General features: G+C 68.1%; 113 protein-coding genes, 2 tRNA genes and 1 pseudogene (2 of these 116 only partly in view). 65 read left to right on the top strand and 51 right to left on the bottom strand.

Going from position 1 to position 110333, the window contains the following annotated elements:
- The 3 genes in view from AC6CH0_RS13595 to AC6CH0_RS13585 are tightly spaced (each overlapping or abutting the next) and all read right to left on the bottom strand, a layout consistent with a single transcriptional unit that may run on beyond the window.
- Positions 1-785, bottom strand: the 5' portion of a protein-coding gene (locus AC6CH0_RS13595) for an ABC transporter permease (RefSeq protein WP_498101730.1). It extends 88 nt beyond the left edge of the window; the window shows 785 of its 873 coding nt (coding positions 1-785); its start codon is at positions 783-785; its stop codon lies off the left edge, out of view.
- Complete coding sequence (locus AC6CH0_RS13590) at positions 782-1765, bottom strand: ABC transporter permease (RefSeq protein WP_498101728.1); 984 nt, start codon at positions 1763-1765, stop codon at positions 782-784. The genes AC6CH0_RS13595 and AC6CH0_RS13590 overlap by 4 nt, the downstream gene beginning before the upstream one ends.
- The gene (locus tag AC6CH0_RS13585; protein ID WP_498101726.1) at positions 1743-3404 is read right to left on the bottom strand and encodes an ABC transporter substrate-binding protein; all 1662 of its coding nucleotides are present in this window, start codon (positions 3402-3404) and stop codon (positions 1743-1745) included. The genes AC6CH0_RS13590 and AC6CH0_RS13585 overlap by 23 nt, the downstream gene beginning before the upstream one ends.
- Positions 3405-3531: 127 nt before the next feature.
- Between AC6CH0_RS13585 and AC6CH0_RS13580 the strand changes: the two genes are divergently transcribed.
- From AC6CH0_RS13580 to ndk, 5 genes are all read left to right on the top strand, one after another.
- Positions 3532-3927, top strand: coding sequence for a GntR family transcriptional regulator (locus tag AC6CH0_RS13580; protein ID WP_498101724.1), 396 nt, complete (start codon positions 3532-3534; stop codon positions 3925-3927).
- A gap of 278 nt (positions 3928-4205) precedes the next feature.
- Positions 4206-7508, top strand: coding sequence for an isoleucine--tRNA ligase (ileS, locus tag AC6CH0_RS13575; RefSeq protein WP_498101722.1), 3303 nt, complete (start codon positions 4206-4208; stop codon positions 7506-7508).
- A complete protein-coding gene (locus tag AC6CH0_RS13570; RefSeq protein ID WP_498101720.1) occupies positions 7505-8866 on the top strand; it encodes a bifunctional folylpolyglutamate synthase/dihydrofolate synthase in 1362 nt (453 codons plus the stop codon). Before ileS ends, AC6CH0_RS13570 begins: the two co-directional genes overlap by 4 nt.
- Positions 8863-9300: a DUF4233 domain-containing protein gene (locus AC6CH0_RS13565; RefSeq protein ID WP_498101718.1), complete on the top strand. Its 438-nt coding sequence runs from the start codon at positions 8863-8865 to the stop codon at positions 9298-9300. Before AC6CH0_RS13570 ends, AC6CH0_RS13565 begins: the two co-directional genes overlap by 4 nt.
- Positions 9297-9716, top strand: a complete 420-nt coding sequence (gene ndk / locus AC6CH0_RS13560; protein ID WP_022892054.1) for a nucleoside-diphosphate kinase — start codon at positions 9297-9299, stop codon at positions 9714-9716. Before AC6CH0_RS13565 ends, ndk begins: the two co-directional genes overlap by 4 nt.
- Positions 9717-9771: 55 nt before the next feature.
- On the opposite strand, the gene AC6CH0_RS13555 is transcribed toward ndk, so the two are convergent.
- Positions 9772-10398 (bottom strand): vitamin K epoxide reductase family protein, encoded by a 627-nt coding sequence (locus tag AC6CH0_RS13555; RefSeq protein WP_498101716.1) that lies wholly within the window; start codon positions 10396-10398, stop codon positions 9772-9774.
- A 275-nt stretch (positions 10399-10673) separates the two neighbouring features.
- Between AC6CH0_RS13555 and AC6CH0_RS13550 the strand changes: the two genes are divergently transcribed.
- Positions 10674-13301, top strand: a complete 2628-nt coding sequence (locus AC6CH0_RS13550; protein ID WP_498101715.1) for an Rne/Rng family ribonuclease — start codon at positions 10674-10676, stop codon at positions 13299-13301.
- Here AC6CH0_RS13550 and AC6CH0_RS13545 read toward each other — a convergent pair.
- The gene (locus tag AC6CH0_RS13545; RefSeq protein WP_498101713.1) at positions 13290-13583 is read right to left on the bottom strand and encodes a DUF4031 domain-containing protein; all 294 of its coding nucleotides are present in this window, start codon (positions 13581-13583) and stop codon (positions 13290-13292) included. The genes AC6CH0_RS13550 and AC6CH0_RS13545 overlap by 12 nt on opposite strands.
- Before the next feature lie 240 nt (positions 13584-13823).
- On the opposite strand from AC6CH0_RS13545, the gene rplU reads away from it, so the two are divergent.
- The 10 genes from rplU to AC6CH0_RS13495 all read left to right on the top strand — a co-directional run bounded on the left by rplU (position 13824) and on the right by AC6CH0_RS13495 (position 20762).
- Positions 13824-14132, top strand: a complete 309-nt coding sequence (rplU, locus tag AC6CH0_RS13540; protein ID WP_498101711.1) for a 50S ribosomal protein L21 — start codon at positions 13824-13826, stop codon at positions 14130-14132.
- Positions 14133-14151: 19 nt separating this feature from the next.
- Positions 14152-14409, top strand: coding sequence for a 50S ribosomal protein L27 (gene rpmA / locus AC6CH0_RS13535; protein ID WP_498101709.1), 258 nt, complete (start codon positions 14152-14154; stop codon positions 14407-14409).
- A gap of 74 nt (positions 14410-14483) precedes the next feature.
- Positions 14484-16094 carry a GTPase ObgE gene (gene obgE / locus AC6CH0_RS13530; protein ID WP_498101707.1) on the top strand — a complete coding sequence of 537 codons (1611 nt, stop codon included), beginning with the start codon at positions 14484-14486 and terminating at the stop codon, positions 16092-16094.
- The gene (gene proB / locus AC6CH0_RS13525; protein ID WP_498101705.1) at positions 16091-16909 is read left to right on the top strand and encodes a glutamate 5-kinase; all 819 of its coding nucleotides are present in this window, start codon (positions 16091-16093) and stop codon (positions 16907-16909) included. Before obgE ends, proB begins: the two co-directional genes overlap by 4 nt.
- Positions 16910-16918: 9 nt before the next feature.
- Positions 16919-18187, top strand: coding sequence for a glutamate-5-semialdehyde dehydrogenase (locus AC6CH0_RS13520; RefSeq protein ID WP_498101703.1), 1269 nt, complete (start codon positions 16919-16921; stop codon positions 18185-18187).
- Between the two features lie 51 nt (positions 18188-18238).
- Positions 18239-18460: a hypothetical protein gene (locus AC6CH0_RS13515; RefSeq protein WP_498101701.1), complete on the top strand. Its 222-nt coding sequence runs from the start codon at positions 18239-18241 to the stop codon at positions 18458-18460.
- A gap of 16 nt (positions 18461-18476) precedes the next feature.
- Positions 18477-19076 carry a nicotinate-nucleotide adenylyltransferase gene (gene nadD / locus AC6CH0_RS13510; RefSeq protein WP_498102280.1) on the top strand — a complete coding sequence of 200 codons (600 nt, stop codon included), beginning with the start codon at positions 18477-18479 and terminating at the stop codon, positions 19074-19076.
- A 398-nt stretch (positions 19077-19474) separates the two neighbouring features.
- Positions 19475-20185: a hypothetical protein gene (locus AC6CH0_RS13505; protein ID WP_498101699.1), complete on the top strand. Its 711-nt coding sequence runs from the start codon at positions 19475-19477 to the stop codon at positions 20183-20185.
- 34 nt (positions 20186-20219) lie between these two features.
- Positions 20220-20594, top strand: coding sequence for a ribosome silencing factor (gene rsfS, locus AC6CH0_RS13500; protein WP_498101697.1), 375 nt, complete (start codon positions 20220-20222; stop codon positions 20592-20594).
- Positions 20595-20686: 92 nt separating this feature from the next.
- Positions 20687-20762: transfer RNA gene (locus AC6CH0_RS13495), tRNA-Ala, on the top strand.
- A gap of 109 nt (positions 20763-20871) precedes the next feature.
- On the opposite strand, the gene AC6CH0_RS13490 is transcribed toward AC6CH0_RS13495, so the two are convergent.
- Positions 20872-21357 (bottom strand): tRNA-specific adenosine deaminase, encoded by a 486-nt coding sequence (locus tag AC6CH0_RS13490; protein ID WP_498101695.1) that lies wholly within the window; start codon positions 21355-21357, stop codon positions 20872-20874.
- A 190-nt stretch (positions 21358-21547) separates the two neighbouring features.
- On the opposite strand from AC6CH0_RS13490, the gene AC6CH0_RS13485 reads away from it, so the two are divergent.
- The 3 genes from AC6CH0_RS13485 (at position 21548) to AC6CH0_RS13475 (ending at position 23594) form a co-directional block, all read left to right on the top strand.
- A complete protein-coding gene (locus AC6CH0_RS13485; RefSeq protein ID WP_498101693.1) occupies positions 21548-22426 on the top strand; it encodes a DUF6892 domain-containing protein in 879 nt (292 codons plus the stop codon).
- Between the two features lie 62 nt (positions 22427-22488).
- Entirely contained in the window at positions 22489-22986 is a 498-nt protein-coding gene (locus AC6CH0_RS13480) for a glutathione peroxidase (protein ID WP_498101691.1), read from the top strand.
- Positions 22987-23084: 98 nt separating this feature from the next.
- Positions 23085-23594, top strand: a complete 510-nt coding sequence (locus AC6CH0_RS13475) for a hypothetical protein (protein WP_498101689.1) — start codon at positions 23085-23087, stop codon at positions 23592-23594.
- A 50-nt stretch (positions 23595-23644) separates the two neighbouring features.
- On the opposite strand, the gene AC6CH0_RS13470 is transcribed toward AC6CH0_RS13475, so the two are convergent.
- From AC6CH0_RS13470 to AC6CH0_RS13445, 6 genes are all read right to left on the bottom strand, one after another.
- The gene (locus tag AC6CH0_RS13470) at positions 23645-25060 is read right to left on the bottom strand and encodes a dihydrolipoamide acetyltransferase family protein (RefSeq protein ID WP_498101687.1); all 1416 of its coding nucleotides are present in this window, start codon (positions 25058-25060) and stop codon (positions 23645-23647) included.
- A complete protein-coding gene (locus AC6CH0_RS13465; protein ID WP_498101685.1) occupies positions 25057-26079 on the bottom strand; it encodes an alpha-ketoacid dehydrogenase subunit beta in 1023 nt (340 codons plus the stop codon). The genes AC6CH0_RS13470 and AC6CH0_RS13465 overlap by 4 nt, the downstream gene beginning before the upstream one ends.
- Complete coding sequence (gene pdhA, locus AC6CH0_RS13460) at positions 26076-27209, bottom strand: pyruvate dehydrogenase (acetyl-transferring) E1 component subunit alpha (protein ID WP_498101683.1); 1134 nt, start codon at positions 27207-27209, stop codon at positions 26076-26078. Before pdhA ends, AC6CH0_RS13465 begins: the two co-directional genes overlap by 4 nt.
- 108 nt (positions 27210-27317) lie before the next feature.
- Positions 27318-27812, bottom strand: coding sequence for an Lrp/AsnC family transcriptional regulator (locus AC6CH0_RS13455; protein WP_498101681.1), 495 nt, complete (start codon positions 27810-27812; stop codon positions 27318-27320).
- Positions 27812-28636, bottom strand: coding sequence for an oxygenase MpaB family protein (locus AC6CH0_RS13450; RefSeq protein ID WP_498101679.1), 825 nt, complete (start codon positions 28634-28636; stop codon positions 27812-27814). The genes AC6CH0_RS13455 and AC6CH0_RS13450 overlap by 1 nt, the downstream gene beginning before the upstream one ends.
- A 17-nt stretch (positions 28637-28653) precedes the next feature.
- Positions 28654-29775, bottom strand: a complete 1122-nt coding sequence (locus AC6CH0_RS13445; RefSeq protein ID WP_498101677.1) for an aggregation-promoting factor C-terminal-like domain-containing protein — start codon at positions 29773-29775, stop codon at positions 28654-28656.
- A gap of 76 nt (positions 29776-29851) precedes the next feature.
- Between AC6CH0_RS13445 and AC6CH0_RS13440 the strand changes: the two genes are divergently transcribed.
- Positions 29852-31030, top strand: a complete 1179-nt coding sequence (locus tag AC6CH0_RS13440) for a glycoside hydrolase family 3 N-terminal domain-containing protein (RefSeq protein WP_498101675.1) — start codon at positions 29852-29854, stop codon at positions 31028-31030.
- 92 nt (positions 31031-31122) lie between these two features.
- A complete protein-coding gene (locus tag AC6CH0_RS13435) occupies positions 31123-31686 on the top strand; it encodes a YceI family protein (protein ID WP_498101673.1) in 564 nt (187 codons plus the stop codon).
- A 67-nt stretch (positions 31687-31753) separates the two neighbouring features.
- On the opposite strand, the gene AC6CH0_RS13430 is transcribed toward AC6CH0_RS13435, so the two are convergent.
- Positions 31754-32872, bottom strand: coding sequence for a winged helix DNA-binding domain-containing protein (locus tag AC6CH0_RS13430; RefSeq protein WP_498101671.1), 1119 nt, complete (start codon positions 32870-32872; stop codon positions 31754-31756).
- 137 nt (positions 32873-33009) lie between these two features.
- Here AC6CH0_RS13430 and AC6CH0_RS13425 point away from each other — a divergent pair, with 137 nt between their 5' ends.
- Positions 33010-34608 (top strand): ABC-F family ATP-binding cassette domain-containing protein, encoded by a 1599-nt coding sequence (locus AC6CH0_RS13425; protein ID WP_498101669.1) that lies wholly within the window; start codon positions 33010-33012, stop codon positions 34606-34608.
- Positions 34609-34734: 126 nt separating this feature from the next.
- On the opposite strand, the gene AC6CH0_RS13420 is transcribed toward AC6CH0_RS13425, so the two are convergent.
- The 3 genes from AC6CH0_RS13420 to AC6CH0_RS13410 are packed head-to-tail and all read right to left on the bottom strand — an operon-like array spanning position 34735 to position 36223.
- Complete coding sequence (locus tag AC6CH0_RS13420) at positions 34735-35583, bottom strand: SURF1 family cytochrome oxidase biogenesis protein (protein ID WP_498101667.1); 849 nt, start codon at positions 35581-35583, stop codon at positions 34735-34737.
- The gene (locus AC6CH0_RS13415) at positions 35580-35840 is read right to left on the bottom strand and encodes a hypothetical protein (RefSeq protein ID WP_498101665.1); all 261 of its coding nucleotides are present in this window, start codon (positions 35838-35840) and stop codon (positions 35580-35582) included. Before AC6CH0_RS13415 ends, AC6CH0_RS13420 begins: the two co-directional genes overlap by 4 nt.
- A complete protein-coding gene (locus AC6CH0_RS13410; RefSeq protein WP_498101663.1) occupies positions 35837-36223 on the bottom strand; it encodes a DUF3099 domain-containing protein in 387 nt (128 codons plus the stop codon). Before AC6CH0_RS13410 ends, AC6CH0_RS13415 begins: the two co-directional genes overlap by 4 nt.
- Before the next feature lie 134 nt (positions 36224-36357).
- On the opposite strand from AC6CH0_RS13410, the gene fabG reads away from it, so the two are divergent.
- Complete coding sequence (fabG, locus tag AC6CH0_RS13405; RefSeq protein ID WP_498101661.1) at positions 36358-37068, top strand: 3-oxoacyl-ACP reductase FabG; 711 nt, start codon at positions 36358-36360, stop codon at positions 37066-37068.
- A gap of 39 nt (positions 37069-37107) precedes the next feature.
- On the opposite strand, the gene serB is transcribed toward fabG, so the two are convergent.
- Both serB and glgC read right to left on the bottom strand, forming a co-directional pair.
- On the bottom strand, positions 37108-37770 hold the full coding sequence (gene serB / locus AC6CH0_RS13400) for a phosphoserine phosphatase SerB (protein WP_498101659.1): 663 nt from the start codon (positions 37768-37770) through the stop codon (positions 37108-37110).
- Positions 37767-39014 (bottom strand): glucose-1-phosphate adenylyltransferase, encoded by a 1248-nt coding sequence (gene glgC / locus AC6CH0_RS13395; RefSeq protein WP_498101657.1) that lies wholly within the window; start codon positions 39012-39014, stop codon positions 37767-37769. The genes serB and glgC overlap by 4 nt, the downstream gene beginning before the upstream one ends.
- Before the next feature lie 80 nt (positions 39015-39094).
- Between glgC and glgA the strand changes: the two genes are divergently transcribed.
- The 3 genes from glgA to AC6CH0_RS13380 all read left to right on the top strand — a co-directional run bounded on the left by glgA (position 39095) and on the right by AC6CH0_RS13380 (position 41493).
- Positions 39095-40282 (top strand): glycogen synthase, encoded by a 1188-nt coding sequence (glgA, locus tag AC6CH0_RS13390; RefSeq protein ID WP_498101655.1) that lies wholly within the window; start codon positions 39095-39097, stop codon positions 40280-40282.
- A 64-nt stretch (positions 40283-40346) separates the two neighbouring features.
- A complete protein-coding gene (locus tag AC6CH0_RS13385) occupies positions 40347-41132 on the top strand; it encodes an ABC transporter ATP-binding protein (protein ID WP_498101653.1) in 786 nt (261 codons plus the stop codon).
- 112 nt (positions 41133-41244) lie between these two features.
- On the top strand, positions 41245-41493 hold the full coding sequence (locus AC6CH0_RS13380) for a type B 50S ribosomal protein L31 (protein ID WP_022892088.1): 249 nt from the start codon (positions 41245-41247) through the stop codon (positions 41491-41493).
- A gap of 66 nt (positions 41494-41559) precedes the next feature.
- On the opposite strand, the gene AC6CH0_RS13375 is transcribed toward AC6CH0_RS13380, so the two are convergent.
- Entirely contained in the window at positions 41560-42360 is an 801-nt protein-coding gene (locus AC6CH0_RS13375; protein ID WP_498101651.1) for an exonuclease domain-containing protein, read from the bottom strand.
- Between the two features lie 123 nt (positions 42361-42483).
- Here AC6CH0_RS13375 and AC6CH0_RS13370 point away from each other — a divergent pair, with 123 nt between their 5' ends.
- Together AC6CH0_RS13370 and AC6CH0_RS13365 are read left to right on the top strand one after the other, a co-directional pair.
- The gene (locus AC6CH0_RS13370) at positions 42484-43380 is read left to right on the top strand and encodes an alpha/beta fold hydrolase (RefSeq protein WP_498101649.1); all 897 of its coding nucleotides are present in this window, start codon (positions 42484-42486) and stop codon (positions 43378-43380) included.
- Positions 43377-44480, top strand: a complete 1104-nt coding sequence (locus AC6CH0_RS13365) for a glycosyltransferase family 4 protein (RefSeq protein WP_498101647.1) — start codon at positions 43377-43379, stop codon at positions 44478-44480. Before AC6CH0_RS13370 ends, AC6CH0_RS13365 begins: the two co-directional genes overlap by 4 nt.
- 37 nt (positions 44481-44517) lie before the next feature.
- Here AC6CH0_RS13365 and AC6CH0_RS13360 read toward each other — a convergent pair whose 3' ends face one another.
- Entirely contained in the window at positions 44518-45132 is a 615-nt protein-coding gene (locus AC6CH0_RS13360) for a histidine phosphatase family protein (RefSeq protein ID WP_498101645.1), read from the bottom strand.
- A gap of 31 nt (positions 45133-45163) precedes the next feature.
- Positions 45164-46009, bottom strand: coding sequence for an NAD-dependent protein deacetylase (locus AC6CH0_RS13355; RefSeq protein WP_498101643.1), 846 nt, complete (start codon positions 46007-46009; stop codon positions 45164-45166).
- A 90-nt stretch (positions 46010-46099) separates the two neighbouring features.
- Between AC6CH0_RS13355 and AC6CH0_RS13350 the strand changes: the two genes are divergently transcribed.
- Both AC6CH0_RS13350 and AC6CH0_RS13345 read left to right on the top strand, forming a co-directional pair.
- On the top strand, positions 46100-46921 hold the full coding sequence (locus tag AC6CH0_RS13350) for a TrmH family RNA methyltransferase (RefSeq protein ID WP_498101641.1): 822 nt from the start codon (positions 46100-46102) through the stop codon (positions 46919-46921).
- A complete protein-coding gene (locus tag AC6CH0_RS13345; protein WP_498101639.1) occupies positions 46914-48164 on the top strand; it encodes a D-alanyl-D-alanine carboxypeptidase family protein in 1251 nt (416 codons plus the stop codon). The genes AC6CH0_RS13350 and AC6CH0_RS13345 overlap by 8 nt, the downstream gene beginning before the upstream one ends.
- Positions 48165-48187: 23 nt before the next feature.
- Here the strand turns inward: AC6CH0_RS13345 and AC6CH0_RS13340 are convergent, their stop codons facing one another.
- Entirely contained in the window at positions 48188-48973 is a 786-nt protein-coding gene (locus AC6CH0_RS13340; RefSeq protein ID WP_498101637.1) for an SGNH/GDSL hydrolase family protein, read from the bottom strand.
- 64 nt (positions 48974-49037) lie between these two features.
- Here AC6CH0_RS13340 and AC6CH0_RS13335 point away from each other — a divergent pair, with 64 nt between their 5' ends.
- Positions 49038-50834, top strand: coding sequence for a DEAD/DEAH box helicase (locus AC6CH0_RS13335; RefSeq protein WP_498101635.1), 1797 nt, complete (start codon positions 49038-49040; stop codon positions 50832-50834).
- Positions 50835-50878: 44 nt separating this feature from the next.
- Positions 50879-52261 carry an MFS transporter gene (locus AC6CH0_RS13330; RefSeq protein WP_498101633.1) on the top strand — a complete coding sequence of 461 codons (1383 nt, stop codon included), beginning with the start codon at positions 50879-50881 and terminating at the stop codon, positions 52259-52261.
- Positions 52262-52289: 28 nt separating this feature from the next.
- On the opposite strand, the gene AC6CH0_RS13325 is transcribed toward AC6CH0_RS13330, so the two are convergent.
- Positions 52290-53534 (bottom strand): trans-sulfuration enzyme family protein, encoded by a 1245-nt coding sequence (locus AC6CH0_RS13325; RefSeq protein WP_498101631.1) that lies wholly within the window; start codon positions 53532-53534, stop codon positions 52290-52292.
- Positions 53535-53644: 110 nt separating this feature from the next.
- On the opposite strand from AC6CH0_RS13325, the gene AC6CH0_RS13320 reads away from it, so the two are divergent.
- From AC6CH0_RS13320 to AC6CH0_RS13310, 3 genes are all read left to right on the top strand, one after another.
- The gene (locus tag AC6CH0_RS13320) at positions 53645-54121 is read left to right on the top strand and encodes an Lrp/AsnC family transcriptional regulator (protein WP_498101629.1); all 477 of its coding nucleotides are present in this window, start codon (positions 53645-53647) and stop codon (positions 54119-54121) included.
- A 193-nt stretch (positions 54122-54314) separates the two neighbouring features.
- Complete coding sequence (locus tag AC6CH0_RS13315; RefSeq protein WP_498101627.1) at positions 54315-55409, top strand: VIT1/CCC1 transporter family protein; 1095 nt, start codon at positions 54315-54317, stop codon at positions 55407-55409.
- Between the two features lie 8 nt (positions 55410-55417).
- The gene (locus tag AC6CH0_RS13310; RefSeq protein ID WP_498101625.1) at positions 55418-56170 is read left to right on the top strand and encodes an SDR family oxidoreductase; all 753 of its coding nucleotides are present in this window, start codon (positions 55418-55420) and stop codon (positions 56168-56170) included.
- Between the two features lie 18 nt (positions 56171-56188).
- Here AC6CH0_RS13310 and AC6CH0_RS13305 read toward each other — a convergent pair whose 3' ends face one another.
- The 5 genes from AC6CH0_RS13305 to AC6CH0_RS13285 form a co-directional block, all read right to left on the bottom strand.
- A complete protein-coding gene (locus tag AC6CH0_RS13305) occupies positions 56189-57064 on the bottom strand; it encodes a DUF3097 domain-containing protein (protein ID WP_498101623.1) in 876 nt (291 codons plus the stop codon).
- A gap of 9 nt (positions 57065-57073) precedes the next feature.
- On the bottom strand, positions 57074-60514 hold the full coding sequence (locus AC6CH0_RS13300) for an error-prone DNA polymerase (protein ID WP_498101621.1): 3441 nt from the start codon (positions 60512-60514) through the stop codon (positions 57074-57076).
- Between the two features lie 51 nt (positions 60515-60565).
- Positions 60566-62113 carry a DNA polymerase Y family protein gene (locus tag AC6CH0_RS13295; protein WP_498101619.1) on the bottom strand — a complete coding sequence of 516 codons (1548 nt, stop codon included), beginning with the start codon at positions 62111-62113 and terminating at the stop codon, positions 60566-60568.
- On the bottom strand, positions 62113-62820 hold the full coding sequence (gene imuA' / locus AC6CH0_RS13290; protein ID WP_498101617.1) for a DnaE2-dependent mutagenesis accessory factor ImuA': 708 nt from the start codon (positions 62818-62820) through the stop codon (positions 62113-62115). Before imuA' ends, AC6CH0_RS13295 begins: the two co-directional genes overlap by 1 nt.
- A 133-nt stretch (positions 62821-62953) precedes the next feature.
- Positions 62954-63037: transfer RNA gene (locus AC6CH0_RS13285), tRNA-Leu, on the bottom strand.
- A gap of 112 nt (positions 63038-63149) precedes the next feature.
- Between AC6CH0_RS13285 and AC6CH0_RS13280 the strand changes: the two genes are divergently transcribed.
- Together AC6CH0_RS13280 and AC6CH0_RS13275 are read left to right on the top strand one after the other, a co-directional pair.
- Positions 63150-64475, top strand: coding sequence for a M20/M25/M40 family metallo-hydrolase (locus AC6CH0_RS13280; RefSeq protein WP_498101615.1), 1326 nt, complete (start codon positions 63150-63152; stop codon positions 64473-64475).
- 96 nt (positions 64476-64571) lie between these two features.
- On the top strand, positions 64572-65399 hold the full coding sequence (locus AC6CH0_RS13275; RefSeq protein WP_498101613.1) for an undecaprenyl-diphosphate phosphatase: 828 nt from the start codon (positions 64572-64574) through the stop codon (positions 65397-65399).
- A gap of 35 nt (positions 65400-65434) precedes the next feature.
- Here AC6CH0_RS13275 and AC6CH0_RS13270 read toward each other — a convergent pair whose 3' ends face one another.
- Together AC6CH0_RS13270 and AC6CH0_RS13265 are read right to left on the bottom strand one after the other, a co-directional pair.
- Complete coding sequence (locus tag AC6CH0_RS13270) at positions 65435-66202, bottom strand: SDR family NAD(P)-dependent oxidoreductase (RefSeq protein WP_498101611.1); 768 nt, start codon at positions 66200-66202, stop codon at positions 65435-65437.
- Positions 66203-66230: 28 nt separating this feature from the next.
- Complete coding sequence (locus AC6CH0_RS13265) at positions 66231-67136, bottom strand: PAC2 family protein (RefSeq protein ID WP_498101609.1); 906 nt, start codon at positions 67134-67136, stop codon at positions 66231-66233.
- A 75-nt stretch (positions 67137-67211) separates the two neighbouring features.
- Between AC6CH0_RS13265 and AC6CH0_RS13260 the strand changes: the two genes are divergently transcribed.
- Genes AC6CH0_RS13260 through lnt form a run of 9 tightly spaced genes read left to right on the top strand, consistent with a single transcriptional unit; the run spans position 67212 to position 77127 of the window.
- Entirely contained in the window at positions 67212-67886 is a 675-nt protein-coding gene (locus AC6CH0_RS13260; protein WP_498101607.1) for an HAD family hydrolase, read from the top strand.
- Complete coding sequence (locus AC6CH0_RS13255; protein WP_498101605.1) at positions 67883-68944, top strand: tRNA (adenine-N1)-methyltransferase; 1062 nt, start codon at positions 67883-67885, stop codon at positions 68942-68944. Before AC6CH0_RS13260 ends, AC6CH0_RS13255 begins: the two co-directional genes overlap by 4 nt.
- Positions 68945-68987: 43 nt before the next feature.
- Positions 68988-69929 (top strand): FKBP-type peptidyl-prolyl cis-trans isomerase, encoded by a 942-nt coding sequence (locus AC6CH0_RS13250; RefSeq protein WP_498101603.1) that lies wholly within the window; start codon positions 68988-68990, stop codon positions 69927-69929.
- A gap of 50 nt (positions 69930-69979) precedes the next feature.
- Entirely contained in the window at positions 69980-71008 is a 1029-nt protein-coding gene (locus AC6CH0_RS13245; protein WP_498101601.1) for a helix-turn-helix transcriptional regulator, read from the top strand.
- Positions 71008-72027 (top strand): helix-turn-helix transcriptional regulator, encoded by a 1020-nt coding sequence (locus AC6CH0_RS13240; RefSeq protein ID WP_498101599.1) that lies wholly within the window; start codon positions 71008-71010, stop codon positions 72025-72027. The genes AC6CH0_RS13245 and AC6CH0_RS13240 overlap by 1 nt, the downstream gene beginning before the upstream one ends.
- 37 nt (positions 72028-72064) lie before the next feature.
- Positions 72065-72283: a twin-arginine translocase TatA/TatE family subunit gene (gene tatA, locus AC6CH0_RS13235; protein ID WP_498101597.1), complete on the top strand. Its 219-nt coding sequence runs from the start codon at positions 72065-72067 to the stop codon at positions 72281-72283.
- A 50-nt stretch (positions 72284-72333) separates the two neighbouring features.
- Positions 72334-73086 (top strand): twin-arginine translocase subunit TatC, encoded by a 753-nt coding sequence (gene tatC / locus AC6CH0_RS13230; protein ID WP_498102278.1) that lies wholly within the window; start codon positions 72334-72336, stop codon positions 73084-73086.
- Between the two features lie 12 nt (positions 73087-73098).
- Entirely contained in the window at positions 73099-75528 is a 2430-nt protein-coding gene (locus tag AC6CH0_RS13225) for a DEAD/DEAH box helicase (RefSeq protein WP_498101595.1), read from the top strand.
- Positions 75529-75558: 30 nt separating this feature from the next.
- Entirely contained in the window at positions 75559-77127 is a 1569-nt protein-coding gene (gene lnt / locus AC6CH0_RS13220) for an apolipoprotein N-acyltransferase (protein WP_498101594.1), read from the top strand.
- Between the two features lie 10 nt (positions 77128-77137).
- Here the strand turns inward: lnt and AC6CH0_RS13215 are convergent, their stop codons facing one another.
- Positions 77138-77590 carry an Lrp/AsnC family transcriptional regulator gene (locus AC6CH0_RS13215; RefSeq protein WP_498101592.1) on the bottom strand — a complete coding sequence of 151 codons (453 nt, stop codon included), beginning with the start codon at positions 77588-77590 and terminating at the stop codon, positions 77138-77140.
- Positions 77591-77693: 103 nt separating this feature from the next.
- On the opposite strand from AC6CH0_RS13215, the gene AC6CH0_RS13210 reads away from it, so the two are divergent.
- Positions 77694-78338, top strand: coding sequence for a LysE family translocator (locus tag AC6CH0_RS13210; RefSeq protein WP_498101590.1), 645 nt, complete (start codon positions 77694-77696; stop codon positions 78336-78338).
- Positions 78339-78423: 85 nt separating this feature from the next.
- Here the strand turns inward: AC6CH0_RS13210 and AC6CH0_RS13205 are convergent, their stop codons facing one another.
- The 4 genes from AC6CH0_RS13205 to AC6CH0_RS13190 form a co-directional block, all read right to left on the bottom strand.
- The gene (locus AC6CH0_RS13205; protein ID WP_022892121.1) at positions 78424-78789 is read right to left on the bottom strand and encodes an RNA polymerase-binding protein RbpA; all 366 of its coding nucleotides are present in this window, start codon (positions 78787-78789) and stop codon (positions 78424-78426) included.
- A gap of 84 nt (positions 78790-78873) precedes the next feature.
- Positions 78874-79629 (bottom strand): glycerophosphodiester phosphodiesterase family protein, encoded by a 756-nt coding sequence (locus tag AC6CH0_RS13200; RefSeq protein ID WP_498101588.1) that lies wholly within the window; start codon positions 79627-79629, stop codon positions 78874-78876.
- Positions 79630-79646: 17 nt separating this feature from the next.
- Positions 79647-80582: an SPFH domain-containing protein gene (locus AC6CH0_RS13195; protein ID WP_498101586.1), complete on the bottom strand. Its 936-nt coding sequence runs from the start codon at positions 80580-80582 to the stop codon at positions 79647-79649.
- Complete coding sequence (locus tag AC6CH0_RS13190; protein ID WP_498102276.1) at positions 80582-81049, bottom strand: NfeD family protein; 468 nt, start codon at positions 81047-81049, stop codon at positions 80582-80584. The genes AC6CH0_RS13195 and AC6CH0_RS13190 overlap by 1 nt, the downstream gene beginning before the upstream one ends.
- Before the next feature lie 142 nt (positions 81050-81191).
- Between AC6CH0_RS13190 and AC6CH0_RS13185 the strand changes: the two genes are divergently transcribed.
- Complete coding sequence (locus AC6CH0_RS13185; RefSeq protein ID WP_498101584.1) at positions 81192-81965, top strand: SDR family oxidoreductase; 774 nt, start codon at positions 81192-81194, stop codon at positions 81963-81965.
- A 69-nt stretch (positions 81966-82034) separates the two neighbouring features.
- On the opposite strand, the gene AC6CH0_RS13180 is transcribed toward AC6CH0_RS13185, so the two are convergent.
- Together AC6CH0_RS13180 and AC6CH0_RS13175 are read right to left on the bottom strand one after the other, a co-directional pair.
- Positions 82035-82643, bottom strand: coding sequence for an HdeD family acid-resistance protein (locus tag AC6CH0_RS13180; RefSeq protein WP_498101582.1), 609 nt, complete (start codon positions 82641-82643; stop codon positions 82035-82037).
- A 186-nt stretch (positions 82644-82829) separates the two neighbouring features.
- A complete protein-coding gene (locus tag AC6CH0_RS13175; protein ID WP_498101580.1) occupies positions 82830-83375 on the bottom strand; it encodes a DUF1697 domain-containing protein in 546 nt (181 codons plus the stop codon).
- Positions 83376-83594: 219 nt separating this feature from the next.
- Between AC6CH0_RS13175 and AC6CH0_RS13170 the strand changes: the two genes are divergently transcribed.
- From AC6CH0_RS13170 to AC6CH0_RS13160, 3 genes are all read left to right on the top strand, one after another.
- A complete protein-coding gene (locus tag AC6CH0_RS13170; RefSeq protein ID WP_498101578.1) occupies positions 83595-84203 on the top strand; it encodes a TetR/AcrR family transcriptional regulator in 609 nt (202 codons plus the stop codon).
- Positions 84200-84787 (top strand): GNAT family N-acetyltransferase, encoded by a 588-nt coding sequence (locus AC6CH0_RS13165; RefSeq protein ID WP_498101576.1) that lies wholly within the window; start codon positions 84200-84202, stop codon positions 84785-84787. The genes AC6CH0_RS13170 and AC6CH0_RS13165 overlap by 4 nt, the downstream gene beginning before the upstream one ends.
- Before the next feature lie 339 nt (positions 84788-85126).
- A complete protein-coding gene (locus tag AC6CH0_RS13160) occupies positions 85127-85744 on the top strand; it encodes a hypothetical protein (protein ID WP_498101574.1) in 618 nt (205 codons plus the stop codon).
- 1350 nt (positions 85745-87094) lie between these two features.
- Here the strand turns inward: AC6CH0_RS13160 and AC6CH0_RS13155 are convergent.
- Entirely contained in the window at positions 87095-87586 is a 492-nt protein-coding gene (locus AC6CH0_RS13155) for a DUF6326 family protein (RefSeq protein WP_498101572.1), read from the bottom strand.
- A gap of 177 nt (positions 87587-87763) precedes the next feature.
- On the opposite strand from AC6CH0_RS13155, the gene AC6CH0_RS13150 reads away from it, so the two are divergent.
- Positions 87764-88465, top strand: a complete 702-nt coding sequence (locus AC6CH0_RS13150; RefSeq protein ID WP_498101570.1) for a TetR/AcrR family transcriptional regulator C-terminal domain-containing protein — start codon at positions 87764-87766, stop codon at positions 88463-88465.
- Between the two features lie 37 nt (positions 88466-88502).
- On the opposite strand, the gene AC6CH0_RS13145 is transcribed toward AC6CH0_RS13150, so the two are convergent.
- Positions 88503-88775, bottom strand: coding sequence for a hypothetical protein (locus AC6CH0_RS13145; RefSeq protein ID WP_498101568.1), 273 nt, complete (start codon positions 88773-88775; stop codon positions 88503-88505).
- 62 nt (positions 88776-88837) lie between these two features.
- Here AC6CH0_RS13145 and AC6CH0_RS13140 point away from each other — a divergent pair, with 62 nt between their 5' ends.
- Positions 88838-89278 carry a VOC family protein gene (locus tag AC6CH0_RS13140; RefSeq protein WP_498101566.1) on the top strand — a complete coding sequence of 147 codons (441 nt, stop codon included), beginning with the start codon at positions 88838-88840 and terminating at the stop codon, positions 89276-89278.
- A 16-nt stretch (positions 89279-89294) separates the two neighbouring features.
- Here the strand turns inward: AC6CH0_RS13140 and AC6CH0_RS13135 are convergent, their stop codons facing one another.
- Entirely contained in the window at positions 89295-89498 is a 204-nt protein-coding gene (locus AC6CH0_RS13135) for a hypothetical protein (RefSeq protein ID WP_498101564.1), read from the bottom strand.
- A gap of 26 nt (positions 89499-89524) precedes the next feature.
- Between AC6CH0_RS13135 and AC6CH0_RS13130 the strand changes: the two genes are divergently transcribed.
- Both AC6CH0_RS13130 and AC6CH0_RS13125 read left to right on the top strand, forming a co-directional pair.
- Positions 89525-90079: a CGNR zinc finger domain-containing protein gene (locus AC6CH0_RS13130; RefSeq protein ID WP_498101562.1), complete on the top strand. Its 555-nt coding sequence runs from the start codon at positions 89525-89527 to the stop codon at positions 90077-90079.
- A 25-nt stretch (positions 90080-90104) separates the two neighbouring features.
- Positions 90105-91178 (top strand): epoxide hydrolase family protein, encoded by a 1074-nt coding sequence (locus AC6CH0_RS13125; protein WP_498101561.1) that lies wholly within the window; start codon positions 90105-90107, stop codon positions 91176-91178.
- Between the two features lie 9 nt (positions 91179-91187).
- Here the strand turns inward: AC6CH0_RS13125 and AC6CH0_RS13120 are convergent, their stop codons facing one another.
- Positions 91188-91517 carry a hypothetical protein gene (locus AC6CH0_RS13120; RefSeq protein ID WP_498101560.1) on the bottom strand — a complete coding sequence of 110 codons (330 nt, stop codon included), beginning with the start codon at positions 91515-91517 and terminating at the stop codon, positions 91188-91190.
- An 83-nt stretch (positions 91518-91600) separates the two neighbouring features.
- Here AC6CH0_RS13120 and AC6CH0_RS13115 point away from each other — a divergent pair, with 83 nt between their 5' ends.
- Entirely contained in the window at positions 91601-92368 is a 768-nt protein-coding gene (locus AC6CH0_RS13115; protein WP_498101559.1) for an SDR family NAD(P)-dependent oxidoreductase, read from the top strand.
- Between the two features lie 19 nt (positions 92369-92387).
- Here the strand turns inward: AC6CH0_RS13115 and dhaM are convergent, their stop codons facing one another.
- The 3 genes from dhaM to dhaK are packed head-to-tail and all read right to left on the bottom strand — an operon-like array spanning position 92388 to position 94799.
- Complete coding sequence (gene dhaM, locus AC6CH0_RS13110; RefSeq protein WP_498101557.1) at positions 92388-93125, bottom strand: dihydroxyacetone kinase phosphoryl donor subunit DhaM; 738 nt, start codon at positions 93123-93125, stop codon at positions 92388-92390.
- 1 nt (position 93126) lies between these two features.
- Complete coding sequence (dhaL, locus tag AC6CH0_RS13105; protein WP_498101555.1) at positions 93127-93774, bottom strand: dihydroxyacetone kinase subunit DhaL; 648 nt, start codon at positions 93772-93774, stop codon at positions 93127-93129.
- Between the two features lie 23 nt (positions 93775-93797).
- The gene (gene dhaK, locus AC6CH0_RS13100; RefSeq protein WP_498101553.1) at positions 93798-94799 is read right to left on the bottom strand and encodes a dihydroxyacetone kinase subunit DhaK; all 1002 of its coding nucleotides are present in this window, start codon (positions 94797-94799) and stop codon (positions 93798-93800) included.
- A gap of 200 nt (positions 94800-94999) precedes the next feature.
- Between dhaK and AC6CH0_RS13095 the strand changes: the two genes are divergently transcribed.
- A complete protein-coding gene (locus tag AC6CH0_RS13095) occupies positions 95000-95785 on the top strand; it encodes an MIP/aquaporin family protein (RefSeq protein WP_498101551.1) in 786 nt (261 codons plus the stop codon).
- A 93-nt stretch (positions 95786-95878) separates the two neighbouring features.
- On the top strand, positions 95879-97393 hold the full coding sequence (gene glpK / locus AC6CH0_RS13090) for a glycerol kinase GlpK (RefSeq protein WP_498101549.1): 1515 nt from the start codon (positions 95879-95881) through the stop codon (positions 97391-97393).
- 36 nt (positions 97394-97429) lie between these two features.
- On the opposite strand, the gene trpD is transcribed toward glpK, so the two are convergent.
- Entirely contained in the window at positions 97430-98482 is a 1053-nt protein-coding gene (gene trpD, locus AC6CH0_RS13085) for an anthranilate phosphoribosyltransferase (protein WP_498101547.1), read from the bottom strand.
- A gap of 130 nt (positions 98483-98612) precedes the next feature.
- Between trpD and ctaE the strand changes: the two genes are divergently transcribed.
- The 6 genes and pseudogenes from ctaE (at position 98613) to AC6CH0_RS13055 (ending at position 103749) form a co-directional block, all read left to right on the top strand.
- Positions 98613-99251, top strand: a complete 639-nt coding sequence (gene ctaE / locus AC6CH0_RS13080) for an aa3-type cytochrome oxidase subunit III (protein WP_498101545.1) — start codon at positions 98613-98615, stop codon at positions 99249-99251.
- Between the two features lie 49 nt (positions 99252-99300).
- The gene (gene qcrC, locus AC6CH0_RS13075; protein WP_498101543.1) at positions 99301-100095 is read left to right on the top strand and encodes a cytochrome bc1 complex diheme cytochrome c subunit; all 795 of its coding nucleotides are present in this window, start codon (positions 99301-99303) and stop codon (positions 100093-100095) included.
- Between the two features lie 38 nt (positions 100096-100133).
- The gene (qcrA, locus tag AC6CH0_RS13070) at positions 100134-101210 is read left to right on the top strand and encodes a cytochrome bc1 complex Rieske iron-sulfur subunit (protein WP_498101541.1); all 1077 of its coding nucleotides are present in this window, start codon (positions 100134-100136) and stop codon (positions 101208-101210) included.
- The gene (gene qcrB / locus AC6CH0_RS13065; RefSeq protein WP_498101539.1) at positions 101207-102814 is read left to right on the top strand and encodes a cytochrome bc1 complex cytochrome b subunit; all 1608 of its coding nucleotides are present in this window, start codon (positions 101207-101209) and stop codon (positions 102812-102814) included. The genes qcrA and qcrB overlap by 4 nt, the downstream gene beginning before the upstream one ends.
- A gap of 32 nt (positions 102815-102846) precedes the next feature.
- Positions 102847-102969, top strand: a pseudogene (locus AC6CH0_RS13060) (methyltransferase domain-containing protein); the annotation flags it as partial.
- A 48-nt stretch (positions 102970-103017) separates the two neighbouring features.
- Positions 103018-103749 (top strand): methyltransferase domain-containing protein, encoded by a 732-nt coding sequence (locus AC6CH0_RS13055; protein ID WP_498102274.1) that lies wholly within the window; start codon positions 103018-103020, stop codon positions 103747-103749.
- A gap of 51 nt (positions 103750-103800) precedes the next feature.
- Here the strand turns inward: AC6CH0_RS13055 and AC6CH0_RS13050 are convergent, their stop codons facing one another.
- From AC6CH0_RS13050 to AC6CH0_RS13030, 5 genes are all read right to left on the bottom strand, one after another.
- On the bottom strand, positions 103801-104223 hold the full coding sequence (locus AC6CH0_RS13050) for a cytochrome c oxidase subunit 4 (RefSeq protein WP_498101537.1): 423 nt from the start codon (positions 104221-104223) through the stop codon (positions 103801-103803).
- Positions 104223-105959 (bottom strand): aa3-type cytochrome oxidase subunit I, encoded by a 1737-nt coding sequence (ctaD, locus tag AC6CH0_RS13045; protein ID WP_498101535.1) that lies wholly within the window; start codon positions 105957-105959, stop codon positions 104223-104225. The genes AC6CH0_RS13050 and ctaD overlap by 1 nt, the downstream gene beginning before the upstream one ends.
- Positions 105960-105965: 6 nt before the next feature.
- The gene (gene ctaC / locus AC6CH0_RS13040) at positions 105966-106859 is read right to left on the bottom strand and encodes an aa3-type cytochrome oxidase subunit II (protein WP_498101533.1); all 894 of its coding nucleotides are present in this window, start codon (positions 106857-106859) and stop codon (positions 105966-105968) included.
- Between the two features lie 198 nt (positions 106860-107057).
- Positions 107058-107408, bottom strand: coding sequence for an iron-sulfur cluster insertion protein ErpA (gene erpA, locus AC6CH0_RS13035; RefSeq protein ID WP_022894430.1), 351 nt, complete (start codon positions 107406-107408; stop codon positions 107058-107060).
- 79 nt (positions 107409-107487) lie between these two features.
- The gene (locus AC6CH0_RS13030; RefSeq protein WP_498101531.1) at positions 107488-108930 is read right to left on the bottom strand and encodes a dipeptidase; all 1443 of its coding nucleotides are present in this window, start codon (positions 108928-108930) and stop codon (positions 107488-107490) included.
- 37 nt (positions 108931-108967) lie between these two features.
- Here AC6CH0_RS13030 and AC6CH0_RS13025 point away from each other — a divergent pair, with 37 nt between their 5' ends.
- The gene (locus AC6CH0_RS13025; RefSeq protein WP_498101529.1) at positions 108968-109552 is read left to right on the top strand and encodes a DUF3043 domain-containing protein; all 585 of its coding nucleotides are present in this window, start codon (positions 108968-108970) and stop codon (positions 109550-109552) included.
- A gap of 18 nt (positions 109553-109570) precedes the next feature.
- Here the strand turns inward: AC6CH0_RS13025 and AC6CH0_RS13020 are convergent, their stop codons facing one another.
- Positions 109571-110333 carry the 3' portion of an alkaline phosphatase family protein gene (locus tag AC6CH0_RS13020; RefSeq protein WP_498101527.1) on the bottom strand. 389 nt of this gene lie beyond the right edge of the window, so only the last 763 of its 1152 coding nucleotides appear in the window; its start codon lies beyond the right edge, outside the window — the gene reads right to left on this strand; it ends in the stop codon at positions 109571-109573.

Here is a 110333-nt window from a genome sequence, read left to right as displayed (position 1 = left end):
GTCATCCACCAGGCGGTTGCGAGATAGGTGCGACCCGCGGCCAGCATGGCACCCCACTCGGCCGCGGGCGGCTGTGCGCCGAGGCCGAGGTAGCTGAGCGCCGCCGCCCAGACGATCGCCTGCCCGACCCCGAGCGTCGCGAGCACGAAGATCGGGATGAGTGCGTTCGGCAGGACGTGTCGAGCGAGGATGCGGGCCGGGGACCGACCCAGCACCCGCGCCGCCTCGACGTACTGCGAGGAGCGGATCGAGACGAGCTGGCCACGGATGATCCGGGCGTAGCCGGGCGCCGTCGACAGTCCAACGGCCACGGTCGCGGTCACCGGCCCGGGCCCGTAGACGACGATCACGAGGAGCGCGAGCAGCAACCCGGGAAAGGCGAACAGCACTTCGACGAGCCGGTTGACGCTGAAGTCGAGGATGCGACCTCCGAAGCTCGCCACCACTCCCAGCACGAGCCCGAGCGCGAGCCCGATGAGCGTCGCGGTGACGCCGATGAGCAACGACGTGCCGGTGCCGGCGACGATGCGACTGTAGATGTCGCGCCCGGACTCGTCGGTGCCGAACCAGTGGTCGAGGGACGGCGCCTGGAAGGCGTCGGCCGCGGCGATCTGATCGGGGTCCTGTGTGGCGATGAGTTCTGGCACGCAGGTCGCGGCGACGAGGAAGAGCACGAATGCGGCCGCGAGCAGGGTTCCAGCGCGTGGCATCCGACCGCGCGGCCTCGGCGGCAGGTGTTCAGCGGACGCCTCGACCGTCGTCTGTCGCAGTTCGAGCTCGCTCATCGACCCGCCTCCTGTCGAAGCCTGGGATCAGCGATGCGCGACGCGACGTCGGTGAGGACGGTCATGGCCACGTACACCACCGCGACGAGGAGCACGACACCGGTGACGACAGGGATGTCGCGCAGGGTGACGGCCTGCAGGAGCGTGCGACCGAGCCCCGGCATCGCGAAGATCGTCTCGACGACGACCGCCCCCGAGAGCAGCCACCCGAGCGCCCAGCCCGAGAGGCTGATCGCCGGTAGCGCCGCGTGCCGCACGGTGTGGCGCAGGCGCACGCCGAGCGCGGTCTCGCCGCGAGCGCGCGCCGACACCACGAACGGCTGCTGCATGGCGTCGAGGAGGCTCTCGCGCATGACCTGGGCGAGGAAGCCCGCGAGCGGGATCGCGAGCGTCACGACGGGAAGTACGAGGCCTGCAGGCGTGCCGGTGGCCACCGGGGGCAGCCAGCCGAGCGCGGTACTGAACACTGCGATGAGCACTGCAGCGAGCCAGAAGTGGGGCAGTGCGGCAGCGGTGATCTCGATGCCCTCGCCGACGGCGGAGGCGACTCGCCCGCGTCCCGTCGACCAGAGCGCGAGGGCGAGGGCGAGGAGCCAGGCGAGGGCGAGGGACAGGAACGCGAGGAGGAGCGTGCCGCCGATCTGCGCGCCGATGAGCTCGGCGACCGGCACCTTGAGCGCGTACGAGGCGCCGAGGTCGCCCGTGATGAGCCGGCCCAGCATGGCGAGGTACTGCACGATGAGCGGCTGGTCGAGCCCGTAGTCGCGCCGTACCTGGTCGAGCGCCTCCTGCGAGGCCTGGGAACCGGGCCCGCCGAGGATCGCCTGCGCCGGATCGCCGGGGATCAGCCGGATGGCGAAGAAGGTGAGGGTGGCGACCGCCCACAGCACGAACGCCGCGCCGGCCATCAGCAGGCCGGCGCGGCGAAGCGTCACGCCGCGAGCGGCGCGCCGGGATTCAGCCGGCGAGCCAGGCGTCATGGAAGCTCGGCGTCGAGACGGTGGGCATCGCACGTGCGCCGTGCACCGAGCTGCTCACCAGGAAGCTGTTCTGCTGGTCGTACAGCGGGAGGAGGTAGTAGCCGCCGAGGATGCGCTGCTGCGCCTCCTCGTACAGCGTGGCGCGGGCGTCGGCCTCGCTCGTCGCCGCGGCCTCGGAGAGCAGGGCGTCGACCTCGGGGTCGTCGAGCTGGGCGAGGTTCGCGAAGTAGCCGCTCGGCGCCGGCGTGATGCTGTCGGAGTGGTACAGGATGCGCAGCACGTCGGGCCCGACCTTCGTGTACGGAGCGCTCACGATCTCGTACTCGTTCGCCGCGAGGGCGCCATACCAGCTCGAGAGATCGAGGAGTTCGATGACGACGTCGAACCCGGCCGCCTTCGCCGTGGCCTGGACCTGCTCGAACAACGACTGCTCGGCCGGGATCGACTGGTTCGTGCTCACCGGGAAGCGGAGCGTGAGGCGAGCGCCGTCTTTCACGCGGTACCCCTCGGCGTCGCGCTCGGTCCAGCCGGCGTCGTCGAGCAGGGCGTTCGCCGCGTCGAGGTCGGGCTGGAAGAGCGAGTCGTCGGAATACGCGACGGCCTCGACCGAGGAGAGCGGGGAGTACGAGCGCTCCGCAGTGCCGAAGAAGAGCGCGTCGATGCCCTCGTCGACCTCGACGGCGCGGATGAACGCCTCGCGCACGCGCTCGTCGTCGAACGGCGCCTGGCCCGAGTTGAGCTCGATGCGGTTCGCCGCTCCGGGACGGGGCGCGTCGATCCAAGTCAGCGACTCGTTCTCCTTCGCCGCCGCGATCGTGTCGGGCTGCGGGTTGTCGATGACGTGCACCTGGCCGGCCTGCAGCGCTGCATACCGCGAAGCCGAGTCCGGCACGAAGCGCCACTCGATCGCGTCGAGGTGGGCCACGCCATCGTGCGCGGCATCGGCCGGCGGCGAGGCGTACTCCTCGTTGCGCACGAGCGAGACGTGATCCTGCTTGACCCACTCCTCGACGACGAACGGTCCGGTGCCGATCGGAGCCTGGCAGTTCTCGTCCATGCCGCGGGCGAGGCCGGCTGGCGACTCGATAGCGAGCCACGGCTGGGTGAGCGACTCGAGGAGTGCGCTGTCGGGCGAACTGAGCACGAATCGTGCGACCTGGTCGCTGACGACCTCGACACGATCGACCTTGCCGAGCGCGAGGTAGCCCGTCGAGGATTGGGTCGCCGGGTCTTTCAGGTGCTCCACGTTGACCTTCACGGCCTCGGCATCGAGCGGGGTTCCATCGGTGAAGGCGACGTCGTCGCGAAGGGTGAAGTCCCACGAGAGGCCGTCGTCCGAGGCCTCCCACGACTCGGCGAGCCAGGGGATGATCTCGCCGGAGGCGTCGCGGGAGACGAGGGACTCCAGGAACTGCCCCGCGAGGAGCGCCTGCGGGTAGTTGCCGCCGACATGCGGGTCGAGGCAGGTCGGTTCGGCATCGCCGCTCGCGTACGCGAGGGTGCCGCCTGAGACCGGGTCGCCGGATGCCTCGGGCGCCGGTGCCTGGCACCCGGCGAGCATGATCGACGACACGAGGGCGACGCCGAGGAGCCCGAACCTGCGGGCATTCGAGGAGGTGGTCACGGGTGCAGCACGCATCGAGGTCCTTGCAATGGGGGAGTGTGTGGCGGGCTCTCGTCAGCGCGGGCCCGCATTCATCCTGACACCGCGGAAGCGCCGTGACAAGGAAGTTGTTCGGCTTCAGATAGAACAATATACTTTTGTGGTGTTCATTCGACTCGATCCGACCCTCGAAGCACCCCTCTTCGAACAACTCGCCTCCGGTATCCGGGCCTCGATCGTCGACGGTCGGCTCTCCGGCGGTGAGCGACTCCCCGCCGCTCGCGACCTCGCCGCATCGCTCGAGCTCAATGTGCACACGGTGCTGCGGGCGTACCACCGGCTGCGAGACGAGCACCTCATCGAGCTGCACCGAGGCCGTGGCGCCGTCGTCGCCGTGCGCATCGGAGGGCATGCCGCCCTCGCCGGAGCCGTCTACGACCTCGTCGACGAAGCGAAGAACCACGAGCTGCCCGAGGCCGCTCTCCTCGCATTGATCCGCGAGGCGTACCGCTCCGCGCCGCAGGCATCGGGAGTGCTCCGCCCAACGCCGACACGGTAGTCTGGAGGGCAACGACGTCGATCCGGCTGCCGGCCGGTGCAGACGTCGTGAACTCAACGACACTGATCCGGCTATCACCGGGGAGTCTTCGGAAGAAACCGAATGGGCGCCAGACGGCATCCACTCGGCGGTAGAACCGAACGGGTCGGCCCGTCACAGCCGGCAACGAGGGGCGAGTCGGTCGCGAGATGCGACTCGCAAGCGAGGTGGTACCGCGGCGGGAGCTCGATCGAGCACCGGCGTCCTCGTGAGAGCATCCGTCCCCGCAAGGAGCGAGCGTGTACCCCCGCACCCCAGACGACCACGGTGTCGCCCCCTCACCCGAGTTCCCCGCCGTCGAGCGCGAAGTGCTGGCCTTCTGGAAGGCCGATGGCACCTTCCAGGCCTCGATCGATCAGCGCGAGGGCGCACCCGAGTGGGTGTTCTACGACGGACCTCCGTTCGCGAACGGCCTGCCGCACTACGGTCACCTCCTGACCGGCTACGCGAAAGACCTCTTCCCGCGCTTTCAGACGATGCGCGGCCATCAGGTGCACCGCCGCTTCGGCTGGGACACGCACGGACTGCCCGCCGAGCTCGAGGCCGAGCGTCAGCTCGGCATCACCGACAAGAGCGAGATCGAGGAGATGGGCATCGCGGCCTTCAACCAGGCCGCGAAAGACGCCGTGCTGCGGTACACGAAGGAATGGCAGGAGTACGTCACCCGCCAGGCCCGCTGGGTCGACTTCGAGCACGACTACAAGACGCTCGACGTCACCTTCATGGAGAGCGTGATCTGGGCATTCAAGACCCTGCACGACAAGGGCCTCGCGTATGAGGGCTACCGGGTGCTGCCGTACTGCTGGCGCGACCAGACGCCGCTGTCGAATCACGAGCTGCGCATGGACGACGACGTCTACAAGATGCGCCAGGACCAGACCGTCACGGTCACCTTCCCCCTCGTCGGCGCGAAGGCGGAGGCACTCGGCCTCACCGCCGTGCGCGCCCTCGCGTGGACCACCACCCCGTGGACGCTGCCCACGAACTTCGCTCTCGCCGTCGGGCCCGACATCGAGTACGCGGTCGTGCCCGCCGGCCCGAACGGCACGCCGGACGCGACGGTGCTGCGCGAGGAGGCCGGCGACGGGGCATCCGACACCGAGGTGCTCGGCGGCGAGTACCTCATCGCGATCGACCTCGTCGGCAACTACGCGAAAGACCTCGGCTACGACTCCGCCGAAGATGCGCGTGCCGCAGTCTCGCGCACGGTACGCGGTGCCGAGCTCGAGGGAGTCGACTACGACCGTCTCTTCGACTACTACGCCGATGTCGAGGGCTACGGGCTGCAGAACGCCTGGCGCATCCTCGTCGCCGACTACGTCACGACCGAAGACGGCACTGGCATCGTGCACCAGGCTCCCGCGTACGGCGAGGAAGACCAGAGGATCGGCGAAGCCGCCGGCATCCCGGTCGTCATCTCGCTCGACGAAGGCGGCCGGTTCCTGCCCGCGGTGACGGATGTCGCCGGGCTGCTCTGGAGCGATGCCAACAAGCCGCTCACCCAGCTCATCAAGTCCGAGGGACGACTGCTCCGCCAAGCGAGCTATGAGCACTCGTATCCGCACTGCTGGCGCTGTCGCAACCCGCTCATCTACAAGGCGGTGTCGAGCTGGTTCATCCGGGTGCCCGAGTTCCGCGACCGCATGGGCGAGCTCAACCACGACATCAATTGGGTGCCCGACAACGTGAAAGACGGGCAGTTCGGCAAGTGGGTGGCCGGCGCGCGCGACTGGTCGATCAGTCGCAACCGGTACTGGGGCTCGCCGATCCCGGTGTGGAAGAGCGATGACCCCGAGTACCCGCGCATCGACGTCTACGGTTCGCTCGAAGAGCTCGAGCGCGACTTCGGACGGCTGCCGGTGAATCCCGACGGCGAGCCCGACCTGCACCGTCCGTACATCGACGAGCTCGAGCGGCCGAACCCCGACGACCCCACCGGGCGCTCGACGATGCGGCGCATCCCCGACATCTTCGACGTGTGGTTCGACTCCGGGTCGATGCCGTTCGCGCAGGTGCACTACCCCTTCGAGAACCAGGAGTGGTTCGACAGCCACAACCCCGCCGACTTCATCGTCGAGTACATCGGCCAGACGCGCGGCTGGTTCTACGTGATGCACGTGCTGTCGACCGCGCTCTTCGACCGGCGCGCCTTCACGAACGTGGTCAGCCACGGCATCGTGCTCGGCAGCGACGGACAGAAGATGTCGAAGTCGCTCCGCAACTACCCCGACGTGTCCGAGGTCTTCGAGCGCGACGGCTCGGACGCGATGCGCTGGTTCCTGATGTCGAGCTCGGTGCTCCGCGGCGGCAACCTGGTCGTGACCGAAGAGGGCATCCGCGAGGGTGTTCGGCAGTTCATGCTGCCGCTCTGGAGCACGTGGTACTTCTTCTCGCTGTACGCGAACTCGGCTCGCGCGGGCGGCTACGAGGCATCCGCGCGCACCGATTCGAGCGACGTGCTCGACCGTTACCTGCTCGCCAAGCTCGGCGAACTCGTGACGGCCGTCACCGCCGACCTCGAAGACTTCGACTCGCCGCTCGCGGCGGCGAAGCTTCGCGATTTCGGTGACGTGCTGACGAACTGGTACGTGCGGCGTTCGCGCGACCGCTTCTGGTCCGGTGTCGCCGACGACGGCGCAGGGCGCGAGGCGTTCGACACCCTCTACACCGTGCTCGAGACGCTCACACGTCTCGCGGCGCCGCTGCTTCCGCTCGTCTCCGAGCAGATCTGGCGCGGGCTCACCGGGGGTCGCAGCGTGCATCTCGCCGACTGGCCCGATGCCGAGGGCTTTCCTGTCGATCACGAACTCGTCGCCGCGATGGACTCGGTGCGCGAGATCAGTTCAGCGGCGCTGTCGCTGCGCAAGCAGTCCGGACGCCGCGTGCGACTCCCGCTCGCGCGACTCACCGTTGTCGCGACGGATGCCGCAGCGCTCGCGCCGTTCGAGTCCATCCTGCGCGATGAGCTCAACGTGAAGGCCGTCGACCTCGTCGCCCTCGACGCGTCGAGCGCAGCGTCGTTCGGTGTCACCAAGCGACTCACGGTGAACGCCCGCGCAGCCGGGCCCCGCCTCGGCAAGACCGTGCAGCAGGCGATCCAGGGCGCTCGCAGCGGCGACTGGACGCTCGACGGGGATTCGGTCGTGGCCGGTGGCATCCCGCTCGAGGCGGGGGAGTACGACCTCGTGCTCGAGGCCGGCGGAAGCAGCGACGGGTCGAGCGCGCTCGCGCTGCTCGCCGACGGCGGCTTCGTGATCCTCGACACTGCCACGACCCCCGAGCTCGAGGCGGAGGGCCTCGCGCGCGATGTCGTGCGCGCCGTGCAGGAGTCCCGAAAGGCCGCAGGCCTCGAGGTCGGCGACCGCATCGCGCTGACGCTCACGCTCGATGCCTCCGGCGCCGCTGCGGCAGAGCAGCACCGTGAGCTGATCGCCGGAGAGACGCTCGCGACCGAACTGTCCGTCGTCGCCGGGGCACCTGACGACGATGCGCGAACCGTGGGTGAACGCTCGCGCCTGATCGTTGAGGTGGCCAAAGCATGACCGACGAACTCGAATTCGCCGACGCGGCCGATGCCGTATATCGCAGCCTGCTCGAACGGGTCGGCGAGGCCGCACCCGAGCCTCGACTCGACGCCACCCGCAGAGCGGTCGAGCTGCTCGGCGACCCCCACCGTGCTGCGCCGGTGATCCACATCACCGGCACCAACGGCAAGACGTCGACGAGTCGCATGATCGAGTCGATCCTGCGCGCCGGTGGCCTTCGCACCGGCCTCATGACGAGCCCGCACCTCGAGCGCTTCACCGAGCGCATCCTGATCGACGGCCAGCCCGTCTCCGACGAGGCGGTCTCCCGCAATTGGGAGGAGATCGCACCGTTCATCGACATCGTCGACGCCGAACTCGAAGCGGCCGGTGCGCCGCGGCTCACCTTCTTCGAGGCGTTGACGGCCCTCGCCTTCGCGTGCTTCGCCGACGCACCGGTCGACGTCATGGTGCTCGAAGTGGGCATGGGCGGCGAGTGGGACTCCACGAACGTGGCCGACGGCCAGGTCGCGGTGTTCACGCCCATCGCGCTCGATCACGAGTCGGCCCTCGGTGCCACCGTCGAGCGAATCGCGCGCACGAAGGCGGGCATCATCAAGCCCGACGCGGCGGTCGTCACGGCATTCCAATCGCCCGAGGCGCTCACCGTGCTGAGCGAGGTCGCGAGTGAGCACGGCGGCACCTTCGCCGTCGAGGGCGGCGCCTTCGCCGTGCTCGACTCACGCGTCGCGGTCGGTGGCCAGCTCATCTCGGTGCGAGGGCTCGCGGGGGAGTACCGCGACCTCGCGCTCCCGCTCTTCGGCCGCCATCAAGCCGAGAACGCCGCGGTCGCGATCGCCGCCGTCGAGTCGTTCCTCGGCGCCGGCAGCATGCGGCTGGCAGATGAGGTGCTGCAGCAGGGACTCGGCCTCGTGACGTCGCCGGGGCGACTGCAGGTCATCGGCACCGAGCCGTCCGTGATCGTCGACGCCGCCCACAACCCGCATGGCGCCGCCTCACTCGCGGCGGCGCTCGACGAGTACTTCGACTTCGACGAGGTCATCGTCGTGCTCGGCGTGCTCGCCGGCAAAGACGTCTCCGGCATCGTCAGTGCCCTCTCCGCCGGCGACGCACGCTTCATCGTCACCGCGCCGGCATCCGACCGCGCGATCGGCGCTGCTGAGCTCGCGGCATCCGTTGCCGGTGTCGTTGGCGCCGAGCGGGTCGAACTCGTCGAGCGTCTCGACGACGCACTCGACCACGCGCGAACCTGGGCCTCTGCTGCGCCCAAGCGCGCAGTCGTGGTCGCCGGTTCGATCGTGCTGGTGGGCGAGGCCATCGGCATCGCCGCTGATCGCGAGTGGGCGCAGGCATGAGCGACCCGTCGGCATCGAACGAGACTGGTGGCATTCCCGAGTCTCCTGCGCCCGCGCCACTGCGGTCCATCCGACAGAGCCTCGCCTCGATCGTGCTCGGATTCGAGGTCATCGTCGTCTTCCTCGCCGCGCTCGTCATCTGGGGACTGGCCCAGGGCGGCGTCGAGGGGGCGTTGCCCTCGTGGGTCCCGCTCGCGGCGGGCGGCGTCATCATCATCGGCCTGATCGCGACGATCGGACTCCTGCGATTCAGCTGGGCCTACCCGCTCGGCTGGACCCTCCAGGTGCTCATCCTCGCCTCGGGCTTCCTCAACCCCGCGATGTTCGTCGTGGGCGCGCTCTTCGGCGGCATGTGGTGGTACTGCATGGTGACCGGCGCACGAATCGACCGAGAACGAGCGGCTGCGGCCGCTCAATGGAAGGAACAGGAATGACCACTCCGATCGAAGAGACCCTCGTGCTCGTCAAGCCCGACGGTGTCGCGCGCAACCTCACCGGCGAGATCCTCCGTCGCATCGAGGCGAAGGGATACTCGCTCGTCGACATCCGCCTCGTGCAGGCCGACCGCGAGCTCCTCGGGCATCACTACGCCGAACACGAGGGCAAGCCGTTCTACGAGCCGCTCATCGAGTTCATGGAGTCGGGTCCGATCGTCGCCATGCGCGTGGCCGGCAATCGGGTGATCGAGGGCTTCCGCGTGCTCGCGGGCACGACCGACCCCACGACGGCCGCACCGGGAACCATCCGCGGCGACTACGGCCGCGACTGGGGGCTGAAGGTGCAGCAGAACCTCGTGCACGGCTCGGACTCTGTCGAGTCGGCCGAACGGGAGCTGGCCCTCTGGTTCTGAAGCGCCGAGCGGATGTCGCGGTGCCCGGGTTCCCCGGCACCGCGACGCCGCAGGCTCAGCCGGCGAGGTTCGACAGGTCGATCATGATCCGCGGGATCGCGTCCATCTGCGCCTGAGCCAGCAGCACCACGACGGCGTAGCAGATCACCGTGATGAGCGGCAGCCAGGTGAGCCACGTGCCGGCGAGCCGGCGCGCACGTGCCGGCACCGGAATATGTCCCTCGCGCAGGTTGTACAGAGTGAGCGCCCAGAATGTCGGAATCGTGACCGCCCACGTGAGCATGCACCAGGGGCAGAGCACGTCGAGCACGTAGATGCTCTGGAAGATGAGCCAGCCGACGAACACCAGTGCTCCGGCGACGCCGACGTTGAAGAGCACCCAGAACCAACGCGCGAACGTCGCCCCCGCGAGCAGTGCCATACCGACGACGATCACGGCCGGCCACGCCATCAGGCCGACGAAGGGGTTCGGGAAGCCGAAGAGCGAACCCTGCCACGACGCCAGGTTCGTGCTGCACCCGACCAGCACGCCGACGTTGCACGATGGCACGTGCGTGGGATCGCTGAGCGACAGCACCTTCTCGACCGAGAGTTCGAAGGCCGCGAGCAGGCCGAGCGCCCCGGCGATCACGAAGAAGACCGCGAGCGCGACGGGTCGGGAACGTCGGGAGGAGTCCGGCATGCTCGGATTATGGCATGCCGATTCCGCGCTCAGCTGCGAGAGCATGCGATAATCGAAGGAGTCGTCCGGGCCGCGCCCGGCACGACGCCAATGAGGGCTTTGAGGATGCAGCGCATCCGAGTAGGCGGTGAACACACCGCAAGACGTGGCGACACAGGCAACCTGCCGGTCGCAGTAGTGAAGGATTCGGCGGTTCGGCGCGATGCGCGGAACTGCTCCAGACGAGTACGGGACGACGGCGCGGCCGTCGGAACCGGCGTAGGAGTGCACCAGAGATGGTGGAAGGCAACGAGAAGAACACGAACGAACCCGAGACCGGCAGCGGCTCGACCCGACGGCGTGGGGGGCTCTTCGGCTCGCGGCGTGGAGGTCGCTCGAAGGCGGTCGACACGCCCGTGACGCCCGAGATCGAAGTGCCGTCGGCACCGGTATCCGAGGTTGCAGCGGAGCCCGCACGCGACGTCGACGAGGCGGCGCCGGGCGATGCGGTCGGGGTCGCATCCGAGGCATCCGCAGAGCCGGCTCGGACCGAGTCTGCCGACACCGAGACCGAGACCGAGACCGCGCAGCCCGTGGCCGAGGCCGTCGTCGCGTCGCCCATCCCGGCGACGCTGACGACGACGTCGCTGATCTTCCACGCGCCGCCGGTGCTCGTCACCGAAGATCGTCCTGAGCGCGCCGAACGAGACGTTCGCGACGCCGACGGCCGTGATCGCGGTGCACGTGATCGCGACCGGGAGTACGACGACGAGAGCACCACGGTGCGTCGACGCACTCGTCGTCGCAGTGGCGAAGAGAGCAGCAGGTCGAACTCCGACGAGCCCGCGAACACGGTCGTCAAGGTGCGCAAGCCTCGCGAGGTCGAGCTCATCACCGAGCCGCAGAAGGTCAAGGGCTCGACGCGACTCGAGGCGAAGAAGCAGCGTCGCCGCGACGGGCGTGACGCCGGTCGTCGGCGAGCCGTCATCACCGAGGCGGAGTTCCTGGCCCGTCGCGAATCGGTCGACCGGTCGATGGTCGTGCGCGAGAAGGGCGGCCGCATCCAGATCGGCGTGCTCGAAGACGGCGTGCTCGTCGAGCACTACGTGGCTCGCAACCAGGAGGCGTCGCTCATCGGCAACGTCTACCTCGGCCGCGTGCAGAACGTGCTGCCCAGCATGGAAGCCGCGTTCGTCGACATCGGACGCGGACGCAACGCCGTGCTCTACTCCGGCGAGGTCGACTGGGATGCCGCCGCCGAGAACGGCGAGAAGAACCAGCCGCGACGCATCGAGCTCGCCCTCAAGCCCGGCGACCGCGTGCTCGTGCAGGTCACGAAGGACCCGATCGGGCACAAGGGTGCTCGTCTCACGAGCCAGGTCTCGCTGCCCGGCCGCTATCTCGTCTACGTGCCCAACGGCTCGATGAACGGCATCAGTCGCAAGCTCCCCGACACCGAGCGGGCGCGGCTCAAGAAGATCCTCAAAGAGGTGCTGCCCGACAACCAGGGCGTCATCGTTCGCACGGCAGCAGAAGGCGCCACCGAAGAGCAGCTCACGCTCGACGTCAATCGCTTGATCGCGCAGTGGGCAGACATCGCCACCCAGCTCGAGAAGGTGCAGGCGCCTGCGCTGCTGCACTCGGAACCCGATCTGCTGATCAAGATCGTGCGCGACGTCTTCAACGAGGACTTCCAGAAGATGATCATCGAGGGCGACGAAGCGCGCCAGACGATCGAACGATACCTTCGCGCTGTGGCGCCCGACCTGCTCGACCGTGTCGAGGCGCACGCCGGCGATCGGGACTCCTTCGACGAGTTCCGCATCAGCGAGCAGATCGAGAAGGCGCTCGACCGCAAGGTGTGGCTGCCTTCTGGCGGTTCGCTCGTGATCGACCGCACCGAGGCGATGACCGTGGTCGACGTCAACACCGGCAAGTTCGTCGGGTCCGGCGGCAACCTCGAAGAGACCGTCACGAAGAACAACCTCGAGGCGGCTGAAGAGATCGTGCGTCAGCTCAGGCTGCGCGACATCGGCGGCATCATCGTCGTCGACTTCATCGACATGGTGCTCGAGACCAACCGAGACCTCGTGCTGCGCCGGCTCGTCGAGTGCCTCTCCCGTGACCGTACGAAGCACCAGGTCGCCGAGGTCACCTCGCTCGGCCTCGTGCAGATGACTCGCAAGAAGCTGGGGCTCGGCCTGCTCGAGTCGTTCAGCGAGCCGTGCGAGATCTGCGCCGGCCGCGGCGTCATCGTGCACCACGAGCCCGTGGTGAAGCACCGCGCGTCGCAGCAACAGCAGCAGCCAGAGCGTCGTCGCGGTCGCGGCGGCAACCAGCAGCCCGCCCAGACACCGACGGAGCCGAAGGCGCACACCGGCACGCACGCGATCACCGACGATGTGAAGCACGCGCTCGCGCAGATCGCCGCATCGACGATTCCGCACACCGAACAGAAGTCCGGCGAGCGCCCGACGGAGCTCGCAGTCGAGGCGCCCGTTGCAGAGCCGGCGGCCGCCGAGGTCGCAGTTCCGGCCGAAACGCCGGAGAAGCAGAGCGAAACGCCGAGCAGGGGCCGCCGTGGCCGCCACCGTCGAGTCTCACAGGAGCAGGGCGCGGCATCGGCGGCTTCGAGCGGTGAACCCGACGTCGCAGGTGAGCCCGCGTCCGCTTCGGAGCCCGTGGCACAGCAGATCCTCGATCTGCCCGTGCCTCCTGTCGAGCGCAAGCGACCCGTACGAGTCGCCGAGACCGAGGTGCTTCTCGACTCGGTGCTCGACGCGTTGCCGGCCCCCAAGAAGGCCGGTGAGGGGCGTACGCGAAGCCGTCGGGTTTCGACTGCGGCGCTCAGCGCTGCCGGTGGAGCGCCCGTTATCACCCGCGCCGACGGCTCGGACGACGCGGCTTCCGCCTCAGCCGAGTGATCGGCGGGCTGCGCGCTCGCGTCGCTCACGCGGCGTGACGCGCAGCCCACTCCGGCGCAGCCGGGCGACGAGTTCGCGCGGCGTCACGGCGAGCGCACCCGCGGCGACGAGTTCGTCATAGCGCTCGATCGGCACGTCGTAGTGGTCGAGGTCGAAGGATCTCGAGGGCAGCCCGACTCGCTCGGCGAACGCGACCAGCTCGTCGATCGACTCGTCGCTCACGAGGTGGGCCCACACGGTGCCGTGCTTCGGCCAGAGTGGCGTATCGATCAGCACGGTCATGCGCCGATCTTATGCGGCACGTCTCGCGACTCGCCGGTGGCGTCGCGTTTGACCGCCCCCTCGACATCCGGTAAACTCGACCGTTGGTGCCACCGCTTATCCCGGTGGTCTCGCCTGCAGACGTATTCTGCAACACAGTTTTCTGGCAGTGACGACCCTCTCCTTCCCGCTGGGGTCCCGCGCAGTGACATCCCATCAGACAGTCGGAGCCCCCGGGTTCCCCAGAGATAGGTACGAGTAGTGGTTTACGCAGTAGTGCGCGCCGGCGGTCGGCAGGAGAAGGTCGAAGTCGGCACCATCGTGACGATGGACCGCATCAAGGCAGACAAAGACGGCAACGTCACGCTCGCCGCGGTGCTCCTCGTCGACGGCGACAAGATCACCTCCGACGCCAAGGCGCTCGAGAAGATCACGGTCACGGCGGAGGTTCTCAACGACCTTCGCGGTCCGAAGATCGTGATTCAGAAGTTCAAGAACAAGACCGGCTACAAGAAGCGCCAGGGGCACCGTCAGGACCTCACGCGCGTCAAGGTCACCGGAATCAAGTAGAGCCTGAGGAGAGCAGCTAATGGCACACAAAAAGGGAGCGAGCTCTACTCGCAACGGTCGTGACTCCAACGCACAGCGCCTCGGCGTGAAGCGGTTCGGTGGCCAGGTCGTCGGCGCTGGCGAGATCATCGTCCGCCAGCGCGGCACGCACTTCCACCCGGGCGCGGGCGTCGGTCGCGGTGGCGACGACACCCTGTTCGCGCTCGAGGCCGGTGCAGTGCAGTTCGGTCAGAAGGGCGGCCGCAAGGTCATCAACATCGTGGCGGTCGGCGAATAGTCGATCGACGGTTTTCGTGAGGGCGGGCTTCGGCTCGCCCTCACGTGTTTTCATATCGGTTTGGAGAGTGCAGCATGGTCAGCTTCGTCGACGAGGTGACGCTGTTCCTGCGTGCCGGTCATGGCGGCAACGGCTGCGTCTCGGTGCGCCGTGAGAAGTTCAAGCCGCTCGCCGGCCCCGATGGCGGCAACGGCGGTCACGGCGGCGACATCGTGCTCATCGCCGATCCGCAGGTCACGACCCTGCTCGGCTACCACGGGCGCCCGCACCGCTCCTCCTCCAACGGCCAGCCCGGAATGGGCGACCACCGATCGGGAGCGGTCGGCGAGGTGCTCGAGCTGCCGGTTCCCGTCGGCACCGTCGTCAAAGACGCGAACGGCGTCGAGCTCGCCGACCTCACCGAACCGGGCACGCGATACGTCGCCGCCGCCGGCGGTCTCGGAGGTCTCGGCAATGCCGCGCTGTCGAGCACCAAGCGAAAGGCCCCGGGCTTCGCGCTGCTCGGCACGCTCGGCGACGAAGTCGACATCACGCTCGAACTGAAGTCCATCGCCGACGTCGCCCTCGTGGGCTACCCCTCGGCCGGCAAGTCGAGCTTGATCGCCGCGCTCTCCGCGGCGCGCCCGAAGATCGCCGACTACCCGTTCACCACGCTGCATCCGAACCTCGGTGTCGTGCAGGCCGGCGACCACCGGTTCACGGTGGCCGATGTGCCGGGACTCATCGAAGGCGCGAGCGAGGGCAAGGGCCTCGGGCTCGAGTTCCTCCGTCATGTCGAGCGCTGCGCCGCGCTGCTGCACGTGCTCGACTGCGCGACGCTCGAGCCGGGGCGCGACCCGATCACCGACCTCGAGGTCATCCTCGGCGAGCTCGAGGCTTATCCGGTGCCCGAAGGGCAGGTCCCGCTGCTCGAACGCCCGCAGCTGGTCGCGCTCAACAAGATCGACGTTCCCGAGGGGCGCGATCTCGCCGAATTCGTTCGCCCGGAGCTCGAATCCCGCGGCTATCGCGTCTTCGAGATCTCGACGGTCAGCCACGAGGGCCTCCGCCAGCTGGGCTTCGCGCTCGGAGAGCTCGTGGACACGGCGCGAACCGAGCTCGCGGCAACGCCCGTGCCCGAGCGCATCGTGATTCGGCCGAAAGCCTCCAACGAGCCCGGATTCACCGTGCGCCCCGAGGGCGGCAGCTACGGCACCCTCTACCGGGTGCTCGGCCAGAAGCCCGAACGCTGGGTGCAGCAGACCGACTTCACGAATGATGAGGCCGTCGGCTTCCTGGCCGACCGTCTGGCCAAGCTCGGCGTCGAAGACGCACTCGTCCGCGCCGGCGCCGACGCCGGATCGACCGTCGTGATCGGCACGGGCGCCGGCGTCGTGTTCGACTGGGAACCGACGCTGACCTCGACCGCCGAGCTCATCACCGCGCCGCGAGGCACCGATGTGCGACTCGACGAGAATCGTCGTGCCACGCGCGCCGAGCGCCGCAGCGAATACTACGAGCGCATGGATGCGAAGGCCGAGGCGCGCGCCGAACTCGAGCGCGAGCGCGGCGCCGGCATGTGGTCGGAGCTCGACGAGCAGACCGCGGCAGACGACGCAGCCGCAGCGGTTGCCGCAACGACCGGTGGATCGTCGCGCCCCGCGGCCGACGACGGGGAGGACGCGAGCAGCGAGGACCAGGCATGACGCCTCGCGATCGCTCCGAGATCACCGCCGCCACACGCATCGTGGTGAAGGTCGGCTCATCGTCGATCAGCGGTGACAACGCCGAGCAGATCGGCCCGCTGGTCGATGCCCTGGCCACGGCGCACGCGCGGGGCGCCGAGATCGTGCTCGTGTCGTCGGGTGCGATCGCCACGGCGCTTCCGTTCCTCGACCTCGACGGCCGACCGACCGACCTGGCCACGCAGCAGGCCGCCGCCGCCGTCGGCCAGAACGTACTGATGTGGCGCTATCAGACGAGCCTCGACCGCTACGGCGTGCTCGCGGGGCAGGTGCTGCTCACCGCCGGTGACCTCGAGCACGCCACGCCGCGCTCGAACGCGCAGCGGGCCATGGACCGTCTCCTCGCCCTGCGCATCCTGCCGATCGTGAACGAGAACGACACGGTCGCAACGCACGAGATCCGCTTCGGTGACAACGATCGACTTGCGGCACTGGTCGCCGAGCTCATCGGAGCCGAGCTGCTCGTGCTGCTCTCCGACGTCGACGCCCTGTACACGAAGCCGCCGCACCTCGAGGGCGCGCGTCGCATCGAGCACGTGCCGTACGGCGATGACCTCGCCGGAGTCGAGATCGGTGCCGCGGGTCGCGCCGGAGTCGGCACCGGGGGAGCGGAGACCAAGGTCTCCGCCGCACGCATCGCCGCCGAAGCCGGTACCGCCGTGCTCATCACCGCGACGCCGCTCGTTGCCGACGCGCTGGCCGGCGCATCGATCGGCACCTGGTTCGACCCGGCTCCGGGGCGTCACACGAGCGAACGCGACATCCCGCTCACCTAGGCTGTTGCCATGGAGCAGACCGACCTCGATACCGCTGCGATCGACCGCCGACTCGCCGCCGCGCAGGAGGCGTCCCACCGTCTCGCGCGCGCCGCGACCGCCGAGAAGGATGCTGCGCTCGAGCAGGTCGTCGTGCTGCTCGCCGAGCGGTCCGACGAGATCATCCGGGCGAACGCGCTCGACCTCGAGGCGGGTCGAGCCGCCGGCCTCGCGGCCGGCTTGCTCGATCGACTCACCCTCGATGAGCGTCGGATCGCAGGGCTCTCCGATGCCGTGCGCGAGGTGATCGCGCTCACCGACCCCGTGGGCGACACGGTCAGCGGCCGTTCGCTGCCGAACGGAGTTCGCATCGACCAGATCCGAGTGCCACTCGGTGTCATCGGTGCGATCTACGAAGCGCGCCCCAACGTGACGATCGATATCGCCGTGCTCGCCCTCAAGAGCGGCAACGCGGTGGTGCTCCGCGGCGGCAGCGCTGCCGAGCAGACGAACCGGGTGCTGCTCGGCGTACTCCGTGACGCACTCGAAGCGGTCGGGCTGCCGGCCGACGCCGTGCAGACGGTCGACGACTTCGGCAGGGCCGGTGCCCGTCACCTGATGCAGGCACGCGACTACGTCGACGTGCTGATTCCGCGGGGGAGTGCCGGACTCATCCGCGCCGTGGTCGACGAGGCAAAGGTGCCGGTGATCGAGACCGGCGCCGGTGTCGTGCACATGTTCCTCGACGAGAGCGCCCGCGAGGACTGGGCCGTCGAACTCGTGCACAACGCCAAGACGCAACGACCGAGCGTGTGCAACGCCCTCGAGACGCTGCTCGTGCACGCGGGCGCCGCAGAGCGGTTGCTCCCCCCGGTGCTCGCCCGCCTCGAGGCATCCGGAGTCACGGTGCACGGTGACGAGCGTGTGCGCGCCGTTCGCCCCGAGGCGACGGCCGTCACTGAAGCCGATTGGGCGACCGAGCACATGTCGCTCGACATCTCGGTCGGTGTGGTCGACTCTCTCGACGATGCGCTCCTGCACATTCGTCGATACTCGACAAAGCACACGGAGTCGATCGTCACGAACGACCTCGGCAACGCCGAGCGATTCCTGAACGAGGTGGATGCCGCGGCGGTGATGGTCAACGCCTCGACCCGGTTCACCGACGGTGCGGAGTTCGGATTCGGCGCCGAAGTCGGCATCTCGACGCAGAAGCTGCACGCCCGCGGGCCGATGGGATTGCCCGAACTGACCAGCACGAAGTGGATCGTGCGGGGCGCCGGTCATGTGCGCGGCTGACCTCGCTAGACTGTCTGGAGCACGACCCGCAGGATTCGAAAGGAACGGCGAATGAGCCTAGTCACCGCAGTGCAGACCGCGACGGTGTTCACCGAGACGGTGCACGCGAGGGAACTGCCCATGGAGACATGGGTCTACGGTCTCATCGCCCTCATCATCTTCGCCGCACTGGGCTTCGTCGTCGCCTCGTACCGCGACGTGGCGAACCGCCACAGCGCCAAGGCGGCGGCATATGCCGCGCGCCACGCCGGAGACGAGCACGGCGGCCACTGAGGCGGGCGAGAGCGCGATGACGGTCGCGGAGCGCCGGCCTCGAATCGGGGTGATGGGCGGCACGTTCGACCCCATCCATCACGGTCACCTCGTGGCCGCGAGTGAAGTCGCGCAGTCCCTCGACCTCGACGAGGTCGTCTTCGTGCCGACCGGCCAGCCGAGCTACAAGTCGAACGTCACCCAGGCCGAGCATCGCTACCTGATGACGGTCATCGCCACCGCATCGAACCCCCGGTTCACGGTGAGTCGCGTCGATATCGACCGGGCGAAGCCGACCTTCACGATCGACACTTTGCGCGACGTCCGCCGCGAGCGCCCCGACGCCGACCTCTACTTCATCACGGGTGCCGACGCGATCGCCCAGATCCTCTCCTGGAAAGACGTGCAGGAACTCTGGGATCTCGCACACTTCGTTGCTGTGAGTCGTCCGGGACATGTGCTGAGCGTTTCTGGATTGCCCGAGCAAGACGTAAGCTTGCTGGAGGTTCCGGCTCTGGCGATTTCGTCGACCGATTGCCGGAGCAGGGTGCGCCGGGGTTTCCCGGTGTGGTACTTGGTGCCCGATGGGGTCGTCCAGTACATCTCCAAGCACCATCTCTACCGGAGTGTCGAATGACGTCGTCGCAGGATCCGCCGCTGACGCGCCGCGAAATGCGCGAACGCGAGCGACTGCTGGAGCAGCAGGAGCCTTCGGCGAGCCCTGATACCGCTTCGAATGCGGCGCCCGCTCCTCCCGCACCGTTGCCTGCGCCGACTCCGGCCGCGCCGCGCCCCGTTCCCGCTGCACCTGCGCAGTCGATGCCGGCGCCGTCGCTGCCAGTCGCAGCAACGAGCCCGGCCCTCGCAGCGCCGCGGCCTGCCAGTGCGTTCGGTGACGGCGCCGCGCCGTTCGGCGCAGCTCCCGCTGCGCCGCAGCAGCAGAGCCCGTTCGCACCGCGTCAGGTGCCGCCACCGCCGAGTGCACTTCAAGCTCCGCAACAGGCCCCGCAGGTTCCGGTGAGTGCGCGTCCGCCGATGCCGCAGCCCGCTTCGACCGAGGCGACGACGCCTGAGCGCACGCTCACGCGTCGAGAACTTCGCGCCATGCTCGACGGCGCCCAGCTCGACGAATTCGACCTCGAAGACGAAGAGGCGGCGCAACCGGTCGCCGCCGCGCGGGGCGATGCGATGCCGCCCCCGGCCGCGATCCCCGAGCGACCGTCCGATCCGGCAGCACCGGCATCGGCCGCTGTCGGCCACTGGACATCGCAGCTGAATACTCCCGTCGAAGCGGCGGAACCGTTCGACCAACTGCTGTCACGCGGTGGGGTCGGCCACGGCGTCCCGACCACGACGAACGCACTCATCCTGCCGAACCTTCCCGATCACGGGTCGATCGGCAACCCTCTCTCCTCGATCGGCAACCCGCTGGCGTCCAGTGGCGAGATCATCGCGACCGGCTCGATCGACCTGCCGCGCTCGTATGGAGCCACCGGAGTGCACCCGAGCCGCATCGACTCGTCCGACGTCGACCGCCTCTTCGACCAGGTCGAAGATGTCGGCACCGGGGCGGCACCCGTGGCGGCGACGAGCGCGATCAGCACCCAGGGTGCCGCGCGCGCCATGATCGCGCCGCCGAAGAAGGAGGGCATGAACGTTCCGCTCGTGCTCGCCGTCACCGCCGGCGTTCTCGCGCTCGGCGTTGTCGGCACCTTGGTCATCGGCGCACTTGCGGGGCTGTTCTGATCCGAATCAACCACTACGCACCGGAAGAGAGCGCATGACCGCATCCGACCAGGCCCTCGATCTGCTCGCGCTGGCGGCGCGCGCGGCCGACGCGAAGGGTGGAGACGACCTCATCGCACTCGACGTGTCGGAGCCGCTCCCGTTCGCCGACGTGTTCCTCCTCGTGACGGGTAATTCCGAACGAAACGTGATCGCCATCGCCGACGAGGTCGAAGAGGTGCTCGGCCGCGCGAGCAGCCCGACGCGACGTCGCGAGGGGCACCAGACAGGTCGCTGGATCCTCCTCGACTTCGGCGACCTCGTCGTGCACGTCTTCCACCAGGAAGAGCGCCTGTACTACGGCCTCGAGCGACTCTGGGCCGACTGCCCGGCGCTGCCGGTGGCACCGCTGCTCGCCTCCAACACGTGATCGCAGCGACATCCGCCGGTCGAGGCTCCCTCGATTTCTTCCGCGGGCCGAGGCTGGTGTAAGCTCAATTCGTTGCCCCGAACAGGGCGTACGGGTCTGTGGCGCAGCTGGTAGCGCACCTGCATGGCATGCAGGGGGTCAGGGGTTCGAGTCCCCTCAGATCCACCAACACCCCCGAAGAACTCCGGTTCTTCGGGGGTTTTCTGTCACCGCGGTGCGCCGAGCAACCGCCCGGCCAGGCCCGGCGACCATCACACCACTTCGGATAGCCTGTGCATCAACCTGCCGGCGCGCCACCGACGATCAGCGACCGGAGTTCATCGGCGAACCGGTCGACCGGGCCGTCGACGACGAGACCCGGGGCGACGGCGGTGATGGGAAGCGTGGCGACCGGCGAGGCCGGGAGACCCTCGGTTTCACGCCACTCGCTGATCTGCGCCGACGACGCCGCGAAGACGATTCGGCCGAGCCCCACCCAGGCGTGCGCCGCCGAGCACATCGGACAGTGCTCGCCGGAGGTGTAGACCGTCGCGGACGCCCGCTCCTCGGCGCTCATGTTCGTCGCGGCCCAGCGGGCGATCTCGAACTCGGGATGCCGCGTCTCGTCGCCGAGCGTGGCCTCGCGATTCCGGTCGGCGAAGCGTTCGACGCCTGCAGCATCGATCAGCACGGAGCCGAACGCGCCGTCGCCGGCCGCGGCCGCCGTTCGCGCGAGTGCGACGGCACGCTCGACGAAGGCCAGGTCATGGTCGGTGATGGTCATTTCTCGAGTCTGCCGTCTTTCCGCCCGGCTCGCCTCACCCGCTGCGATTGGTGTTCCTCGGAACAGCGGGGTCATCGCTCTGGGCCGGCCCGACTTCGCCTCCGAGGCGACATGACGAGGTCGCGAGCGTCGCGGCTGGACTTAGGCTCGAGATGTGGACCTCGGAAGAGAGCGTGAAGAGAATCGCCGAATGACGAGCGTCTTGGCGGTGGATATTCGACTCGATGGAATCGAGATCGATGGTCGGCTCTATAACTACCCACTGCTCCTGACCGACCTCGCCGCCGTGCTCGACGAAGTACCCGAGAAGTACTCCGGATCCGCCGCAGCGAGGGCTTCAGGCGCCTGGCACTGGCGTCGATCGGGTGTGACAGCGACCAACTCCGATGGAGTTCACGCGATCGCCGTCAAGTTCGATGTCGATGAGTCGGCGCACGATGTTCGGATCGAAGGGCAACCCTTCGGCGTGGAATTCGGTCCGAAAGGTCCCACGTACCCGAGTCGTGATTTCGGCGATGGGTACGTCATGGCACGGCGAAACGATCCCGGTCCTGACCAGTGCGTGCAACAGATCATCGTCGAGCAGAAGGTGCGACGTCGTGCGACGAAGAAGAACACGGCTCCGTCGAAGGTGACGTCAGCACCGGTTGTCGATGCGGTCCAGTTCACGGATCTCAATTTCAAGCTGCTGGTCATTCAGGTCCTGATGTACGACAAGGAGCTGCTCGCTCCGGCCTTCGACCTGTACACATCTCTTGCCGACCTCGGCCGCGACATCGATCTGCGTGAGGAAGGGTACGAACCGATCCCGGAAGTCCTTGCTCATTTCGCCGAGCTTCAGGTTCCCCGGGCGCTGCTGGACGAAGTCGAGGAGATCTCTCAGGACGGCGGCAATGACATCTATCTTCAGATCGCGCCGCTCTGGAGCGGCGAGGATACGGTCTTCGATGTTGTCGACTATTCCGACGTGGCTCACCTGCCCAACCTCCGATCGATGACCGTGACCGGTGCAGATGACGCGACTCTGGAGGCCCTCCGCACGCGAGGCATCGACGTAGAACTTCTCTGACCGCGCCTTCGCATTCGATGTGAAGTCGCGTTCGCTGCCCGCCGGCGACATAGGCTCGAGTCGTGGACATCAGAGACATCCCCCTCACGACCATCGACGGCGAGACGACTTCCCTCGCCGATTTCACCGACCAGGTCGTGATGGTCGTGAACGTCGCATCGAAATGCGGGCTCACGCCCCAGTACGAGAAGCTCGAAGCATTGCAGCGCGAGTACGGCGATCGCGGATTCACGGTGCTCGGGTTCCCGTGCAACCAATTCGCCGGGCAGGAGCCGGGCGAGGGCGACGACATCAAGGAGTTCTGCTCCATGACGTACGGCGTGACGTTCCCGCTCATGGAGAAGGTCAAGGTCAACGGCCGGCAGCGGCACCCGCTGTACGAGGCGCTCACGAAAGTGACGGATGCCGCAGGCAAGGCCGGCCGTGTGAAGTGGAACTTCGAGAAGTTCGTCGTGCAGCCGAGCGGCGAGGTGCAGCGATTCCGCCCGACGACGCAACCCGACGACCCCGCCGTGATCGCGGCCATCGAAGCGGGACTGGCAGAGGCGAAGGCCGCCTGACCGTCGCGCGAGCAGCGCGCAGCGCGGCGCCTTGACCGGCCAACGGCGCGGCCCCAGAATTGGGGGGTTGATCCGAATGCAATGGAAGCGGAGAACGAATGTCCGACGTATACGGTCGTCCGACCACCGAGCAGGATGTCGCCACCACTGAGATGCAGACGTTCGCGCCGGTATCCGACTCAGAGCACGCGTCGACGCCCGCGACTGCCGGTGCCGTCGAGTCGCGGAAGTGGGGCACCGACCTGAGGTTCATGCTCGTCGTGCTCGCCGCCATCGTCGCACTCTTCCTCGCCTTCGCCCTGCTCATCGCCTTCAGCCCGACCGGTGCCGCCATCAGCGCACTGGCGGTCATCGCTGCGCCGATCGCCACCATGGTCGCCGCGTACTACGGCATCTCGCTGGCACTTCGGCAGGTGAAAGACGCCCGTGACGCGGCCGCGGTGAGTGAGGCGCGCGCACGCGCGGCCGAGGTGACGGCACGCGAGTCCGATGCCTGGGCGGCGCAGATGGAATCCGGATTGCGCGTCGCGGTCGCCAAACTCACGGCTGCGGGTCAAGACACCCGTGACGTGGAGCGCGCCGCCGGGACGCCCGACGAGTTCTTCTGATCCTTCGTTCGACGACGTCGTACCGGTCCGGCTGAGATCGCGTCGAGCTCTCAGAGTTCGGCCAGTACCGAGACCGGGCGCTCGATGCAGCGCGCCAGGAACGTGAGGAACCCGGCGGCCTCCGCTCCGTCGCACACGCGATGATCGAAGGAGATGGTCAGTTCGGTCATGGTGCGCACCGCGAGCTCGCCATCGACGACCCACGGCCGTTCGATGAAACGGCCGACACCGAGCATCGCCACCTCGGGGTGGTTGATGATCGCGGCAGAGCCGTCGACCCCGAGCGTGCCGTAGTTGTTGAGCGTGAAGGTGCCGCCCGTCAGCGCCGCCGGTGGGAACGCGCCGGTGCCGGCTTCTTCGGTACGAGTGACAATCGCGTCGCGCAACTCTCGCAGCGACATCCGTTCGGCACCGTGCACGACCGGCACGAGCAGCCCGCGCGGAGTCTGCGCGGCGAGGCCGAGGTTGACGGCCGAGTGATAGACGAGCTCTTCGCGCTCGGCGTCGAAGCTCGCGTTGAGCGACGGGTGCTTGACGAGCCCCGCGACGACGAAGCGCGCGATGAGCGCGGTGATGCCGAATCGCTCGCCCGTGGCGTCCTGCAGCTGCTGACGCGCGGTGCGCAGTTCGGTCGCGTCGACGTCCATCCAGACCGTCGCTTCCGGGATCTCGCGACGGGAACGGGAGAAGTGGGCGGCGGCGGCACGCCCCATGCGATCGAGGGGAACACGTCGGTCCCCGGCCTGGTCGAGGACGGCGGCCGGTCGCGGGGAGGATTCCGAACGCTCGCCGGATGCCGGGATGGGCGAATCCGTCGTCGGCTCATGCTCGGCGATGAACGACTCGACGTCGCGGCGCAGGACGAGGTGCTCCGGCCCGGATCCGAGCAATTGGCTCGCATCGAAGCCGTGCTGGCGGGCGATCCGCCGCACGATCGGAGACACGACGGGGGAGCGACGGGCCGCGTCGAGGCGGCCGGAACCGCCGACACGCGAGCCAGAGCTCGTTCCCGCGCTGCTGCCTGAACCGCCGCCGGTACCGCGGCGGCCGAAGCGTGGGGGCGCCGTTGCTGCCCGCTTGGTGACGGTCGACTGCCGAGTGCCGTAGCCGATCAGCACCGCGCCGGACTCTTCGGCGAGCGCCGTTTCGTTCGTGACGATTCCGGGTTCGGCGGGCTCCGCGACATCCGGTGACTGCGCAGATGCAGGCGCAGGCGCAGCAGCACGGGCCTCGCTGCCGAGCGTCATGAGCACCGTGCCGGCATGCAGCACCTGGCCGACCTCGCCTCCGAGCGACTCGACCACCCCGGCGAACGGGGTCGGCAATTGCACGACGGACTTCGCCGATTCGAGCTCGACGACCACTTGGTCGATCGAGACCTCATCGCCCGGGGCGACGAGCCACGCGACGATCTCGGCCTCGGTGAGGCCCTCGCCGAGGTCGGGAAGGATGAACTCGCGGCTCATGCGTCCCACTCCCAGGTGTCGAGTGCCGCGAGCACGCGGTTCGCGGTGGGCAGGTGGAATTCCTCGAGCTTCGGCGAGGGGAAGGGGATGTCGAAGCCCGCGATACGCAGCACGGGCGCGGCGAGGTGGTGGAAGTTGCGTTCCGTGACGCGCGCGGCGACCTCGGCGCCGTAGCCGCCGAACTGCGCGGCCTCGTGGATCACGGCGGCACGCGAGGTCTTGCGCACGGATGCCCCGACGGTCGCGTCGTCGAACGGGGAGAGGCTGCGCAGGTCGACGACCTCGATCGAGAGGCCTTCCTCCAAAGCGGCGTCGGCCGCCTCGAGCGCGGTGCGCACGGTGGGACCGTAGCCGATGAGCGTGACATCGGTGCCTTCACGCACGACCTCGGCGCGGTCCATCGGCGCGGTGGTCACCGGCAGCGAGAGCGGCGCCTTCGCCCAGTAGCGGCTCTTGGGCTCCATGAAGACGATCGGATCGTCGCTGTCGATCGCCTCGCGCAGCATCGAGTAGGCATCGGCGGGGTTCGACGGCATCACGACGGTGAGACCGGGGGTCGACGCCCAGTACGACTCCGAGGAGTCGGAGTGGTGCTCGACGCCGCCGATCGCGCCGGCGCAGGGAATGCGCACGACCATCGGCAGGGTCACGCGGCCCTTGGTGCGGTTCCGCATCTTCGCGACGTGCGACACCATCTGCTCGAACGCCGGATAGCTGAAGGCATCGAACTGCATCTCGACGACGGGGCGCATGCCGTACATCGCCATGCCGATCGCGGTGCCGATGATGCCCGACTCGGCGAGCGGCGAGTCCCAGATGCGGTCGTCGCCGAACTCGGCCTGCAGACCGTCGGTGACGCGGAACACGCCGCCGAGCGGCCCGACGTCTTCGCCGTAGACGACCACACGGTCGTCGGCCGTCATCGCATCGCGCATGGCGGCGTTGAGCGCGCCCGCCATGGTGAGCTGCGTCGGGGCGGATGCCTCGGAGGGCGGGGTGCTCGTCACGGTCGCGGTCATCGTGCGGCCCCCTCGTGCGAGGCGAACACGCCGGCAGCGATCTCGGCCTCGAGGCCGGCGCGCTGTTCGAGCAGCGCGGTGCGCTCGCGTCCATAGACATGGTCGAAGAGTTCGAGCGGGTCGAGCTCGGCCTCGGTCGTCATCACGTCGCGCGTGCGGGCGGCGAGCTCCTCAGCGGCATCCGCGATCTCGGTGCGCAGCGCCTCGGTGAGGGCGCCTTCCGAGACGAGGTACTTCTCGAGGCGCTCGATGGGGTCGCGACGCTTCCAGTGCTCGACGTCGCGCGCGGTGCGGTAGCGGGTGGGGTCGTCGGAGTTCGTGTGCGCTTCGATGCGGTAGGTCACGCCCTCGATGAGGGTGGGGCCGCCGCCGCTTCGTGCGCGTTCGACGGCCGCGCTGGTCACCGCGTACATGGCGGCGATGTCGTTGCCGTCGACGTGATAGCCCGGCATGCCGTACCCGACGGCCTTGTCGGCGAGCGTCGTTGCGCGCGTCTGCCGCTCGAGCGGCACGCTGATCGCGAACTGGTTGTTCTGCACGACGAAGACCGTCGGCGTCTGCCAGACCGCGGCGAAGTTGAAGGCCTCGTGTGCATCGCCCTCGCTCGTGGCGCCGTCGCCGAGGAAGGTGAGGGCGACGATCGGGTCGTGGCGGAGTCGGGCGGCGTGCGAGAGGCCGACCGCGTGCAGGGTCTGCGTCGCGAGCGGTGTCGCCTGGGCGGCCGTGCGGTGCGCGTGCTGGTCGTACCCGTTGTGCCAGTCGCCGCGGAAGGAGGCGAGGATGTCGCCGGGCTCGATGCCGCGAGTGAGAAGAGCGATGCTGTCGCGGTAGGTCGGGAAGAGCCAATCGGCCGGCGTCAGGGCCGCGACCGCGCCGATCTCGCACGCCTCCTGGCCGTAGGCCGAGGGGTAGGTCGCGAGCCGGCCCTGTTTCGTGAGCGCGGTGACCTGCACGTCGAAGCGGCGGGCGACGACCATCTTGCGATAGAGGTCGAGGAGTGTCTCGGCGTCGGGCAGCCCGAAGCCGCCGGTCGCCGACCCGCTGACCGCATGTCCGGCATTGTCGAGGAGCCGCAGGGGCTTCTCGGATGGCAGTGCACGAACGGATGCATGCTCGACATTGAGGCTCATGTCCTCATCGTGCGCCACTCTCGCGCTCCGTGGATGAGCTCTCGATCAACGGTGAACGAACGGCTTCACCGGGCCGAAAGCGTTGCCGTTCGTCCAGGAACGGCGGGCTCAGGTGCGCCAGATGTCCAGCGTCTGCGCGGGCGGGTGGCCCTCGAGTTCCGCGAGGATGAGATGCGATCTCGTCGAGACCACCCCGGGCATGTCGTGGATGTCGCGCAGGATCGCCTGGCTGAGCTGCTCATGGTCGGGTGCGCTCACCGTGAGGATGATGTCGATATCGCCGGAGACCGCCTGCACCTTCTCGACGAACGGGAGAGTCGCGAGCTTCGCTGCGATCGACTCCCACGACACCTCGCCGATGCGCACGACGACGAGCGCCGAGATGTTCAGGCCGATCGCCTTGCGATCGATCTGCGCACCGAACCCGGTGATGACGCCTCGTTGCTGCAGTTGCTGCACCCGGTTGTGGGCGGCGGTGCGCGAAATATGCACCCGTTCGGCGAGCGTGCGCACCGAGAGACGGCCGTCGCGGCTGAGCTCGGCGACGATGCGACGGTCGATGCTGTCGAGCGCGTCGTTCCGGTGCGGTACCTGCTGGGTCATCATCGTCCTCGTGGCTCATGTCCAGAGTACCGGCTGCGACGCTCGGCGCGACGAAGCGAAGCACGCATCGGGGCGTGACGGATGGCTCGAGGGAGGCGAGGCCAGACGACGGCGATCGCGTCGAGCCATCCGTTCGCGACTCGCTCGACGCGCGGTGTCCATCGGAATCCGTACGCCGAGCGGAGCGGAGCAGGGAGCAGTGCAGCCGTGACCAGGCGCACGAGCGGCAACAGCGCTGCGGCACCGAACGGCAGCGCGGAGGTCTCGGTGAGCAGGGTTCGCGCGACCGTTCGCGCGTCGTCGCCCACGTCGAGTGCGGCGAGTCGAGTGCTCCACCACTCGTCGAACTCGGCTCGGGTCGCCGGCCAGTCCTCGTCGCCGGCTTGCAGACGCCCTCCGAGCGGGGCGTAGCCCGACACGATCGTGTCAGCGGTGTCACGCGGCAACGGGCCCCAGAGGCGCTCATGCAGCTCGAGGGCGACGGCGAGCAGCGTGGAGGCGACCCACCGCTGCGCATCGGCGTCGAAGGCGCTGTACGCCGGCGCATCGCCGCCTGCGTCGCCGCGGACGGGCGCGTGGCGGCGGTTGACGGCACGCACGGCCTCGCCGGCCACGGTCTCGTCGCCGAACCCGACGGCGTAGACGTAGTCGAGCGTGCCGATCAGTCGATCGAGCGGTCGCTCCCGGAAGGCGCTGTGCCGAGCGACGCCGCGAGCGACCCGCGGGTCGGCCAGCTGCAGTAGGATCGCGGCGCCGCCGCCCAGCAACAGCACGCCCTCGGCGGCATGGCGGTGGAACACCGCTCGTTCATCGTGTTCGTGCATCAGTACCAGTTGTACCGCTAGTACCAGTTGACATCCTCCGAGTGCGCCCATGCGCCGCACGGCGCCCCGTACCGGTCGGCGATGTAGGAGAGGCCCCACTCGATCTGGGTCGCGGCGTTCGTGCGCCAATCGGCGCCGGCGGAGGCCATCTTGCTGCCCGGCAGCGACTGCGGAATGCCGTACGCGCCGCTCGAGGCGTTGTACGCGTCGGCACGCCAGCTCGACTCACGGGTCCAGAGCAGCACGAGGCACTGGTACTCGCCGCTGCCCCAGCCGTAGCGCGCCACGGCGGCCGCGGCATACGCCTTCGCGCCGGCGGTGTCGACGACGACACCGGGCGGGGGAGCGCTGCCGATGCCGCCGTTCGATTCCTCAGCGGCCCGTTGGCGAGCCTCTTCGGCCAGCCGGAGCTGTTCGCCGGCCTGGTGCTGCCGTTCGAGCTCGGCGGTGCTGTCCCGAAGGCTCGCGAGCTGGGCGTACAGCGTGTCGACCACGCCGCGTTGTTCGGCGAGTTCCGTCTCGGCGACCAAGTGCGCGTCTTCTGCGGCAGCGGCCGCGTCGGCCGCCTCGACGGCGAGGCGCTCGCGCTCGCGCTCAGCGAGGTCCGCCTGCGTCGCGAGTGCCTCCGCTTGGGCGTTCGCACTCTTGGCGTGCTCGGCGATTCCGCCATACAGATGAGTCAGCTGGGCGGCCCGGGACAGGCCCTGCAGCAGATCGGATGATTCGTCGGAGAGGAGCAGTCGCAAGGTCACGTCGGCACCGCCCGAGCGAGCGAGCACCGCGCCGACCCGGCCCAGGCGTTCGCCTGATTCGACGGCTTCGATCGCGGCGGCATCCGAGGCGACGCCGAGCGTCGACGCTCGCTGCTCGGCCCCGGCATGCGCGGCGGAGGCGGCAGCGGATGCTCCCGCAGCTTCGACGGCGGCATCGCCGAGCCGAGCCGACTCCGTCTCGAGCACCGCGACGAGCTCGGTGATTCGCGTGGCCTCGGCCTCGCGGGTCGCGACATTCTGCTTCGCCGCGATCACATCCTCCCAGCTCGGGTAGTCCACGGCGTACGCGGGGGCGGTCGGCAGCGCGAGGGCGGCGACGAGCAGCGCCGCCGCGCCTGCTGCGAGTCCCGGTCTGCGTCGCACCATCACCCCTTTCGAGGCGGCGATTCTACCCACGGGGTCGCGCAGCGGCGGTTCAGACACGCGTCGTAGACTCCTTCGAATGCGAATCAAGCGAACGGCCGTCCTTCCGTTCGCCGTCGCGGCGGTGCTGCTCGCGGCGACGGCGTGCGCCGGCCCCGTGCCGGATGCCGCCCCGACCCGCACAGCTCACGATTCGCCGACGCCGACGCCGACGCCGACACCGGATGCAATCGACCCGATCGCCGCATGGGTCGATGAGCGGATGGCGCGGCTGTCGATCGAGCAGAAGGGCGCGACGCTCCTCATGCTGCACGCGCCCGGCACCGACCCGGCGCCCCTTCGGGCGTTCGCCGAGGCAGGGGTGTCCGGCCTCATCCTGATGGGCGACAACGTGCCCGAAGGTCCTGCCGAGCTCGCCGCGCTCACCTCGGCGGTGCAGATCGACCCTGAGGCGCCGCTGCTCATCGGCATCGACGAAGAGGGCGGCGAGGTGCAACGACTGCCGTGGGATGGTGCCGCGGCCGCCGACACCTTGCGCGCCGAGGCGCCTGCCGCATCGCAGGCCGCCTTCGCGGAACGGGCCGCCGTGCTCGCGGCGTGTGGCATCAGCGTGAACTTCGGTGTCGTGGCCGATGTCACCGCGGACCCGGACTCCTTCATCTTCGGGCGCGTGCTCGGCACCGAGCCCGGCACCGCCGCCGAGCGCGTCGCGGCCGCAGTGGCGGGCGAGCGCGGCACCGTGGCGACCACGCTGAAGCACTTCCCAGGCCACGGAGCCGCACCTGGCGACTCGCACTCGAGCGTGCCGAGTGCGCCCCTCGGTCTCGACGAGTGGCGCGCGGGTCCCGCACTGCCCTTCTCGAGCGGCATCGATGCGGGCGCCGAACTCGTGATGACCGGTCACCTCAGCTATCCCGCGGTCGACGCCGCTCCGGCCTCGTTGTCGGCCGAATGGCACCGGATCCTGCGCGACGAACTCGGCTTCGAGGGTGTCGTGGTCACCGACGACATGCTGATGCTGCAGCACAACGGCCTTTCCGAGTACGCCGACCCCGGTGAGAACGCCGTGCGCGCGGTCGCCGCCGGGGCCGACCTGCTGCTCTACGTGCTGCCGGCGGATCCCGCGACGATGGGCATTTCCGTCGACGGGCTCGTCGGCTCGATCACCGACGCCGTGCACTCGGGACGCATCACCGAGGCTCAGCTCGACGCCGCGACCGCCCGCGTGCTGACCCTCAGGCGGACGCTCGCGAACTGATCTCTCGGGTCGGGAATACTCCGACGCTTCATGCGTTTGCATACGTGTGGCCGAACGGCTGCCAAGTAGACGAACACGGGAGACTGCCCAACATGACGACCACTGCATCGACGATCGAGATCCCCGGATACCGCGCCGGCACCTGGAAGATCGACACCGCGCACAGCGAGGTCGGCTTCAGCATCCGCCACATCATGATCAGCAAGGTGCGGGGAAAGTTCGAACGCTTCGACGCGACCTTCGTGACCGCGGAGAACCCGCTCGACTCGAGTGTCACCGCGTCGGCCGAGGTCGCGTCCGTCACGACGAACGAGCCCAACCGCGACGCCCACCTGCGTACCGGAGACTTCTTCGAGGCGGAGACCCACCCCACGATCGACTTCGTCTCCACCGGCGTGCGGGTCGAGAACGGCGACTTCAAGGTCGACGGCGACCTCACGATCCGCGGGATCACGAAGCCCGTCACCTTCGACTTCGAGTTCGGCGGCTTCGGCGGGGACCCGTTCGGAAACTACAAGGGCGGCGCGACGGCCAAGGCCGTCGTCAACCGTGAGGACTTCGGCCTCATGTACAACGCCGCGCTCGAGACCGGCGGCGTGTTGCTCGGTGACAAGGTCACCATCACCCTCGAGCTGCAGGCTTCGCTCGAGCAGTAGCCACGAGAAGAGCGAAGGGCGGTTGTGCACCTGCACGACCGCCCTTCGCTCGTCAGCCCTTCTTTCGTCAGCGCTGTGCGGCGGTGACTTCACCGAGGTTCTGTCCCCAGAACCGCGCCCACTCGCGGAGCCGAGGGGTGAACCGGCTCGGGTCGAGTTCGCCATCGAAGCCATCGAGCGTGACGGATGTCGCGCGAGCGCGTCTGACCGGGCGCCAGAGACCGACCACGCGGCCGTTCTGCACGAGCGTGGGTTGGAACACGCCATTCGACCCCGGAACGACGCGGCGGGCGTGCGCGGGGTCGCACACCGGATCGCGATCGGCGTAGCCGAGGAAGTACTCGTCGAATGCGGCGAGCACGAATCGACCGGCGGCTCGCGGAATCGGGGGAGCGGAGTCGGTCGAGCTGTCGCTGTCGTCGGACACCTCGGCGGAGACGAAGCGTTCGTCGTCGAAGGGAGCAACGGCGTCGCCGGCATCAGCGAGCGCCGCCCGGGCATCGGTGAGGGTGAGGCCGCTCCACCAGGCGAAGTCGCGAACCGTCGCCGGACCGTGCCCGGCGATATACGAGATGAAGAGCCTCGCAAGGGTCTCATCGTGACCGGGTGCCGGTGTGGTGCGCGGCGACCACTCATCGAGCAGCACGAAGCGCTGCCCGCGCCCCTCGACCGGCCCGCCGCAGAGCACCGCGTCGAGCGCGAGCCACGCGATCAGGTGATACCCGCGCTGTCCGCTCGTCTCGACGCCGCCCGCTTGCCACGCGGCCTGCAGCGCATCGCGCGAGAGCGACCGGCCGCCTTCGAGCTCTCGTTCGGCGATGCGCCTGGCCACGGCGTAGATCTCGTCATCGAGCCCGAGCTCCCGGTGTCGAGTCGCCGACTGGCGCACCAGCCGCGGGCCGGTGATCGCGACGATGTCACGCAGCGACTCGGCGGGCACCAGGTGAAGTGTGCCTCGCAGCGGCCAGGATCGGACCACCTCGCGCGACTCGATCGCCGCGTCGACATCGGCGGCGACCGAGCCCGGTACTCGCGAGCCGACCACCCACTTCGAGGCGGCGAAGTCTTGCGCCTGAACGGCTCCGAGCCGGCGCACCGCGGCTGCGACGGACGGCAGTCCTCGGGCGAGACCGTGCGATTCGAGTCGGGCGGCGCGAACGCGCGCGTCGCTGGCGAGATGCGGCATGCTCCGAGTCTGGCGGATGCCTGTGACATCCGCTCGGTGGCCGCTTCGGGCGCGGCTCCGGAACTCGGAGCGGGATAGACTGGGAGGCTGTGCCGCTCGGCACGTCATCCCATGCCTGCTTCCTTCGGAGGATTCCCGTGCTCGCCGTTCATGATCTCGAGATCCGCATCGGTGCGCGCGTGCTGATGGAGCACGTCGACTTCCGCGTCTCCGACGGTGACAAGATCGGCCTCGTGGGCCGGAACGGTGCCGGGAAGACCACGCTGACGAAGACACTCGCGGGTGAAACCCTGCCCACCGGCGGCCGCATCGACCGTGGCGGAGAGATCGGCTACCTGCCGCAGGATCCGCGTTCGGGAGATCCCGAGATGCTCGCCCGCACCCGCATCCTCGACGCGCGGGGGCTCGGCCAGATTTCGCTCGGCATGCACGAGGCATCCCTGAGCATGGGAGATCCCGACCCAGCGGTCGCCGAGCGCGCCATGAAGAAGTACGGCAACCTCACCGACCGCTTCAACGCGCTGGGCGGATACGCCGCCGAGGCGGAAGCCGCATCGATCGCCTCGAACCTCAACCTGCCCGACCGCATCCTCGACCAGCCGCTGAAGACGCTCTCGGGTGGCCAGCGTCGCCGCATCGAGCTCGCCCGCATCCTCTTCTCGGATGCCGAGACGATGATCCTCGACGAACCGACCAACCACCTCGACGCCGACTCCGTCGTCTGGCTCCGCGAGTTCCTGAAGAACTATCGGGGCGGCGTGATCGTGATCTCGCACGACGTCGTGCTCGTGGGCGAGGTCGTGAACCGCGTGTTCTACCTCGACGCGAACCGCTCGGCGATCGACATCTACAACATGGGCTGGAAGCACTACCAGCGCCAGCGGGCCGCCGACGAGGAGCGTCGCAAGAAGGAACGCGTCAACGCAGAGAAGAAGGCCGGCGTGCTGCAGCTGCAGGCCGCCAAGTTCGGTGCCAAGGCCTCGAAGGCCGCTGCGGCCCACCAGATGGTCGCTCGCGCCGAGAAGCTGCTCGCCGGGCTCGATGAGGTTCGCACCGTCGACCGCGTGGCGAAGCTGCGCTTCCCGACTCCCGCGCCGTGCGGTCGCACGCCGATCACCGCGAGCGACCTCTCGAAGAGCTACGGCTCGCTCGAGATCTTCACCGCCGTCGACCTCGCGATCGATCGCGGCTCGAAGGTCGTCATCATCGGGTTGAACGGCGCAGGCAAGACGACCCTGCTCCGCATCCTCGCGGGTGTCGACAAGCCCGATACGGGCGTGGTCGAAGCCGGTCACGGCCTGCGGGTCGGCTACTACGCGCAGGAGCACGAGACGATCGACGTCGTGCGTTCAGTGCTGCAGAACATGGTCAGCGCCTCGCCGAACCTCACCGAGACCGAGGCCCGAAAGGTGCTGGGCTCGTTCCTCTTCACCGGCGACGACGTGCACAAGCCGGCCGGCGTGCTCTCGGGCGGTGAGAAGACGCGGCTCGCGCTCGCGATGATCGTCGTCTCCGGTGCGAACGTGCTGCTGCTCGATGAACCGACGAACAACCTCGACCCCGCGAGCCGCGCCGAGATCCTCGACGCACTCGCGCACTACGAGGGCTCGGTCGTACTCGTCTCGCACGACCCGGGCGCGGTCGAGGCGCTCAACCCCGAGCGCGTGCTGATCATGCCCGACGGCACCGAAGACCACTGGAGCCGCGAATACCAGGAGCTCATCGAGCTGGCGTGAGGTCAGCGTGGCTCGAAACGACATGCTTCCGCACGAAAGGCGGCAGCCGTAGCGATCGTGGCGCGCCAGCACCGCGAAGCGTACGCGGCAGACCCTGAAACGGAGACGCTTGCCGGCGACCCGCTCCTAACGCCGGTCGAGCACGCCGTCTTCGAGGTCGGCGTCGGCATCCCGTTTCGGCTGCTTCGGCTCGCGGCGCGGTCGCGAGGCGGCGCCGGTCGGGGCGCCCGAGGCATCGGATGTCGCTGCGAGGCCCTTGCGCTCCTGATTGGCCGCCCAGCCGAGCCCGATGAAGCCCAGCAGCGCGAAGACGTACCACTGCAGCGCGTACGAGAGGTGCGGCCCCTCATCGCGCTCCGGGCGTGGCGCCGCGAGCGGCGGGGTCTCTGCATCGGCGCGCGACTGCACGAGTACGCCGTAGGCGGCGGTGTAGCTCGGCTCGTCCACGCGCTCGGCGAGCTCGTTGAGGTCGATCGTCGCGAACTCGGCCCCCGACGACGTTCGACCCTCGATGCGGCCCTCGCCGGCCTTCAGCCGCGCCTCGATCTGCACGTTCCCTTCGGGCGGCGGCGGCACGTCGCTCGGCCGGCCCTCGGCGTTCTGCGCGATCCAGCCACGGTCGATCATGAAGACGGTGCCGTCGTCGAGTCGGAACGGCGTGATCACCTCGAATCCCGAGCTGCCGCCGAACGGTCGGTTGCGCACCACGACCTCGTCTTCGGCCAGGTATTCGCCCGAGAGTGAGACGACTTGCCACCGCTGGTCGATGTCGAACAGCGCGAGGCCCGGCAACTCCTCGGCCACCGGCACCGGCGCAGCGTCGTAGTTCGAGTCGATGCGCGAGAGTTCGGCGAGCGCTTCTGCTCGCCGGTTGAACTGCCACGCGCCGAGCGCCACGCAGACGATCGCGAAGATGACCGTGAGCGCGAGATATCCGGCCCATCGGCGGTGCAGGAGGAATCGCCACTCGTTCACGGACGGCTCGGGTCTGCGGCATCCGACGCGGTCTCGTCATCGCGGTCGGCGAAGGCCGACACCGCGACGGGGAAGCTCCGAGCCTCGAGGAACCCCTGCAGGTACTCGACGTGCTCGTCGCACGCGAGCCACGTCTTGCCCCGCTCGCCGGTGTGGATGCGCGGGTTGCGCCAGTCGATGCGCCAGGTCGCGGGTTGCCGGCATTCTGCGCGTGAGCAGACACCGTGGTCGGGCGACGCGCCCAGGCCACCGATCATGCGGCGCCGCGTTCGTCGTGATTCATGTCTTCGTTCTGCTCCGTGTCGGGGATGCCGCTGTCGGGGCGCTGGGCGCTGCTGTCGGCGTCGGGGGCGTTCGTGGCCGATGATCCGTCGGGAGGTGGGGGAGTGCGCCGCATGAGTCCGCCGGGACGCAGCACGCGGCGCTGCCGGCTCGGGCCGCCGACATTCGCCATGACCACCGCGAAGTACGGGAGGAAGATGGCCCCGGCCGCGAACACGGCCAGCCACCACCCCTCCGCGAAGAGCAGCGCGACGATGCAGAGCACGCGGATCGACATCGCGATCGTGTACTTGATCATGCGAGAACGCCGCTCCGCCTCGGGCGAGGGCGGCAGCGTGGTGATCGACTGCTGCTTCATGGTGGTCGCCGTGGTCCTCCGGCACCTCCTCGTCTCTCAAGACTACGTCGGTCGGCGGGCGACGGAGGCCGCGAATACACCAGCCTCTAAGCTGGGACGGGCCGATCGGCCCGACCTCAGAAGGAGATCTACGCATGACGACGAGCCGCACCGTTCTCGTGACCGGTGGCAACCGAGGCATCGGCTTCGCGATCGCCAGTGAGTTCATCGCGCAGGGCCATCGTGTCGCAGTCACGGCACGCAGCGGCGCAGGCCCCGAGGGCTCGCTCACCGTTCGCGCCGACGTCACCGATACGGCATCCGTCGACGCCGCCTTCACCGAAGTCGAGGCCGCACTCGGGCCCGTCGAAGTCGTCGTCGCCAACGCCGGCATCACGCGCGACACCCTGCTGCTGCGCATGAGCGAAGACGATTTCACGAGCGTCATCGACACGAACCTCACTGGCGCGTTCCGCGTCGTCAAGCGAGCATCGAAGGGCATGCTGAAGGCTCGATTCGGCCGCGTCGTGCTGATCTCGAGCGTCGTCGGCCTCTACGGCTCGGCCGGACAGGTCAATTATTCGGCGTCGAAGGCCGCGCTCGTGGGCATGGCCCGTTCACTGACCCGCGAACTCGGCGCCCGCAACATCACCGCCAACGTCGTGGCGCCCGGGTTCATCGAGACCGACATGACCGACGAATTGCCAGAGGCGCAGCAGGCCGAGTACAAGAAGAGCATTCCGCTCGCCCGCTTCGCGACGCCCGACGAGGTCGCGAAGGTCGTCACGTGGATCGCCGGCGACGACGCCGGCTACATCTCGGGGGCGGTCATCCCGGTCGACGGCGGCCTCGGCATGGGGCATTGACGCTCGACCCGTCGTCGGCGGCCGGTCGGCCGCAGTCGATCAGCCGCGCAGGCCGAGCAGGGCGAGTACGCCGCTGAGGTCGGGGCGGTCGATCGCGAGATCGGCCTGCGCCCGCACGATGGGCTTCGCGCAGAACGCCACGCCGAGCGCCGCTCGATCGAGCATCTGCAGGTCGTTCGCGCCATCGCCGACGGCGACGGTGCGCGCCAGTGGGATGCCGCCGGCGGCCGCCCATTCGACGAGCGCAGTCGCCTTCGCCGCGGCATCGACGATTGCGCCGTCGACCCGGCCCGTGAGGCGGCCGTCGTCGACCTCGAGCCGGTTGGCGCGACAGAAATCGAGTCCGAGCCGCTCGGCGAGCGGGTCGAGCAGCTCGTGGAATCCACCGGACACCACGCCAACGAGCCCGCCCGCCGCATGCACGCCGTCGATCAGCTCCTGGACGCCGGGCGTGGGCGTCATGCGTTCGTGCGCGGCCGAGAGCACCTCGACCTCGAGCCCGGCGAGGGTCGCGACGCGCTCGCGCAGGCTCTCGGAGAAGTCCAGCTCGCCGCGCATCGCGCGTTCGGTCACGGCGGTGACGTGGTCGAGGCTGCCGGCTGCCTCGGCGAGCAGCTCGATCGCCTCCTCGCGGATGAGCGTCGAGTCGGCATCGAGCACGACGAGTGGGCCGCTCGCGCGGCCGATGGTGCCGGCGCTCACGCGGTGGCCCGGACGCGCGAGCCCTTGCCCACCACGGTGATGCCGCTGTCGGTCACGATGAACCCCCGAGCGATGTCTTCGGCACGATCGACGCCGATGCGGGCGCCGGCGTCGACGACCACCTCCTTGTCGAGGATGGCCCGCTGCACCGTGGCCCGTGCATCGATGCGTGCGCGATCGAAGAGGATCGAGTCGGCGACGTGGGCGCCGGAGCCGACGACCGCCCACGGTCCGATGACGCTGCGTTCGACGTGCGCCCCCGAGATGACCGAGCCGAGCGAGACGATCGAGTCGATCACGGTGCCGAGGGTGCCGCGTGCGTCGCGCGTGAACTTCGCCGGCGGCGAGTTCAGCTGCTGGCTGAAGATCGGCCATTCGCGGTTGTAGAGGTTGAAGACGGGCAGCACCGAGATGAGGTCCTGGTGGGCCTCGAAGAACGAGTCGATCGTGCCGACGTCTCGCCAGTAGTAGCGATCACGGTCGGTGGATCCCGGTACGTCGTTGCGCTGCAGGTCGTAGACCCCCGCAGTGCCCTGATCGACGAACGCGGGGATGATGTCGCCGCCCATGTCGTGGCTCGAGTCCGTGCGCTCTCCGTCGCGGAGCACCGCGTCGATCAGTGCGTCGGCATTGAAGACGTAGTTGCCCATCGAGGCGAGCACCTCGCCCGGTGAATCGGGGAGGCCGACGGGGTCGCTCGGCTTCTCGAGGAAGCGGTGGATGCGTCCCGGGTCAGCCGCGTCGACCTCGATCACGCCGAACTGGTCGGCGAGGGAGATCGGCTGGCGGATGGCGGCGACGGTGGCCGCGGCGCCCGACTCGACGTGTGCGTCGATCATCTGGTCGAAGTCCATGCGGTACACGTGGTCGGCGCCCACGACCACGATGATGTCGGGCTGTTCGTCGTAGATGAGATTGAGGCTCTGCAGGATGGCGTCTGCCGAGCCCGAGAACCAGCGCTTGCCGAGTCGCTGCTGCGCCGGCACCGAGGCGACGTACGAATTCAGGAGTCCGCTCATGCGCCAGGTCTGCGAAACGTGCCGGTCGAGGCTGTGCGACTTGTACTGGGTGAGCACCACGATCTGGCGCAGCCCGGAGTTCAACAGGTTCGACAGGGCGAAGTCGATCAGGCGGTACTGCCCCCCGAACGGTACCGCCGGCTTCGCCCGGTCTTCAGTGAGGGGCATGAGTCGCTTGCCCTCGCCGCCGGCGAGGACGATGCCGAATACCTTGCGCGCTGCCATGCGACAACTGTAGCCAGCGCGACGCGATGTCGTGTGGTGAAGTCGGGGCGTGACGGATGTCGCTGCGCTACGTTTGCTGCATGCGCGTCGACCTGCTCACCCGCGAGTACCCACCCGAGGTCTATGGAGGCGCCGGCGTGCACGTCGCCGAGCTCGTGCGGGCACTCCGTTCGAGCATCGACGTGCAGGTGCGGTGCTTCGGTGCACATCGCGACGAACGCGGCACGTTCGGCTACGCGACGCCCTCGGAGTTCAGTGCGTCGAACGCCGCGCTCGGCACCATGGGCGTCGACCTGCTCATGGCCGGCGACACCGCGGGTGCCGATCTCGTGCATTCGCACACCTGGTACGCGAACTTCGCAGGCTTCACGGCGAAGCGACTGCACGGCATGCCGCACATCGTGAGCGCGCACAGCCTCGAACCGCTCCGGCCGTGGAAGGCGGAACAGCTCGGCGGCGGCTACCGGCTCTCGTCCTGGGTCGAGCGCACCGCTTTCGAAGACGCCGATGCCGTGATCGCCGTGAGCGACGGCATGCGCAGAGACATCCTTCGCGCCTATCCCTCGATCGACCCCGAACGCGTCGAGGTCGTCTACAACGGCATCGACCTCGCCGACTGGGCGCCGCGCGACGACCCCGACGCGGTGCGGGCGCTGGGCGTCGACCCCGATCGGCCGTCCGTCGTCTTCGTGGGCCGCATCACACGGCAGAAGGGTCTGCCCTACCTGCTGCGCGCGGCGCGGTTGCTGCCCGACGAGGTGCAGCTGGTGCTGTGCGCCGGCGCACCCGACACCGAGGAGATCATGAGCGAGGTCACGGGCCTCGTCGAGGCGCTCCGGGCGGATCGCGGCGGCGTGGTCTGGATCGACCGGCACCTGCCGAGAGCCGAGCTCACCGCTCTGCTGACGGCAGCCACGACCTTCGTCTGCCCTTCGGTCTACGAACCGCTCGGCATCGTGAACCTCGAGGCGATGGCGTGCGGCGCGCCGGTCGTCGGCACCGCGACCGGCGGCATTCCCGAGGTCGTCGCCGACGGCGTCACCGGGGTGCTCGTTCCCATCGAACAGCTCGACGACGGCACCGGGACACCCGTCGATCCCGACCGGTTCGTCGCCGATCTCGCGGCTGCCCTCACGGCGGTCGTCGCTGATCCGCAGCGCGCGGCGGCGATGGGGGAGGCCGGTCGTCGCCGCGCGGAGGCCGAGTTCGGCTGGACGGCGATCGCGGAACGCACGCTCGATCTCTACGCGCGAGTGCTCGAGCGCTGAGCTTCGCGCCGGCGGCTCGGCGGCTGGGCGGAGCGTGCCCTGCGCTGCCGATAGCATGGGACGTATGGCGAGCACGGTTCTGCAGTTCCACGAGGTGTCGGTGGTCCGCGATGGCAACACGATCCTCGACTCCGTCGATTGGAGCGTCGCCTCCGATGAACGCTGGGTGATCCTCGGGCCGAACGGTGCAGGCAAGACCACTCTGCTGCAGATCGCAGCGGCGGCGATGCACCCGTCCTCGGGTACCGCCGACGTGCTGCAAGAGGCGCTCGGCAAGGTCGACGTCTTCGAGCTGCGGCCGATGATCGGCTTCGCGTCCACTGCGATGGCCCGCAAGATCCCTCGCAACGAGACCGTGCTCGACGTCGTGCTCACGGCGGCGTACTCGGTGACCGGCCGGTGGAACGAGGAGTACGAGACGATCGACCTTCGGCGTGCGCAGCGGGTGCTCAACGAATGGGGTCTCGACGGATTCGCCGACCGGCGTTTCGGCAGCCTCTCCGACGGCGAGCAGAAGCGCGTGCAGATCGCGCGTTCGGTCATGACCGACCCCGAGCTGCTGCTGCTCGACGAGCCGGCCGCGAGCCTCGACCTCGGCGCCCGTGAAGAGCTCGTCGGCCTGCTCGGCGGCTACGCCGCGTCGACGGCGTCGCCCGCGATCGTCATGGTCACGCATCACGTCGAAGAGATCCCGGTCGGCTTCACCCATGCACTGCTCCTCAAGAAGGGCGGCATCGTCACGGCCGGCCCGCTCGCCGAGGCGCTCACGGCCGAGAATCTCTCGGCGACGTTCGACATGACGATCGAGCTCAACGAGACCGATGGGCGGTACGCGGCGCGCGCCGTGTGATCGACCCGCGTCGCCGGTTCTGCTAGAATCGATAGCTGGCCCATGGGCCACCGTTTTTCCCTGCGTCTGCGCAGGCTTTCGAATCCATCATCCGCACAGCAAGGAAGTCTCCATGAAGACCGACATCCACCCCGAGTACAACGCCATCGTCTTCCGCGACCTCGCTTCGGGCGCCACCTTCCTCACGCGCTCCACGACGACGAGCGACAAGACGATCGAGCTCGACGGTGTCACCTACCCGGTCATCGACGTCGAGATCTCGTCGGAGTCGCACCCGTTCTACACGGGCAAGCAGCGCATCATGGACTCGGCCGGCCGCGTCGAGAAGTTCAACCAGCGCTTCAAGAACTTCGGCAAGTAACACCTGCCGCACCAGAAAGCCCCGCCGACGGCGGGGCTTTCTGCATGCCCGGGGGTCGTCGGTCGACTAGAAGAGCGCGTCGGGCTCGAGCGGGTCGGGGAGCCCGTCACCGACCCCGAGTGTGGTCGGGGCGATGGTCGCCACCGTCGCCACGGATGCCCCGACGAGCCGACGAACGGGCCAGGCGCCCGAAGTGGTGAACTCGGGCTCGCCGTTCGCACGGCGGTACGCCTGATAGCTCTCGGCCTGCTCACGGCACCAGTCGACCTGACGTGCGTGGAGATCGGCCACGGCAACGGCCGCCAGTTCGGGGAACGCCCTGGCGATCGCCTGGGCGACCCGGCCGGCGGCGACGGCGTCGGCTCCGGCGTCGTGCGCGTTCGGCAGTGAGACGCCGTAGTGCTCGGCTGCGGCGGTCAGCGTGCGCTTGCCACGCCGGTAGCGGTCGACGGCCTTGTCGATGACCAGGGGATCGATGACCGGCGCAGGCCCGGGCAGCGGCGAGTGGCCGTAGCGTTCGGCCTCGCGCTCGAGCACGGTGAGGTCGTAGGCCGCGTTGTACGCGACGATGGGCAGGCCCCGCGACGCGGCCTCGGACAGGGTGCCGATGATCTCGGCGACCGCGGTCGCTGCGTTCTGCCCCTCGAGCCGGGCGCGCTCGGTGCTGACGCCGTGGATGAGCGAGGCGGCGGTCGGGATCTCGACACCGGGGTCGACGAGCCATTCGCGTTGCTCGAGCACCTCGCCCGACGCACCGAGCACACCGACGTGCGCGGTGACGATGCGACACGTGTCGACGTCGATGCCGGTGGTCTCGAGGTCGAAGACGGCGAGTGTGTCGGCCCAGTGGGCTCCCGTGCGATCCATGGCGTCAGGCTATGTCGGGCCACCGTCATCGTGCCGACGGCCGGTCGCGTGTCGGGGGCATCCGTTCGACGCCCGCTCTCCACAGCGCTCAGCCGGGCACCGGCGCCGCGCCATAGAATGTCGATGATGATCACCTCCCCGTATGCCGAGCAGCTCGCTCGCATCCCCGTTCGGGCGCACCGCACCGTGGTGGCCGGCACCGAGACGGCCTGGTGGGAGTACGGCGAAGCGGATGCCCCGGTGCTCGTGCTCGTGCACGGATTCCGCGGCGACCATCACGGCCTCGAGCCCGTCGTGGCCCAGTTGCCGGGCTACCGCATCATCTCGCCCGACCTGCCGGGGTTCGGAGAGTCCACGGCCTTCTCGGGCCGCCCGCACGACATCGCGGCGTACGCCGACTGGCTCGGCGCCTTCATCGAGACGCTCGCCCTCGGAGGCCCATATGTGCTGCTCGGGCACTCCTTCGGTTCGATCGTCTCCGCCGCGGCCGTCGCGGGCGGACTCGCGCCCGACCGTCTCGTGCTCGTGAACCCCATCGGCGCGCCGGCCCTCGAGGGTCCGCGTGGCGTGATGACGAGGCTCGCGGTGCTGTACTACCAAGTCGCCGCCGCCCTGCCCGAGCGTGCGGGGTTCGCCCTGCTCCGCAACGGCGCCATCGTGCGGGTCATGAGCGTCACCATGGCGAAGACCCGTTCGAAGTCGCTCCGGCGTTTCATCCACGACCAGCACGACCGGTACTTCTCGGCGTTCGCCGATCGCGCAGCGGTACTCGAGGCCTTCCGCGCTTCGGTCAGCCACGATGTCAGCCAGTACGCCGCCGATATCTCCGTGCCGACACTGCTGGTCGCCGCCGAGCGCGACGACGTCACCCCGCTCGCGGCACAGCACCGGCTCGTGGCGCTCTTCGCCGATGCACGACTCGAGGTCATCCCCGAGGTGGGTCATCTCATCCACTACGAGACCCCGGGCGACGCGGCGTCGCGCATCCTGCGGTTCCTTCGCGCCGAGGCGCGCGCGTGAGGCTCGTCGTCGACTGCCGTTACACCCGAATCGGGCAGCACGACGGCATCAGCCGATTCACGTCGGGCATCGTGACCGAGCTCGGCAAGCGGCATCCGCTCACCATGCTCGTCAGCGACCATCGCCAGCTCGAGATGCTGCCCGATCTGCCGTGGCAGCTCGTCAGTTCTCCGACGAGCATCCGGGAACCGCTCGTCGCCCTCCAGGTCAAGAAGCTCCGCCCCGACGTCGTGTTCTCGCCGATGCAGACGATGGGCTCGTGGGGGCGCGACTACACGCTCCTGCTCACCCTGCACGACCTGATCTACTACGAGAACCGCACGCCGCCGCGCGATCTACCCGCACCGGTGCGGTTGCTCTGGCGGCTCTACCACCTCGCGTGGTGGCCGCAGCGACTGCTGCTCAACCGCGCCGACCAGGTGGTCACCGTCTCCGAGACGACGGCGGGGCTGATCCACGAGCACCACCTCACCGACCGCCCGGTCACCGTCGTGCCCAATGCGGCCGATGACCTCGGCGCGCCGGCACTGCCGCGCGCCCGGCCCCAGGGGCATCGCCTCGTCTACATGGGCTCCTACATGCCGTACAAGAACGTCGACACCCTCGTGCGTGCGGTGGCGGCGCTGCCCGACCATGAGCTGCACCTCCTCAGTCGCATCGGGCGCGATGAGCGTGCGCGGCTCACGCGACTCGCACCGCAGGCACGGCTCGTCTTCCACGACGGGGTGACGGATGCCGCGTACGCCGAGCTCCTCTCGGGCGCGACGGCGCTCGTGCACGCGTCGAAGGCCGAGGGGTTCGGCATCCCGCTCGTCGAGGCGATGCGTCTCGGCACGCCGGTCGTCGTCAGCGACATTCCGATCTTCCGTGAGATCGGCGGCGACGCCGCGGTCTACTTCGACCCCAAGAACCCCGAGTCGCTCGTGGCCGCCCTGTGGTCGCTCGAGCGCGAGGGGGAGTGGGAGCGGCGCTCCGAGGCATCCGTCGGAACCGCGGCGCGCTACACCTGGGCGGCGTCGGCCGATCGCCTGCTCGCGCTCATGCGAGCGACGGCAGCCGCGAGCGGCCGTCGCAGGCGCCGTCGGCGGCGGGCGGGCTGACCGTCACGACGGCTGAGTGCGATGCCGAGACGATCCGTCAGGCGTCGGTGCCGGTGAGTGCGTCGGGCTCGACGAGTTCGAGTGCGCCCGCGACGAAGCGCACGAGGTGCACCGATCCGTTCGCGATGACGTAGCCGGCACCGGGCAGCGTCTCGTCGCTCACGTGCTGCATGAGCGCGCGGATCACGCCGCCGTGGGAGACGACCACGGCCGAGCCGCCGGGATGCGCCGCGGCGATCTCTGCGAGCGCCGACGTCGCCCGTTCGATCACGACGGATCGTGGTTCGAGGCCCTCGATCGTCGACGCTTGCGCCTCGAGGGCGGCGCGACCGGCCGGGTCGAGGCCTTCGAGCACGCCATGCGCACGCTCCACCAGTGCTGCGACGAGTCGCGGCTCGGGCAGCTGAAGCGAACGGGCGATGATCTGCGCGGTCTCCGACGCGCGAGAGAGCGTGCTGCCGTAGACCGCATCCCACGGGTCGGCGGCGAGCAGCGCACCGGTCTGCGCGGCCTGAGCGCGCCCGGTGTCGTTCAGGGGGATGTCGGTCGTTCCCTGCATGCGCCGCAGTCGATTCCACTCGGTTTCGCCGTGGCGCACGAGGGCGATGAGCACGGGACCGGTGTCGGCAGGGTCGGTCGCGGCATCCGTCATGGGTTCAACTCTCGCAGAACGGCGGCGGCCGTCACGAATCGAATGCTGCCGCGAAGGCGGCGAGCGTCTCGCTCGCGCCGGCGTCGATCTTGATCGCCGCCCGGCTGTCGCCCTTCGTGATGCCCCGATTCACGACGACGATCGGCAGTCGCTTGCGGCGGGCCTGTTCGATGAGCCGCATGCCCGAGTTCACGACGAGAGAGGAGCCGGCGACGAGCAGCACGTCGGCGGCCTGTACGAGTGATGCTGCAGCCTGGAAGGTGTCGGCCGGCACGAATTCTCCGAAGAACACCACATCGGGCTTCAAGATGCCGCCGCAGACGGTGCACGAGGGAATCGTCATGGCGTCGACGTCGTCGACCTCGACATCACCGTCGGGGGCGGGTCGGATCGCGGTCTCGAGGTCGATTTCGGGGTTCAGGCTCTCGAGCCGCTCGGCGATCGATTGGCGGGCGTAGTGCTGGCCGCAGGTGATGCAGAGCACCCGGTCCATGCTGCCGTGCAACTCGATCACGTGGCGGTTGCCTGCGCGTCGGTGCAGTCCGTCGACATTCTGCGTGATCACGCCGGTGACGACGTCGTTCGCCTCGAGCGCCGCCAGGGCGAGGTGTCCGCGGTTGGGCGTCGCACTGCCGAAACTGCGCCAGCCGAGGTGACTGCCAGCCCAGTATCGCTTGCGCGCCTGTTCGGAGGCGAGGAAGGTCTGCACGGTCATCGGGGTGCGCACCGGGGCGCCTTCGCCGCGATAGTCGGGAATGCCGGAGTCGGTGCTGACACCCGCCCCGGTGAGCACCGCCACGCGCGCGCCGCGCAGCAGTTCGATCGCTTCGGTCAGTCGCGCTTCGGCGGCGACCGGAGTCTCGATGCCAGTGCTCACTGCACGTCTCCCTTCGAGCGTGGTCCGATTCTAGACGCGTCCGTTTTCCGGATTGTTTCGGGCACTGGCAGGCTGGAGGTGAGGAGACACATGCACATCGAACGAGTCCGCGACGCGGCATCCGATGCGGTGGCCGATTATGCGCGGCTCACCGATGTCGTGCTGCGAAGCGCCAGGGAGCCCGAGCAGGGTCTCTACATCGCCGAGTCGGCCAAGGTCATCGCCCGGGCGATCCGTGCCGGCCACCGCCCGCGCTCGGTGCTGATGGAGGAGAAGTGGCTCGCGGGCCTCGAGTCCACCCTGGCGCCGTTCGACATCCCGGTGCACCTCGCAGAGCCCGACCAGCTCGAGGAGATCACGGGCTACCGCGTGCATCGCGGTGCGTTGGCGGCGTTCGAACGCCCCGTGCTCGCCGACCCGGCAGAACTGCTCGCGGGTGCCCGCCGGGTCGTGGTACTCGAAGACATCGTCGACCACACCAATGTCGGCGCAATCTTCCGCAGCGTCGCGGCGCTCGGTGCCGACGCGGTGCTCGTGAGCCCGCGCTGCGCCGACCCGCTCTACCGGCGGAGCGTACGCGTGAGCATGGGAACGGTGTTCCAGGTGCCGTGGACTCGTCTGCCCGAGTGGCCTGACGCGGCACGGATGCTGCACGCCCACGACTTCACGATCGCGGCGCTCGCCCTCGCCGACGGCGCGGTCTCACTGCCGACGCTGGCGGCCGACCCGCCCGAGCGGCTCGCGCTCGTCTTCGGCGCGGAGGGCGACGGGCTCAGCCGCACGGCGCTCGACGCCGCCGACCGGGTCGTCACGATTCCCATGCGTCACGGCGTCGATTCGCTCAACGTCGCGGCGGCCGCCGCGGTCGTGCTCTACGCGGTCGCGCTCGACGATGAGGCCGACGATGTCTGAGCCCGATGCCGGGCAGGCGAAGGCGCGCGTGTATCGACGCCGCCGCATCGTCGTGTTCAGTGCGCTCGCGGTGGTCGTCGCCCTCGTCACGACCGGTGGCGTGTACACCGCCAACGCACTCGGTGCCGCGGTGCCCGCCGTCGCGCCCGCGGTAACCGACCCGGAACCCCTCGCAGCGGCGGCCCAGCCGCTTGCACTGCCCGGGTTCGGCAGCTATGCCGTCAGCGGTGTCGGATTCGACGGACTCGTCGCCGCCGGAAACGAGACCACGCCCATGGCGATGGCGAGCCTCGTGAAGATCATCACGGCGCTCGTCGTGCTCGAAGCGCATCCGATACCCGCGGGCGAGGGCGGCCCCGAGATCGGCTACACCGAGGCCGACGTCGACATCTACTGGGACCAGGTCGCGCAGAACGCCTCGGTCGCCCCCGTCGCAGCCGGATCGATGCTCACGCTCCGCGAGAGCCTCGAGGCGATGCTCCTGGCCTCGGGCGGCAACTACTCGATCTCGATCGCGAACTGGGCGTTCGGCTCGGTCGACGCCTTCCTCGAGCGCGCCCGCGCCTGGGTCGCCGAGCACGGGCTCGTGAACACGCAGCTGGCGGATTCCAGCGGACTCTCGCTCGACAACATCAGCACGGCGACCGACATGGTGCAGCTCGGACAGCTCGCCCTCGCAGATCCGACCATCGCCGAGATCGTCGCAACCCAGTCCGCCGACATCCCCGAGATCGGCACGGTGAAGAACTCGAACAAGCTCCTCGGCACGCACGGCGTCGACGGCATCAAGACGGGCACCACCGATGACGCCGCGAACCTGCTGTTCTCGGCGGATGTGCCCGTCGGCGGCTCGAGCGTCACCGTTGTGGGCGTGCTGCTGGGCGGTGAGAACCACACCGTGCTCAACGACGCGATCGCTGCGCTGCTCGATTCGATCGCTCCCGGCTTCCACGAGGTGACGCCGCTCGAGGCTGACCAGGTGTTCGCCGAGTACTCGACCCCGTGGGGCGAGACCGCCAGGGCACGCAGCGCCGACGGGGCATCCGTCATCGTCTGGAGCGACACCCCCGTCGACGTCGAGGTGCGGGCGGAGTCAGTCACGCTCGCGTCGAAGGGTCAGCAGGTCGGCTCCGTCGTCGTGCACGCGGGGTCTCAGGAGATCGCTGTGCCGCTCGTGCTCGACGCCACGATCGACGATCCCGGAACGTGGTGGCGGCTCGCCAATCCCGGCGCGCTCGACTGACGTCGTTCCGGCGCGGAGTCAGGTCATTCGGGCAGCGAGTACGGACCGGCATCCGGTCGCTTGGCGCTGATGAGGTCGCCCGACGACTGGTGCCGGATGCGACGGACGACCCATGGCACGAGGTATTCGCGCGCCCATGAGATGTCGTCGACGCGCGCCTGCCGCCAGGTGCCCGACGGCAGCGGCTCGGGCTTCAGCGGTTCCAGCGTGTTGCCGACATTGAGCGCGTCGAGCACCATTCGTGCGACCGTATGGTGACCGAGCGCGTTCAGGTGGAGTCGGTCGGGTGCCCACATGCGCTGGTCCTGAATCGCAGTGAGCGCCCACTGATCGGCGACGATGCAGTCGTACTTCGCCGCGATCATGCGGAGGTTCTCGTTGTAGATCGCCACCTTGCCGCGGATGCCCCGGAAGACCGGTGAGAACCCGACGTCGACACCCGTGAAGATCACGATGGTCGCGTTGTCGCGCGAGAGCCGCTCGATCGCGTACTCGAATCGGGCCGCGATCTCGTCGGGGTCGGTCCGGGGCCGGATCACGTCGTTGCCGCCCGCCGAGATCGTGATGAGGTCGGGCCGCAGAGCGAGTGCAGGTTCGAGTTGCTCGTCGATGATCTGCTGGATGAGCTTGCCCCGCACGGCGAGGTTCGCATACGCGAGATCTTCGGTGCCCTGCGCCAGCACCTCGGCGACCCGGTCGGCCCAACCGCGGTGGCCGCCGGGCGCGTTCGGCTCGGGATCGCCGATGCCCTCGGTGAAGGAGTCGCCGAGGGCGACATAGCGCGACCAGGGATGCTGCTGCGTGACCATTCCTCCATTGTGCCAAGCCGATCGGGTTCGAGGATGTCGGGCCCCTCCGCTACGCTCGGATCCAGTGAGCACTGCGACCCCTTTCGGCCCCCAACCGGGCACGTCGGCCGCCGAGCATCTTTCGCCCTCCTTCCCCGAGCGGGCGGCGTGGGGCACCGCCTCGAAGCTCCGTGCCTGGCAGGCCGAAGCGCTCGAGCAGTACCTCGAAGAACTGCCCCGCGACTTCCTCGCCGCCGCGACTCCCGGCGCCGGGAAGACGACCTTCGCGCTCCGGCTCGCGGCCGAGTTGCGGTCGCGCCGCATCATCGACCGCATCACCGTCGTGGCGCCCACCGACCATCTGAAGCGGCAGTGGGCCGATGCCGCGGCTCGGGCAGGCATCCGTCTCGACCCCGGTTTCCGCAATGCCCACGGACGAAGTGCCCGGCACTATCACGGCGTCGCCGTCACCTACGCCCAGGTCGCGATGCGCCCGGCGCTGCATCGCGAGCTGACGCTCTCGGGCAAGACCCTGGTGATCCTCGACGAGGTCCACCACGGCGGCGACGCGCTGTCGTGGGGCGACGCGATCCGTGAGGCGTTCGAGCCGGCGACGAAGCGGCTGTCGCTCACGGGCACGCCGTTCCGCTCCGACACGGCGCCCATTCCGTTCGTGCAGTACGAGCCCGACGCCCAGGGGGTGCGGCTCTCGAAGTCCGACTACAGCTACGGCTACGGGCGCGCCCTCGCCGACGGCGTCGTGCGCCCGGTGCTCTTCATGGTCTACGCGGGTCACATGCGCTGGCGCACCAAGGCCGGCGACGAGATGGAGGCGAAGCTCGGCGAAGACAACACGAAAGACATCACCTCGTCGGCCTGGCGCACGGCGTTGGAACCGAGCGGCGAGTGGATCCCCGCAGTGCTCGCGGCGGCCGACCGGCGGCTCACCGAGGTACGGCACGGGATTCCCGACGCCGGCGGGCTCGTCATCGCCACCGATCAGACCGTTGCCCGCGCGTACGCCCAGATCCTCGAGCAGATCTGCGGTGAGAAGGTCACGATCGTGCTCTCCGACGAGAAGGAGGCGAGCGCCCGCATCGAGGAGTTCTCTGCGAACACGAGCCGCTGGATGGTCGCGGTGCGCATGGTCTCCGAGGGCGTCGACGTGCCGCGCCTCGCCGTGGGGGTCTACGCCACCAGTGCCTCCACGCCGCTCTTCTTCGCGCAGGCGATCGGCCGGTTCGTACGGGCCAGGCGCCGGGGCGAGACGGCATCGGTGTTCCTGCCGAATGTGCCGGGCCTCATGGCGCTCGCCGCGCAGCTCGAGCTCGAACGCGACCACGCGCTCGACCGGCGCAGCGGTGAGAACGACGACGACGGGCTCGACGACAGCCTGCTCGAGTCGGCCAACCGTGAGGAGCGTGCCTCCGAAGAGATGGAGAACGGCACGTGGGAGGCGATCGGTTCGGATGCCTCCTTCGACCGGGTGCTCTTCGATGGCACGGAGTTCGGCACCCTCGCCGAGCCCGGCAGCGACGAGGAGTACGACTTCATCGGCATTCCTGGAATTCTCGAGCCCGAGCAGGTCTCCGAGCTGCTGCGCCATCGGCAGGCACGGCAGGCGCGGCGAGCCGGCGAGCGGCGCAAGCACGTCGTCGCCGATGAGAACCCCGAACCCGTCGCGCTCTACCGCACGCTGAAAGAGCAACGGTCGCTCCTGAACAGCCTCGTCGGGCTGTGGGCCCGCCACACGGGTGAAGCGCACTCGCAGGTGCACGCCGAACTGCGACGTGTCTGCGGCGGTCCTGCGGTCGCGCAGGCCACGGTGACGCAGCTGCAGGCACGCATCGAATTCCTGCGAAAGCGCCTCGGCAGTCGCTGACCGGCACCGGCGTGCGGCAGCCCGAGCGGGTCTAGCATGACCGTATGGAACGTCGCTCGCGCGTGCTCGTCGTCGCCATCGTCGTCTCCTTCATCGCGTTCCTCGACGGCGCGGTCATCACGGTCGCGTTGCCGGCGATCGAGGCCGAACTCGGCGGCGGACTCGCGTTGCAGCAGTGGGCGGTCGACGCCTACCTCCTCACGCTCGGCTCGCTGATCCTGCTGGCCGGCTCCCTCTCGGATTCGTTCGGGCGGCTTCGCATCATCCGCATCGGGCTCTACGGCTTCGCCGCCACCTCGGTGCTCTGCGCGCTCGCACCCGACGGTCTCGTCTTCGTGGTGGCCCGGGCCCTGCAGGGAGCGGCTGGCGCACTGCTCGTGCCGAGTTCGCTCGCGCTCATCATCGCCACCTTCGCGCCGGCGGACCAGGGCAAGGCGATCGGCCGCTGGACGGCGTGGACCACCGTCGCGTTCCTCATCGGACCGCTCTTCGGCGGCGCGCTCGTCGACCTCCTGTCGTGGCGATTGGTGTTCTGGATCAACCTGCTGCCCATCGCCTTCGCGCTCGTACTCATGCGCGCGCTCGGCAGAGACGTGCCGAATCCGGCCAAGGAGCGAATCGACTGGCTGGGCGCCGGCCTCGGCATCGTGGGCCTCGGCGGCACGGTGTTCGCGCTCATCGAGCAGGGCCGCTTCGGTTGGACCTCGCCCGTCGTCCTCGTGCCGCTCGTGCTGGGTATCGCCGCGCTCGTGGTGTTCCTCTGGTGGGAGCGCCGGGCATCGCAGCCGATGCTGCCGCTGAGCCTGTTCAGGGCGAGGAACTTCGCGGCCGGCAACCTGGCCACGCTCTTCATCTACGCCGCGTTCTCGCTCGGCCCCTTCGCGATCACGATCTTCCTGCAGGAGTACGCAGGGTTCCCGGCCACCCTCGCCGGGCTCGCGACCCTGCCGCCCACGGTCATCCTCGTCTTCCTCGGCTCCTGGTTCGGATCGCTCTCGTCGCGGTTCGGGCCGCGCATCTTCATGACCATCGGGCCGATCGTCGTCGCGGTGGGATACGTGATGACGCTCGCGGTCACGCCCGACGTGGAGTACTGGAGCCAGTTCCTTCCGGGCATCGTCGTCTCGGGCCTCGGCATGGCGATCACCGTGGCGCCGCTCACCGCGGCGATCCTCGGCGCGGTCGATCCGGCTCGCGCCGGCATCGGCTCGGCGGTGAACAATGCCGTGGCGCGTATCGCCGGGCTCGTGGCGATCGCCTCGATCGGCGTCATCGTCGGCACGCAGCTCGACGTCGACGGCTACCACCGGGTCGCGATCGCGACGGCGGCGGTGCTCGTCGTCGGCGGCGTCGTGTCGTGGATCGGAATCCGGAATCCCGCGCCCGAGAACGCGCCCGCCGAACGTCAGCCGACGACACAGGACTGAGTCGGCGGCGCGTGCTTCGGCGGCGGACTCAGCGAACTTCGGCGCCGGCGCTTCGAAGCGTCTTCGTCGCACCGATCCCGTGCAGCCCACCGAGCTCGGCCGCGCGATCGAGCGCGGTCATGAGGTCGTCGGTGAGGTCGTCGACGTGCTCGAGACCGATCGCGAGTCGCACGATGCCCGCATCGGGTTTGGCTTCACCGGCCACGGGCCGGTGGGTCAGTGAGGCCGGATGCTGCACGAGCGAGTCGACGCCGCCGAGTGAGACGGCGTGCGTGATCAGCTCGCACGATTCGGTGAATCGGGCAGCGGCCTCGTACCCGCCGACCAGTTCGACGGCGATGACGGATCCGGCCCCTTCGAGCTGCCTGCCGAGGAGACCATTCGGATCCTGGCCTGGCAGGCCGGGGTAGTGCACGTGCGCGACCGCGGGATGCGCGAGCAACCGTTCGGCGATCATCGCCGCAGTGGCCTGTTGTGCGCGAACCCTGAGGGGGAGGGTGCGCAGCCCCCGGTGCAGCAGGTAGGCGGCCATGGGATGCAGGAGCCCGCCCGTGAGCGCTCGCACCTGACGCAACCGCTCGATCCAGGCCCGGTCGCCGGCCACGATGCCGCCCATGACGTCGCCGTGGCCGCCAAGGTACTTCGTGGCACTGTGCAGCACGAGTGTCGCGCCGTGTTCGACCGGGCGCTGCAGCACCGGTGTCGCGAAGGTGTTGTCGACGAGGAGCGGCACATCGCCCGCCGCGTCCGCGACGGCTCGGATGTCGACGAGCTCGAGCGTGGGGTTCGCCGGTGTTTCGATGATGACGAGTCCCGTCTCGGGGCGCACGGCCGCGGCGATGTCCGCGGCATCCGTCCAGGTCACTTCGGTGCCGAGGAGACCGCTCGCGAGGACGTGGTCGGTGCCGCCGTACAGTGGGCGCACCGCGACGACATGCGGGCGTCCGGCGGAAGCCGTGGCGATCAGCGTGGCGGCGAGCGCCGCCATGCCGCTCGCGAACGCAACGGCGCCCTCCGTGCCCTCGAGGCCTGCGAGAGCGTCTTCGAAGCGCGCCACGCCGGGCTGCCAGAGTCGCTGGTAGACGGCCGAGCGCCCGTCGCCGAGGTCGTGGCCGGTGGCGAGCTCTTCATACGACGCGCCACCGCTCTCGACGTCGCCGAGGGGGTTGGTCGTCGAGAAATCGATGACGGGCACATGGGATCCGCTCTCTCGAACGCCCGCCATGCCACCGTGCACGGCGCGGGTCTCGAGGTGCGACGACGATGTCTGCATGGGTCGAATCAAACAGAATCTTCATGATTCGGCAACTCGACTTGCAGCATCCGTAAGATATGCTCGAAATTCCGAATCTTCTGCAATCTCGACTCACGAGGAGACCCACAGTGGCGCAGAAACCAGAACTCGATCGAGTCGATCGGGCGCTCCTGCAGGCCCTATCGACGAATGCTCGCGCCTCGGGCGCCGCACTCGCCGCGGAGGTCGGGGTCGCCGAGTCCACGGTATCGCTCCGGCTTCGTCGGCTGCAGAGCCTCGGCACCGTGCGCGGCTACCGGGTCGACGTCGATCTCGCCTCGCTCGGCGTCTCGCTGCAGGCCCTGATCGCGATCCGTCTCGTCAAACACGACCGCAATGAGATCGATGCGTTCCGGCAGGCGGTTCCGCACCTGCCCGGCGTGCTCGGCGTGTTCCACATGGCCGGTGCCGAGGACTACCTGATCCACGTCGCGGCGCGAGATGCAGAAGAACTGCGCGAGTTCGTACTCGCCTACCTCACTGGGCATCCCGCCGTCGCACACACGGAGACGAACCTCATCTTCGAGCACGTCGACGGCGACGGCTGGAATCGACTCGTCAGCTGAGTCCGCACGGCACATGTCCGGCGTTTCGGCCGCTGCGGTTCGGCGTTCCGAAATCCTGCCAATCGCGCCGAAGCCCGGCTCCACTGCGGGCACGGCCGATATCGTGACTGTCGGCCGTGCGAGCGGCAGCATGCGATGGCGCGGGACGAGTCATGGCTGCGGCCACCCGAGCCCGCCGTGAAACGGGAGCAGAATGAGCGACGATCAGTCAGCGGGCACCTCCGCGGACCGTGCGCGGTGGCGCAGATACCTCGCCGACGAGCGGGCTGAAGCCGCCGTGTATCGCGAGCTCGCGGCACGTCGAGACGGCGAGGAGCGGGACATCCTGCTCGCGCTGGCGGCGGCCGAAGGGCGCCATGAGGCGCACTGGCTCGCGCTGCTCGACGGCGACGATCGCGGCGTTCCACGCGCCGACGTGCGCACGCGACTGCTCGGAGCACTCGCCCGACGGTTCGGATCGATCTTCGTGCTCGCGCTCGCACAGCGCGCCGAGGCACGCTCTCCGTATGCGACCGACCCCGACGCGACCGCCGCGATGGCCGCCGACGAGCGCATCCACGGCGAGGTGGTTCGCGGCCTCGCCGCGCGCGGCCGGCGCCGCCTCGCCGGCACGTTCCGCGCGGCCGTCTTCGGCGCCAACGACGGACTCGTCTCGAACCTCGCGCTCGTTCTCGGCATCGGGGCCACCGGTGTGCCCGCCGCGGTCGTGCTGTTCACGGGCATCGCGGGCCTCCTCGCCGGCGCACTGTCGATGGGAGCGGGGGAGTACGTCTCGGTGCGATCGCAGCGCGAGCTGCTCGAGGCATCCGCTCCCGATCCGACCGCGCGCGACGCGCTGCCCGACCTCGATATCGACGCCAACGAGCTCGCCCTCGTCTACCGTGCTCGCGGCATGGACGAGCGTGATGCCGTCGAGCACGCCGCACTCGTGGTCGCTCGGGTGCACGCGGCAGAACAGGCGCACGCGCCGACCGATGCGCTGAACGTCATCGAGCACGACGACGAGGCAGTCGGCACCGGCCTCTCGGCGGCGATCTCCAGCTTCTGCTTCTTCGCCTCCGGCGCCCTGATCCCCGTGCTGCCGTACCTCTTCGGCATGACCGGGCTGGCCGCGATCATCACGGCCACCGTGCTCGTCGGCATCGCGTTGCTCGCGACCGGGGCGATCGTCGGGCTGCTCTCCGGAGCCTCGCCGCTCAAGCGCGCCCTTCGGCAGCTCGCCATCGGCCTCGGCGCGGCTGCGGTCACGTACCTGCTCGGCCTCGCCTTCGGCACCACGATCGTCTAGGAGCGCTCATGTCACCACCCGTCGCCCTGATCACCGGCGCAGGGCGCCGGAACGGCATCGCCTGGGCGATCGCGACGTCCCTCGCCGCCGACGGCTGGGACGTCGCCTTCAGCTTTCTCGGCGACTACGACCGGCGGATGCCGCTGGGCGGCGATCCCGACCGGGACCCGGCCGCTCTCGAAGCCCACCTTCACGCGCTCGGCGTGCGCGCGCTCGGCATCGACGCCGATCTCGCCGACCCCGAAGTACCCGGGCGGCTCATCGACCAGGTGTCAGCTGAGCTCGGCCCGGTCGGAGCGCTCGTGCTCTCGCACGCCGAGAGTGTGGACTCGGGCATCCTCGACACCACGGTCGAGAGCTTCGACCGGCACTTCGCCGTCAATACCCGGGCAGCGTGGCTGCTCCTGCGGTCGTTCGCCGGGCAGGTCTCCGCCGGCGGCGGGCGCGTCGTCGCACTCACGAGCGACCACGTCGTGGGCAACGTGCCGTACGGGGCGAGCAAGGGGGCGCTCGACCGAATCATCATCGCGGCAGCTCGCGAACTGGCGCCGTTCGGCATCACGGCGAATCTGGTGAACCCCGGGCCGGTCGACACCGGTTGGATGGACGATGCCACGCGCGCGGCGCTCACCAAGACGCAACCGAGCGGTCGACTCGGCACCCCCGACGACGCGGCACGCCTCGTGCGATTCCTCGTCTCCGACGAGGCCCGATGGGTCACGGGCCAGCTCATCTCGAGCGACGGCGGCTTCTCGGTCTGATCGGCGGCGGCAGGCAGGCTACGCGGGGGCGGTCACGAAATCGATGAGCTCCTCGACCCGGCCGAGGAGGGCCGGCTCCAGATCGCCGTAGCCGCGGACCCGGCCGAGGATGTGCTGCCATGCACGCGCGATGTCGGCCTGCTCGGCGTGCGGCCAGCCGAACGCGTCGCAGACGCCGTGCTTCCACTCGGTGCCCTTGGGAATCACCGGCCAGGCCGTCTTGCCGAGACGGGCGGGTTTCACGCCCTGCCAGATGTCGATGAACGGATGCCCCACGACGAGCACGTTCGCCGAGTGGGGACCGCGCGCGACTGCGTCGGCGATGCGTTGCTCCTTCGACCCCGGCACGAGGTGATCGACGAGCACGCCCGCCTTGCGGCCGGGCCCCGGCTTGAAGTCGGTGAGCACGTCGGCGAGCACGTCGACGCCCTGGAGGTATTCGACGACGACGCCCTCGATGCGGAGGTCGGCGCCCCAGACCTTCTCGACGAGCTCGGCGTCGTGGCGCCCCTCGACGAAGATGCGGCTCGGCAGGGCGACCCGGGCCGGGGCCGACTCGACGGCGAACGATCCTGAGGCCGTGCGCATGCGGCCGGTCGGTGCCTTCGGTTTCGGCGCGACGAGCTGCACGGCTCGACCGTCGACGAGGAAGCCGTGGCCGAGCGGGAACATCCGGGTGCCGCCGAAGCGGTCTTCGAGGGTCACGATGCCCTTCGCGATGCCGATGATCGCCCCGCAGAAGCCGTCGTCGGCGAGCTCGACGACGAGTTCGCGTTCGGCTTCGACCGTGGGAATCACCGTGCGCCCGCGCGCCTTCCAATCACCGGCGAGCACGTCGCTGCCGTAGCGGTCATGGGGATCGTGTCGACGTTCGTCGCGGGGTGTCACGGGCACCGGTCGAGGCTAACGGAAGTCGCGTGATCGATGCGGCGCCGACACGGTGAGCGACTCGAATCGATCGGCGACGAGGTTGGTGACGCCCTCAGGTGAGCGTTCGAGCATGCCGCGCACGATCATGGCCGGCGCCTCGCGGGCGATGCGACGGTAGCGGTTCCACACCCCGACGCCGGCGATGACGTTCAGCGTGCCGGATTCGTCTTCGAGGTTCAGGAAGGTGATGCCGCTCGCGGTCGCCGGGCGCTGACGGTGGGTGACCACCCCGCCCACCTCGATGCGACGGCCCGATTCTGCCTGCTGCAGGCGGTCGATGCGGATGGCGCCGCGCTCGTCGAGCCGCTCGCGGATATGCCTGATGGGGTGGTCGTCGGGGGCGATGCCCGTGGCCCAGAGGTCGTAGACGACCTGCTCGCCCGGGCTCAGCATCGGCAGCAGGGGAGGCTGCACGACCACGACCGAGCCCGCGAGGTACTCTTCACGGTCGTGCGCCGCCTCACCGGCGAGCCACAGCGCCTCACGCCGTTCGAGCCCGAATCCGTCGAATGCGCCGGCAGCGGCGAGCGCCTCGAGCTGGGTCGCATCGAGTGCCGCGCGTCGTGAGACATCGGCCATGTCGCGATACGGCCCGCGAGCTTCGCGTTCTTCGACGATGCGATCGGCAACGGCCCGGCCGATGGAGGTGACGTCGGCGAGGCCGAGCCGCACCATGAAGGCGCCATCACGGCGGTGCTCGGCACCACGGTCGGGTGCGCGCCGATCGAAGTCCTTGATGATCGGCGGCTGCACGGCGTGCGCACACGCATCGAGGCCGGTCGGCGCGCGGCATCCGTCATCATCGTCGGCGTCGGCGGATGACGCGGCAACATCTCTCGCCTCGAGCCCGGCGTGCACGCCCGACCGCAGGATATCGGGGCGCACCACCTCGACCCCGTGGCGGCGCGCGTCGGCTGTGAGCGTCTGCGGCGAGTAGAAGCCCATCGGCTGCGCGCGCAGCAGGGCTGCGAGGAACGCTCCGGGGTAGTGCAGCTTCAGCCACGAACTCGCGTAGACGAGCAACCCGAAACTCAGGGCATGGCTCTCGGCGAAGCCGAAGTTCGCGAATGCCTCGATCTTCGCGTAGATCGAGTCGGCGACCTCGCCCTCGATGCCGTTCTCGGCCATGCCCGCGTAGAGCTTCGCCCTCAGCCGCTCGATCTTCTCGACACCCCGCTTGGAGCCCATGGCACGCCGCAACTGGTCGGCGTCCGCCGCGTCGCAGTTGCCGACCGCGACCGCCATCTGCATGAGCTGCTCCTGGAAGAGCGGAACCCCCAAGGTGCGTTCGAGCACCGGCTCGAGCTTCGGATGCAGGTAGCTGACAGCTTCTTCGCCCGTGCGCCGCCGGATGTACGGATGCACTGCACCGCCCTGCACCGGACCGGGCCGGATGAGGGCGATCTCGACGACGAGGTCGTAGAAGCAACGGGGTTTCAGTCGGGGGAGCGTGCCCATCTGCGCCCGGCTCTCGACCTGGAACACGCCGATCGAGTCGGCTCGGCAGAGCATGTCGTAGACCGCCTGCTCCTCTTTCGGCAACGATTGGAGCTCCCACACCTCGCCGGTCGACTCACGTATGAGATCGAAGGTGTACTGCAGTGCGGCGAGCATCCCGAGGCCGAGGAGGTCGAACTTCACGAGGCCCATCCATGCGCAATCGTCTTTGTCCCACTGCACCACGGTGCGCCGCTCTTTGCGGGCGTGCTCGATCGGCACGACCTCTCCGACGGGGCGGTCCGTGAGCACCATGCCGCCCGAGTGGATGCCGAGGTGTCGCGGAAAGCCGAGCACCTGCTCGGCCAGCTCCACGACGGACGCCGGGATGTCATGGTCGTCGGTCTCGACCACTGCGCCCCAGCGTTCGACCTGCCGCGACCAGGCGTCCTGCTGGCCGGTGGAGTACCCCAGCGCCTTCGCCATGTCGCGCACCGCGACTTTTGGTCGGTAGCTGATGACGTTCGCGACCTGTGCCGCGTTCTGGCGGCCGTACTTGTCGTAGACGTACTGGATGATCTCTTCGCGCCGGTCGGAGTCGAAGTCGACGTCGATGTCGGGCTCTTCATCGCGGAGCGCGGAGAGGAACCGCTCGAACGGCAGCCCGTACCCGATCGAATCGACCGCGGTGATGCGCAGTGCATAGCAGACGGCCGAGTTCGCCGCCGAACCGCGCCCCTGGCACAGGATGCCCCGCCGCCGCGCCTCGGCCACGATGTCGTGCACGATGAGGAAGTAGCCCGAGAAGTCCTTCAGTTCGATGACGTCGAGCTCGCGCTCGATCCGCTCGCGCACGTGCGGCGGCACGCCGGGATAGAGCTGCTCGGCCCCCTGCCAGACGAGCACCCGCAGCCAGCTCATCGGCGTGTGCCCTTCGGGCACCTCTTGCTTCGGCAGCTTCGGACGGGCGCTTCGCAGGGTGAACCCGAGCTCGTCGGCGAGCGTCACCGAACGGGCGACCGCGCCGGGGTAGCGGGCGAATCGGCGGGCCATCTCGGCGCCGCTGCGCAGGTGCAGCTGGTCGGATGACGGCAGCCAGCCGTCGAGCTCGTCGAGGCTGCGGCGTGCCCGCACCGCGGCGAGGGCCGCGGCGAGACGGTGCTCGGGCGGGGTCGCGTAGTGCACGGCGTTCGTCGCGAGCAGCGGCAACCGGGCGCGCTCGGCGAGCCCGGCGAGCGCGTCGTTCGCCTGCTGGTCGAACGGGTGTCCGTGATCGAAGAGCTCGACGACGACGTTGTCGCGGCCGAAGAGCGCGATGAGACGGTCGAGCTCGTGCGCCGCGGCATCCTCCCCGCCTTCGGCGAGTGCACGTCGCACGGCCCCCTTGCGGCACCCGGTCGGCACGATCCACTCGCCCCTTGCGCGCTCGGCGAGCTCTTCGAGGGAGTACACGGGGCGCCCCTTCTCACCGCCGGCGAGCTGGCCCGCGGTGATGGCACCAGCCAGCCGGTGATACCCCGCTTCACGTCGAGCGAGCACGAGGAGGTGCTCGCCCTCGGGGTCGGCGAAGCCGTTCTGCGGGCCGTTCAGGCCGAGTGAGAGCTCGGCGCCGAAGACGGTCGTGAGCTCGGGAAAGCTCTCGGCCGCCTCGGCGAAGTGCACGATGCCGTAGAAGCCGTCGTGATCGGTGACCGCGAGCCCGGAGAGCCCCAGCCGGTGCGCCTCTTCGACGAGCTGTTCAGGGGAGGAGGCGCCGTCGAGGAAGCTGAAGTTCGAGTGCGCGTGCAGTTCGGCATAGGGAACGACCGGCCCTGTGGGCGTTTCGAGGTCACCGGCCGGTCGATACGGATGCCGCTTCCGACTCCACGCCGGACTGTCGCCGCCGTCGCCGGGCAGCTTGGGCGCACCCGGCCGCCGTGCATCGGAGAGCTTGCGCTCGAGCTCAGACCACGGGATGCCGGGATTGTTCCAGCCCATCAGCCACCGCCCATCGAATCAACCCGTTCGTTCCACACGACCACCGCCCGCTCAGTCGTACCTCGCCTCGGCCCACCAGCCCTCGTCGTCGCGCACGAGGAGCCACGCGCAGCCGTCGTCGTCGACGATCTGGAAGCGGTGCACGCGCTTGGCGTGCTCGGCGTCCCACCAGCGTTCGACGACGGGCCAAGGCCCGGCCCAGGCCCGCACGGGAGCGGCGGCACCGCCGGCGAGCGCGAATCGTTCGGGATTCGCCGAGATCGCACCGCGCCCGTCGATCGTGACGACGCTGCCGCCGGCGTCGAGCAGCGCGATCGGCAGTCGCTCGCGGAACACGCTGGCGGGAGCGAGCGCGGGCAGGCTGCCCGGCCAGGGCGCTGCCTCGCCGACACGCTCGGGCGCCCGATCGCCCCACGGCACGAGCACCTGGCGGTCGGCGAGCATGCGGCCGCCGCCGATCGCGGCGGTCACGACCGCATCATGCCCGAGCATGCTCTGCACCCGGGTGAGGCCGTGATGCACGCGCTCGTCGGGCCCGCCGCCCCAGAGCCCCTCTTCGTGGTTTCCGGTCGAGTCGATGCGTTCGGGCACGACGCGCAGTCGCACGATGGGCGAGGTGAGCGCGCTGTCGGCGGTACCGGCGCCCTGCAGCTGCCAGCGCACCCGGTCGACCACGTCGGCGGGCGTGAACCAGCGCGGATGCAGCCAACTGCGGCTGGAATGGCCGCCGCCCTCGTCGTCGATCTCGATGCGGATGCCGGTGCACACGAGCCGCTTCGCCCGCATGCGCTCGATGAACTCGTCGGCCAGCACCCTGAAGGCGAAGGCGAGCTGGTCGATGCGGTCGAGCGGTGGTTCGAACTCCTGCGCGACCTCGAACTCGGGAGGAGGCGTGCGGGCGAGCACCCTGGCCTGTTCGCGGCCCGATGCACGGTCGTGGGCGAAGGCACCCGCCGCACCGAAGCGGCGACGCACGTCGGCTTCGGGCAGCGCGGCGAACTCACCGAGGGTTCGCACCCCCAGCCGGTTCAACAGGGTCGAGGTGCGGGCATCGACGACGAGACCCACGGGCAACGGCGCGATGAATGCAGCGGATGCCCCGGGCGCGACGATGCCCACCGGTGACTCGCCGGCCGCCCTGGCCGCCTGCTCGGCCGCGAAGGGCCCGTCGGCGATCCCCACGCGTGCACCGGCCACCCCGAGCTCGGCGACGGTGTCGAGCAACGCCCGCGCCGCGGCATCCTCACCGCCGTAGTAGCGAGCGGGCCCGCGAGCCCGCATGGCGAGCGTGCCTGGGCGGATGAGTTGCACGCCCGGAACCGTCTCTTCGACTCGCCGCACGACCGGTTCGAACACGCGCACGTCGAGCGAGGCGTCGTAGTCGAGCAGGGTGAGGCCGGGGGAGCGGTACTGCGCCTCGCGCAGCTTCACGCCGCGCACGACGCCATCGCGCCGCGCCGCCGCAGAGCAGGCGAAGACCTGACCGCCGTCGGTGAGCGCGACGGGCGCGGAAGGATCGATGCCCGCCTCTCGGCAGGCCGCGAACACGGGCCAGTCGGGGCACCAGAGCACGATCGTGCGGGTGGGGTCGATGATCATCAGACGGCCCGCCGCTCGTATTCGGCGAGATGCACGGGCGCGGGGGGCGCGTCATCGGCGGCCTGGAAGGCGAGCGACCGATCTGGAAGCTGCAGGCGGGATCGGGCCCGCCGGCCGAACTCCCCGCGCCCACCCGCGGAGACGACGACATCGCGGTCGCTGAGATGGCCGTGTCCCAGCTCGAGCCCGTGCCACTCGCTCGCCTCGACCCCGAGGCTCGCATCGCTGCCCGGCCACTCGCCGGCGACGAGCAGCACGGTGCCGCGCTGCCTGAGTCTGGCGGTCAGTCGCGAGGTCTCAGCAGGCGCCACCCTGCCGACCGGTCGCACCGTCACGACGGGGATGACGTCGGCGAGCGCGGCGACCACGGTGAGCCACTGCCGCCCGGGATCGGGCACGAGCACGAGCCGTTCGAGGTCGATGCCGAACCGAGCTGCCGCCTCGACACCGAACTCGGGCATGCCGACGACGGCGACCCAGCGCCCGCTCGCGGATGGGCCGGCCATGAGCGCCATGAGCAGGGTCGTGGAACCCTCGACGGAGACGACGGTGCCTTCACGAAGGCTGCCGCCCGGGAGCACCCGTTCGAAGGCGGGATGCGTCGGCACGAGCTTCGAATCGAGCCGTGTCGCCTGCATCCCGCGGATGCGAGCCTGCAGCTCCTCGACGCGCGAGGGCACTTCGGCCGGGGCGAGGGGAGCGGTCATGGTCACCCTCACAGTTTCGAACACATGTTCGAATACGGCAAGTCGGCAGTGCCGACCGTCCCGGATGAGAGATCCGCTCCCGGAAATGCGAAAAGGCCGGATCAGAATTGATCCGGCCTTTTCGACACAAGCGTGCGCGAGGGGGGACTTGAACCCCCACGCCCGTTAGGGCACTAGCACCTCAAGCTAGCGCGTCTGCCATTTCCGCCACCCGCGCTCGTGTCAGGCCCTTCCGATTCCTCGGTGGCCCGAGAGAAGACATTAGCACGGTTTCCGGGGCGCTTCCGACACGCTGGCCATCGACGGATGCCCCGGCTAGCGTGAGAGGCATGGCCCCGTCACCCTCCGAGATCACCCCTGCCGCCGAGCTCGACGAGACGGCAACCGTGGCACGGGACCTGATCCGCTTCGACACCTCGAACTACGGTGAGGGCCGGGCGAACGGTGAGCGCGAAGCCGCCGAATACGTCGAGGCACGGCTCGCCGCGCTCGGACTCGCGCCGCAGCTCTTCGAGCCCGAACCGAGGCGTACGAGCGTCGTCGCGCGCGTGCCCGGCCGAGATTCCTCGAAGCCGGCGCTGGTCGTGCACGGGCATCTCGACGTCGTGCCGGCCGACGCCCGCAACTGGAGCGTCGACCCGTTCGCGGGCGAGGTGCGCGACGGCATGCTCTGGGGCCGTGGCGCCGTCGACATGAAAGACATGGACGCGATGATGCTGACCGCCCTCGGCGACATCATCGGTTCGGGTTCGCAGCCGGCCCGCGATCTCATCGTGGCGTTCTTCGCCGACGAAGAGGCCGGCGGCGGCCTCGGCTCCGGATGGCTCGTCGACCATCACCCAGAACTCTTCGCGGGGGCGACCGAGGCGATCAGCGAGGTCGGCGGCTACTCGATCACCGTCGGTGGCCGTCGCGCCTACCTGCTGCAGACCGGGGAGAAGTCGTTGCTCTGGATCCGCCTCGTCGCACGAGGTGTCGCGGCGCACGGCTCACGACTCATCCGCGACAACGCGATCACGAAGCTCGCCGAGGCGGTGGCGACCCTCGGGCGCACCGAATGGCCGATCCGCCTCACCGACACCACCCGTGAACTGCTCGGCGAGATCGCGGGCGTCCTCGGCGTCGACGCAGAACAGGTCTCGCCCGACGAACTCGCCCTCGCCACCGGTTCGGCCTCGGGATTCATCACGGCGACCCTGCGCACCACGTCGAACCCCACTCTGCTGACCGCGGGCTACAAGCACAACGTCATCCCCGACCGGGCCGAGGCGCTCATCGACATCCGCACGCTGCCCGGCGAAGAAGACGCCGTGCTCGCCGAGGTGCAGGCGCTCATCGGCGACCTCGTCGACATCGAGATCGTGCACCGCGACGTCGGGCTCGAGGCCGCGACATCCGGCGCCCTGGTCGATGCCGTGAAGCGCTCGCTCGAGGTGCACGACCCCGGCGTGCCGGTCTTCCCGTACCTGCTCTCGGGTGGCACCGACAACAAGGCGCTCAGTCGGCTCGGCATCGCCGGCTACGGCTTCGCGCCGCTGAAGCTGCCAGACGGCTTGGACTTCCCGGCGATGTTCCACGGCGTTGACGAGCGGGTGCCACTCGACGCATTAGTCTTCGGAAGGCAGGTTCTGCGGGACCTCCTCCTCGACTACTGATCGAATCAGTGAGTCTTCGGGAGGCAGGTCCTGCGCGACCTCCTCTCGACTACTGACCGATCTCATTCCTCCGACTTCCGCGGAGGCGGAAGGCGGATGCACCACGTGATCGAAGCGCTCATCCTCGGCCTCGTGCAGGGGCTCACCGAGTTCCTTCCCATCTCCTCGAGCGCCCACCTGCGCATCCTGGGGGAGTTCCTGCCCGGGGCCCAAGACCCCGGTGCGGCGTTCACGGCCATCACACAGCTCGGCACCGAAGCGGCCGTCGTGGTGTTCTTCTGGCGCGACATCGTGCGCATCGTCTCGCACTGGTTCGGCTCGTTCACCGGGAGGGTTCCGCGGAACGACCCCGACGCGCGCATGGGTTGGCTCATCATCATCGGCTCGGTGCCGATCGTGGTGCTCGGCATCCTGTTCCAAGACGAGATCGAGACGAGCCTCCGCTCGCTCTGGATCGTCGCGACGATGCTCGTCGTGTTCGGGCTCATCCTCGGGCTCGCCGACTGGGCCGGTGCCAAGCGCCGCAAGCTCGACGACCTCACCGTGCCGCACGGGCTCTACTTCGGTCTCGCGCAGTCGCTCGCGCTCGTTCCCGGCGTCTCGCGGTCGGGCGGCACGATCACGATCGGCCTCTTCCTCGGCTACGAGCGTGCTGCCGCGGCTCGCTACGCGTTCCTGCTCGCGATACCGGCGGTGTTCGGCAGCGGCTTCTTCCAGCTCTTCAAGAGCTGGGGCGAGCCTTCGGTGTACGGACCGATCGAGACGGCCGCGGCGACCCTCGTCGCGTTCGTCGTCGCCATTCTCGTGATCGCGTTCTTCATGAACTACATCTCGAAGCGCAGCTTCCTGCCGTTCGTGATCTATCGCGTACTGCTCGGCATCACGATCTTCGTGCTGCTCGGCACTGGCGTGCTCAGCGCCTGACCCCGCGACCGGCCGGACCCCGCGCGACCGCGCGCTCAGCGTTCCTCGGGGTCGAGTCCCTGGGCAGCCCGGCCGCCGTCGACCGGAATGACGGCGCCGTTGATGAACGATGCAGCGTCGGAGAGCAGGAAGGCCACGGCGCTCGCGACCTCCTCGGTCTCCCCGGGGCGGCCGAGCGGATGCAGGTGTGCGATCTGCCGTTCCGTGGCCGCCCGAGAGACGACGTCGAGGCCTTCCACGTGCTGAGCGTAGCGATCGGTCACGATGGAGCCCAGGGCGACGGCATTGGTGCGGATACCGCGCGGCCCGTAGTCGACGGCCATGGCGCGAGTCAGCCCTTCGAGCGCTGCTTTCGCCACGGCGTAGGGCAGTGCACCCCGCACCGCTCGCTGCGCCTGGTGCGAGGATACGTTCACGACGGACCCGCTGACGCCCGTCCGGAGGAATTCCTCGATCGCAGCCGCCGCACCTGCCATGGTCGGCCTCAAGATCGCGTCGACGATGTCGAGCACGGCGTCGCTGCCCGCCTCATGCAGCCAGGCGTCCCGGAACACCGCTGCGTTGTTGACCCAGCCAGTGAGCTCGCCGAGCTCGCGTGCCCGGTCGGTGGCGGCCGACAGCACCGAGGCATCTCCCGCGTCGCCGACGATCGCTGCGCCGGAGGCGACATCGTCGAGCCACCCGGCAGTTGCGACGTCGACGACGACGACCCCGGCACCACTCCGAAGCAGGGCCTCGGCGATACTGCGCCCGACCCCGCCGGCCGCCCCGGTCACCACATGCACAGCCCGACGCTGTTCCATGCGTCAATGCTAGTTCGAGCGGTGGACGCTAGGGCGTGGGGCGCCCGTCGGCGCGACCCTCGGGGCCATCACCGCGCCGCCGCAGGTACCGCTCGAACTCCTGTGCGATCGCCTCGCCACTCGCCTCAGGGGCGTCGACCGCGTCGCGGGCCTGTTCGAGCTGCGTGATGTACCCGGCCATCTCGTCGTCGTCGGAGGCGAGCGCGTCGACGCCGGCCTCCCAGGCCTTCGCGTCGATCTCGAGCGTGCCGCGGGGAATCGAGAGGCCGGTGAGCTCCTCGACCTTGCCGAGCAGCGCGAGCACGGCCTTCGGCGACGGCGCGTTGTGCACGTAGTGCGGCACCGAGGCCCAGAGCGACACGGTCGGGATGCCCACGCGCTCTGCCTGATCGGCGATCACGCTGAGGATGCCGACGGGGCCCTCGTAGCTGGAGCGCTCGACGCCGAGCGCAGCGCGCACCTCGGAGTTCTCGCTCGACGCGAAGACCGAGAGCGGTCGCGTGTGCGGGGCATCGGCGAGCATGGCACCGAGCAGCACGATGCCTTCGATGTCGGCCGCGAGGGCCGCATCGATGAGCTCGGCGGCGAAGCCCTTCCAGCTGCGGGCAGGCTCTGCCCCGAGGAGCACGTGCAGCGTGTCGGCGCCGGGGCCGGTGACCAGTTCGTCGTCGTCGACGTCGGTCTCACCGCCCGGGCCCATGATCGCGGCGCCGGGCCACTCCAGCCGGCGTGCGCCGTCTTCACCGACCACGATCGTCGGTCGGGTGAACTGGTAGTCGAAGTACAGCTCGGGGTCGACTGCTGCGATCTCGACGAGACCGAGACGCTCGACGAGCAGCTTCGCTGCCCCGGTCGCCGCCTCTCCGGCGTCGTTCCATCCTTCGAATGCGACGACGAGCAGCCTTCCGCCCTCGAAACCGGCCGGCTGATTCACTCCTGGTGCCCCGCTTCCCGCCCCGGATCTCCGGGTTCACCTCCACAATAGGCCGTGCCCGTAGACTTGCCGGTTGTGACCACTCGCCTCCCCGCCGCAGTCCTCTGGGACATGGACGGCACCCTCGTCGACACCGAACGCTATTGGATGGCTGCCGAAGAAGAGCTCATCGAGTCCTTCGGCGGCACCTGGACCCACGAAGACGCGCTCGAACTCGTCGGCAGCGGTCTGTGGGACGGTGCGGCGTTCTTCCAGGCGAAGGGAGTCGACCTCGACCTCGACACGATCGTGCACCGGCTGACCGATCGGGTGCGAGAGCAGCTGCGCGAGCACGGCGTTCCATGGCGGCCCGGCGCCCGCGAGCTGCTGCTGGCGCTTCGCGATGCATCCGTGCCGACCGCCCTCGTGACCATGTCGATCCGTTCGATGGCCGATGACGTCATCTCGGCGATCCCGTTCGAGGCGTTCGACGTGATCGTGACGGGTGACAGCGTCGAGAATGCGAAGCCGCACCCCGAGCCCTACCTGTTGGCGGCGGCGCTGCTCGACGTCGACATCGCCGAGTGCGTCGCGATCGAAGATTCGCCCCCAGGGCTCGCCTCGGCGTTCGCATCCGGCGCGATCACGATCGCGGTGCCCAACATCCTCGCGCTCGACGAGTACCCGTCGACTGCGCACTGGCCGACGCTCGACGGCACGACCGTCGCAGATGTCGCATCGCTCCTCGCTGATCGCGAGGCCACGGCGTGAACGCGAGCCGCGGAGAGCAGAGCGGCCCGTTCCGGGTCGGCGATCGCGTGCAGCTCACGGGTCCGAAGGGCCGCCTGCACACGATCACCCTTCAGCCGGGGGCGCATTTTCATTCCCACAAGGGCCTGATCGCGCACGATGACCTGATCGGGCTGCCCGACGGATCGGTCGTGGCCAACCAGGTCGGCATCGAGTACCTCGCGCTGCGCCCGTTGCTCACCGACTTCGTCATGTCGATGCCGCGCGGAGCGGCGATCGTCTACCCGAAGGACGCCGCCCAGATCCTCGCGCAAGCCGACATCTTCCCGGGTGCCCGGGTCGTCGAGGCCGGCGTCGGGTCCGGAGCGCTCTCGTTGTGGCTCCTCCGCGCGATCGGCGCCGAGGGTCACCTCTTCTCCTTCGAGCGTCGCGAAGACTTCGCGAGCGTCGCCCGGGCGAACGTCGCGACCTTCCACGGTGCCGACCCCGAGAACTGGTCGATCACCCTCGGCGATCTCGCCGAGGTGCTGCCCGAGACGGTCGAGCCGGCATCGGTCGACCGGGTGGTGCTCGACATGCTCGCGCCATGGGAGTGCCTCGAATCAGTGTCGGTGGCGCTCAAGCCCGGCGGAGTGCTGCTCTGCTACATCGCGACCGCGACCCAGCTGTCTCGAGTCGCCGAGGCGATCCGGGCCACGGGGGAGTACACCGAACCGCAGTCCAGCGAGACGATGGTGCGCGGCTGGCACGTGCAGGGTCTCGCGGTGCGCCCCGACCACCGCATGATCGCGCACACCGGCTTCCTCATCACCGCCCGCCGCCTCGCGCCGAACACCGTGCTGCCCGAGCTGAAACGCCGCCCGTCGAAGACCGAGTTCAGCGACGAAGACGTCGAAGCGTGGACGCCCGGCGCGCTCGGTGAGCGATCCGTCAGCGACAAGAGCCTGCGCAAGCGGGTCAGGCAGGCGGATGCCGCGGCGATACGTTCGCGCGCCGACGACGAGCAGTCCGCGGCCGACGATCTCGATGTCACCGGTGCCACCGGTGACGACACCGATGCCGCCGGCCCGGGCCGGTAGGCTTTCAACGCCCCTCACCGCTCACCCCAAGAATCGAGGATCAGTGCGCTCGTCATTCGCGCTCATCGCCACGGCCGGCATCATCGCCCTGACCCTGTCGGGGTGCGCTTCGGCGCCCGCTCCCGAGGCGTCGACCGGAGACTCCTCCGACGCGATCACGGTGACCGGGGAGTTCGGCAAGAAGCCGAAGATCGAGTTCCCGGCACCGCTGGCGCCGGAGAAGACCCAGTGCACCGAGGTCATCGCCGGCGACGGCGAGCGGCTCGTCGACGGCCAGCAGGCGCTCGTCGGGCTCGCGGTGTTCAACGGCGGCACGGGCGAAGAGGTGCAGGTCACCGGCTTCGGTGATGAGGAGCCGGTTCCGCTCACGGTGTCGGCGGCGACGCTGCCGGGCCTCAGCAAGGGGCTCACGTGCGGCTCGGTCGGTTCGCGAGTCAGCGTCGTGGTGCCCGAGAAAGACGGCTTCGGCCCAGATGGCAATCAGCAGCTCGGCATCGCACCGGGCGACAGCCTGGTCTTCGTGCTCGACATCCGCCGCGCGTTCATGCCGCGCGCTGACGGCGCGGTGCGTCTCAGCCGCGACGGATTCCCTGCAGTGGTGCTCGCGCCCGACGGGCGGCCCGGCATCACCGTACCGAAGGCCGACCCGTTCGAGACTGTCGAGATCGAGACGCTGAAGGAGGGGTCGGGTGAGGTCGTCGAGTCCGGCGCCACGGTCGTCGTGCACTACACCGGCGTGACGTGGGCCGAGGGAGAGGTCTTCGACTCCAGCTGGGAGCAGGGCGCCCCGGCCAACATGGTCGTCGCCGACGGCGAAGACAGCCAGGTCATCCCGGGCTTCGCGAAGGCGATCATCGGCGCGAAGGTCGGATCGCAGGTCGCGGTTGTCATTCCGCCGAGCGAAGGCTACGGAGACCAGGCGAGCGAGAAGATCCCGGCGAATTCGACACTGTTCTTCGTGATCGACATCCTCGGCGTGATCTGAGCCGCTCCGGGCGTCCGTCGCCGTCACCGCGGTTCAGTAAGATCGCACCTGTGGCAAGCGGTGGAGAGGTCAAGGTCGAAGCGAAGATCCCCGTCGAGGATCGCCTCTTCAGCCTGGTGCTCGCGCTGCTCGCCACCGAGACGGGGCTGCTGAAGTCCGAGATCCTGTCGACGGTGCGCGGCTACGCCGAACGGTTCGATCCGGCCGGCCAGAATGCGAATCTCGAGCGGCAGTTCGAGCGCGACAAAGACGACATCCGCGAGCTCGGCATCCCGCTCGAGACGGTCGAGTCGCCCGATCGCCCGGGCGACAACCAGGCGCTGCGCTACCGCATCCCCAAGGGCCAGTACGATCTGCCCGATGAGGTGCGGTTCACGCCCGACGAACTCGCGCTGCTCGGCCTGGCGGCCGAGGTGTGGCGCGAGGCGTCGCTCTCGGCCGACTCGCAGCGCGCACTCACGAAATTGCGCTCACTCGGCATCGAGCCGCGCGAACCCGTGATCGGCTACGCCCCGCGCCTTCGCGTGCGCGACACGGCGTTCGAACCATTGCGGCAAGCACTCGATCGCCGTCAGACGGTGCGCTTCCGCTACTTCAAGCCCGGAGAGGCCGAACCGCGTCGTCGCACAGCTGATCCGCTGGCCGTGGTGCTGCATGACGGTCGGTGGCATCTGCACGCGTACGACCATGACGCGCAGGCATCTCGCACCTTCCTGTTGTCGCGCATCATCGGCGATGTCACATCCGTGCCGGGCTCGAGCTTCGATGCTCCGCCGCTCGGTGTGCAAGACCGCATCATCGCCGAACTGCAAGAGCTCCGACTGAGCAATGTCGCCGACCTCGCGGTCACCGCGGGCAGCGATGCCGAGGTGCGGCTCGGCAAGCGGGCGATCGAGGGCGACGAAGACGCCGGGGTCATCCGCCTGCACTACACCGACGCCGCGGTGTTCGCCGACGAGCTCGCCGCCTATGGACCCGAGGTGCGAGTGCTCTCACCTGCGGCGTTGCAGAGTGCCGTACGCGACCGACTTCGTGCCGTAGCGGCGGCGCACCGCGAGACACGCGAGGGGGAGGCGTGATGGCCAAGCGCTCCAAGCCGCTGAAGGCGCCCGACAAGCTCGTCTTCCTGCTCTCGTTCGTGCCCTACCTCCTCGAGCAGCGCGTCGTCGACGTGGCAGAGGCGGCGGCGCACTTCGGCATGTCCGAAGACGAGATCCGCCACGCCGTTCGGCTCATCGCCACCTCCGGGTTGCCCGGTGAGACCGGCACCTACCAACCCAATGACCTCTTCGACATCGACTGGGACTCGTTCGAAGACGAAGACGTGATCGTCATCGTGCACCATGTCGCGATCGATGATGCACCGCGGCTCTCGGCTCGCGAGGCTGCCGCGCTCATCGCCGGGCTGCAGTACCTCTCGGCGTCGCCCGAGAACGCCGGGCGGGCATCGCTCGCCTCGCTCATGGCCAAGCTCACGGCTGGAGCCTCGGCAGCACCGAGTCGGCTCGCCGTCGCCGAATCCGAGGCGGATGCCTCTCTCGCGATCATTCGCGAGGCGGTGACCGGCGGCCGGCAGCTCGAATTCGAGTACCGGAACGCGCTCGGCGTCGCGGGGCGGCGGCGCGTCGATCCACTGCGCATCCTGTCGCAAGACGCCGACTGGTACCTCCAGGCCTACTGTCACACGCGAGAAGACGTGCGCAACTTCCGGGTCGACCGCATGAGCGAATTGCTGGTCTCCGATGCGCCGATCGGCGACCACTCCGACCGAGTCGTGCCCGATACGCTCTTCCAGAGCTCGGACTCCGATCTCGATGTCGTCGTCGATGTCTCGCCCGCGACCCTCCCGCTCCTCGCCGACTACCTCGCAGACTCGCGCACCGAGACGGTCGGCGATCGCCTCCGGGTGACCCTGCGGCTGGCGCATGTGCACGGCCTCAAGCGCTTGGTCGCAGGGCTTCCGGGCCTCGTGACCGTCGTGGCCCCGGCCGAGGCGAGAAGCGTGGTCGCCGAGTGGGCAACAGCGGGCCTCGCAGGCTACGCTGATCCCGAAACATCCGAAGTCGGTCCGCCACGGGCCGACATCAACGACAGGTAGACTGTCGTCACCCTCACCGACGAACGGACGAACTCCCATGTGGCAAGGCTTCACCGGTTGGCACGCGCTGATCATCCTCGTGGTCATCCTGCTGCTCTTCGGAGCTCCCAAGCTTCCCGCCCTTGCGCGCAGCCTCGGACAGTCGATGAAGATCCTCAAGACCGAGGTGCGCTCCGACAAGAGCGACCCCGACGCCCCGGCTGCCGGCGATGAGACGCCGAAGTCCGACGCTTCGGAATCCGGCAAGAACTCCTGACTCCGGTGACCGCGGTGAAAGATCGCGGCGAGAAGGACCGCGAAAAGCGGATGTCGCTCGGTCAGCATCTGATCGAGCTCCGCAAGCGCCTCTTCATCTCGGCGATCGCGATCGTGGTGGGTGCCGGTCTCGGCTGGTGGCTCACTGACATTTTCGTGTGGGATGCGATCCAAGATCCTGTGCGGCGCGTGGCCGATGCGCAGGGCAGCGACTCTGCCGTGATCTTCCCGACGATCTCGAGCGCGTTCGACCTGCGTCTGCAGGTGGCGTTCACGCTCGGTCTGGTCGTGTCGAGCCCGGTCTGGCTGTACCAGATCTTCGCGTTCCTGGTCCCCGGACTCAACCTGCGTGAGCGTCGCTTCACGTTCGCGTTCTTCGCTTCCGCCATCCCGCTGTTCCTCGCCGGGTGCGCTGCAGGGTGGTTCGTGCTGCCGAACATCGTGAAGCTCATGATGAGCTTCGTGCCAGAGGGCGGGGAGTCGTTCCTCACCGCGAAGGAGTACTACGACTTCGTGCTGAAGCTCGTGGTTGCGATCGGCATCGCCTTCGTGGTGCCGGTCTTCATCGTGCTGCTGAACTTCGCCGGAGTGATCAGCGCCGCGGCGATCATCAAGTCATGGCGGGTGGCGATTCTGGTGATCGTGCTGTTCACGGCGATCGCGACGCCGTCGGCCGACGTCATCTCGATGTTCATGCTCGCGATTCCGATGATCATCCTGTACTTCCTCGCCTGGTTCCTGACACATCTGCATGATCGTCGTGTCGAGCGCCGCAACCTCCGAGAATTCGGGGAGCCTGTCTAGGCTGGAGGGGTGATGAGCCTCTCGCCGGCCGAGCGCTACGCGCATTCTCGCCAGCAGCGCCGCCAGCCGCGTCTCGCCGACTTCGTCGCGGGGCTGCGATTCGACCTCGACCCGTTCCAGCTGGCCTCGTGCGGCGCGCTCGACGAGGGCCGCAGCGTACTCGTCGCCGCGCCGACCGGTGCCGGCAAGACGGTCGTCGCCGAGTTCGCGGTGTTCCTCGCGATGCAGGAGTCCGGAGCGAAGGTCTTCTACACGACCCCCATCAAGGCGCTCTCGAACCAGAAGTACCAGGAGTTCGTCGACACCTGGGGGGCCGACTCGGTGGGACTGCTCACCGGCGACACGAATATCAACTCTGGCGCTCGCATCGTCGTGATGACGACCGAAGTGCTGCGCAACATGCTCTACGCCGATTCACCGCTGCTGGATCGCCTCGCCTACGTCGTGATGGACGAGGTGCACTATCTCGCCGACCGGTTCCGCGGAGCGGTGTGGGAAGAGGTCATCATCCACCTGCCCGAGGCGGTGCGCCTGGTCTCGCTCTCGGCAACCGTGTCCAACGCGGAGGAGTTCGGCGACTGGCTCCAAGCCGTGCGGGGCGACACTGACGTGATCGTCTCCGAAGAGCGTCCGGTGCCCCTCGAGCAGCATGTGATCGTGAAGTCCAAGATGCTCGACCTCTTCGACTCGTCCGGTCAGGCCACCACGAATCGGGTGAACCCTGAGCTGAAGCAACTCGCGCGGGCGGGTGGCCGGTCCATCGCGGGCCGTTCCACGCGCGGGCAGCGGGGCGGTGATCGCGGCCGGTACCACCGGGAAGCACGCGGAAACGGTCGCGCCGACCGGCCAGAGGTCGTGGCGATGCTGCAGGGCAAGAACCTGCTGCCGGCGATCGTGTTCATCTTCTCGCGCGTCGGCTGCGACCAGGCGGTGCGCCAGGTGCTGCGCAGCGGCATCCGCCTCACGGAATCGTCCGAACGATCCGAGATCCGGCAGATCGTGGAGTCGCGCGCGCGCATGCTGCGCGACGAAGACCTCGCAGTGCTCGGATACTGGGAGTGGCTCGAGGGCCTCGAACGCGGGGTCGCCGCGCACCACGCGGGCATGCTGCCGGCGTTCAAGGAGATCGTCGAGGAGCTCTTCCAGCTGAAGCTGCTGAAGGTCGTGTTCGCAACCGAGACGCTCGCGCTCGGCGTCAACATGCCTGCGCGTTCGGTCGTTCTCGAGAAGCTCGAGAAGTTCAACGGCGAGGCGAGGGTGCCGATCACGCCGGGGGAGTACACCCAACTGACCGGGCGGGCAGGGCGCCGTGGCATCGACATCGAAGGGCATTCGGTCATCCAGTGGGTCGACGGGCTCGACCCCGAAGCGGTCGCGTCGCTGGCATCTCGCCGCAGCTATCCGCTGAACTCGAGCTTCCGCCCGACCTACAACATGGCCGTCAACCTCATCGACCAGTTCGGTCGGGAGCGCACGCGGCAGATCCTCGAACTCTCGTTCGCTCAGTTCCAGGCCGACCGTGCGGTCGTCGACCTCGCTCGCACCCTTCGCAAGCAAGAGGAGTCGATGGCGGGCTTCGATGAGGCCATGCGCTGCCATCTCGGCGATTTCGGCGAGTATGCCGCGCTCCGACGCCGTATCGGCGAGATCGAGCGTCAGTCGTCGAAGGGCAATCCGACCCACGGTCAGCGCGAGCGGATGCAGCGCGAACTCACTGCTGCGCGCAAGGCGATGCGGGCCCACCCGTGCCACGGCTGCGCCGAGCGCGAGTCGCACGCACGCTGGGCGGAGCGCTGGTGGCGGCTCAAGCAAGAGCACGAGCAGCTCTCACGCCAGATCCGCACCCGCACGGGCCAGGTCGCCAAGCGTTTCGACCGCGTGACGGAGGTGCTCGAATCGCTCACCTACCTCGAGCGAGACACTGAAGGCACTCTCGTCTCGACGTCGTCAGGACGCATCTTGAAGCGCATCTACGGCGAACGCGACCTGCTGGTCGCGGAGTGCCTTCGCCGCGGCATCTGGGATGGTCTCGACGAAGCAGGGCTCGCTGCGATGGCTGCCGCACTCGTCTACGAGCCGCGTCGCGATGACAGCGGCGTCGATTACCGGCTGCCGCGCGGTCGCTTCCGTGACGCCTTCGAGCGCACGACCGACACGTGGAGCGTACTCGACGACCTCGAGCGCGAGCATCGGCTGCCAGGCAGCGAAGTGCCGTCGCCCGCGCTCGCCTCTGCAATGCACGCGTGGGCTCGGGGTGCCGGACTCGGCACGGTGCTCGCCGATACCGAGCTCGCCGCCGGCGATTTCGTTCGCCTCACGAAACAGGTGGTCGACCTGCTCGACCAGGTCTCGATCGTGGCTGATGCCGAACTCGGTGCGACCGCCCGCGCAGCGATCGACTCCGTCCGGCGCGGTGTGGTGGCCTACGGCACCGTCGCCTGAGACGCACACGCGGTCGCTTAGGCTGATCTGGTGCCCGCGATTGCCGAACGCCCCCTGTTGCCGCTGTGGGGCGCGGTGCTCGCCGCCGCGATCGGAGGGTTCGCCTACGATCTCGGATTTCCCGGTGCCGGCGTCTGGCCCCTGGCCTTTCTCGGCATCGCGCTTGCGCTGGTCAGTCTGATCGGGCGATCCGCCTGGGGCGCAGCTCTCGTCGGGCTCGTCTTCGGTCTCTCGTTCTACCTGCAACAGGTCTCGTGGACCTCGCTCTATCTCGGCCCGATTCCCTGGCTCGCGCTCTCGGTGCTCGAGTCGCTCTTCGTCGCCGGCGGCGGCGTGCTCATCGCGCTCGCGTATCGGTGGCTGTCGCGCCTGACCGACTCGCTATGGATGCGGCTCATCGCGCTTCCCCTGCTCGTGGCCGGACTCTGGTGCGCCCGCGAGGCGGCGACCGGCAGCATTCCGTACGGCGGGTTCCCCTGGGGCCGTGCCGCCCTCAGCCAGTCCGAGAGTCCGTTCGCCGATGTCGTCTCGTGGGTCGGGTCGACCGGACTCGGCTTCCTGATGGTCGCGCTCGTCGCCGGCATCATCGAGTGGGTGCGGGTCGCAGGATGGCGCCGACCTCTCACCGCAGTACCGACCGTTCTCCTGCTCGGCGTGGCGATGCTCGTCCCCGCGGCGCCGACGACGCCGGCAGGCGAGATTCGCGTGGCGAGCGTGCAGGGCAACGGCCCGGCGGGGTACTTCGATGATCGTGAACCCGGCGATGTGCTCGAGTCGCAGCTCGCAGCGACCGCTCCGATCCTCGACGAGACCGGCATCGACGTGCTGCTCTGGCCCGAAGGCGGGTCCGACATCGACCCGACCCGCAGCGAGTCGGTCGCGCGCACCTTCGACCGCCTCGGTGAGACGCTCGATGCGCCGATCGTACTGAACACCGTGACGATGCGAGACGAGTCGTACTTCAACTCCTCGCTGCTGTGGCGCGCCGGCGAGGGTGCAGTCGACGTCTTCGACAAGCGGAACCCCGTTCCCTTCGGCGAGTACATCCCCGATCGCTGGTTCTTCGACGCGATCGCGGGCGACCTCACCGGTCTCATCCAGCGCGGGTACACCCCGGGCACGAATGCCCCGGTGTTCGACCTCGGCAGCGCGGTGACCGGTTTGGCGATCTGCTTCGACGTCATCTACGACGACGTCATGTGGGAGGGTGCCCGCGACGGCGCACAGCTCTACATGCTCCAGACGAACAATGCCGATTTCCGCGGTACCGATGAGAACGAGCAGCAGCTCGCGATTGCACGACTGCGCGCGATCGAAACCGGCCGCTCGGTCGTGAACATCTCGACGGTGGGCACGAGTCAGGTCATCGATCCGAGCGGGCGCACGATCGACTCGCTGCCGGCCTACCGGCCCGGTGCGATGGTGACCGACGTCGAACTTCGCGACGGCCTCACCCCGTCCGTGGTGCTGGCCTCCGCCGTGCCGCTCTTCATCGTCGTGGGCTCACTGGCGGCGCTCACCGGCGTCGGGTTCGTCGCTCGCCATCGTTCGCGTCCGAGCGCAGGCACGATGGGCGCAGGCGACGATACGAACCGATGACGACCGGAGGTCAGATCGGGAGCGGGCGGTCGTCGACGATCGCTTTCATGACGAGGGTCGACTCGACACGTCGCACCCCTGGAAGTGCCGAGAGCCGTTCATCCCAGAGCCGCTCGTAGGCGGGCAGGTCGGGAACAGCGACGCGCAGGAGGTAGTCGGGGTCGCCGAACAGCCTGAGCGCCTGGATCACCTCGGGAATCTCTGCGACGGCCGCGTCGAACGCCGGAATCGTGGATCGATTCGCCTGCTCCATCGTGACGAAGACGAGCGCGCCGAACCCGAGGCCGACCACGGCCGGATCGATGACCGCGCGGTATCCGCTGATCGCTCCCGACGCTTCGAGGGCGTGCAGCCGCCGGTGCGTCGGCGACATGCTGAGCTGGATCCGGGAGGCGAGTTCGGTGAGGCTCAGCCGACCGTTTGCCTGCAGCTCCGCAAGGATTCTCCGATCGATGGCGTCCATAGGGTGGATTCTTCCACAGGAGCAGATGATTGGGGCAAATCTCGGGAGCACCTTTCGGGGGATCTTCCATATGTTCGTCTCCAGACGGAGAGATGGGCGCGAGATGGATACGCAGTTGCTGCTCGCATGCTGGGGCATGATGACGCTCATGGTGCTCGTGCCCGGTCCCGATTGGGCGTACATCATCGCCTCGGGCACGCGCGACCGCACCATCCTGCCCGCACTCTCCGGCATCCTGCTCGGGTACCTGGCTGCAGTGACGGCCGTCGCGCTCGGCGTCGGCGCCGCGCTCGCTGCACTGCCATGGCTCCTGGCCTGCCTCACCTTCGCCGCAGCCGGATACCTCGCGTACCTCGGCGTTCGCGTGCTCAGGCAGCCGTCAGCCGTGGTGGCGGGGGAGGAGCGCGACCCTGCGCGCAGAACCGGTACGCCGCCGTGGTTCCGACTCGTGCAGGGTGCCGGTGTCAGCGGCCTGAATCCCAAAGGGCTGCTGGTACTGATCGTGCTGTTGCCGCAGTTCACCGATTCGGCCGGAGCCTGGCCGTTGCAGTTGCAGTTGGCGGTTCTCGGCCTCATCTTCGTGGGCAGCTGCGCACTGGTCTACGCCGTGGTCGGACTCGGCGCCAGTGTGATGCTGAAGACTCGGCCGACCACGACGACACTGCTGTCACGCATCTCGGGTGGCGCGATGGTGCTGGTTGCCGTCCTGCTCGTCATCGAGCAGTTCGTGCAGTTCGTCGCGCATTGATCGCGAGCGGTGCTCGCTGTCGTCCGCGAGCACAGACGAAAACGGATGCCTCGGCGTCACCGAGGCATCCGTCTGATGAGGCGTTCTACGCGCCGATCTTCTGCTGTCCGCGTCGCGCTCGCAGATAGCTGAGACGCTCTTCGAGCAGTTCCTCGAGCTCGGCTCGGGTGCGGCGCTCGAGCAGCATGTCCCAGTGCGTGCGAGCGACCTTCTCGCCCGAGCGATCGATCTCCACCGGCTTCGAGTCGACGAGCAGCACGGCGGATGCTCCGCAGTGCTTGCACTCCCACGACTCGGGCAGTTCGGCTTCGGTGGAGAACGTCATCACGGTCTCACGACCGCACGTCTCGCAGCGATAGGCGTATTCGGCACGGTCTGCGAACACCACGCCGTCTTCACTCTGCAGGCTCTGTGCGCCGATGCGCATGCCCCGAAGGCTCCTGTCCGCCATGGCGTACTCCTCTCGCTCGTCTACATGTCTAAACGATCAAGCTGGGCATTCCCTTTCCGCGGGCTGAGGTTTACCGGGGAATTCTCAGTTTCGAGCGGCAATCGCCGACAGCGCGACGTCTGCGCGATCGGTCACGAGACCGTCGACTCCGAATTCGAGCAATCGCACCATGTCGGGCGCCTCATTGACGGTCCACACGTGCACCTCTGCGCCGGCCCGGTGCACGGCGGCGACGAATCGTTCGGAGACGATTCGCACCGGTCCGACTCGTTCGGGCACTTGCAGTGCGCGCGCGCCACGGAGCGCTGCGTCCAACCAGCGCGTCGACCCGACGAGCGAGGCGGAACGCGCAGCCACAACGCCCGCGGCTCCGGCGGACGTGGCCGCATCGGGCACCAGGGCGGCGAGGCGCAGCCGGCGCCGTTCCGAGAAGCTCGTCAGCAGTACTCGCGACGCTGCTCGTGCTCGACTCACGGCTGCGGCCGCCGGTTCGACGGCGGGCTCGACCTTCACATCGATGTTGAACCTCGTGTCGGGAAACGCGTCGAGGGCGTCGTCGAGTGAACAGAAACCCTGGCCATATCCGAGATCGATGCGTCGCAGTTCGGCCATCGTGAGGTTCGCCACTTCGATGTCCCGGCCGGCGACACGTTGGAGTGTTGGATCGTGCGCTACGACGGCGATGCCATCGTGCGAGAGGTGAACGTCGGTCTCGACGTAGTCGCACCCGAGCGCGACCGCCTTCGCAAAGGCGAGCAGGGTGTTCTCAGGTGCTTCGAGGGCGAAGCCGCGGTGCGCGAGCACGCGCGGCTTCGCCGGCTCGAAGTAGGCGGATTCCAAGGTGGTGATCCACCGCGTCAGAGTCGCTGGCCTGGCGCTCCCGAGGCGTCCGACGGTCCCGGCGTCGTCGGCGGTGCAGGAGTGAACGCCTTTCCGATGCCCTTGAGCGCCTCAGTGAGTTCGCTTGGCACGATCCAGAGCTTGTTGGATTCGCCCTGGGCGATCTGGGGAAGCATCTGCAGATATTGGTACCCGAGCAGTTTCGGGTCGGGATCGCCCTTGTGGATGGCGTCGAAGACGGTGAGGATCGCTTCGGCCTCGCCCTGTGCGCGGAGCACTGCGGCCTTCGCATCACCCTCGGCTTCGAGGATGGCTGCCTGTCGCGCGCCCTCGGCCGTGAGGATCGCCGACTGTTTCGTGCCCTCCGCCGTGAGGATGAGCGCGCGGCGGTCGCGCTCTGCGCGCATCTGCTTCTCCATCGAGTCCTGGATGGAGTGGGGCGGATCGATCGCCTTCAGCTCGACGCGACCGACGCGGATGCCCCACTTGCCGGTCGCCTCGTCGAGCACGATCCGCAGCTGACCGTTGATGTTGTCACGCGAGGTGAGTGCTTCTTCGAGGTTCAGGCCACCGACGACGTTTCGGAGCGTGGTCGTGGTCAACTGCTCGACCGCGCCGAGATAGTTGGCGATCTCGTACGTCGCCGCTCGCGCGTCGGTCACCTGGAAGTAGACGACGGTGTCGATCGAAACGACGAGGTTGTCTTCTGTGATCACCGGCTGAGGGGGGAAGGAGACGACCGTCTCGCGCATGTCGACGAGCGGACGAAGCCGGTCGATGAATGGCACCAGGATGTTCAATCCGGGGCTGAGCGTCTTGTGGTAGCGACCGAGCCGCTCGACCACACCCGAGTACGCCTGCGGGATGATACGGATCGACTTCGCCAACACGACGATGACGAAGATGACGATCGCAATGGCGATGATCGCCACGACGATGGCGGAAATGTCCATCAAGCCCCAGTGCTCCTCTCAACCGGAACGACGACAGCCGTCGCTCCGTCAATACCGGTCACGAGCACTCGCTCGCCGACCGCGACATCCGCTTGCTCGGTGATCGGAGACAGCCGCGCCGTCCAGACGTCACCGTTCTGCAGCCGCACCTGGCCGCCTGCAGGGGTCACGGTGCGAACGACCTGGCCGTCGGCGCCGATGAGCGCGTCGACGTTGCTTCGCGCTGGATCTCCGCCTCGCCGCAGAATCCGCAGGAGCGACGGCCGAAGTGTCAGGATCAGGGCGATGGCCACGAGCGCGGCGACGATGAACTGCGCCCACCACGGAATGCCGAACAGTCCCGAGAGCAGGCCGGCGACGCTGCCGAGCGCGAGCATCAGGAACGTCATCTCGAGCGTGAAGATCTCGATCGTCGCGAATGCCAGAATCAGCACCAGCCAGACGATCCACGCGTACTGGGTCAGCACATCCAATTCGTTCTCCTTCGCACGCGGCCTATATCGAAACTACCAGTGCGCATGCCCCAGCGGGGGTCGGCCCGGGGGAGTTGATAGTCTCGGTTCGCTTGTTCCGCGCGGACCGAAGTCCGTTCAGCCTGAGGAGTTCACTGTGACCAACCCGCTCGCCCCCGGATCGCTCGACGGCCGCGTCGCCCTCGTGACCGGCTCCTCGCGTGGAATCGGTGCCGACACCGCCCGATACCTTGCGGCCGCCGGCGCATCAGTCGTCGTGAACTACCGCAGCAAGGCTCCGCGTGCCGAGAAGGTCGTCGCCGAGATCACTGCGGCGGGTGGCCGGGCCATCGCGGTCGCCGCAGATCTCACCGATCCGGCATCGGTCGCATCGATGTTCGAGCGCGCGTCGACCGAACTCGGACAGATCGACGTTCTCGTGCTCAACGCGTCGGGAGGCATGGAGACCGGCATGGGGGAGGACTACGCAATGCGGCTGAACCGCGACGCGCAGGTCAACGTGGTCGACGGCGCCGTCCCTCATCTGGCCCCGGGCGCTCGCATCGTCTTCGTCACCAGCCACCAGGCCCACTTCATCCGAACCACGCCGACGATGCCCGAGTACGAGGCGGTCGCCCACTCGAAGCGCGCCGGCGAAGACGCTTTGCGCGCCAAACTGCCCGAGCTCGAGGCGGCCGGCTTCGAGCTCGTCGTCGTCTCGGGCGACATGATCGAGGGCACCATCACGGCGACGCTGCTCGAGCGGGCGAATCCCGGCGCGATCGAGGCGCGCAAGCAGGACGCCGGACGTCTCTTCAATGTCGCCGAGTTCGCGGCTGAGGTTGCGTCGGCCGCCATCGAGCCCGTGCCCGCCGAGAACACCCGCTACGTCGGCGACACCTCCGGGTTCGTGCGTGAGGGCGACGCCTGATCGCAGCCGAGTGAAACGGCGAAAGGCCGGCCGGAGCACGTGCTTCGGCCGGCCTTTCGCGTGAGCCGGTCAGGCCGCGGCCGTGACGCCCCGCCCGAAGGTGAACGCGCGCACGATCTGCACGATGCCCAGCACGATGAGGCTGATGCCGGCGAAGATGAAGAGCACGGCGGCGCCCCACAGCGGCGAGAACAGCACGACGATGCCGGCGACGAGGCTCAGGATTCCGAAGAAGATCGACCAGCCCTTGGAACCGGAGTCACCCGATTGGGCGAGCGCGGCGACGCCCTCCACGATCCAGAGGATTCCGACGAGAACGCCGAGGAAGATGCCGAGGAAGATGGCCGACTCGCTCGGATTGGCCAGCACGATGATGCCGCCGATCACGAAGAGCACACCGACGATGATGTCGAGCGCCCTGGCCCCGCCCGAGATGCCCTTCGAGAAGATGCCGAGGCCGAGATACGCGATACCGGCGATCAGGAAGTAGATTCCGAACAGTACCGTGATCACCACGGCGGAGTCCTTCGGCCAGAACGTGATCAACAGGCCGAAGATGAGCGCGACGGCGCCGCTGATGCCGAGCGTCGCGCGGATGGTGTTGATCGATGACTTCGAGAGAGACGAAGCATCGAGTGAGAAGGACGCGAAGACCCCACTGGGCTGCGGCGTAGACATGATGTTGTCCTTTCTGGCGGCGGTTGCCGTATGCAGGGTCAGGCTATTGCGGGGAATCGCCTGAGTGTCGGATGTGAACGCGCGCGTCTTCGGATGTCTCTGCGGGACGCGTGTCGGACTTCAAGCCCGCCACCGATGCTCGCCAACCGGCCAACCGGCCAACCGCCGAACGCCGGGCTGAAAGTTTCAGCCGTCGTCGAGCATTTCGAGAAGCCGCGTCGTCGTGCGCCAATTGCGGACTGTCATCAGTTTGAAGACCGGCATCGACATCAGGCGCGTGATGCGGGTCTTCGACGCCTGCGCTGCCACCCGCGAGAAGTAGATCGCGCCCGGCCCCAGGGCCACCGAATCCACGCCCTCGCGGAGTTCAGACAGGTCGGCGAACGTCGCCGCGGCCGCGAGGGGTTGCTTCAAGAAGTAGACGTCGCTGCGCAACTCTGCGGAGCCGTGGTCCGCCGGCGCAGCCGCGACCGTCGCTGCGAGCTCTTCGCGCGACCGCACCACGACGAGGATCGGAATTCCGAACCGCTTCAGCAGCATCCGCTCGATCTCCGTCTCGAGTTCGAGCCCCGACTCCGTGTCGCCGGTGAACAGCACGTTGCCACTCTGGATGTACGTTCGTACATCGCGATGACCGGCCTCGCTGAAGCATGCAGCGAGATCCGGCATGCCGACCAGGTTCCGGCCGCCCACGTTGAGCCCGCGCAGCAATGCGACGGACGACGCCGTCATCGTTCTCGCCGATCGTTTTGCAGCCGGCCGATTCGCTCCACGCTGGTCATTGTCGAACCATCGCACGCACTGCCGACATATCGACCCGTGACCACCCCGCACGGCGAACCTCACTCAGCCGCGTGCATCGGCGCGGAACGCAACGAAATACCTGGAAGATGCCTTGTCACGGGGGAGGGGAGGTATAGTGAACATGCGTTCATTGAAAAGAGGAAGCGAATGCCACGTACGCCAGAGCGGAATGAGGCGATGAGAACGGCGACCCGGCAGGCGATCGAGACCGCCGCTGTCCGAGTCTTCGCGCGACACGGCTTCGCGGCCGCGAACATCAGGCAGATCGCCGACGAGGCAGATCTCAGCACGGGATCGATCTATCGGCACTACGCGAGCAAGGAGGTGCTCTTCGACGAACTGCTCGAACAGGCATCGGCGGGTCTCAGCGCCGCAGCGGCACACCTTTCCAGCGACGGGGATCCGCGCACGCTCATCCGCGGGTTCACCGAGCGATATCTGGCAGACCTCGCACGAGACGACGGCGCCGCCGAGTTCTTCATGGTCATCAACCAGGGCTTCACCACTGACACGCCCGCCGGAACGGCGCACCGGCTCGCAGAGACGCAACGTACGCTGTGGCGCGCGTTCGCCGTCCTCGTGCACCGCGGTCAGCTCGCGGGACACTTCGCCGGGGGAGACCCGGAGCGAATCACCGCCTACTACTTCGCAACACTGTCCGGCGTCACCACGTTGCGCGGCGCCATGCACGACGAGTTCGCCGAGCCAGATGTCGACCTCGTACTGCGCGTACTCACAGGAGGAGTCACCACATGATCGAAATCACCCGCGCCGACGAACTCGGCGAGGCGTATCGTCGCGGGATCACCGGGGTGCTCGTTCGCGGATTCGCCGACGACTTCGCCTTCTTCTCCAAAGATCCGGAGAGATTGACGGATGCGTTCGAACACATGATCCTGCTTGAACGCTTCTACGTCGCCCTCGTCGACGGAGAACCCGCCGCCGTCGCCGTCGTCACCGAGGGAGCCCAGGAGTGCTTCGCACCGGACCGGCGTGAACTCCAACGCGCACTCGGAGCACTGCACGGCGCCATCACTCACCGAATCATCCGGAGTCAGTTCATGGGCGCCGATGATGGGGCTCGTGACGGCCTCGCTGAGATCGGCTTCGTCACGACGGCGCCGAGATTTCAGGGAAAGGGCGTGGCAACGGCGCTCATGCGACGCCTGCTCGAATTGCCGTTCGACGAGTTCATCCTGCGCGACATCAAGGACACGAACGTCCCGGCGCTCGCGCTCTATACGAAGCTCGGGTTCACCGACACTCTGCGGCGACCGGTCAGGTTCGCGAAGCGTGCGGGCTTCACCTCCTATGTGTCGATGGGGCTCAGTCGAGCGTGATCCGAGCCGCAGTGACATCCGGCCGCTGTCTTTCGGTTCCATCCGTTTGTACTGACACAATCTGCGACGGATGGCGCGACACTGCATGGATGTCACGACACTGCATGGATGTCACGACACGGATCACGTGCGGGCTCATCGAGACTGGCTGCGGCGATCGGTCTCGCAGGCAGGAGAAACACCGTGAATGAACGCGTGTGAGGACGACGGCTCCCTCCGACGACCTTCCGATCCTGCAGCACCGATAATGCACATTATGTCCGACCGTAGATCCACAAACTGCAAAAGATGCAGGATTTGGAGCGCTCTGAGGTTCGAGACCTCTTGTGCATTGGGAGGGTGGTGCACAGACTCAGTGGTGCGAAGCATGTGAAGGGGCGAACGGTGCGGGTGATATCTCAGGTACAACCACTGGTGGAGCCGAGCCCAGGACTACGAGGAACCGGGCCGGTGGTGTACCAGCGCGATCCCGTGCCGTTCCGGCTGCTCTACTTGCGCCGACTTTGGGGACTACGCGTATCCGATGCGGATGCTGCGAACCTCGACGATCACCCCGACGACCATGCCGACGACGAGAGTCGCGAGGCAAGATGGCTGCGCTCGTGGCGACTCGCGTGGCAGTGCAACGAACTCGTGCAAATCGCCGTCGCCGACGGGGCCCTCCCGGAAATACCCGATCAGGAGCCCGCCGAATGGTTCGGCCCCGATCGCCCCGACGGCTTCGACCTCAAGGACTACCTCGCCTGGTCGTTCTCCACGCCCTTATGCGACTCGCTGGGAACTCAGGGCCCACGCGTTGGGCTAATTGCCGAAGCGGCTGCGGCCCGGGGTCTGCTCGCGATCTACATCATGCCGTTCGAGAGCGTGTGGATCACCCGCCGAAACCGGATCCTGATTGTATCGACCGAAGTTTACAACTCCGAAGTTCTCCTGACCGAGGCGCTCGAGGCCTTCTGAAACGCACCATCGTCGCCACAACTCTTCTTCCTGGATGCTCGAGAACGCCATCGAATACCTCCAATCGGTCATCATCCTCCCCGTGATGCGTTGATCGGTTGAGACCGCCACGGTTTTTGACCCATCGTTGCTGCGGTGTTTAAAACCTCCCGGCGCGACGGCTGGCGATGCGTGATTCTGCGATCGCGCGCGTACCGTCAGGAGTGAAGTCGAACCTCGGGGTTTTGAACGTTTCTGGCGCGACTGTCGATCGCCCCATCACCGTCCGCCCGAAACACGGCCCCCAGTTTGGGCGCACGAGGGCAGCCAGCCGACCGAGTTCCCGTAGGACCGCCCGCGAGGCTGCCGCAATGGCGGTGCCCTAACGCTTCAAGCATGAGCGAGCTTTGTGGAAGAGCGGTTAAGGGACTTCACCATCAGAAAGCTTCCCACTGAGAAGCGGTCCCCCCACGGTGCCCGCGCTCAAGCGGAGCGACTGGAAGGCAACAACCGCCGAGATTTCCGTATGAGGCAGCGCGAAGAACCGGCCGGGACGCCTGCGCGAAGTTTCCGCTCACGTGCGACCCAATGCTGCCGTCGAGGTCGGCCTGGCACGGGCGAGCGTGACGTGCAGCCGATCGACACCGCCCGGAGCAATATTGCGTCTGATGCACGTCCCCCGTCGGCGCCGGGCCCTGACCGCGCGGTCTCGCCCGGTGCAACGGCGCGGATCCGCAGAATTCACTAGCTTCGTCAAGACCCAGTAGTGGAGGATGCGTTCAAGGCGGTGAACTCACTAGCGTCAGGGACGTGTCGCCTGAGGACGACCGAACGGGGGCTCTTTGGCAAGCGGCAGAACGACCGCTCGGAAGACCATCGGAATCGTTGTGATCGTGTGCGGCTTCATGGCACTGGCATTCGTGTACGCCGATCACTATTGGTCTACCGTCCGGAACCCAGATGTCGCTTGCCTGGAACTTCCGCTTCCTCACGACGCTGATCTTGGATCGATCGACGGAACAGCGACCTGGATTCCGCTCGGATTGAGCTGCAGGTATGTGGCATCACTTGGCGAGGCCCAGACGCTTCAGTTCGGCTGGGACCTAACAGTGATCGCCGTGATCGCCCTCCTCGTCATCGCGCTCGGGTTGCTACTGAGCATTCGCAGCTCGAAAGGTCGCGATCTTCAAAGGGGTTGAAGCTTGCCCAGCCGGACAGCTTGTGCCCTCGTCGTCAGCCTCATCATTGCCATCGGCGGTTCCGTCACGACAGCCAACGCCATCCGGCAGCGCCAGAGGTCCCGACATCGGTGCCGCGGTGAGCGCCAGGCTCACCGCGGCATCTTCCGTGCCTGGATCGAGCAGCGATGAGTCAGGCGTGGGCTTGCTGTCGCAGTCGGTCGGCCGTCGCGACACCTGCAGCATCGGAGTGCGTTCGGGGCCAGGTCCAGGCGGAGCGCAGGATGAAGGCCAGGATCAGCACCTCGACTCCGATGGTGAGGGCGTAGTAGAAGGCCCAGTCCCAGGACGCCCCTGCCGCGTTGAACACCATTACCGGGACGTACAGCGATGCAACGATGAGGTTGGTGGCGCGGTTCACACGGGCAGGCAGCGCAATGGAGAGCATCACCATCAGGGCCGGAATCGCGATGATCACGAAGAAGATGGACATCAATGTCCCGCTGATGTCGAACTCGAAGATGACGCCACCGCGGATTTCGTCGATTTCTCCGGGCTGGTACAGGTGGAAGTAGTCGATGTAGATGACGAGGAACATCAGGCTGGTCCAGGCGGCGGCGAGCTTTGCTTGCACCGGGATCTGCGGGTTCGTCACAGCGTTGTTGATGGGGATACGACGTGTCATGTTCTGCTCCTTCGTTCGGTTTGGTGGGCCGGACCGCAAAGACAGCGGTAACTGGTGCACGGGTGGCGCAGTGGCTGGTCGTGACACCTGTCGGTGTGGCGTCGTACGCCGTACGAGACCCGTACACCGTACGATGGGCGTACGCTGTACGTACGTCAAGACCGGGATTGAAAGGACATGGCCATGGTGGGTGCAGCTACCGAACGAGGCGCAGGAATCCCCACCCCACTCAGCAAGGAGCGGGTGCTGCGCCAAGCCCTCGTGCTCGCCGACAAGGAGGGCATCGACGCGCTCAGCATGCGCAGGTTGGGCCGAGAGCTCGACGCCGGGGCGATGTCGCTGTACCACCACGTCAGCAACAAGGAGGAGTTGCTCGACGGCATGGTGGACCTCGTCTTCGCCGAGATCCACCTGCCGGACAGCCGGGGTGATTGGCACGCGGAGATGCGAGCGGAGGCGGTGTCCGCCAGAGAAGTGCTCGCCCGTCACCCCTGGGCGATCAACCTCATGGAGTCCCGGACCACCCCTGGGCCCGCCAACCTGCGGCACCGCGAGGCAGTGATCGCCTCCCTGCGCACGGCCGGGTTCTCTGCCCAGATGGCCACCCACGCGAACTGGCTCCTCAACAGTTACGTCTACGGCCACGCCCTTCAGGAGGCGAGCGTTCCCTTCGCCGATGCCGGCGATCTCGCGGACATGATTCACGAAGTGTTCCTGCCGCAACTGCCCCCGGAGGAATACCCCTACATGAACGAGACCGCGACGGAACTCATGAGAAGTGACTACGACCCCGCGGGCGAGTTCACCTACGGCCTCGACCTGATTCTCGGCGCACTTGAGCACGCCCGCAGTTCGGCGGAACCACCAGGTTCTCCGTAGGCCGGAAGCCCGCCGACCCCGCCCTCAAGAGGACCTTCTACTCCCCCGCGCTGCCGCGCCGGCCAAGGGCAAACCCCGTCGCGGCACCCAGCCCGACGAGACCCACGACGCCAACGCCGGCGCCGACGAATGCGGGCTGCGTCACCACGACGAATCCACCGGGCACGAACAGAGCATCGGACATCGGCTGGTAGGCGAACCACCCGATCGTGGCGGGCGTTTGGCTCGAGGCAACCAGCACCACTCCCCCAACGACGAGAACGCCTGAGAGGATGAGCGCGACGACGAGGGCTGGGTGCATTCGCGGCATGGTGTCACCATACCTATGCTCGCCACTGCGGTGAACCGACCCGGCTCGCTAGCATGCAACGCATGGCCATCAAACTCGAGAATGTCGGCATCGCCGTTCGCGACCTCGAAGCGACGATCTCCTTCTTCACCGATCTCGGCCTCACGGTCGTCGGTCGTGACACGGTCAGCGGTGAGTGGGCCGACACCGCCGTGGGCCTCGATGACAACCGCGCACGTATCGCGATGCTCCAGACGCCCGACGGTCACGGTCGCCTCGAGCTCTTCGAGTACATCCATCCCGAAGCGATCGAGACGGAGCCCACTCGTCCCAACGAGATCGGCATGCACCGCGTCGCCTTCTCGGTCGACGATATCGACACGGCACTCGAGGTGGCGGCGAGGCACGGGTACCGTCCGCTTCGCGGCGTGGCGACGTATGAAGACGTCTACAAGCTCACGTACGTTCGCGGCCCGAGCGGCATCATCGTGATGCTTGCCGAGGAGCTCAAGAAGATCGATTGACGCTGGCGCTCGGCGGTCACTCCACGTTCGCGCTCGAGGTGATCGTCGGAGCCGCATCCCGATCGCGGAGCTCGACGCGTCGGACCTCGCACGCGATGCACTGCAGGTACAGCACCTCGCCTTCCGACGTGCCGTGCCTGGATTCGACCCGCCAGACGTGCTCGTGTCCGTCCCGTGAGGCGGCCGTGTGCTGTTTGTCCTTCATGAAGGCTCGTGTCATGCATCCCACGATGATGTAATGGCCTTATGCATCTCAACCCTTACGGAGAGTACGCGGTGCTGCTCGCGGCATCCCTGGCGAATGAATGGCCGTCAGACCGCGCCGGCATTGTCGCGCGGTCGCGCCGGTTCGGCATGACGATGCGATTCGGCGAGGCTCCGGGCGACCATTCGCGCACCCGCGAGGTCGTCGACGGCTGGCTCACGGTCGTCGACGCTCCTGACCCGTACGATCGAGCGTCGGCGCTCAACATCCAGATGGCCACGGCGGCGGCATATCCGCGCCTCACCGATCACGATGGCGAGGGCTGGCATCTGCACTACCGGGATCTGAACGACTCACTCCCCCACGTGCTGCACGCGGTCTTCAGCGTCGGAACCGCGCTGCACCTGTCCACTCGAGGAATGCACCGCCTCGGTCGCTGCGCCGCCGGCTTGGCCGACGGCGATACGTGCCGCAATGTCGTGGTCGACGTCACCCGCAACGGACGACAACGATACTGCTCGGTGCGCTGCGCGAATCGTGATGCCGTACGACGACACCGCGCACGCGCGACGCCGTTCCCGCGCGACCACACGTGATCGACCCCGCCACTACCGTGAGGGGATGGAACCGTTCACGATCACCGTTGCCCCCGAGGCGCTCGACGACCTGCGATCCAGGCTCGCGCGCACGCGCTACTCCGCTCCGAGCGACTCGGACTGGGCTGCGGGCACCGACCCCGACTACCTCCGCTCGCTCGTCGAGTACTGGGCGAACGACTTCGATTGGGCGGGTGCCGAAGCGCGGTTGAACGGGTACCCGCAGTTCCACGACCGCGGACAGCATTTCGTGCACCTCAGGCGTGATCCGTCGCGGCCGCCGGTCCTGCTCGCGCACGGTTGGCCCAGCAGCTTCATCGAGATGCTGCCGCTCGCCGACCTGCTCGACGTCGATGTGGTGATCCCGTCCCTTCCCGGATTCCTGTATTCCGACCTTCCGGCGGGTCCCCTGACGCGCGAAGCGATCGCCGAGACATTCCACACGCTGATGACGGAGACGCTCGGCTACGAGCGCTACTTCGCGTTCGGCGGCGACATCGGCGGAGCGGCGAGCGGATGGCTCGCGACGATGTACCCCGAAGAAGTCGCCGGGCTGCACGTCATCCACGGGCCGTTCCCCGCCGACTTCGATGCGCCCCCGGTCACAGATGCCGAGCAGGCGTTCCTCGATGCCGACGAAGCGTTCGACGAGACGGACTCCGGGTACAGCGAGATCATGAGCACCCGGCCGGACACCATCGCCGCCGCCCTCGTCGACTCCCCCGCGGGTCTCGCCGCCTGGATCATCGACAAGTACCGCGCGTGGAGCGATTGCGATGGTGATCTCGAGTCCAGGTTCGACAAGGACACGCTCTGCACGATCCTGACCCTGTACTGGGTGACCGAATCGATCGGCACCTCATTCCGCCAGTACCTCGACTACCCGCACAACGCCGTGCGGCCGATGATCACCGTACCGGTGGCCGTCACGCAGAGCCACGAGACGCCGTTCGACCTGTTCCCGCGCTCGATCGCCGAACGTGCCGCAAGCGACATCCGTCAGTACTCCGCACCCGGGCGCGGCGGCCACTTCCTCGCGTTCGAGGAACCACGACTCGTGGCCGGCGAACTCGGTGCGTTCATGCGCTCGGTCGGCTAGCGCAGCCGTTCACCGGGTCGTATCACGACCGGCGAACTTCTCGGCTCGTCGGCCGGTGGCCGGCATTCCGAGCTCGTTGAACGGTCCTTCGACCTCGGGTTCCGGCAACCGCTCGTCGGTCGGGCAGATCAGCACGGTGTTGGCCGTCGAGTGATCCATGACGTGCTCGAACATCGGATGACCGCACACGGGGCATGCCTTGCCATCGAACTGCTCGGGCTCCGCGTCATCCGCGATGACCGGCGGAGGACCGAACGCGGGCAGCAGCGCCCGGTCGATCCGGTCGAAGAAGTGCGTGAATGCGTTGCCGTCATCGCGGCTCGCCGCGTCGCGTGCCATGGGCTGATGCTACGCCCGCCGCGGTTCGGCCGCCACTGTCATCGCAACAGCATGGATCCGGCCGCGGCCAATAGGCTGATTCCATGACGGATGCCTCACCCACACGCCGCCCGGTCACGATCATCACCGGCGCGAGCCGGGGCATCGGCGCCTCCATCGCCGAGCGCCTCGCCGCCGACGGTCATGACCTCGTGCTCACCTTCCGCGAACGCCGCGACGAGGCTGACGCGGTCGCTCGTCGCTGTGCGGCGTCGGGCGCCCGAGTGCTGTTGCTCAGCGTCGACCTCGCCGAGCTCGACGCCGCGGCCACGGTGGTGCCGGCCGCGATCGCGGAGTTCGGCCGCGTCACCGGCCTGGTCAACAACGCCGGCATCACCGGTCGAATCGGCGCCTTCCTCGATGGCGCGATCGACGAGAGCGAGCACCTCTTCCGCGTCAACGTGCTCGCCCCCATCGTGCTCACGCGGGCCGCGATCGCCCACATGTCGACCGACCGCGGCGGCGAGGGCGGCTGCGTCGTCAACATCTCCTCGGGCGCTGCCAGGTCAGGCGCGCCGGACACCTACATTCCGTACGCCATGAGCAAGGCGGCGCTGAACGCACTGACGACCGGCGCCGCGAAGGAGTTCGGGCCAGTCGGCGTGCGCGTCAACACCGTCTCGCCCGGCACCACGCACACCGAGATCCATGCCGCCGCCGGCAGGCCGAACGCCCCTGAGGAACGCGCCCCGAACATCCCGATGCGTCGCGCCGGAGAACCGCACGAGATCGCCGGGGCGGTCGCCTACCTGTTCTCGGCGGATGCCGCCTATACCTCCGGCGCCGACATCCGGGTCGCCGGGGGCAACTGAGCCTGAGGGCCGATCAGGCTCAGGATTCGCCGAAGCCCGACTCGGCCAATTCCGCGATCGCGTCGACGGCGGCGCGCCCGTCGGGATCATCGCTTGCGATGTCGACCTGGGCACCTTTCGCGAGTCCGAGCGACATGATGCCGAGCAGGCTCTTCGCGTCGGTGCCGTTCACCGTCACCTTCTGGGCGAACGTGCTGGCGAGCTTGACGAGTTCGGCGGCCGGACGCGCGTGCAGGCCGTCGGAATTGACCAGCCGGATGCTTCGGGCGTGACCGGATGCCGCTGAGTCGTCGCCGGCCGCCGCATCTGCTCCTTCGACGTCGGAGTTCGTCGATTCGGGAGAAGCCGAGGTGTCAGCTCGTCGGCCACCCCACGCGGACTCGGCTGCCGCGACGACGGTGTCGAGCGAGTCTCCGGACTCGGCCGCAACCGCCGCGGCGACACCGCCCTCGACGAGCGGCGCGTCCACGATGCGCACTCGATCGCGTGCCTCGTCATCGAGGAAGTCGAGCGCGGTCTCGGCGGTGAGAATCGCAGAGCCGAGATCGCACAGCACGACCACGCCCTCGCCCGCGTCCGCGTCGGCGATGCCCGCGGTCACGCGGTCGAAACTCGTGCCGATACGGCCGTCGTCGGTGCCGCCAGCTGGGATGAGACTCGCGGTGGGCGCCATCTGGCGCGCGAGCTCGACGAGGCCATCGGCGATGCCGGAGGAATGCGAGACGAAGACGACGCCGACCTTGCCGGGGCTGCCCACCTCACGCCCCCGCTGATGCAGCAGCGGCGTCTGCCGCCGCTCGCAGAAGAAGGGCACTCGACTCGGCGCCAGGGTCGCGATGCCCGGCCGAACGCTCCCCGAGATAGCTCGCGCGCCCCTTGCGGGCCACGAGCGGCTCCGTGGCCGCCGCGCCGGCCTCCGCCGCATCGGCGGCAGCTTCGAAGACCCCCGCGGCATCGGTGCCCGCCGCCGCCGCGGCTTCCGCCGCATCGACCGCAGGGGTCCAGGCGTCGATCATCGTCTTGTCGCCGGACTCGGCCTTGCCACGCGAAACGACGCCGTCACGAGCCGCCGTGAGGATGGCGGTGATCGCCGGACCGTCGAGCGAGACCGCACTGCCGGCGGCAGCTGCGGCCTTCAGGTAGGCCGTGCCGTAGAGCGGTCCGGCAGCTCCGCCGACCGTCGAGATGAGCGTCGTCGCCACGAGCTTCAGCACGTCACCGGGGGTGGATCCGGCAGCCAGGTCGTCGAGCTTCGGCAGCACGGCTTGAAAGCCACGGTCCATGTTCTCGCCGTGGTCGCCGTCGCCGATCTCGCGATCGAGCGTGATCAGTTCGACGCGATGCTCCGAGATGACCTGCGCACTGCGTCTGACCCAGTCCACTGCCCAGGTGATGTCCAATCCCACCGAGATTCCCCCTTCGATTCGTACTATCGGCCCCACCGCAGTGCAGCCGTCTGCACCGGGGCATCCCACAATTCGACCATCTCGTCGTCGAGCTTCAGCAATGTGATGGACATGCCCTGCATCTCGAGCGCCGTGATGTAGTTGCCCACGAGGGAACGCGCGATCTCGATGCCGCGTTCCTCCAGCACCTCTGCTGCGCGACGGTACGCCAGGTAGAGCTCGACCTGAGGGGTTCCGCCCATACCGTTGACGAAGAGCAGTGTGCGTTCGCCGCGCTCGTACGGAAGGTCCTCCAGAATCGGCTCGAGCAGCCGGTCGACGAGCCGGTCGGCCGGCTCGAGGCCGATCCGCTCGCGTCCAGGCTCGCCGTGAATGCCGATGCCGATCTCGATTTCGTCTTCGGCGAGCGTGAAACTCGGTTCGCCGGCGTGCGGCACGATGCACGGCGTCAGTGCGAGGCCCATCGATCGAGCGTTGGCGTTGACGCGTTCGGCGACGGCGACGACCTCGTCGAGCGAGTCACCTCGTTCGGCTGCAGCGCCCGCGATCTTCTCGACGAGCACGGTGCCCGCCACTCCGCGCCGTCCGGCCGTGTAGAGCGAATCTTTGACGGCCACGTCATCGTTGATGATGACCGAGCGCACATCGATGCCGTCTGCCGACGCGAGGTCGGCTGCGGTCTCGAAGTTCAGCACGTCGCCCGTGTAGTTCTTCACGATGTGCAGCACCCCGGAGCCGCCGTCGACGGCTTTCGTCGCGGCGAGGATCGGGTCGGGCGTCGGAGAGGTGAAGACTGCGCCGGGCACGGCGGCGTCGAGCATGCCGAAGCCGACATACCCGGCGTGCAACGGTTCGTGCCCGCTGCCACCGCCGCTGACGAGGCCGACCTTTCCGGTGATCGGCGCGTCGGCACGCACGATGTGGATCGGATCGAACTCCACGCGTACGAGATCGGCATGCGCGAGTCCGAACCCGGCGACCGACTCGTCGACGACCCGCTTCGGGTCGTTGATGATCTTCTTCACGGACATCCCTCCCTCAGCTGCCGGACGCCGTGCATCGACGCCGACGCAGCACTCCCCCGCCAACCTACGCCCGAGGCGCCGTCGACCGTAAGAGGCAGGAGCGAAATGCCGTACCCCCATTCCGCGGCGTGGTCCGTCTGAGTATCGTGGGGGGTGTTCCGCCCCTGGGCGATGCCCATCGGGCTCGGCGATAAGGATGGATGGTCAACGTGGACAATCTCGGAGTGCTGTTCCTCAGCGAACTGGTCGGCACGGCGATGCTCGTGCTCCTCGGTTGCGGTGTGGTGGCCAACGTGGCCCTCGCCAAGACGAAGGGCTTCAACGGCGGATTCCTCATGGTGACGATCGGCTGGGGCTTCGCGGTCTTCGCCGGCGTCATCGTCGCGTATGCCTCGGGTGCGCACATCAACCCGGCGGTCACGCTCGGCCTCGTCGCCAACGGCGCCACCGAGTTCGGCAACGCCGGCCTCGGGATCACCGTGCCCGTCGAATTCCTCTCGGTCATCGCGTACATCGGCGCGCAGCTGCTCGGCGCGATGCTCGGCGCCGCCTTCGTCTGGCTGGCATACAAGCAGCACTTCGACGAGGAACCGCTGGCCGCCTCGAAGCTCGGCGTCTTCTCGACCGGCCCCGGCATCCGCAACTACGGCTGGAACCTCGTCACCGAGATCATCGGCACCTTCGTGCTGGTCTTCGTGGTGATCGGCTTCGGCGGCGGCCGTCAGGGCGACGGCGGCCTTGCAGCACTCGGTGCATTGCCCGTGGCGCTCCTCGTCATCGGTATCGGCGTCTCGCTCGGTGGTCCGACCGGCTATGCGATCAACCCGGCTCGTGACCTCGGACCGCGCATCGCGCACTTCCTGCTCCCGATCAGGGGCAAGGGGTCGAGCGACTGGTCGTACTCGTGGGTGCCCGTCGTCGGACCGATCATCGGCGGCCTGCTCGCCGGATGGGCAGCGATCCCGCTCCTGCCGATCATCAGCTGAGCGCTGCGGGGGCCGGCCCATCGGGCGGGCCCCCGCAGTTCCGCTTCGGAAAGAGTGCCGGCAGTGCCGGCTGTAACAGATTGGGAGAATCGAATGGCCGACTACATCCTGGCGATCGATCAGGGCACGACCTCATCGCGTGCGATCATCTTCGACAAGGCCGGGTCGATCGTCTCGACCGGGCAGCTCGAGCACGAGCAGATCTTCCCGAAGGCCGGTTGGGTCGAGCACGACCCGGCCGAGATCTGGCGCAACACCCGCGAGGTGATCGGCCAGGCGCTCGGCAAGGCCGACCTGACCCGACACCACATCGCGGCGGTGGGCATCACGAACCAGCGCGAGACCGCGGTGGTGTGGGACAAGAACACCGGTGAACCGGTGTACAACGCGATCGTCTGGCAGGACACCCGCACCCAGCCGATCGTCGACCGGCTCGCAGCCGATGGCGGCGTCGAGCGATTCAAGCAGCAGGTCGGCCTCCCGCTCGCGACGTATTTCTCGGGCACGAAGATCGTGTGGATCCTCGAGAACGTCGATGGCGCGCGCGAGAAGGCCGAGGCCGGCGACCTGCTGTTCGGCACGACCGACACGTGGGTGCTCTGGAACCTGACCGGCGGTCCCGACGGCGGCGTGCACGCGACGGATGTCACGAACGCGAGCCGCACGATGTTCATGGACCTCGAGACCCTCGCCTGGGACGACGAGATCCTCGCCGCGTTCGGCGTGCCGAAGTCGATGCTGCCCGAGATCCGCTCCTCCTCCGAGGTATACGGCACGGTCGAGTCGTCGAGCCTGCTTCGCGAGGTACCCGTGGCGGGCATCCTCGGCGACCAGCAGGCCGCGACGTTCGGCCAGGCGGCATTCGATCCTGGTGAATCGAAGAACACCTACGGCACCGGCAACTTCCTGATCTTCAACACCGGTGAAGAGATCGTGCACTCCAAGAACGGGCTGCTCACGACGCTCGGCTACAAGCTGGGCGACGCCGCTCCGCACTATGCGCTCGAGGGAGCGATCGCGGTCACCGGGTCGCTCGTGCAGTGGCTCCGCGACAACCTCGGGCTGATCTCGAGCGCGCCCGAGATCGAGGACCTGGCGAAGACCGTCGACGACAACGGCGGTGCGTACTTCGTGCCGGCGTTCTCGGGCCTGTTCGCGCCGTACTGGCGCCCCGACGCTCGCGGCGCACTGGTCGGCCTCACTCGCTTCGTGAACAAGGGCCACATCGCCCGTGCCGCGCTCGAAGCGACTGCGTTCCAGACTCGCGAGGTACTCGACGCGGTGAATGCCGACTCGGGCGTCGACCTCACCGAACTCAAGGTCGACGGCGGCATGATCGCGAACAACACCCTCATGCAGTTCCAGGCCGACATCCTCGGCGTGCCGGTCGTACGGCCGGTCGTCGCGGAGACGACCGCGCTCGGCGCCGCCTACGCCGCGGGCCTCGCGGTGGGCTTCTGGTCGAGCCTCGACGAACTGCGAGCCAACTGGCAGGAAGATTCCCGCTGGGAGCCGAAGATGGATGCCGCCGAGCGCGACCGGCAGATCCGCCTCTGGAAGAAGGCCGTCACGAAGACCTTCGACTGGGTCGACGACGACGTGCAGTGAACTGAGGCGGCGCGGCGACGAATGCCGAAGGCGTGCTCAGGCCTTCGTCGCCGCGATCCACTGCCCGAGCTTGCGGGCGGCGGCGCCACTGTCGATCGCCTCTTCCGCAACGGCGATCTTGTCGGCGAACCGATCGAGGATCGCCCGCTGGAACTGGCTCGGATCCTTCGCCAACTCGTAGGAGACGAGCCCGGCGGCTGCGTTCAACACGACGATGTCGCGAACCGGCCCGCGGGCACCTGCAAGCACCTCGTGCACGATACCGGCGTTGTGGCGGGCATCGCCGCCTTCGAGTTGATCGATCGTGGCCCGATTGATGCCGAGATCACGCGGGTCGAGGTCGTGCTCCTTCACCGTGCCTCGCGAAACCTCCCACATGTGGCTGTGGCCCGTCGTCGTGAGTTCATCGAGTCCGTCGTCGCCGCGGAAGACCAGGGCCGTCGCGCCTCGCGTCTGGAACACGCCGACGATGAGTGGAACACGGTCCAGTTGTGCCACACCCACCGCCGAAGCCTCCGGTCGAGCCGGGTTGACGAGCGGCCCGAGGTAGTTGAACACCGTCGGCACGCCCAGATCGGCACGAACCCGTCCGGCATGCCGGAAGCCAGGGTGGAATGCGGCCGCGTACGCGAAGGTGATTCCGGCCTCGCCCAGCACTCCGGCGACGCGCTCGGCCGGAAGCTCGAGGTCGAGACCGAGTGCCGCGAGCACGTCTGAGGAGCCAGACGATGAACTGGCGGCACGATTGCCGTGCTTGATCACCGGCACGCCGGATGCAGCGGCAACGATCGAGGCCATCGTCGAGACATTCACCGTGCCGAATCGATCACCGCCGGTGCCGACGATGTCGAGCGCCATCGGGTCCACCGGCAGCGCGACAGCGTGCTCGAGGATCGCATCGCGGAAGCCCACGATCTCGTCGACCGTCTCCCCCTTGACGCGGAGCGCGATGAGGAAGCCGGCCAGCTGCGCTTCACTGACCTCGCCCGTCATGACCTGTTCCATGCACCACGCGGCATCCGAAACACTCAGGTCGACCCCCTCGAGGAGGGAATTCAGGATGTCGGGCCAGTTCTGTCGTGCAGGCATGCGTCGATCCTATCTGCGGCATTCACGGCGGATTCGTGGCCTTCCCACAGGCTGACTTAGGGTTCCCTTACCCGTTGCGAGCGACACGACTCCCCCGGATGACGAAAACTCAGCCCTCGTTTCAGCCATAATGGGATGTGTGACGAGCACCTCAATCACCTATCAGGCGAGCGCGCCCCTGATCAAACGACCGAACACCGTTGCGGTGGGCACGATCGTCTGGCTCGGCAGCGAAGTCATGTTCTTCGCGGGCCTCTTCGCGATCTACTTCACGCTGCGGTCGACTTCGCCCGAACTCTGGGCGTTCGAGGCCGATCGGCTGAACTTCCCGTTCTCGCTGACAAACACGATCATCCTCGTGCTCTCGTCGTTCACCTGCCAGTTCGGCGTCTTCGCTGCTGAACGCCTGCAGCCGTATGCGACGGGATGGAAGCCGACCCAGTGGGGCATGGTCGAGTGGTTCTTCCTCACCTATGCCATGGGTTCGGTCTTCGTCGCCGGCCAGGTCTGGGAGTACGCGACGCTGGTCTCCGAGGGCATTGCGATCGATTCGAACGCCTACGGCTCGGCGTTCTACCTGACCACCGGATTCCACGGCCTGCACGTCACCGGCGGCCTTCTCGCCTTCCTCTTCGTGATCGGCCGTGTCTTCGCGGTCAAGAACTTCGGTCACCGCGAGGCCACGAGCGCGATCGTCGTCTCGTACTACTGGCACTTCGTCGACGTCGTCTGGATCGGGCTGTTCCTCGTCATCTACGTCCTCAAGTAAGCCGCATCAGGAGCGTCAGCACAGCATGCCCGTGAACAGGAAGATACCCATGACTCGCCAGAAGCGACGCACCGGACGCCGGCACCCGCTCGCCACCGTCGCGCTCCTCGCGCTCGGCCTCGTCTTCACCGGTGGAGCCTATGCCGCGCTCAGCAGCGGCACCGTTGCGCAGGCAGAGGTCGACCCGAGCTCGCAGCAGACGATCGAAGAGGGCAAGAAGCTCTTCGCGGCCAACTGCGCCACCTGCCACGGCCTCGCCGCGCAGGGCACCGACAACGGCCCCAGCCTCGTCGGAGTCGGCGCTGCAGCGGTCGACTTCCAGGTCGGCACCGGTCGCATGCCGATGCAGATGCAGGGGCCGCAGGCTCTTGAGAAGCCCGTGCAGTTCACCGATGATCAGGTCAAGCAGCTGGCGTACTACGTCGCCTCGCTCGGCCCCGGCCCCGACATCCCCGCCGATCACGTCGTCAACGGTGGCGGCGATGCTGCGAACGGTGCAGAGCTGTTCCGTATCAACTGCGCGATGTGCCACAACGTCGCCGGCGCGGGCGGCGCGCTCACCCAGGGCAAGTTCGCTCCCCCGTTGACGGATGTCTCGGGAGTGCACATCTACGAGGCCATGGTCACGGGCCCGCAGAACATGCCGGTCTTCAACGACCTGAACATCTCGCCGGAAGACAAGCGCGACGTGATCACGTACCTCAAGTACGTGCAAGACAATCGCTCGCCCGGCGGCATCGAACTCGGCTCGCTCGGACCGGTCGCAGAGGGCCTGTTCATCTGGATCTTCGGTCTCGGCACGATCGTCGCGATCACCGTGTGGATCACGGCGAAGTCCAACTAGCGCACGCCCGGCACCGAAGTAGCTGAAGAAGGAGAACCATGGCACAGGACGACCACAGCGGCGCCGAGCTCGCCGCTGCCGACTCGTCGCACGCCGCGCACGACACCGATGTCTCGCCGGGTACTGCGGTCATCGTCGCCGATTCGTTCGAGAATCCCGGCTTCCCGCCGCATCGGCCCCGCGTCACCGACGAGAATCCGAAGCGCGACAAGCGGGCACAGCGCACCGTGTACACGCTCTTCTACCTGTCGATCGTCGGCAGCGTCTGGGCGATCGCCGCGTACATGCTCTTCCCGATCGAGTCCAACGACGTCGGTGCCGTTCGGCTGAACAACATGTTCTTCGGACTCGGGTCGGCGCTCGCCCTGCTCGCCATCGGCTTCGGCGTGGTGCACTGGGGCAAGGCGGTCATGGCCGACGTCGAGCTCGTCGATGAACGCCACCCGATCGGCGGGACGCCCGAGACTCAGGCTGCCGCCGTCAAGGTGTTCACGGACTCCGATCGTGAGTCGGGCTTCACCCGCCGCACCGCGATCCGCAACAGTCTCATCGGGGCTCTGCTCGTCTTCCCGCTGCCAGCCGTCGTGCTCTTCAGAGGGTTCGCCCCGCAAGACCAGATCCCGGTCGAACTGCTCAGCCACACGATGTGGAAGAAGGGCACCCGTCTCGCGCTCGATCCGTCGGGCGTGCCGATCAAGGCGTCCGACGTCACGATCGGCAGCGCCTTTCACGTCATCCCCGAAGGCCTCAGCGAGCTCGAGCACGGCAAGCTCGAAGAGAAGGCGAAGGCCGCGGTGCTGCTCATGCGCCTCGAGCCCGACGAGCTCAACGAGCTTCCCGACCGCAAGACATGGTCGTACGACGGCATCGTCGCCTACTCCAAGATCTGCACGCACGTCGGATGCCCCGTGGCACTGTACGAGCAGCACACGCATCACCTGCTCTGCCCCTGCCACCAGTCGCAGTTCGACGTGGCGAATCACTGCGAGGTGATCTTCGGCCCGGCGAAGCGACCGCTTCCGCAGCTCCCGATCGCAGTCGACGACGAGGGCTACCTCATCGCGCAGAGCGACTTCACCGAACCCGTCGGCCCGAGCTTCTGGGAGCGCCATTGAGCACCGCACCGTCCGCAACCGCGCCGCAGAAACGGTCGTTCACCTCGGCTGCCTCCGTCTACGTCAACGAGCGCACGAGCATCGCAGGCTTCGTCAAGGAGCTCGGTCGTAAGGCATTCCCCGACCACTGGTCGTTCCTCCTCGGCGAGGTCGCACTCTTCAGCTTCGTCGTCGTGCTCATCTCGGGCACCTTCCTGACGTTCTTCTTCCAGGCGTCCATGGCCGAGGTGCACTACGACGGCTCCTACGTGCCCCTCAAGGGCGTCGAGATGTCCGTCGCGATGGCATCGACCCTCGACATCTCCTTCGACATCCGCGGCGGCCTGTTCGTGCGGCAGATGCACCACTGGGCTGCGCTGCTCTTCGTCGCAGCCATCGGCCTGCACATGCTGCGCATCTTCTTCACCGGTGCATTCCGCAAGCCGCGTGAGCTGAACTGGGTCATCGGATTCATCCTCTTCATCCTCGCGATGGCCGAGGGTTTCACGGGCTACTCGCTGCCCGACGACCTGCTCTCGGGCAACGGCCTCCGCATCATCGACGGCATGGTGAAGGGCATCCCGCTGATCGGCACGTGGACCTCGTTCCTGATCTTCGGCGGGGAGTTCCCTGGCACGCAGATCGTCGGACGCCTGTACACCCTGCACATCCTGCTTCTGCCCGCGCTCGTGGTCGCACTCGTCGCACTGCACCTCGTGTTCGTCGTCGTGCACAAGCACACGCAGTATGCCGGACCCGGCAAAACCCAGCAGAACGCCGTCGGTCCGCCCATCCTGCCGATCTACGCGGCGAAGGCCGGTGGGTTCTTCTTCATCATCTTCGGCGTGCTCGCGCTCATCGCTTCGATGTTCACGATCAACCCGATCTGGAACTACGGGCCGTACGACCCCTCCCCCGTCTCGGCCGGTACCCAGCCCGACTGGTACATCGGCTTCGCCGACGGCGCTCTGCGATTGATCCCGCCGGGCTGGGAGTTCGTCTGGCTCGACCGCACGTGGTCGTTCAACATCATCGTCCCCCTGGTCGTGCTCGGCGGCTTCATCGTCACCGTGCTGATCTACCCCTTCATCGAGGCGTGGGTCAAGGGCGACAAGCGCGAGCACCACATCGCCGACCGACCGCGCAACGCCCCGACGCGCACGGCGATCGGCGCGGCAGGCGTCACGTTCTACGCCGGCCTCTGGGCAGCGGCAAGCTCCGACATTCTGGCAACGCACTTCTCGCTCACCATGGAGGGCGTGATCCACGCGCTGCAGGCGACCGTGATCGTCGGTCCCTTCATCGCGTACTTCATCACGAAGCGCGTGTGCATCGCACTGCAGAAGAAGGATCGCGAGATCGTGCTGCACGGCTACGAGTCGGGCCGTATCGTGAAGCTGCCGGGTGGCGAGTTCATCGAGGTGCACCAGCCCCTCGATGAGTACGACCGCTGGAAGCTCGTCAGCCAAGAGAGCTATGCACCGCTCATGCTCCGCCCCAACGCTCGCGGCAAGATCACCATCGGTGAGCGCATGCGCGCCGGGCTCTCGCGCTGGTTCTTCGAGGATCGCATCGCGCCGGTCACGAGGAGCGAACTCGAGTCCGGTCACGACACCCACCACTGACGATCCGTCAGACGCAGTCGGGCACCGCAATCATGTCGATCGATTCGACCTGGCTGCGGTGCCCGAACTGTTTTCACGTGCTCGAGGCGATCACCGATCGAGTCCTCGGCTGCGAGCTCGGCCACCGTTTCGACGTGGCGAAGCACGACAGCGTCACGCTCCTCCCCCCACGGGCCCCGCGCACCTTGGGCGATGATCGGACCATGCTCGAGGCCCGTTCTTCATTGCTGGCATCCGGGGCGTACGCGCCGATCGCCGCGGCGATCGTGGCGTCGGTACGAGCACACGCAGCTCATCACGCGACGCGCTCTCGGGCGGGCGACGAGGCCGCTGCCGACTCGCACGCCTCGCTGAACATCGTCGACCTCGGGTGCGGCACCGGCTACTATTCCGAGACTCTCGCCGCCGAGTTCACCGACACGTCGGTGCTGCTGGCCGACCGTTCACCGACAGCAGTCCGAATGGCCACTCGAGCCGTACCGGGTTCGACCGGCGTGGTGCTCGACCTGTGGCGCCCCCTTCCCATTCGCGACGCGTCGGCGGATGTCGCGATCAACGTGTTCGCTCCGCGGAACCCGCTCGAGTTCGCGCGCATCGTACGCGAGGACGGTGTCCTCGTCGTCGTCGTCCCGAGCGCAGCGCATTTCGCCGAACTCAGGCGACTCGGTGCAACCCTCGAGGTGCCCGAGGGCAAGGTGAATCGAGTCACCGAGCAGTTCGGCAGCGTCGGGTTCGAGCTGAGAGCCACCACGCGAGTCGAGTACCTTCTCAACGCCGACGTCGAGCTGCGGGGCATGCTCGTCGACATGGGGCCGGCGGCGCACCACCGGGCCGATGGCTCCGTCGGCGGCGCTTCGAGCGATGAGCAGATAGCCGTCACCGTCTCCGTCGACGTCGTGACGTTCGCTCGCAGCGCGGGAACCGTCTCCGAATAGAACGGCGCCCGTGCAAATCGCACGGGCGCCGTTCTGACGATTGCTCCGGGATCAGCGAGCGAAGTTGCCGCGGTAGTACTCGTAGACCCAACCGACCAGGCTGATGACGCCCAGGCCGACTGCGATGAACGAGATCCAGAATCCGATCGCGAGCCCGAGGAACATCAGCGCAGCGGCGCCGGCGAGCATGATCGGCCACCAGCTCCAGGGGCTGAAGAAGCCGAGCTCTGCGTCCCCGTCGTCGATGTTCGCATCGAGGCGGTCTTCGGGCAGCTCTGCGCCCTGAGCCTTGTGCACGCGGCCGAGGTAGAAGGCGATGAAGGCACTCAGCACCGCGGTCAGCGAGATCGCGATCGTTCCCGCCCATTCGGGCTGCCCGATCGGGGACTCGAGGGACGACCAGAAGCCGTAGACGGCCGCAACGATCGCAAGGAAGACCGTGAGAATCCAGAAGAGGTTGACGTTGGCGCGCATTACTTGATCTCCTCCGTCGCGGCGTCATAGGTGGGCGCCTGCGGGGCATCTTTCGCCGGTCCGATACCCACGGGGATGCCGGCTTCGGGATGGTTCAGGTCGAACGCCGGTCGCTCGGAGCGGATGCGCGGGATCGACGTGAAGTTGTGGCGCGGCGGCGGGCAGCTGGTCGCCCATTCGAGCGAACCGCCGTAGCCCCAGGGGTCGTTGACCGTGACCTTCGGCGCCCGACGTGCCGTCAGGTACACGTTCAGGAAGAACGGGATCATCGAGATCGCGAGGATTCCCGCGCCGATCGTCGACAACTGGTTCATCCACGTGATGTTGTCTTCGGGCAGGTACGAGTAATACCGACGCGGCATGGCCACGACGCCGAGCCAGTGCTGGATGAGGAACGTCGTGTGGAAGCCGATGAAGAGCAGCCAGAAGTGCCACTTGCCGAGCGTCTCGTTCAGCATCTTGCCGGTCCACTTCGGCCACCAGAAGTAGAATCCGGCGAACATCGCGAACACCACGGTTCCGAACACGACGTAGTGGAAGTGGGCGACGACGAAGTACGTGTCGGACACGTGGAAGTCGAGCGGCGGCGACGCGAGGATGACACCGGTGAGCCCGCCGAAGACGAAGGTGATCAAGAAGCCGAGCGACCAGATCAGCGGCGTCTCGAAGGTGATCGAGCCCCGCCACATCGTGCCGATCCAGTTGAAGATCTTCACTCCCGTCGGCACGGCGATGAGCATCGTCATGAGGGCGAAGAACGGCAGCAGCACCGAACCGGTGACGTACATGTGGTGAGCCCACACCGTCACGGAGAGGGCGGCGATCGCGATGGTCGCGTAGATCAGGGTCTTGTAGCCGAAGATCGGTTTCCGGCTGAAGACCGGGAAGATCTCCGACACGATGCCGAAGAACGGCAGCGCGATGATGTACACCTCGGGGTGACCGAAGAACCAGAAGAGGTGCTGCCAGAGGATCACACCGCCGTTGGCCGGATCGAACACATGGGCGCCGAAGATTCGGTCGGCGCCGGCGGCCAGGATCGCGGCAGCGAGCACCGGGAACGCCATGAGCACGAGGATCGAGGTCACGAGCGTGTTCCACGTGAAGATCGGCATGCGGAACATGGTCATGCCGGGTGCACGCATCGTGATGATCGTGGTGATGAAGTTCACCGCGCCGAGAATGGTGCCGAAGCCGGAAAGGCCGAGGCCGAGCATCCAGAGGTTGCCACCCACGCCTGGTGAGAATGTCGTCGATGCAAGTGGTTGATAGGCGAACCATCCGAACGACGCTGCACCCTGCGGCGTGAAGAAGCCGGCGACGGCCATCAGCGAACCGAAGTTGAAGAGCCAGTAGGCGAAGGCGTTCAGCCGCGGGAACGCCACGTCGGGTGCGCCGATCTGCAGCGGCATGAGCACGTTCGCGAAGCCCGCGAACAGCGGGGTCGCGAACATCAGCAGCATGATCGTGCCGTGCATCGTGAAGAGCTGGTTGTACTGCTCGCGAGTCTGGATGATCTCGAGGCCGGGCTCGAAGAGCTGCGCCCTGATGATCAGCGCCATGACGCCGCCGATGCAGAAGTAGATGAACGCGGTGATCAGGTACATGTACCCGATGACCTTGTGGTCGGTGGAGGTGATCCACTTGACGAGGATGTTGCCCTTGCGTTCAACCTTGGAAGCGCCGAACGGAAGCGCGCTCGCAGAGGGGCGAGCCGATGCGGTCGTGGTGCTCATCGCGGCTTAGTGCTCCTCTTTCAATTCGGGCGCGCCCGTACCGGGCATGTTCTGGTTGCGGTCGTACTCGTTCGACAGCTGACCCTCTTGGCCGGCGTCGCGCAGCGACTCGATGTAGTCGTCGTATTCGCTCTGCGAGACGACCTCGACGTTGAAGAGCATCAGCGAGTGGTATTCGCCGCAGAGCTCGGCGCACTTGCCGGCGTAGGTGCCCTCGCGCTCGGGCACGAACGACATGTAGTTCGTCTTGCCCGGGTACATGTCTTTCTTGTACAGGAAGTCCACCACCCAGAACGAGTGGATCACGTCGCGGGACTCGAGTTCGATCTCGACGTTCGCTCCCACGGGCAGGTAGAGCGTGGGCAGTTCGGACTGCACGAGCGAGCCCTTCGGGCCCTCGTCGGAGAGCTGACCCTGGATGCCGGGCGAGTACACGTCTTCGTTGACGTAGTTGAAGTCCCAGGCCCACTGCTTCGCGATGACCTCGACCTTGACGTCGATGTCCTCTTCGGCGAACCGTTGCTCGATCGCGGCCTGATCGCGTGCCGTGAAGGCGAAGAAGCCCAGCACGAGGATCAACGGGATGATCGTGTAGAACACCTCGATCGGCATGTTGTAGCGCAGCTGCACCGGCAGGCCCGTCTGGCCCTTGCGGCGACGGTAGGCGACGATCGCCCAGATCGTCAGACCCCAGGTGATGACACCCACGATCAACAAGACGATCCACGAGGTGACCCAGAGGCCGGAGACGCGCTCGGTGTGGTTCGTGACCGGCGCCTCCCCCTCGACGAATCCGGGGAGGAATCCGTTCAACTGAGCCTGCGTGCACCCTGCGAGGACGAGGCTGAGCGACGCTGCGATAGGGATAGCAGCCCATCGGAGACGGCGATTGTGGCGCACCGGTGACCTTTCGGGAGACTCGAAGGCGCTTCACAGTGAAGCGCATTGATCGCTGCCTAGCCTACTCCGACTCGACCCCCGGGGCGTGCATCCGCCGACGGTGTCGGGCGTGCCGCGATGACGAATTCCCGCGCGATCGGCGGAAACAACGAAGGGAGGCCGCGAATGCGGCCTCCCTTCGGAGTGGACGTGATCGGCTCAGTGGAACGAGTCACCGCACGCGCAGCTGCCTTCTGCGTTGGGGTTGTCGATCGTGAAGCCCTGCTTCTGGATCGTGTCTTCGAAGTCGATCGAGGCTCCGTCGAGGTACGGCACGCTCATCTTGTCGACGACGACCTCGACACCTTCGAAATCGACGACGGCGTCGCCGTCGAGCAGGCGCTCGTCGAAGTACAGCTGGTAGATGAGGCCCGAGCAGCCGCCGGGCTGCACGGCAACCCGCAGGCGAAGGTCGTCGCGACCCTCCTGCTCGAGGAGGCTGCGCACCTTGTCGGCGGCGGGGTCGCTCAGCTTGACGCCGTGCGCGGTCTCGATGATCGTGTCGCTCATGTCTCTCCTCGGTGCGTCAGGGAACGCGGAACCTTCCTCTATGGTAGCCGCCGAAACGGAGACTGCGTCCGGCACGCTCTCAGGAATCCTCGGAGCGCGCGTCGAGTCGCGCCAGGAACAGCGCCTCGCTGAGTAGCGCACGCTTGAAGACGCCGAGATGCAGCGACTCGTTGGGGCTGTGCGCCCGCGAATCCGGATCCTCGACGCCGGTCACGAGGATCTGCGCAGACGGGAACTCCTCGACGAGCTCGGCGATGAACGGAATCGAGCCGCCTACGCCGATTTCGACGGGCGCCTTGCCCCATGCCTCCTCCATGGCCGCGTTCGACTCGGCGACCGCCCACCCGGAGGTGTCGACGAGGAAGGGCTGGCCGAGCTCGAACGCGTCGAATTCGAGGTGAGCACCGAATGGTGCGTGCCGCTCGAGATGCCCGCGGATCGCTGCGAGGGCGTCGACGTCGCTCTGACCTGGAGCGACGCGCGCGCTGACCCGCACGGCGACACTCGGCACGAGGGTGTTCGAGGCATTCGCCACGGTCGGCGCATCGATGCCGGTGATCGTGATCGAGGGCTGCGCCCAGATGCGCGAGAGGATCTCGCCACGGCCGATGGGCGTGACACCGTCGAGCAGGCCGGTTTCGGCACGCAGCTGGGCCTCGTCGTACGCCGGCGTCGCAAGGTCGGCCGAGGTCAGTCCGTCGACGGCCACGGATCCGTCGGCGTCGTGCAGCGTCGCCAGCATCTGGATCGCCGCGAGCATGGCATCGGGCACCGCGCCGCCGAACATGCCGGAGTGCGACGCATGGGCGAGGGTCGAGACGCGAAGCCGGAAGGCGACGGCGCCGCGCAGGGCGACGGTGAGCGAGGGCGTCTCGAGATCCCAGTTGCCCGAGTCGGCGACGACGATCGCGTCGGCTTCGAGCACGTCACGGTTCTCTCGGAGGAAGTTCGCGAACGAGAGCGAGCCCGACTCCTCCTCACCCTCGATGAAGAGCGCGATGCCGAGATCGAAGTCGGTGCCGAGCACCTCGGTGAGCGCCCGGATCGCGCCAACATGTGCCATCACGCCGGCCTTGTCATCGGCCGCGCCACGGCCGTAGAGGCGGTCGCCCCGCAGCGTCGGCTCGAACGGCGTCGACTCCCAGTCCGCGTCTTCACCGGGGGGCTGGACGTCGTGGTGGGCGTAGAGCAGCACGGTGGGTCGACCGTGTCGCGCGGCTCGGCGCGCCACGACGGCCGGCTTGCCGAGCGGGGCATCCGGGTCGCTGCCGTCGCCGATCGCGGCCCGGCGGATCTCGACCAGGTCGAACACGCCGAGTCCCCGCACGAGCTCGGCGACCGCCTCTGCACTCGCCTCGACGTGCGCCGGATCGAACGCAGCCCACGAGACGGAGGGGATCTTCACGAGGCGCGTGAGGTCGGCGATCGTGGCGGGAAAGGCGGATTCGACAGCGCCGCGCAGGGCGTCGCTGGTGGTCTGATGTTCGGGGGTCGCGCCGGCGGCGGGATGAGACTCGGTCATGCCGGTAATCTTAAGGGGAACCGATTCGAGGACTCCCGTGGCCAAGCAGCCGAACAACACCGATGAACCGAGCGCAGAGACGTTCGAAGAGACCCAGGCCCGCCTGAAGGCCGGCAAGGGCACACCGACGCCCAGTCGCGCTCAGCAAGAGGCGGCGCGCAAGCGCCCGCTCGTGCCGAATGACCGCAAGGCGGCCGCGAAGCAGGCTCGCGCCAAGGCGGCCGAGTCCCGCGAGCGCGCCCGCGTGGGCATGGCCGTCGGCGATGAGCGGTACCTTCCCGCACGCGATCGCGGGCCGCAGAAGAAGTACGTGCGCGACTACGTCGATGCCCGTTTCAGCATCGGCGAGATCCTGATCCCCGTGATGTTCGCCGTCATCCTGCTGACGTTCGTGCCGAGCGCAGAGGTGCAGTCGATCGGCATCCTGGCACTGTGGGCGTTCTTCCTCGTGGCCATCATCGACTCGGTCGTGCTGGGCTTCATCCTCACGAAGAAGCTCGCGGCGAGGTTCGGGGCCGAAAAGGTCGAACGTGTCCGCTGGTACGCCGCGATGCGTGCGCTGCAACTCCGGCCGCTTCGCCTGCCGAAGCCGCAGGTCAAGCGCGGCCAGTACCCGTCCTGAGCGGATGCTGCTGCGGCGTCAGTCTCGGCTGAACGCCCCGCCGCGGATGAGCGGCACCCGCGTCTCCTCATCGCTGAGCGAGCCGTGCTGGCCGATCATCGCTTCGGCCTGCCGGTTCGCCTCACGACGGTCGTAGTAGGCGATGCCGATGCGTGCGGCGACGATGATGTCGCCGATGCGTGCGCGAACGCCCGCATCGTCGACCGCTCCGTAGAGGCCGGCATCGATGGCCTCATCGCGGCTCAGCACCCATGACCGGTGCCCCTCCGCGGCTCGCCAGCGCTCGACGACGGCGGCGCGCCCGGAAGCCGGGAGTTCGGGCTCGAGGTAGAGCGAGAGGCACCGCGGCTCTCCCCCGATGTGGCGCACGCCGTCGAGCAGCTCTGCATGGGCGTCGACGAACACATGGCGGTGCGCGGGCACGTCGATCACGCCGTGGTCGGCGGTGACGAGCAGCCCTGCGCCACGAGGCATCCGTCGTTCGAATGCGGCGAGCTCGGCGTCGAGGTTCTCGAGGTGCGCGAGCCATCGGTCGGATTGCCAGCCGTGCGCGTGTGCCGCCTGGTCGAGCTCCGGCACGTAGAGGTAGACGAGGGCCGGTGCACCGGCGGACAGGAGACGGTCGGCTTCGGCGAAGCGGTCGGTGACGGATGCCGCGGGGCGGTACTCCGCCCCGCGCAGGACCGCGTGCGTGAAACCGGAGTCGGCATAGCGTGCCGCGCCCACCGCGTAGCTCGGGACACCGGACTCGCGCATCGTCTCGAAGAGGGTCGGCACTCGC

It is taken from the genome of Agromyces sp. GQ35 (genome assembly GCF_059758475.1).
Note: the sequence above shows the minus strand (reverse complement) of the source record. Positions and strands in the feature narration are given on the sequence as shown.

Excerpts from the sequence above, each read along its gene's own strand:
- AC6CH0_RS13515 (WP_498101701.1), top strand. The coding sequence starts at position 18,239 with ATGAGCCTAGTCACCGCAGTGCAGACCGCGACGGTGTTCACCGAGACG.
- AC6CH0_RS13300 (WP_498101621.1), bottom strand. The coding sequence starts at position 60,514 with ATGGGCTGGAACAATCCCGGCATCCCGTGGTCTGAGCTCGAGCGCAAG.
- AC6CH0_RS13275 (WP_498101613.1), top strand. The coding sequence starts at position 64,572 with ATGCACCACGTGATCGAAGCGCTCATCCTCGGCCTCGTGCAGGGGCTC.
- nadD (WP_498102280.1), top strand. The coding sequence starts at position 18,477 with ATGACGGTCGCGGAGCGCCGGCCTCGAATCGGGGTGATGGGCGGCACG.
- AC6CH0_RS13325 (WP_498101631.1), bottom strand. The coding sequence starts at position 53,534 with ATGCAGACATCGTCGTCGCACCTCGAGACCCGCGCCGTGCACGGTGGC.
- AC6CH0_RS13565 (WP_498101718.1), top strand. The coding sequence starts at position 8,863 with ATGAGCGACCCGTCGGCATCGAACGAGACTGGTGGCATTCCCGAGTCT.
- pdhA (WP_498101683.1), bottom strand. The coding sequence starts at position 27,209 with ATGAGCCTCAATGTCGAGCATGCATCCGTTCGTGCACTGCCATCCGAG.
- AC6CH0_RS13550 (WP_498101715.1), top strand. The coding sequence starts at position 10,674 with ATGGTGGAAGGCAACGAGAAGAACACGAACGAACCCGAGACCGGCAGC.
- AC6CH0_RS13585 (WP_498101726.1), bottom strand. The coding sequence starts at position 3,404 with ATGCGTGCTGCACCCGTGACCACCTCCTCGAATGCCCGCAGGTTCGGG.
- AC6CH0_RS13555 (WP_498101716.1), bottom strand. The coding sequence starts at position 10,398 with ATGCCGGACTCCTCCCGACGTTCCCGACCCGTCGCGCTCGCGGTCTTC.
- AC6CH0_RS13340 (WP_498101637.1), bottom strand. The coding sequence starts at position 48,973 with ATGGTCACGCAGCAGCATCCCTGGTCGCGCTATGTCGCCCTCGGCGAC.
- erpA (WP_022894430.1), bottom strand. The coding sequence starts at position 107,408 with ATGAGCGACACGATCATCGAGACCGCGCACGGCGTCAAGCTGAGCGAC.
- AC6CH0_RS13415 (WP_498101665.1), bottom strand. The coding sequence starts at position 35,840 with ATGATCGGTGGCCTGGGCGCGTCGCCCGACCACGGTGTCTGCTCACGC.
- AC6CH0_RS13150 (WP_498101570.1), top strand. The coding sequence starts at position 87,764 with ATGGCCATGGTGGGTGCAGCTACCGAACGAGGCGCAGGAATCCCCACC.
- AC6CH0_RS13570 (WP_498101720.1), top strand. The coding sequence starts at position 7,505 with ATGACCGACGAACTCGAATTCGCCGACGCGGCCGATGCCGTATATCGC.
- qcrA (WP_498101541.1), top strand. The coding sequence starts at position 100,134 with ATGGCACAGGACGACCACAGCGGCGCCGAGCTCGCCGCTGCCGACTCG.
- tatC (WP_498102278.1), top strand. The coding sequence starts at position 72,334 with ATGTCGCTCGGTCAGCATCTGATCGAGCTCCGCAAGCGCCTCTTCATC.
- glgC (WP_498101657.1), bottom strand. The coding sequence starts at position 39,014 with ATGGCAGCGCGCAAGGTATTCGGCATCGTCCTCGCCGGCGGCGAGGGC.
- AC6CH0_RS13465 (WP_498101685.1), bottom strand. The coding sequence starts at position 26,079 with ATGACCGCGACCGTGACGAGCACCCCGCCCTCCGAGGCATCCGCCCCG.
- AC6CH0_RS13145 (WP_498101568.1), bottom strand. The coding sequence starts at position 88,775 with ATGCCGCGAATGCACCCAGCCCTCGTCGTCGCGCTCATCCTCTCAGGC.
- AC6CH0_RS13410 (WP_498101663.1), bottom strand. The coding sequence starts at position 36,223 with ATGAAGCAGCAGTCGATCACCACGCTGCCGCCCTCGCCCGAGGCGGAG.
- AC6CH0_RS13055 (WP_498102274.1), top strand. The coding sequence starts at position 103,018 with ATGCTCGAGGCCCGTTCTTCATTGCTGGCATCCGGGGCGTACGCGCCG.
- trpD (WP_498101547.1), bottom strand. The coding sequence starts at position 98,482 with ATGCCTGCACGACAGAACTGGCCCGACATCCTGAATTCCCTCCTCGAG.
- AC6CH0_RS13375 (WP_498101651.1), bottom strand. The coding sequence starts at position 42,360 with ATGGATCGCACGGGAGCCCACTGGGCCGACACACTCGCCGTCTTCGAC.
- AC6CH0_RS13125 (WP_498101561.1), top strand. The coding sequence starts at position 90,105 with ATGGAACCGTTCACGATCACCGTTGCCCCCGAGGCGCTCGACGACCTG.
- AC6CH0_RS13435 (WP_498101673.1), top strand. The coding sequence starts at position 31,123 with ATGACGACCACTGCATCGACGATCGAGATCCCCGGATACCGCGCCGGC.
- AC6CH0_RS13505 (WP_498101699.1), top strand. The coding sequence starts at position 19,475 with ATGCCGCAGCCCGCTTCGACCGAGGCGACGACGCCTGAGCGCACGCTC.
- AC6CH0_RS13360 (WP_498101645.1), bottom strand. The coding sequence starts at position 45,132 with ATGACGGATGCCGCGACCGACCCTGCCGACACCGGTCCCGTGCTCATC.
- AC6CH0_RS13130 (WP_498101562.1), top strand. The coding sequence starts at position 89,525 with ATGCATCTCAACCCTTACGGAGAGTACGCGGTGCTGCTCGCGGCATCC.
- AC6CH0_RS13370 (WP_498101649.1), top strand. The coding sequence starts at position 42,484 with ATGATGATCACCTCCCCGTATGCCGAGCAGCTCGCTCGCATCCCCGTT.
- AC6CH0_RS13210 (WP_498101590.1), top strand. The coding sequence starts at position 77,694 with ATGGATACGCAGTTGCTGCTCGCATGCTGGGGCATGATGACGCTCATG.
- AC6CH0_RS13135 (WP_498101564.1), bottom strand. The coding sequence starts at position 89,498 with ATGACACGAGCCTTCATGAAGGACAAACAGCACACGGCCGCCTCACGG.
- AC6CH0_RS13350 (WP_498101641.1), top strand. The coding sequence starts at position 46,100 with ATGCACATCGAACGAGTCCGCGACGCGGCATCCGATGCGGTGGCCGAT.
- AC6CH0_RS13215 (WP_498101592.1), bottom strand. The coding sequence starts at position 77,590 with ATGGACGCCATCGATCGGAGAATCCTTGCGGAGCTGCAGGCAAACGGT.
- AC6CH0_RS13205 (WP_022892121.1), bottom strand. The coding sequence starts at position 78,789 with ATGGCGGACAGGAGCCTTCGGGGCATGCGCATCGGCGCACAGAGCCTG.
- AC6CH0_RS13455 (WP_498101681.1), bottom strand. The coding sequence starts at position 27,812 with ATGACCCAGCAGGTACCGCACCGGAACGACGCGCTCGACAGCATCGAC.
- AC6CH0_RS13155 (WP_498101572.1), bottom strand. The coding sequence starts at position 87,586 with ATGACACGTCGTATCCCCATCAACAACGCTGTGACGAACCCGCAGATC.
- AC6CH0_RS13165 (WP_498101576.1), top strand. The coding sequence starts at position 84,200 with ATGATCGAAATCACCCGCGCCGACGAACTCGGCGAGGCGTATCGTCGC.
- AC6CH0_RS13475 (WP_498101689.1), top strand. The coding sequence starts at position 23,085 with ATGTCCGACGTATACGGTCGTCCGACCACCGAGCAGGATGTCGCCACC.
- AC6CH0_RS13270 (WP_498101611.1), bottom strand. The coding sequence starts at position 66,202 with ATGGAACAGCGTCGGGCTGTGCATGTGGTGACCGGGGCGGCCGGCGGG.
- AC6CH0_RS13485 (WP_498101693.1), top strand. The coding sequence starts at position 21,548 with ATGACGAGCGTCTTGGCGGTGGATATTCGACTCGATGGAATCGAGATC.
- AC6CH0_RS13095 (WP_498101551.1), top strand. The coding sequence starts at position 95,000 with ATGGTCAACGTGGACAATCTCGGAGTGCTGTTCCTCAGCGAACTGGTC.
- qcrC (WP_498101543.1), top strand. The coding sequence starts at position 99,301 with ATGACTCGCCAGAAGCGACGCACCGGACGCCGGCACCCGCTCGCCACC.
- rsfS (WP_498101697.1), top strand. The coding sequence starts at position 20,220 with ATGACCGCATCCGACCAGGCCCTCGATCTGCTCGCGCTGGCGGCGCGC.
- AC6CH0_RS13295 (WP_498101619.1), bottom strand. The coding sequence starts at position 62,113 with ATGATCATCGACCCCACCCGCACGATCGTGCTCTGGTGCCCCGACTGG.
- AC6CH0_RS13345 (WP_498101639.1), top strand. The coding sequence starts at position 46,914 with ATGTCTGAGCCCGATGCCGGGCAGGCGAAGGCGCGCGTGTATCGACGC.
- AC6CH0_RS13520 (WP_498101703.1), top strand. The coding sequence starts at position 16,919 with ATGGAGCAGACCGACCTCGATACCGCTGCGATCGACCGCCGACTCGCC.
- AC6CH0_RS13225 (WP_498101595.1), top strand. The coding sequence starts at position 73,099 with ATGAGCCTCTCGCCGGCCGAGCGCTACGCGCATTCTCGCCAGCAGCGC.
- AC6CH0_RS13170 (WP_498101578.1), top strand. The coding sequence starts at position 83,595 with ATGCCACGTACGCCAGAGCGGAATGAGGCGATGAGAACGGCGACCCGG.
- AC6CH0_RS13545 (WP_498101713.1), bottom strand. The coding sequence starts at position 13,583 with ATGACCGTGCTGATCGATACGCCACTCTGGCCGAAGCACGGCACCGTG.
- AC6CH0_RS13030 (WP_498101531.1), bottom strand. The coding sequence starts at position 108,930 with ATGACCGAGTCTCATCCCGCCGCCGGCGCGACCCCCGAACATCAGACC.
- glgA (WP_498101655.1), top strand. The coding sequence starts at position 39,095 with ATGCGCGTCGACCTGCTCACCCGCGAGTACCCACCCGAGGTCTATGGA.
- rpmA (WP_498101709.1), top strand. The coding sequence starts at position 14,152 with ATGGCACACAAAAAGGGAGCGAGCTCTACTCGCAACGGTCGTGACTCC.
- proB (WP_498101705.1), top strand. The coding sequence starts at position 16,091 with ATGACGCCTCGCGATCGCTCCGAGATCACCGCCGCCACACGCATCGTG.
- AC6CH0_RS13310 (WP_498101625.1), top strand. The coding sequence starts at position 55,418 with ATGTCACCACCCGTCGCCCTGATCACCGGCGCAGGGCGCCGGAACGGC.
- AC6CH0_RS13440 (WP_498101675.1), top strand. The coding sequence starts at position 29,852 with ATGCGAATCAAGCGAACGGCCGTCCTTCCGTTCGCCGTCGCGGCGGTG.
- AC6CH0_RS13050 (WP_498101537.1), bottom strand. The coding sequence starts at position 104,223 with ATGCGCGCCAACGTCAACCTCTTCTGGATTCTCACGGTCTTCCTTGCG.
- AC6CH0_RS13240 (WP_498101599.1), top strand. The coding sequence starts at position 71,008 with ATGGCCAAGCGCTCCAAGCCGCTGAAGGCGCCCGACAAGCTCGTCTTC.
- AC6CH0_RS13315 (WP_498101627.1), top strand. The coding sequence starts at position 54,315 with ATGAGCGACGATCAGTCAGCGGGCACCTCCGCGGACCGTGCGCGGTGG.
- AC6CH0_RS13330 (WP_498101633.1), top strand. The coding sequence starts at position 50,879 with ATGGAACGTCGCTCGCGCGTGCTCGTCGTCGCCATCGTCGTCTCCTTC.
- AC6CH0_RS13140 (WP_498101566.1), top strand. The coding sequence starts at position 88,838 with ATGGCCATCAAACTCGAGAATGTCGGCATCGCCGTTCGCGACCTCGAA.
- ctaD (WP_498101535.1), bottom strand. The coding sequence starts at position 105,959 with ATGAGCACCACGACCGCATCGGCTCGCCCCTCTGCGAGCGCGCTTCCG.
- AC6CH0_RS13195 (WP_498101586.1), bottom strand. The coding sequence starts at position 80,582 with ATGGACATTTCCGCCATCGTCGTGGCGATCATCGCCATTGCGATCGTC.
- AC6CH0_RS13175 (WP_498101580.1), bottom strand. The coding sequence starts at position 83,375 with ATGACGGCGTCGTCCGTCGCATTGCTGCGCGGGCTCAACGTGGGCGGC.
- AC6CH0_RS13450 (WP_498101679.1), bottom strand. The coding sequence starts at position 28,636 with ATGCACGAACACGATGAACGAGCGGTGTTCCACCGCCATGCCGCCGAG.
- tatA (WP_498101597.1), top strand. The coding sequence starts at position 72,065 with ATGTGGCAAGGCTTCACCGGTTGGCACGCGCTGATCATCCTCGTGGTC.
- AC6CH0_RS13430 (WP_498101671.1), bottom strand. The coding sequence starts at position 32,872 with ATGCCGCATCTCGCCAGCGACGCGCGCGTTCGCGCCGCCCGACTCGAA.
- AC6CH0_RS13470 (WP_498101687.1), bottom strand. The coding sequence starts at position 25,060 with ATGAGCCGCGAGTTCATCCTTCCCGACCTCGGCGAGGGCCTCACCGAG.
- glpK (WP_498101549.1), top strand. The coding sequence starts at position 95,879 with ATGGCCGACTACATCCTGGCGATCGATCAGGGCACGACCTCATCGCGT.
- AC6CH0_RS13490 (WP_498101695.1), bottom strand. The coding sequence starts at position 21,357 with ATGACCATCACCGACCATGACCTGGCCTTCGTCGAGCGTGCCGTCGCA.
- ctaE (WP_498101545.1), top strand. The coding sequence starts at position 98,613 with ATGGGATGTGTGACGAGCACCTCAATCACCTATCAGGCGAGCGCGCCC.
- AC6CH0_RS13385 (WP_498101653.1), top strand. The coding sequence starts at position 40,347 with ATGGCGAGCACGGTTCTGCAGTTCCACGAGGTGTCGGTGGTCCGCGAT.
- AC6CH0_RS13120 (WP_498101560.1), bottom strand. The coding sequence starts at position 91,517 with ATGGCACGCGACGCGGCGAGCCGCGATGACGGCAACGCATTCACGCAC.
- imuA' (WP_498101617.1), bottom strand. The coding sequence starts at position 62,820 with ATGACCGCTCCCCTCGCCCCGGCCGAAGTGCCCTCGCGCGTCGAGGAG.
- obgE (WP_498101707.1), top strand. The coding sequence starts at position 14,484 with ATGGTCAGCTTCGTCGACGAGGTGACGCTGTTCCTGCGTGCCGGTCAT.
- ndk (WP_022892054.1), top strand. The coding sequence starts at position 9,297 with ATGACCACTCCGATCGAAGAGACCCTCGTGCTCGTCAAGCCCGACGGT.
- AC6CH0_RS13380 (WP_022892088.1), top strand. The coding sequence starts at position 41,245 with ATGAAGACCGACATCCACCCCGAGTACAACGCCATCGTCTTCCGCGAC.
- AC6CH0_RS13445 (WP_498101677.1), bottom strand. The coding sequence starts at position 29,775 with ATGGTGCGACGCAGACCGGGACTCGCAGCAGGCGCGGCGGCGCTGCTC.
- AC6CH0_RS13280 (WP_498101615.1), top strand. The coding sequence starts at position 63,150 with ATGGCCCCGTCACCCTCCGAGATCACCCCTGCCGCCGAGCTCGACGAG.
- AC6CH0_RS13115 (WP_498101559.1), top strand. The coding sequence starts at position 91,601 with ATGACGGATGCCTCACCCACACGCCGCCCGGTCACGATCATCACCGGC.
- AC6CH0_RS13180 (WP_498101582.1), bottom strand. The coding sequence starts at position 82,643 with ATGTCTACGCCGCAGCCCAGTGGGGTCTTCGCGTCCTTCTCACTCGAT.
- fabG (WP_498101661.1), top strand. The coding sequence starts at position 36,358 with ATGACGACGAGCCGCACCGTTCTCGTGACCGGTGGCAACCGAGGCATC.
- AC6CH0_RS13590 (WP_498101728.1), bottom strand. The coding sequence starts at position 1,765 with ATGACGCCTGGCTCGCCGGCTGAATCCCGGCGCGCCGCTCGCGGCGTG.